The sequence below is a fragment of the Streptomyces sp. NPDC050418 genome (assembly GCF_044458745.1).
Lineage (GTDB): Bacteria > Actinomycetota > Actinomycetes > Streptomycetales > Streptomycetaceae > Streptomyces.
On sequence record NZ_JBITIG010000019.1, the window covers coordinates 1 to 86,951 of the forward strand.

Annotated in this window: 60 protein-coding genes; 22 read left to right on the forward strand and 38 right to left on the reverse strand. The window is 71.6% G+C overall.

All coding sequences use genetic code 11. The features are described from left to right. Positions 1-102: 102 nt before the first annotated feature. From ACIBI4_RS34205 to ACIBI4_RS34230, 6 genes are all read right to left on the reverse strand, one after another. A complete protein-coding gene (locus ACIBI4_RS34205; protein ID WP_399208136.1) occupies positions 103-909 on the reverse strand; it encodes an alpha/beta hydrolase in 807 nt (268 codons plus the stop codon). A 173-nt stretch (positions 910-1,082) separates the two neighbouring features. Next, positions 1,083-2,090, reverse strand: a complete 1,008-nt coding sequence (locus ACIBI4_RS34210; protein ID WP_399208137.1) for an ABC transporter ATP-binding protein — start codon at positions 2,088-2,090, stop codon at positions 1,083-1,085. Next, the gene (locus ACIBI4_RS34215) at positions 2,087-4,798 is read right to left on the reverse strand and encodes an FtsX-like permease family protein (protein WP_399208138.1); all 2,712 of its coding nucleotides are present in this window, start codon (positions 4,796-4,798) and stop codon (positions 2,087-2,089) included. The genes ACIBI4_RS34210 and ACIBI4_RS34215 overlap by 4 nt, the downstream gene beginning before the upstream one ends. 30 nt (positions 4,799-4,828) lie before the next feature. Then, positions 4,829-7,549 carry an FtsX-like permease family protein gene (locus ACIBI4_RS34220; RefSeq protein ID WP_399208139.1) on the reverse strand — a complete coding sequence of 907 codons (2,721 nt, stop codon included), beginning with the start codon at positions 7,547-7,549 and terminating at the stop codon, positions 4,829-4,831. A gap of 1 nt (position 7,550) precedes the next feature. Then, positions 7,551-10,793, reverse strand: a complete 3,243-nt coding sequence (locus tag ACIBI4_RS34225; RefSeq protein WP_399208140.1) for an FtsX-like permease family protein — start codon at positions 10,791-10,793, stop codon at positions 7,551-7,553. 171 nt (positions 10,794-10,964) lie between these two features. Next, a complete protein-coding gene (locus tag ACIBI4_RS34230; RefSeq protein WP_399208141.1) occupies positions 10,965-11,369 on the reverse strand; it encodes a globin in 405 nt (134 codons plus the stop codon). 103 nt (positions 11,370-11,472) lie between these two features. Here ACIBI4_RS34230 and ACIBI4_RS34235 point away from each other — a divergent pair, with 103 nt between their 5' ends. Beyond that, on the forward strand, positions 11,473-12,486 hold the full coding sequence (locus tag ACIBI4_RS34235) for a methyltransferase domain-containing protein (RefSeq protein ID WP_399208142.1): 1,014 nt from the start codon (positions 11,473-11,475) through the stop codon (positions 12,484-12,486). A gap of 115 nt (positions 12,487-12,601) precedes the next feature. Here the strand turns inward: ACIBI4_RS34235 and ACIBI4_RS34240 are convergent, their stop codons facing one another. The 7 genes from ACIBI4_RS34240 to ACIBI4_RS34270 form a co-directional block, all read right to left on the reverse strand. Beyond that, complete coding sequence (locus tag ACIBI4_RS34240) at positions 12,602-13,804, reverse strand: FHA domain-containing protein (protein WP_399208143.1); 1,203 nt, start codon at positions 13,802-13,804, stop codon at positions 12,602-12,604. A 175-nt stretch (positions 13,805-13,979) separates the two neighbouring features. After that, positions 13,980-15,317: a VWA domain-containing protein gene (locus tag ACIBI4_RS34245; RefSeq protein ID WP_399208144.1), complete on the reverse strand. Its 1,338-nt coding sequence runs from the start codon at positions 15,315-15,317 to the stop codon at positions 13,980-13,982. Positions 15,318-15,440: 123 nt separating this feature from the next. Then, positions 15,441-16,844: a PP2C family serine/threonine-protein phosphatase gene (locus ACIBI4_RS34250; protein WP_399208194.1), complete on the reverse strand. Its 1,404-nt coding sequence runs from the start codon at positions 16,842-16,844 to the stop codon at positions 15,441-15,443. A 13-nt stretch (positions 16,845-16,857) separates the two neighbouring features. Next, the gene (locus ACIBI4_RS34255) at positions 16,858-19,437 is read right to left on the reverse strand and encodes a tetratricopeptide repeat protein (protein ID WP_399208195.1); all 2,580 of its coding nucleotides are present in this window, start codon (positions 19,435-19,437) and stop codon (positions 16,858-16,860) included. A 56-nt stretch (positions 19,438-19,493) separates the two neighbouring features. Continuing rightward, positions 19,494-20,813, reverse strand: a complete 1,320-nt coding sequence (locus ACIBI4_RS34260) for a hypothetical protein (protein WP_399208145.1) — start codon at positions 20,811-20,813, stop codon at positions 19,494-19,496. 94 nt (positions 20,814-20,907) lie between these two features. Next, positions 20,908-21,867 (reverse strand): glutamate ABC transporter substrate-binding protein, encoded by a 960-nt coding sequence (locus tag ACIBI4_RS34265; RefSeq protein ID WP_399208196.1) that lies wholly within the window; start codon positions 21,865-21,867, stop codon positions 20,908-20,910. 68 nt (positions 21,868-21,935) lie between these two features. Continuing rightward, positions 21,936-23,471 carry a hypothetical protein gene (locus tag ACIBI4_RS34270; protein ID WP_399208146.1) on the reverse strand — a complete coding sequence of 512 codons (1,536 nt, stop codon included), beginning with the start codon at positions 23,469-23,471 and terminating at the stop codon, positions 21,936-21,938. Between the two features lie 307 nt (positions 23,472-23,778). Here ACIBI4_RS34270 and ACIBI4_RS34275 point away from each other — a divergent pair, with 307 nt between their 5' ends. After that, complete coding sequence (locus ACIBI4_RS34275; protein WP_399208147.1) at positions 23,779-27,525, forward strand: S8 family peptidase; 3,747 nt, start codon at positions 23,779-23,781, stop codon at positions 27,523-27,525. 69 nt (positions 27,526-27,594) lie between these two features. Here ACIBI4_RS34275 and ACIBI4_RS34280 read toward each other — a convergent pair whose 3' ends face one another. The 7 genes from ACIBI4_RS34280 to ACIBI4_RS34310 all read right to left on the reverse strand — a co-directional run bounded on the left by ACIBI4_RS34280 (position 27,595) and on the right by ACIBI4_RS34310 (position 35,610). Next, positions 27,595-28,590, reverse strand: a complete 996-nt coding sequence (locus tag ACIBI4_RS34280) for an N-acetylglucosamine kinase (RefSeq protein ID WP_399208148.1) — start codon at positions 28,588-28,590, stop codon at positions 27,595-27,597. Beyond that, positions 28,581-29,846 (reverse strand): 6-phospho-beta-glucosidase, encoded by a 1,266-nt coding sequence (locus tag ACIBI4_RS34285; RefSeq protein ID WP_399208149.1) that lies wholly within the window; start codon positions 29,844-29,846, stop codon positions 28,581-28,583. Before ACIBI4_RS34285 ends, ACIBI4_RS34280 begins: the two co-directional genes overlap by 10 nt. 5 nt (positions 29,847-29,851) lie before the next feature. Beyond that, positions 29,852-30,706 (reverse strand): carbohydrate ABC transporter permease, encoded by an 855-nt coding sequence (locus tag ACIBI4_RS34290; RefSeq protein ID WP_399208150.1) that lies wholly within the window; start codon positions 30,704-30,706, stop codon positions 29,852-29,854. Next, positions 30,706-31,653: a carbohydrate ABC transporter permease gene (locus ACIBI4_RS34295; protein ID WP_399208151.1), complete on the reverse strand. Its 948-nt coding sequence runs from the start codon at positions 31,651-31,653 to the stop codon at positions 30,706-30,708. The genes ACIBI4_RS34290 and ACIBI4_RS34295 overlap by 1 nt, the downstream gene beginning before the upstream one ends. 5 nt (positions 31,654-31,658) lie before the next feature. Then, positions 31,659-32,990 carry an ABC transporter substrate-binding protein gene (locus ACIBI4_RS34300; protein ID WP_399208153.1) on the reverse strand — a complete coding sequence of 444 codons (1,332 nt, stop codon included), beginning with the start codon at positions 32,988-32,990 and terminating at the stop codon, positions 31,659-31,661. 110 nt (positions 32,991-33,100) lie between these two features. Next, positions 33,101-34,324, reverse strand: coding sequence for an ROK family transcriptional regulator (locus tag ACIBI4_RS34305; RefSeq protein ID WP_399208154.1), 1,224 nt, complete (start codon positions 34,322-34,324; stop codon positions 33,101-33,103). A gap of 227 nt (positions 34,325-34,551) precedes the next feature. Then, positions 34,552-35,610: a mechanosensitive ion channel family protein gene (locus tag ACIBI4_RS34310; protein WP_399208155.1), complete on the reverse strand. Its 1,059-nt coding sequence runs from the start codon at positions 35,608-35,610 to the stop codon at positions 34,552-34,554. 271 nt (positions 35,611-35,881) lie between these two features. Between ACIBI4_RS34310 and ACIBI4_RS34315 the strand changes: the two genes are divergently transcribed. Then, positions 35,882-36,418: an HNH endonuclease gene (locus tag ACIBI4_RS34315; protein WP_399208156.1), complete on the forward strand. Its 537-nt coding sequence runs from the start codon at positions 35,882-35,884 to the stop codon at positions 36,416-36,418. Between the two features lie 69 nt (positions 36,419-36,487). On the opposite strand, the gene ACIBI4_RS34320 is transcribed toward ACIBI4_RS34315, so the two are convergent. The 4 genes from ACIBI4_RS34320 to ACIBI4_RS34335 all read right to left on the reverse strand — a co-directional run bounded on the left by ACIBI4_RS34320 (position 36,488) and on the right by ACIBI4_RS34335 (position 42,263). Beyond that, on the reverse strand, positions 36,488-37,891 hold the full coding sequence (locus ACIBI4_RS34320; protein WP_399208157.1) for an ABC transporter permease: 1,404 nt from the start codon (positions 37,889-37,891) through the stop codon (positions 36,488-36,490). After that, positions 37,891-38,604: an ABC transporter ATP-binding protein gene (locus tag ACIBI4_RS34325; RefSeq protein WP_399208158.1), complete on the reverse strand. Its 714-nt coding sequence runs from the start codon at positions 38,602-38,604 to the stop codon at positions 37,891-37,893. The genes ACIBI4_RS34320 and ACIBI4_RS34325 overlap by 1 nt, the downstream gene beginning before the upstream one ends. Further along, positions 38,601-39,149, reverse strand: coding sequence for a PadR family transcriptional regulator (locus ACIBI4_RS34330; RefSeq protein ID WP_399208159.1), 549 nt, complete (start codon positions 39,147-39,149; stop codon positions 38,601-38,603). The genes ACIBI4_RS34325 and ACIBI4_RS34330 overlap by 4 nt, the downstream gene beginning before the upstream one ends. A 111-nt stretch (positions 39,150-39,260) precedes the next feature. Continuing rightward, the gene (locus ACIBI4_RS34335) at positions 39,261-42,263 is read right to left on the reverse strand and encodes a beta-N-acetylglucosaminidase domain-containing protein (RefSeq protein WP_399208160.1); all 3,003 of its coding nucleotides are present in this window, start codon (positions 42,261-42,263) and stop codon (positions 39,261-39,263) included. 317 nt (positions 42,264-42,580) lie between these two features. On the opposite strand from ACIBI4_RS34335, the gene ACIBI4_RS34340 reads away from it, so the two are divergent. The 5 genes from ACIBI4_RS34340 to ACIBI4_RS34360 all read left to right on the forward strand — a co-directional run bounded on the left by ACIBI4_RS34340 (position 42,581) and on the right by ACIBI4_RS34360 (position 47,343). Next, positions 42,581-42,823 carry a hypothetical protein gene (locus ACIBI4_RS34340; protein WP_399208161.1) on the forward strand — a complete coding sequence of 81 codons (243 nt, stop codon included), beginning with the start codon at positions 42,581-42,583 and terminating at the stop codon, positions 42,821-42,823. A gap of 84 nt (positions 42,824-42,907) precedes the next feature. Continuing rightward, entirely contained in the window at positions 42,908-44,992 is a 2,085-nt protein-coding gene (gene malQ, locus ACIBI4_RS34345; RefSeq protein ID WP_399208162.1) for a 4-alpha-glucanotransferase, read from the forward strand. Positions 44,993-45,001: 9 nt separating this feature from the next. After that, positions 45,002-45,232, forward strand: coding sequence for a hypothetical protein (locus ACIBI4_RS34350; RefSeq protein ID WP_399208164.1), 231 nt, complete (start codon positions 45,002-45,004; stop codon positions 45,230-45,232). A gap of 207 nt (positions 45,233-45,439) precedes the next feature. Beyond that, on the forward strand, positions 45,440-46,399 hold the full coding sequence (locus ACIBI4_RS34355; RefSeq protein WP_399208165.1) for a DMT family transporter: 960 nt from the start codon (positions 45,440-45,442) through the stop codon (positions 46,397-46,399). A 41-nt stretch (positions 46,400-46,440) separates the two neighbouring features. Then, positions 46,441-47,343, forward strand: coding sequence for a LysR substrate-binding domain-containing protein (locus ACIBI4_RS34360; RefSeq protein WP_399208166.1), 903 nt, complete (start codon positions 46,441-46,443; stop codon positions 47,341-47,343). 63 nt (positions 47,344-47,406) lie between these two features. On the opposite strand, the gene pepN (ACIBI4_RS34365) is transcribed toward ACIBI4_RS34360, so the two are convergent. The 3 genes from pepN (ACIBI4_RS34365) to ACIBI4_RS34375 form a co-directional block, all read right to left on the reverse strand. Then, positions 47,407-49,980, reverse strand: coding sequence for an aminopeptidase N (gene pepN / locus ACIBI4_RS34365; RefSeq protein WP_399208167.1), 2,574 nt, complete (start codon positions 49,978-49,980; stop codon positions 47,407-47,409). A 127-nt stretch (positions 49,981-50,107) separates the two neighbouring features. Further along, positions 50,108-51,127 carry an aspartate-semialdehyde dehydrogenase gene (locus tag ACIBI4_RS34370; RefSeq protein ID WP_399208168.1) on the reverse strand — a complete coding sequence of 340 codons (1,020 nt, stop codon included), beginning with the start codon at positions 51,125-51,127 and terminating at the stop codon, positions 50,108-50,110. Between the two features lie 161 nt (positions 51,128-51,288). Further along, entirely contained in the window at positions 51,289-53,415 is a 2,127-nt protein-coding gene (locus ACIBI4_RS34375) for a TerD family protein (RefSeq protein ID WP_399208169.1), read from the reverse strand. Positions 53,416-53,628: 213 nt separating this feature from the next. On the opposite strand from ACIBI4_RS34375, the gene ACIBI4_RS34380 reads away from it, so the two are divergent. Together ACIBI4_RS34380 and ACIBI4_RS34385 are read left to right on the forward strand one after the other, a co-directional pair. Then, entirely contained in the window at positions 53,629-54,165 is a 537-nt protein-coding gene (locus tag ACIBI4_RS34380) for an RNA polymerase sigma factor (protein ID WP_399208197.1), read from the forward strand. Between the two features lies 1 nt (position 54,166). Beyond that, complete coding sequence (locus ACIBI4_RS34385) at positions 54,167-55,012, forward strand: hypothetical protein (RefSeq protein ID WP_399208170.1); 846 nt, start codon at positions 54,167-54,169, stop codon at positions 55,010-55,012. A 72-nt stretch (positions 55,013-55,084) separates the two neighbouring features. On the opposite strand, the gene ACIBI4_RS34390 is transcribed toward ACIBI4_RS34385, so the two are convergent. Beyond that, on the reverse strand, positions 55,085-58,396 hold the full coding sequence (locus tag ACIBI4_RS34390; protein WP_399208171.1) for a S8 family serine peptidase: 3,312 nt from the start codon (positions 58,394-58,396) through the stop codon (positions 55,085-55,087). Positions 58,397-58,665: 269 nt separating this feature from the next. Beyond that, positions 58,666-59,121, reverse strand: coding sequence for an NUDIX hydrolase (locus tag ACIBI4_RS34395; protein WP_399208172.1), 456 nt, complete (start codon positions 59,119-59,121; stop codon positions 58,666-58,668). Positions 59,122-59,467: 346 nt separating this feature from the next. Here ACIBI4_RS34395 and ACIBI4_RS34400 point away from each other — a divergent pair, with 346 nt between their 5' ends. Continuing rightward, the gene (locus tag ACIBI4_RS34400; RefSeq protein ID WP_399208173.1) at positions 59,468-61,243 is read left to right on the forward strand and encodes a TIGR03767 family metallophosphoesterase; all 1,776 of its coding nucleotides are present in this window, start codon (positions 59,468-59,470) and stop codon (positions 61,241-61,243) included. A 140-nt stretch (positions 61,244-61,383) separates the two neighbouring features. Beyond that, on the forward strand, positions 61,384-62,562 hold the full coding sequence (locus ACIBI4_RS34405; protein WP_399208174.1) for a serine hydrolase domain-containing protein: 1,179 nt from the start codon (positions 61,384-61,386) through the stop codon (positions 62,560-62,562). 21 nt (positions 62,563-62,583) lie between these two features. Here the strand turns inward: ACIBI4_RS34405 and ACIBI4_RS34410 are convergent, their stop codons facing one another. Further along, positions 62,584-63,822, reverse strand: coding sequence for a hypothetical protein (locus tag ACIBI4_RS34410; RefSeq protein ID WP_399208175.1), 1,239 nt, complete (start codon positions 63,820-63,822; stop codon positions 62,584-62,586). A 215-nt stretch (positions 63,823-64,037) separates the two neighbouring features. Between ACIBI4_RS34410 and ACIBI4_RS34415 the strand changes: the two genes are divergently transcribed. Beyond that, positions 64,038-65,903, forward strand: a complete 1,866-nt coding sequence (locus ACIBI4_RS34415; RefSeq protein ID WP_399208176.1) for a hypothetical protein — start codon at positions 64,038-64,040, stop codon at positions 65,901-65,903. Positions 65,904-65,973: 70 nt separating this feature from the next. Here ACIBI4_RS34415 and pepN (ACIBI4_RS34420) read toward each other — a convergent pair whose 3' ends face one another. Beyond that, complete coding sequence (pepN, locus tag ACIBI4_RS34420) at positions 65,974-68,553, reverse strand: aminopeptidase N (protein ID WP_399208177.1); 2,580 nt, start codon at positions 68,551-68,553, stop codon at positions 65,974-65,976. 202 nt (positions 68,554-68,755) lie between these two features. Here pepN (ACIBI4_RS34420) and ACIBI4_RS34425 point away from each other — a divergent pair, with 202 nt between their 5' ends. After that, positions 68,756-69,415, forward strand: coding sequence for a disulfide bond formation protein DsbA (locus ACIBI4_RS34425; protein WP_399208178.1), 660 nt, complete (start codon positions 68,756-68,758; stop codon positions 69,413-69,415). Positions 69,416-69,485: 70 nt separating this feature from the next. Continuing rightward, positions 69,486-70,097, forward strand: a complete 612-nt coding sequence (locus ACIBI4_RS34430; protein WP_399208179.1) for a hypothetical protein — start codon at positions 69,486-69,488, stop codon at positions 70,095-70,097. Between the two features lie 10 nt (positions 70,098-70,107). Here the strand turns inward: ACIBI4_RS34430 and ACIBI4_RS34435 are convergent, their stop codons facing one another. Further along, positions 70,108-70,656, reverse strand: a complete 549-nt coding sequence (locus ACIBI4_RS34435) for a PadR family transcriptional regulator (RefSeq protein WP_399208180.1) — start codon at positions 70,654-70,656, stop codon at positions 70,108-70,110. Between the two features lie 110 nt (positions 70,657-70,766). On the opposite strand from ACIBI4_RS34435, the gene ACIBI4_RS34440 reads away from it, so the two are divergent. Next, positions 70,767-71,537 carry an alpha/beta fold hydrolase gene (locus ACIBI4_RS34440; RefSeq protein ID WP_399208181.1) on the forward strand — a complete coding sequence of 257 codons (771 nt, stop codon included), beginning with the start codon at positions 70,767-70,769 and terminating at the stop codon, positions 71,535-71,537. 109 nt (positions 71,538-71,646) lie between these two features. Here the strand turns inward: ACIBI4_RS34440 and ACIBI4_RS34445 are convergent, their stop codons facing one another. The 3 genes from ACIBI4_RS34445 to ACIBI4_RS34455 form a co-directional block, all read right to left on the reverse strand. Continuing rightward, positions 71,647-72,288 carry a superoxide dismutase gene (locus tag ACIBI4_RS34445; RefSeq protein ID WP_399208182.1) on the reverse strand — a complete coding sequence of 214 codons (642 nt, stop codon included), beginning with the start codon at positions 72,286-72,288 and terminating at the stop codon, positions 71,647-71,649. Between the two features lie 153 nt (positions 72,289-72,441). Next, on the reverse strand, positions 72,442-73,935 hold the full coding sequence (locus ACIBI4_RS34450; protein WP_399208183.1) for an amino acid permease: 1,494 nt from the start codon (positions 73,933-73,935) through the stop codon (positions 72,442-72,444). A gap of 157 nt (positions 73,936-74,092) precedes the next feature. Continuing rightward, a complete protein-coding gene (locus ACIBI4_RS34455; protein WP_399208184.1) occupies positions 74,093-75,466 on the reverse strand; it encodes an amino acid permease in 1,374 nt (457 codons plus the stop codon). 271 nt (positions 75,467-75,737) lie between these two features. Between ACIBI4_RS34455 and ACIBI4_RS34460 the strand changes: the two genes are divergently transcribed. Further along, positions 75,738-76,322, forward strand: coding sequence for a biotin transporter BioY (locus ACIBI4_RS34460; protein ID WP_399208185.1), 585 nt, complete (start codon positions 75,738-75,740; stop codon positions 76,320-76,322). 93 nt (positions 76,323-76,415) lie between these two features. On the opposite strand, the gene ACIBI4_RS34465 is transcribed toward ACIBI4_RS34460, so the two are convergent. Then, a complete protein-coding gene (locus ACIBI4_RS34465) occupies positions 76,416-77,870 on the reverse strand; it encodes an amino acid permease (protein ID WP_399208186.1) in 1,455 nt (484 codons plus the stop codon). Between the two features lie 164 nt (positions 77,871-78,034). On the opposite strand from ACIBI4_RS34465, the gene ACIBI4_RS34470 reads away from it, so the two are divergent. Both ACIBI4_RS34470 and ACIBI4_RS34475 read left to right on the forward strand, forming a co-directional pair. After that, positions 78,035-78,520, forward strand: a complete 486-nt coding sequence (locus tag ACIBI4_RS34470; RefSeq protein ID WP_399208187.1) for a ribose-5-phosphate isomerase — start codon at positions 78,035-78,037, stop codon at positions 78,518-78,520. Positions 78,521-78,589: 69 nt separating this feature from the next. After that, the gene (locus ACIBI4_RS34475) at positions 78,590-79,399 is read left to right on the forward strand and encodes an Fpg/Nei family DNA glycosylase (protein WP_399208188.1); all 810 of its coding nucleotides are present in this window, start codon (positions 78,590-78,592) and stop codon (positions 79,397-79,399) included. 13 nt (positions 79,400-79,412) lie between these two features. On the opposite strand, the gene ACIBI4_RS34480 is transcribed toward ACIBI4_RS34475, so the two are convergent. Further along, positions 79,413-80,642: a GNAT family N-acetyltransferase gene (locus ACIBI4_RS34480; protein ID WP_399208189.1), complete on the reverse strand. Its 1,230-nt coding sequence runs from the start codon at positions 80,640-80,642 to the stop codon at positions 79,413-79,415. 237 nt (positions 80,643-80,879) lie between these two features. Between ACIBI4_RS34480 and ACIBI4_RS34485 the strand changes: the two genes are divergently transcribed. After that, complete coding sequence (locus ACIBI4_RS34485; RefSeq protein WP_399208190.1) at positions 80,880-82,046, forward strand: PP2C family protein-serine/threonine phosphatase; 1,167 nt, start codon at positions 80,880-80,882, stop codon at positions 82,044-82,046. On the opposite strand, the gene ACIBI4_RS34490 is transcribed toward ACIBI4_RS34485, so the two are convergent. Further along, positions 82,003-83,229 (reverse strand): cation:proton antiporter, encoded by a 1,227-nt coding sequence (locus ACIBI4_RS34490; RefSeq protein ID WP_399208191.1) that lies wholly within the window; start codon positions 83,227-83,229, stop codon positions 82,003-82,005. The two genes, ACIBI4_RS34485 and ACIBI4_RS34490, sit on opposite strands and share 44 nt — an antisense overlap. Positions 83,230-83,545: 316 nt before the next feature. Between ACIBI4_RS34490 and ACIBI4_RS34495 the strand changes: the two genes are divergently transcribed. After that, positions 83,546-84,298: an ATP-binding cassette domain-containing protein gene (locus ACIBI4_RS34495; protein WP_399208192.1), complete on the forward strand. Its 753-nt coding sequence runs from the start codon at positions 83,546-83,548 to the stop codon at positions 84,296-84,298. After that, complete coding sequence (locus ACIBI4_RS34500; protein ID WP_399208193.1) at positions 84,298-86,736, forward strand: ABC transporter permease; 2,439 nt, start codon at positions 84,298-84,300, stop codon at positions 86,734-86,736. Before ACIBI4_RS34495 ends, ACIBI4_RS34500 begins: the two co-directional genes overlap by 1 nt. Positions 86,737-86,951: the final 215 nt, after the last annotated feature.

Consider the following 86,951-nt stretch of genomic DNA (forward strand, 5'->3'; position numbering starts at 1 on the left):
CCCCCCCCCCCCCCCCCCCCCCCCCCCCCCCCCCCCCCCCCCCCCCCCCCCCCCCCCCCCCCCCCCCCCCCCCCCCCCCCCCCCCCCCCCCCCCCTCCCATCTCACCTCAGGTGCCGGGCGAAGAACCCGTCCGCGGACTCACCCGCGTGCTCCGGTACCCCCGTGTGCCCGCCCATGTTGGCGTTCAGGCCCTTCTCCGCGGAGCCGAAGGCGTCGAAGAGTTCCAGGGCCGCCTGCCGGTCGTTGCCCTCGTCGTCCCACTGCAGCAGGACGTGCAGCGGCAGGGTGACCTTGCGGGCCTCCTCGACGATGCTGCGCGGGATGTAGCTGCCCGCGAACAGGGTGGCGGCCGCGATACGGGGCTCCGTCGCCGCGAGCCGCACGCCGAGGGAGATCACCCCGCCCGCGTAGCCGACGGGGCCGTCGAGTTCGGGGAGCGCGAGCAGGGCGTCGAGGGCGGCGCGCGTTTCCCCGGCGGCCTGGTCGACCAGCGGAAGGATCAGGGCGTCGATGATCTCGTCCGTGACCGGGGCGCCCGCCGCCAGCGCCTGGCGCAGGTCGGCCCGTGCCTGGTCCATGACGGGGATCCGGGGCCGCTCCCCGCTCCCGGGGAGCTCGATGGTGGCCGCCGCGTACCCCTGCGCCGCACAGGCGCGGGCCCGTGCCACGAGCCGCGGGTACATCCTGTCCAGGCCCAGCGGCGGGTGGCCGAGGAGGACCGGACGGGCCGGGGCGGAGGCGGTGGCGGATTCCGGCGTCCAGAGGATGCCGGGGATCCCGTCGAGGGAATCGCCGGGGGTGCCGCCGAGGGTGAAGGTGCGCTCGACGAGACCGTCGTCCAGGCGCCGGGCGGGAGCGAACTGCAGGCCGGGGGTGGTGTGATGCACACCGGAAGTGCTGTGCTGCATGGTCGTGCCTTTCGGGAGTCCGAGAAATACGGCGCTCCCGGGCGACGACCTATCGCCCGACCGTGACCTCTGAGGAGAGCACCCACGTGAATTGGTTCACGGGTACCACCTCCTCGTTCTCTCGCACGGCCGCCAGAACGGTAACAGCGGCCGCCCGCCCCCTCCAAACGTTTTTACTCGCCCTCGGTCCGCGAATCGTCCGGCCACACCCCGATGTGGTCCGTCTCCAGCTCCAGCGCCACCCGGTCCCGCATCTCCAGCGTCTGCGTGTAGTCCGCGGGGAGCTGCAGCCGGCCGGCCCGGTCGAGCATCGCGTACTCGCGGGCCACCATGTGCTCCTCGCCGGTCGCCGCGTCGATCCGCGTGTGCCGCAGGACCTCCGTGGAGGTGCGGCCGTCGCGGATGGCGACCGTGCGGCGGACCTCCGTGGCCACCGTCTGGTCGTGCGTGACGATCACGATCGTCGTGCCGAGCTCCTCGTTGGCCGCGCGGAACGCCTCGAAGATCTGCCGCCCGGTGGCCGAGTCCAGCTCACCGGTCGGTTCGTCGGCGAGCAGGACCTCCGGGTCGTTGGCGAGCGCCACCGCGATGGCGACGCGCTGCTGCTGGCCGCCGGACAGCTGCGCGGGACGCCGGTCGCGCAGCTCGCCCACGCCGAGCAGTTCGAGGAGTTCCTCGGCGCGTGCCGTCTTCTTCGCCCGGCCCCGTACGCCCCGCAGCTGCATGGGCAGTGCCACGTTCTGCGCCGCGGTCAGATACGGCAGCAGGTTGCGTGCCGTCTGCTGCCATACGAAGCCGACGATCTCGCGCCGGTAGCGCAGCCGGTCCTTGGAGCCCATCGCGAGCAGATCGCAGCCCGCGACCTTGGCCTGCCCGGCCGTCGGCTCGTCGAGGCCCGCGAGGATGTTCATCAGGGTCGACTTGCCGCTGCCGGACGCGCCGACGAGCGCCATCAACTCGCCCTTGGTGACCAGGAGATCGAGCCCTTGGAGCGCCTGCACCTCCACCCCGTCGGCCGTGAAGATACGCACCAGACGGTCGCAGGTGATCAGCGCGTCGTGCCCGAACTCCGGGCGGTCGCGCCGGGACGCGGCCCGCTGCTCCAGCTCGGCGAGGGTGACACCGCCGCCGGACGGGCCCGTCACGGTCGAGGTCGTCGTGGTCGTCGAAGGTTCGGTCATCGCCCGTCTCCAGCCCTGAGTTCGGTAAGGGAGGTCTGCCGTGCCGTCCACCATGCCTGGACGAGCGCGACCCCGGTGGCAAGCAGCACCACGAGGGCCGCGGGCACCAGCAACGACCAGGAATCCATACGGAGTTGTACGTCGCCGAAGGCATTGGCCTGGGTGGCGAGTGCGATCTGTCCGAGGTCGAGCCCCGGTGCGATCAGTTCCATCGCGGCGAGCGCCACCAGGACGCCGCCGACCGCGGCGAGCAGCGCCTGCGGCAGCGCTTCGAGGACGAGCAGCTTGCGTGCCTGCCCCCGGCCGAGCCCCATGGTGCGCAACCGCGCCACGAGGGCCGTGCGCTCCGGGGCGGTCTGCAGCAAGGAGAGCAGTACGGCGAGGACGGCGTAACCGGCACCGGCCGCGACCGCGAAGCCGTAGACGGTCTCGGCGCCCTTCTGGAGCGGGCCGTCGGACATGGCGGCACGGTCCTCGGCCCGCAGCTCGTAGGTGATGTCCGGACTGTTCGTGCCGACGGCCTTGCGGACCTCGGACCGCGTGAAGCCGCTGCCCGTCGCGTACAGCGCGCTGTCCGAGCGGTTCGTGAGCCGGCTCGCGTCGATCAGCATGAACTCGGCGCCGAAGCTGGCCGGGGTCCGCTCCTGCACCTTGCTCACGCGGGCCGTGAAGTCACCGGCCGGGGTGCGCAGCCGGTGCTCGCCCCTGCCGAGGCGCTCGGCGGCGGCCGATGACACGAAGGCGGGCGTGGGCTCCGATGCGGGTGCCTTCAGATCACCGGGCGACAGGACGCCGATGTTCACGCGCTTGGTCAGCCGCGCGTACGACTCCGGGTCCACGGCGATCAGGGAGATCTCCTTGCCGCCGTCCGGCATGCGCATGTTGCTGTCCACGTAGACCCGGCTGACCTCGCTGACCCCGTCCAGCGCGGCGATCTTGTCCGCGAGTCCGTCGGGCAGGTCCTGGTTCGGCCGGGCGTTGATCCGCAGATCGGCGCCCACGGACTGCAGTGCCACCGTGTCCCGCGCGTCGGCGATTCCGGCGAGCACGCTCCCGCCGAACGCGGCGGTCGTCAGCGCCACGAGCAGCGCGAGCAGCGGCAGCGCCTGCGCCGACGAGGTGCGTCCGGCGCGCGCCAGCGACAGGAAGCCGATCGCGCCGCGCCGGCGCAGCAAGGGCCGCCCCACGACCCGTATCGGCAGTGGGTAGAGCCGGATGAGCAGCAGCGCGGCGATCAGCGCCACCATCACGGGGGCCGCGCTGACCAGTCCGTCCGCACCGCCGCTGCCCTGGCGCCGCAGCGCCACCACGGCACCGGCCGCCAGGACGAGCGCGGTCAGTTCGGCGACCGTGCGACGGCGCGACGGCTTGGCGTCCACGAGGTCGTCGCGCCCGCCGTGGGCGCGCAGCCGGACATGGCCGAGGATCGCGCGGACCGGGAAGGCGACGCAGGTGATCAGCGCCACCAGGGCCGCCCCGGCGATCGACGGGCCGATGCGGCCGTCGGGCCGTACCAGCGCGGCGAGGAACCCGCCGAGCGCGGCGGCCGGCAGCGCGAGCACCGCCGTCTCGGCGCAGATCCTGCCGGTGATCCCGCGCACCGAGCCGCCGCGTGCGCGCAGCAGTGCGACCTCGCGTGAGCGGCGGGCCGAGGACAGCGCGCCGGTCATCAGGAGCACGACCAGGGCCACGGCACCGATGCCGTACACGGCGATGAAGACGACCGGCGACATCGCCTCACGAGCCGCCCGGAAGTCGCCCGTGATCCGCTCGAGATCGGTGTCCGCGTCGATGGCGTCACCCGCGTTGCCGCGCAGCTCCGACAGAGCGGGACCGTTCTCGATCGCGGCGACGCGCTCTTCGAGCGCGGGCAGTTCGGCGACCTGGATGTCCTCGATCACCGGCGGAACCCGCCAGTACACGTTGGGATTGGGGTCGAGCCGGATCAGCATCGCCGAGGCTTCCGGGGCGAGCAGCAGACCGCCGTGCCAGTACTTCTGGGGCACCGCCTTCGGGGTGAGCAGCAGGGCGGGCTTGCGCAGGGTCGCGTCGAAGGACCAGTAACTGCCCTGCGGATCACGGGGCTTCACGATTCCGGTGATCTTCAGGCCGACGGTGGCCATGCCGTCGTCCGCGGCGAAGTGGATGACGGAACCCACCTTGATGCCGAGGATCCTGGCGGTGTCCACGCTCACGGCCGCCTCGGCCTGCTTGCTGCGGATCGTGACCTCGTCGCCCCGCGGGAGCCTGCCCTCGACGACCCGCCCGTGCCGGCCGACATCGGCCTGGGCGGCCACCGTGAAGTGGGCGAAGATCTCCTCGGGCCGCGGCAGCCAGTGGTCGCGCGCCATCACCGGCCGCGACGTCTGGGCGCCGTACGCCATCTGCGACTTGTCGGGGGTCAGCGGGGAGTCCATGGCGTCCAGGACATACGGGACGCCGTCCCGTATGAGGTCCGGTGCCACATCCGCGCTCGACGCGGGCTCGTAGTAGCCGCCCGTCGGCATGGACACCTGGAAACCGGTGCGGTCAGGGCCCGCCTCGGTCAGCGACGTCCGCAGGCCCTCCGTCTCGTACGTGTCCACGGCGCGCGGGAACACCGCCGCGAGGAACGACGTCACCAGGACGAGCAGCGTCAGTGCCAGCGCCGGCAGCGGGGCCGCCTTCAGATGGGTGCGCACCCAGGGCGCAACTGCTGTGGTTCGCATGTCAGTCACCCCCGGTGTTCAGGTCCCGTGTCATTGCGTGCCTCCTGCGCTGAGTTCCGTGATCGAGGTGCGGCGTGCGGTCCACCACGCCTGGGCGGCGGCGACGCCGGTCGCGAGGAGCAGCACGGCGAGCGCGGGCAGCAGCAACGACCAGGGCTCCATGCGGAGATGAGCGCCGCCGAAGCCCGCGGCCCGCGCTGCCAGCGCCAGTCCTCCGAGGTCGAGCCCCGGTGCGAGCAGGTCCATGGCGACCACCGCGACGAGGACGCCGCCGAGGGTCGCGAGCAGCGCCTGCGGCAGTGCTTCGAGTACGAGAAGTCGCCGCGCCTGTCCCTTGCGCAGGCCCATGGTCCGCAACCGGGCGATCAGCACGGTGCGTTCGGGAGCGGCCTGCAGCAGGGACAGGAGGACGGCGAGCGCGGCATACCCCGCACCGGCGGCCACGGCGAACCGGTAGACGGTCTCGGCGCCGGTCTGGAGCGGGGAGTCGGTGAGGGCCGCCCGTTCGTCGGAGCGCAGCAGCAGCTCGACGCCCGCGCCCGGGGCGACGACGTCCCGCAGGGCGCGCTTGTCGTAGCCGCTGCCGACCGCGAGGAGCAGGGAGTGGGCGGGCTTGAGCAGCCGGCTCGCGTCGATGAGGACGAAGTCCATGCTGCGCAGCGCCGGTGTCGTGTCGAGCACCCCGGTCACCTGCATCGTGAATTCGCCCGCGGGCACCCGGAAGGTGCGCTCGGCGCTGCCCAGGCGCTGCGCCACGGACGGCGACACCAGCGCGGGCTGCGGGCCCGAGCCGGGCGCCGACAGATCCTCCGCCGAGAACGTGCCGAGCCCGGTGGCCGCGGCGATCCGCGCGTAGGCCCGCGGCTCCACGGCGATCAGCGCCACCGGTTTGCCGCTTGGCATCGCGAGTTCGTACTCGACATACGCCGACGCCACCGCGTCGATCCCGTCGACCGCGTCCACCTGCGCGTCGAGCGCGTCGGGCAGCGGCGCCTTCGGCTTGTTGGGGACCTCCGCCACGGCGCTGACCCGGACGTCGGCGCCCACGATCTCCAGCGCCGCCCGGTCCCGCGCCTCTTCGACCCCGGCCGGCACGGAACCGCCGAGGGCCGCTGTCGTCAGCGCGATCAGGAGCACGAGCAGCGGCAGGGCCTGAGTGGAGGACGTACGCCCGGCGCGGGCCAGGGACAGGAAGCCGACCGCGCCCCGGCCGCGCCCGAGCGGGCGGACCAGCATCCGCAGCGGCAGCGGATACAGCCGGACGAGCAGCAGCGCGGCGACCAGGGAGAGCAGGACCGGAGCGGCACTCACCAGTGTGTCCGCACCGCCGCCGGTTCCTCGCCGGCGCAGGGCGAGTACCGCGCCCACGGCGAGCACCACCAGCGTCAGCTCCGCGACCGTACGCCGCCGTGAGGGCCGGGCGGCGACGAGGTCCCCGCGGCCCGAGTGGCTCCGGGTCCGCCGGTGCCGGGCGGCGCCGAGCAAGGGCAGGGCGAGACTGGCGAGTACGGCCACGGCGGCCGAGGCGAGCAGCGACGGCCCGAGCGGACCCCCCGGAAGTACGGCGACCGCGAGCAGCCAGCCGAGCGCGGCCGCCGGCACCGCCACCACCGCGGTCTCCGCGCACAGCCGGCCGGCGATCTGGCGCAGCGAACCGCCGCGCGAGCGCAGAAGCGTGAGTTCGGCGGCGCGCCGGGCCGCCGACAGGGCACCGCTCATCACAACGGTGACCAGGGCGATCACCCCGATGCCGTAGACGGCGATCAGCATGATGGGGGTGACGGCCGTGCGCAGCGCGCGGAAGTCGGCGACGATCTCGTCGAGTCCGGTGGCGACCGAGACCTGGGGGCCGAGGCGGCCGACCAGCCGGGCGTTGAGCGGGCCGCTGTTGAGGGAGGCCAGCTGGCGGTCGAGCGCCGGCAGATCGCCCGCGTCCAGGGAGGCGACCTCGGGCTCGACTCGCGCGTAGAGGTTTACCGTCCAGTCGCCCGCGAGCAGGAACGGTGCGGCCTCGGGCGCGAGCAGCAGCCCGCCGTGCCAGTACGTGTTGTTCGTCGTATCCGTGTATTCGGTGTACGTGATCTGCGGCGTCCGCAGAACCGCCTCGCGCGACCAGTAACTTCCCTGCGGATCACGGGGTTTGACGATGCCCGTGACCCGCACCTCCAGGCGCTTTCCGCCCGGCGCCTTGAAGTCGATCACCGAACCGACCTTGATCTTCATGATCCGGGCGGTGTCCTCGGCGACCGCCGCCTCGGTCGCGGTGCTCTGCGCGGTGACGCCCTTGCCCCGGGGAAGCCGGCCCTCGACGATCCGGGAATGGCTCCCCATACCGGCCTGCGCCGCGAGGGTGAAGCGCGGTTCGTTGCCGCCGTACCGGCGGGGGATCCACGGGTCGTAGGGCGCCTTCCAGGCGCGCACCGACTCGGCGCCGCGCGCGGCTTGCGTCATGTCCGGGACGAGGGGGTCCGCGAGCACATCGAGAGCGGCGGACTGCAGGTAGGCAGGCCGGCGCGGGTTGGCGAGGCGCGACTCGACACTGTCGAGCACCGATATCTCGATGCCGCGCTGCTCGGGCCGTGCAGCGCTCACCGCGTCCCTGAGCCCGTCTGCCTCGTAGGAGTACACCGCACGCGGGAACGCGGCCGCGAGGAACGACGTGGCACAGACGAGCAGCCCGACAGCCGCCGCCGCGAGCGGGGCAGCCCGCAGCCGCGTGCGCACCCAGGGTGCGACGGGCCTGGCTGCCATGTCAGTTGTTCCCGTCGTGACGGAGCGACACCACCGGCTCGACCCGTCGCAGGGCGATGGCCGCGACCACGAGCAGCGGGACCAGCGCGACCATCCCGAGGAGCAGCGCCACCCGGCCGGCCGGCAGCTCCACGAGCACCGACGGCACGGGCTTTCCCGCGTCCCCGGTGAGCACGATCAACGGCACCACCGCTCGGGTCAGTACGGCGCCCAGCGCCACGCCGACCACCAGCGCGAGCCCGATGAGTACGCCCTGTTCGGCCGCGATCAGCCGCGCGAGCTGCCGTTGCGGTGTGCCGAGGGCCCGCAGCACCGAGAACTCGGCGGCCCGCTCCCGCAGCGATCCGGCCGCGCTGACCGCGAAGCCGACGGCCGCGAGCGCGGCGGCGACCACGGCGACCGCGAGCAGCGCCGACTGCGGACCCGCGCCCAGCGGATCGTCCCGCAGCTCCTCGGCGATCTCCGCGCGCACGAGCACCTGCTCGGGGTCGACGTCGGGGCGCGCCCGCAGTTCGCGGGCGACCTGTTCGGCCTTGCCCGCCTCGGGCGTCAGCCACCATTCACCAGGCGTCAGCTCGGGGTCGAAGCTCTGCGCGTTCACCTCGTTGACGACGCGCAGATCGACCAGCACCGCACCGCCGTTCGCGGTGGACGTGGGCAGCTCGGGCACCACCTTCGCGATCCGCACCTGGACGGGCTCGGAGGCCAGCGGCAGATCGACCGTGTCGCCCACCTTCGCCCCGCTCGCGGTCAGGAACCGCTCGGTGACCACCGCGGACGGGTCGGCGGCCCGGGGGCGCTTGGCGGTGATCCGTACCTGAGTCGTCATGTCCCCGGTGGGGCTCGTCCACGCGGGAGTGGTGTGGAACCGCGTACTGAGCAGAGTGCCCCCGGCCGGGGGCCCGACCTTCAGCTGGTTCGGCGCCACGGGAATGTCGGACACCGCGGTGGGCGACACATCCTGCGCCCAGCCCTGCCACTCCTGGCCGTCGGGCGCGGCCAGAGCCTTGCCGTCGGCCTGTGCGGAGAGCACCGAGAAGGTGTGCTTCTCGGACTCCTTCGGGGATCCCGGGGTGTCCACCTGGAACCCGGTCAGCTGGTACGGGCCCGTGGACCCGAGCTCCGTACGGAAGCTGCGGGCGCGGCCGTCGGCGGGCAGTTCGCCCAGCCGGGCCGGGTGCGTGGCGCCGAAGCGGTCCCGCAGCATGGCGCTGACCGACGCGGAGTCGGTCTTGCTCGGCTCCTGCGACGTCATCTTCATCTCGACGGTCAACTCGGCTGCCTTGTCCGGCAGTTCGACGCCGTACGTGGCGATGTCGCGGACTCCGAGCGCGTCCTGCAGGGACCCCGGGCTGCCCAGGTCCTCGCGGAGCAGCATGCCGTCCGCGGCGTTGCGGGTGTCGAGGGCAATGATGTCCGCGGAGCGCTCGCCCGACATCTCCATCGTGCGGCGTACCGCGGGAGCCGCCGCACGCACGCCGTCCAGGGACGTGTACACCTCGCCCTGGTCCGCCGCGGCGATCCGGCCGCCCTGCACCCGCACCTGCGTGCCCGACCGGAAGTCCGCCTGGTCCTCCTGCGAGCAGTCCCACGACGCGCCGTGCCCGATCGCGAGCATCCCCATCGCGACCGCGAGCACGAGCAGCAGGACGGGACCGGCGCCGCGCAGCGGGCGGCGGCTGAGCTGCCAGCCCGCGAGGGCGCCGGGCAGGCCGCGGCCCTTCGCGGCGCGGCGCTCGCCGAGGCGCGCGGCGGGCGGCAGCAGCCGCAGGGTCAGGACGGTGCCGGCCAGCAGCGCGAGCGCCGGGGCGCCGACGAGCAGCGGGTCGATGCCGAGCCGCCCCTCGGCGTCGCCGCTGAGCGCGCCGCCGCCCGAGGTCTGCTGGTCCAGCTGCCAGTAGGCGACGGCCGCGATCACCAGGAGGCCGACGTCGGCGCCCGCGCGCACCGGCGCGGGCAGCGACTTCATCCGCACCGAGCGGCGCATGCCCGTCACGGACAGGGCCGGTGCCACCACGGCGAGGGCGCAGCCGAGCGCGACCACGAGGGCCACCAGCCACACCGAGAACGTCGGATCCGTCTCCAGTTCGAGGCCGATCCGGGCCAGCGCGCCCTGCCCGGCGAGAAGTTTCGTCAGCGGACCGGCGAGCAGCGGCGCGAGCACCGCCGCGGGCACCGCGAGCAGCAGCGACTCGGCGGCCGCGAACCAGGCGATCCGGCCGCGCGAACCACCGCGCGCCATCAGCAGATCCGTCTCGCCCGCGCGCTCCGACGACAGCAGCCGTGCCACGAGCAGCAATGCGTACGCGGCGAGCATCAGCAGCTGGATCGCCACGATCACGAGCGTGGAGCGGGCCACGAGCAGCGAACGCTCGGCCCGGTCGAGCAGCGTCGGCAGCTCGGTGTGCGCGGCCACCCCGGTGCCGAGCCCGGAGACCTTCCCGAACTGGCTGTTGCCGCGCTCGGCGGCCTCCTTCAGGGCGGCGATCCGGTCGGCCCCGAGGTTGCGGAAGTCGGCGGTGGCCAGCCACGACACCTCACCGGCCGGCACGCGTCCGCTGCTGAAGGTCGCGGGATCGGTGAGCAGCGGTCCGTACGTGGTGAAGTCCAGCTTGCGGACGCCGCGCCCGTCCATCTCGTCGACCTGCCAGTACGGCTCGGCGGCGTCGACCGGCGTGTACGTGCCGGAGACGCGCACCTGCACGGACGGGCCGTCGAGTCGGTCGGTGAGCTTGAAGGCCGGGCCGCCCGGCTTCAAGTTCAGCTCCTTCGCGGCCACTTCGGGCAGCGCCACCTCGACGGCGCCCTTGCCGCCGGCCTCCGGGGCCTTCGGCCAGGCGCCGTCGACCAGCCGGAGCCGGGAGCGGTCGAGCACGGCGAGATGGGTGAGGTCCGGGTCGCCCGCGCGTCTTTCGGGCGCCTGCAGCGAGCGCGGCAGCGCGTACGCCTCGGACTTCTCGGCCGCGCGCAGCGAGACCGGCAGACCGTCGTAGACCTTCCGGGCGCCCGCCTCGACCTTGCGGTCGGCCTCGGCCCGCTGGCCCGGCTCCACGTCGTACTGCACGAGGAGGGAGGCCGGCGAGGCCGAGCGCGTGGTGAGCGCGTGCCGCAGCGCGGCGTCACCGATCGCCCCCGAGAAGCCGGTGAGGGTCGCGAGGACCGACGTCGTCAGCAGCACCGCGAGGAGCGCCGCGAGCAGCAGCAGGCGATGCGCGCGTACCCGCAGAAAGATGAACCCCGTCACCCGATCACCGGTCCCCGTCCCGTACTCGGGCCCCCGCCCTCGTACCCCTGAACGGCGACTCTTTCAGGTGGTCAGGAAGAGGGAAACCGCTCTCTGGCCGAAATTGACCAGATCGTGACCGCATTACGGGGAATGAGGGTCGGATTCCGGAACGAAGGGTGAATCAGGCGGTCAGCCTTCGGTGTTGACCATCGAGGCGGCCGCGTACGTCAGGTAGTTCCACAACGTGCGGTCGTGCTCCTCGGAGAGCCCCAGTTCGTCGACCGCCGCGCGCATGTGCAGCAGCCACGCGTCGTGCGCCGCCCGGTCCACCTTGAACGGGGCGTGCCGCATCCGCAGCCGGGGGTGGCCGCGGTCATCGCTGTACGTGCGGGGCCCGCCCCAGTACTGCATCAGGAAGAGCGCGAGCCGCTCCTCGGCCGGACCGAGGTCGTCCTCCGGGTACATGGGCTTCAGCAGCGGGTCCTCGGCGACGCCTTGGTAGAAGTGGTGCACCAGACGCCGGAAGGTCTCCTCGCCGCCGACCTGCTCGTAGAAGGTCTGCTCCTGAAGCGTGCCGCGCGGGATCTCTGTCACCCCTCCATCGTCGCAGACCCCCCGACGGAGGACTGGAGGACTAGGTCTCCGCTCCCCGGTGCGGGGCCTCGCGTCCAGGGGCAAACCGCAGCACAGTGGGTATATGGGTGCAGCCTCCGATCCCGTGGACGACCCCTCCGGTCCTTCCGGCCCCTCCGGGCCCGCCGATCCAGCGGCCGTGGCGCGGGCGGCTCTGGTGCGGGAGATCGAGGAGAGCGGCGCGTTCGACGCCGATCCGCGCTGGCGCGAGGCGTTCGCCGCCGTGCCGCGGCATCTGTTCGTGCCCTACTACTACGCGAACGCCACGGGCGGCTACGAGCGGCTGTGGGGCGAGGACGAGAGCGAGGCGCGGCGGGCGCGCTGGCTCCAGGGGGTCTACAGCGACGCCCCGCTGGCCACGCGGGTACGGGACGGGGACCTGGTGTCCTCGTCGAGCCAGCCGTCCCTGATGGCGAAGATGCTGGCCGAACTCGACGTCCGCGACGGCCAGAGCGTCCTGGAGATCGGGGCGGGCACGGGCTACAACGCGGCCCTGCTCGCGTACGTGCTCGGGGACGCGGCGGTCACCACCGTCGACCTCGAACCGGAGATCACCGAGGCGGCCCGCCGCCATCTCGAACGCGCGGGCTTCGCGCCCGCCGTCGTCACCGGCGACGGGGCACGGGGATGCCCCGCGCACGCCCCGTACGACAGGATCATCGCGACCTGCACCCTCGCGACGATCCCGCGGGCCTGGCTGGAGCAGTGCAGGGCCGGGGCGCGGATCCTGGCGCCGCTGTCCACCGGCCTGATCGCCCTGACGGTGCGGGACACCGGGTACGCGGAGGGGCGCTTCCTGCACACGCCCGCGTACTTCGTGCCGCTGCGCGGCGGCGGGCGGGAGCCCTCCGGGCGGCCCCGGTACGCGTCCTCGCTGCCGCGCCGCATCACCCAGAACGAGCTCTTCCGCTTCCTGCTCGAACTCACGGCGGGCTCACTCGACCCCGAGGAGGCCTTCGCCCTGTGGCGCCGCGAAGGGCGCCCGGAGCGGGAGCGGTTCGGAGTGACGGTGGCGGGTGACGCGGTGTGGGCCTGGCTCGACGACCCGGAGGGGCCGTACGTGTGGGGGCTCGGCTGAGGGCTCGGATGTGGGCTCGGCCGTGGGCTCGGTCGGGGGTGGAACGCCGGCGCGGGCGGGAACGACGACGCCCGGCCTCCCCGAGGGGAAGCCGGGCGTCATACGGGCCGAGGCGTCAGCCGCGGCGCAGCGTGATCGTCGTCCACGCGCCGACGTGGACCCGGTCGCCGTCCTGCAGCGGGACGGGGACGAAGGGCTGGATGGGCTCCTCGCCGTTGTTGACCGTCGTGCCGTTGGTCGAGTTCTGGTCGACCACCGCCCAGCCGCCGTCCGGCTGCTGGACCAGGACCGCGTGCTGGTGCGAGACACCCGGGTCCTCCGGCGGGACCGAGAGGTCGATGTCCGGCGTCTCGCCCGTGGAGTGGCGGCGACGGCCGATCGTGATCTGGTTCCCGGTGAGTCTGCGCTCCTGCTCCGGCGAGTACGCGGGCAGGTTGAGGCTCGACGCCTCGGGACCGCTGCGGTGCATCATCGCCATGAAGTAGTCACGGTCCGGACCGATCACCGCGGTCCAGCCGACCGGACCCTGCGGCTGCGGCGCCGGGTAGCCGCCGCCGGCCAGCGGGTGCTGGACCGGGGGAGCGGACTGCGCGGACGGCGGCTGCAGCATCCAGTCGTCGTCGCCCTGCGTGCCCTGCGGCGGAGCCGGCGGGCCGGGCTGCTGCTGGTAGCCCTGCGCGGGCGGCGGGGGCGGGGGGCCGCCCATGGGGCCGGGAGGACCGGGAGGACCACCGGGGCCGCCCATCGGACCGGGGCCGGGAGGGCCAGGAGGGCCGCCCATCGGGCCGTTGGGGCCGGGAGGTCCGCCCATCGGGCCGTTCGGGAAGGGCCCGCCCGCACCGTTCGGACCCGGACCGCCCATCGGACCCGGACCGCCCATCGGACCGGACGGGTCCGGCTGCAGCGGCTCGGCGGGACGGTTCATCTGCGAGGGCCGCGAGCTCGTGTACTCGCCGGGCGGCTGCTGCGCCTGGAACCCCGGCGGCAGGTTCACACCGGGGACGGGCTGGCGCGGAGCGGCGGGCGTGTACGACGTCGCCGTGTTGGTGATGAAGTTCCAGCGGCACTCCTCGCAGAAAGGCTCGTTCGCCTCACGCGGGGTCTGGCACTGGGGGCACAGCTGCGGGGGACCGGCCGGCTGCTGCGGATAGCCGTAACCCCCCTGCTGGCCCTGCTGCGGGTAGCCGTAACCGGCGCCCGGGGGCGGCGGGGGCGGAGGGACGGCGCCGGAGGGCGCGCTCGCACCGGTCATGCGGTGGCCGCAGACCTCGCACCAGTCGTCGGAACCCGACTGGTGTCCGTTCGGGCAGGTCGGCATGTCGGCGCTTCCCCCTCTCCTTCTACGACCGCTGCGGGCCGCTGTGTCAGTGTCCGGCCGCACCTCCCGGGTGCGGACGCGGACGCTCGGTACGTGTCACGTCACGCCCGGCATGCCCGACGACGCGGCCAAGGGCCTTGTCGTCACGGCCGGTTGCCGGGCCGTCGCGCTGTGTTCACTTCTTGACGCGAACCGTCTTGGTGGACCGGGTCTCGAGAGTCATCTCGTCGGCGTCCTCGACCTTCGCCTTCAATCGCACAGTACCTGTCGCGGCATCCTCGACGTCGACCACCTTCGCAAGCAGTTTCGCGGTGTCCTCGTTGCCGGAGGCCGCCGCGAGCTGAACGGCCCGTCCCAGCTTGGCCGTTGCCCCGTCCATGTCGCCCGCCTTGCGCGCGTCAAGACCCTGCTGGATGACCTGCGCCAGCTCCGCCTGGCCCGTGTAGTGCGCCACCTGCGGATTGATCGACGTGGACGCCGCCATGTCATCCGTCCACACGGCGCGTACGAGACCCTGCGAGAGCGTCTCGACGGTGCCGTCGCTCTGCGGCACCACCAGGGAGACCCGGGCCGCCAGCATCTCCTGCCCGAGATCGGCGTTCGGCACCTGAACGCAGACGTGGTAATCCCGGGACTCGTCCCCCCACGAACCCGTCGGATAGTCACCGGCCCGCGGGCCCGCCTCGGTGCGCCGGCCGGTCAACTCCTCGACGGTGGGCGCCACTTGCTTCACGAACTTGATCTCCGAGCCCATCGGGGTCCACAGGCGCAGCGCCACGTCCGCGACCTCCTTGCCCATCGCCGTCTCCATCATCTGCGTGAAGTCGGCGGCGAGCCCGGACGGGTCCGCGACGATGTCGGCGGAGCCCAGGAGCGCCGAGGCGATCCCGGTGACCTCCTTGACCTCCCAGTCCGTGCCCACACCGCGGGCATCGCAGGTGAAGCGGCCCGCGCACGCGTCGAGCGCGGCCTGCAGGTCCTCGGGCGACTCGTGCTCGTTGCGTCCGTCGGTGAGCAGGATCCCGTGGCGGATCGATACATCGGAGGAGGCGAGCAGCCGGTCGGCGAGCTTGAGCCAGGTGCCGATCGCGGTGCCGCCGCCCGCGCTGAGCCGGCGCAGCGCCTGCTTGGCCTCCTCGCGGGTGCCGGCGTCGGCGACCGCGAGCCGCCCGCCGCCCGGGTAGACCTCCTTGGCCACGTGCGTGCCGCCGATGATCGCGAAGTGCACGCCGTCGCGGAGCGTGTCGACCGCCGCGGCCGTGGCGTCGCGGGCGTTGCGCATCTTGGTCGGCGGGTAGTCCATCGAGCCCGAGCAGTCGACCATGATCGCCACCGCCGCGTCCGGTGTGCTGCCCGTCGAGTACGAGCGCACGGCCGTCCCCCCGACGGTGCCGCCGCCGGTCGAGGTCACGGTGACGATCGCGTTGACCTCACGGCCGCCCTCGGGCAGGAACTCGTTCTGGTAGACGTCGACCGAGAACTGCGGAACGTTCGACTTCGAGAAATTCGCCATGCTGTGCTTCCCCCCTCAGCCGTACCGCCGCCCGGGCCCCGGTTGCGGGCAGGCCCGGACGGCGCTTTGTGCTGACGTAAACCGAGTTGTCTGGATTCCGCACCCGTGGGCGCGGCCCCCGTCTCAGGCCGATCCTGCCCCTTGGGGCGCGACGGAGAACGGCAGTACCGCCACTGTTACGTTGTCGTGGCCCCCGCCGTCCAGTGCGTGACCGACCAGGACCTGTGCGCAGTGCAGCGGACGCTCGGACGCGTCGGCGGGGACGACGGCGGCCATTTCGGCCGCGCCCTCCGCGTAGTTCCACAGTCCGTCCGTGCACACCACCACTACACCCGCACGGTCCGGCTTGAAGGAAGCGGTGTGCGGCTCCAGTTCGTAGGCGTCGGCGCCGAGCCAGCCGGTGATGGCGTGGGCGCGCTCGTCCGCGTACGCCTCCGCTTCGTTCATCAGACCCGCCGCCACCATCTGCGCGGCCCACGAGTCGTCCTCGGTGAGCCGGGCCGGGGCGGAAGTGCGGTCCTCGGGCACCCAGTAGACGCGCGAGTCACCGACCCAGCCGACGACCAGGAGACCGCCGGCGATCACCGAGCCGACGATCGTGCACGCCGGGGCGTTCTGGTGGCGGTGCGGATCGTGCTCGCGGGCGTGCGCGGGGTCCTGCGCCAGGGCGTTGACCGCGTCGAACGCCGAGATGATCGCGTCGTGCATCGCCTGCTGCGGGTGCGTGCCGCGCGGCAGCGAGCCGAGCAGCGACTCGTTCGCGGCCTGCGAGGCGGCCGCCGAGGCCTCGTCGGGGCGGGTCGCCGAGGACACGCCGTCGCAGACGATCGCGACGACCGCGGGCGAGCCGTCGGGCAGCGCGGTCGAGGAGACGGCGAACGCGTCCTCGTTGCGGTGGTGGCGAAGCCCGCGGTCGGAGACCGCCGCGACCGCGTCCAGCTCCCGCTCCATGTGGTCCCGTTCGCGCGGCTGGGCGTGCCCGCAGTGCTCGCAGTAGCCGTCGTGGTCGACCGTGCCGGTGCGGCAGGCGACGCACAGCTTCGTGCCGGCCGGGGGAGTGGCCGTCGCGGCGGGCGGTGCGGTGCGCGGGTCGGGTGCCTGGAGCGCGTACCCGTCCGCCTCGGCGGACTCCTCGGTCCGCGCCGAGTGGTCGAAACGCACCACGCCGCCGCTCAGCTCGGCACCGGAGGAGTCCGTACCGCGCAGCTCACCCGGGTGATGGGTGTCGGTGCTGTCGGTGTCGGGCGCCTGCGGCCACTGGACGCCGGGGGAGCCGGGGGCCGGGGGCGTGCCCGGGAGGGGCGGCGGGGGTGCGGCGGGGGCCGGAGGGGCCGCCGGGGCCTCGGCGGGACTCCCCGGCGGCTGCGATCCGTTGATCGCGATCGTCGGGTGGTCGTCCGCGGCGACCGGCTCGGGCGTGACCGACAGGTCGTACCCGCACGCGCCGCAGAAGAGGTCGCCGCTCTCCAGCGGCTCCTCGCAGCTCGGGCACGACGACATCTCTGCCCCCTCGGTCAGCTGGCGCATCTGCGACATCACTTCACACCCACGTCCGGGGGCGGAAACGGTTGGCCCGCTCCACCAGTTCGATCCTCTCGTCACCGCGCTGCGCGAGCCGGGCCAGCATCCGGTACGAACGCTCGAGGCCGAATCTCAGGCCCCGCTCGTCCAAGGGGCTGCCCAGGAGCAGGGATCCCGGCGAGGACGAGGACCCCTGCGGTGGTGCGGCACCGCGGCTACCGGAGAGTACCCAGTCCAGGGCCGTGCCCAGGACCTCGGCCGACAGCTGCTCGCGGCGTACCGCGTCGAGCCCGAACTGCTGCAGCGCCTCGACCTGTCCCGCGGCCGCGGTCAGATCGTCGAGCAGCGGCTCGTGCACCGCCTGGTCCCGCAGCCGCGCCCGTACGGCCGCGACCCGCGCCGCCGTGTAGTGAATGGATGCCTCCGGTACGGACTCCAGGGTACGCACCGCGCTGCGCCGGTCGCCCGCCGCCAGCTGCACCCGCGCGAGCCCGAAGGCCGCGCTCACATAGCTCGGATCCGTCGTCCACACGAGGCGGTAGTACTCCGCCGCGTTGTCCAACTGCCCCAGGACCTCGGCACATACGCCGAGCGCGAGCTTCGGGGCGGGTTCGCCGGGGAACGCGTCGTAGATCGCGTCGAAGGCCAGCGCGGCGCTTTCGAAGTCGCCCGTCGTGAGCGATCCCACACCGCGGTACCAGACGACACGCCAGTCGTCGGGGTGCGCGAGCTCCAGATTCTCCAACAGCTGGGTGGCGGGCGCCTGTTCGTTCATCTCGAGGAGCGCCCGCAGCTCACGCAGCCGCAGCTCGATCGAGGTCGTCGGGGCCGCGTGCAGGGCCGTGATCAGCTCGGCCGGCGCGGCGGCCATCAGACCCGCGAGGAAACCCGCGTTGGGGTCACCGGGCGAGACCCGCGGCACCGGCAGCGCCAGCGCCGTCGCCCCGTGCTCAAGGGCCCGCACCGGCGAACCGCCGGAGGCGGGCGCGGGCAGCGTGGACGGCGGCGGGGAGCCGGGGGCCGGGGGCATCGCGGGCAGCGCGCCCTGCGGGCCGCCCGCGGGCAGCTGCCCGGGCTGCGCCGGGATCGTCGGTACGGCGCCGGGGTTCAGCGCGGCCGGAGCCGCACCGCCCCGTCGCGCCTTGCGGCCGACGGGCGCGGCCCGCACACCGAGCCGGGACACCTCGCCCTCCTGCTCGCGGAACAACTCCGTGTCCGTGACGCGCACTTCGGAGCCGAACAGCGTCGACAGCGCGGGCCGCGGACGGCTCGTCTGCAGCGCCACGACCTCGCGCAGCACACCCGTCAGCTGCTCCGCCATCTCCTGCGCGGAGGAGAACCGGCGCGCCGGGTCCGGGTCGGTGGCCCGGACGAGCAGCCGGTAGAAGGACTCGTACGTGCGGAAGACCTCGATGTTGTCCGGGTTCGGCAGGGAGTCCACGAAGACGTTCGTATAGCCCTGGAAGTCGAAGGTCAGGACCGCGAGGGTGCGCGCCACCGTGTACAGGTCGGAGGCGACGGACGGGCCGACCTCGGCGACTTCGGGGGCCTGGTAGCCCACCGTGCCGTAGATCGCGGACTCGTCGTCGTCCATGCGGCGCACCGCGCCCATGTCGATGACCTTGAGCTGGTCCTCGGTCTGGATCGCGTTGTCGACCTTGAAGTCGCAGTACAGGAGATTGCGGCTGTGCAGATGCCCGAGTGCCTCGAGCGCCTCGATGCCGAACGCGCAGGCCTGCTCGACCGGCAGCGGATCGCGCTTGCCCTCCGGCGTGCGCCGCCCGTTGGCGATCTCCTTGAGCGACTTGCCGCCCACGTACTCCATGACGATGTAGCCGTCGAGCGAGCCCGTGCGCTGGTCGAGGTGCTCCACGAAGTTGTAGATACGGACGATGTTGGAGTGCTCGATCTCGGCGAGGAAGCGCCGCTCGGAGATCGCCGCCTCCATCGCGTCCTGGTCACCGGTGTCGAGCAGGCCCTTGAGAACCACCCAGCGGTCGGAGACCGCGCGGTCCACCGCGAGATAGACCCAGCCGAGCCCGCCGTGCGCGAGACAGCCGACGACCTCGTACTGCCCGTGCACGATGTCGCCGCCGCTCAGCTTCGGCACGAACGAGTACGGGTGGCCGCACTTCGTGCAGAAGCCCTCGGTGCGCCCCGGCCGCTCCCCGCGCGCCCGGCCCACCGGCGCACCGCAGTCGGAGCGCGAGCAGAATCGCTTCCTCTCCGGAACCTCGGGGTTGTCCTGGACCATCGAGCGCGGGTCGGGCCGCGGCACCTGCGGCACGGTGACCAGACCGACGCCGAGCTTGCCGCGCCCCGAGGACGCCCCCGTCGTCCCCGTGGAGCGCACGGAGACACTGCGCGACGACGTACTGCTGCCGGACAGACTCCGCGAGAGCCGCCCCGAGACCGAGCGCCGCGAGGACGAGGAACGCGACGAGGCCCGCGAGGAGCGGGACGAACGCGACGAACTCGACGACGAACTGCTGCCCTTGCCGCCCCCGGTGATCCCGGTCGGCGGCGAGGACACCATCCCGTTGGGGGAGACGACGGGCGCGAGCCCGCACGTGTCGCAGTACAGCTCGCCGCCGCCCATGTCCTCATAGGTGCCGGTGCAGTTCGGCCGCTGGCACTTGGTCTCGGTGCTCACTCTCAGTCCCCCCTACGGTCCGACGGCTGTCCCTGATGCGGTACGCGGGGTGCGAGCACCTCGGCCGCCGCGTGCTGGTAGCGCAGCACCGCCTGCTCGGCCACCCGCAGATCGCAGGGCGCGCTCCACAGCATCCGGCGCGCCGCGTCATAGCGCTCGATGAGCAGCGGATCCTCGGCCGCGCCGTGCCGGGCCACCTTCGCGCGGTACGCGTCGAGACGGCCGCGCAGCTCCGCGCGGACCGCGAGCGGCTGCGTCACCTTCTCCAACGACTCGCGGGCGCGCAGCAGTTCGGTCTCGGCCTTCTGCTCCAGGGATTCGAGCAGTGGCGACAGACGGTGCCACTGGGCGCTTCTGCGGTACTCGGCGGCGGTCGCCAGCTGCTCCTGCAGCACGGTCGGCGGACCGCTCACCGCCGGCACCTCCGACGCGGCGATCTTCGCGAGCACCTCGCCGCGCGCCGCCCGCGCCTCCGCGAGCGTACGGTCCGCGCGCGAGAGCAGATCCCGCAGCTTGCCGAGCCTCAGCTCGGCGTCCTGGCGCACTCCGAGCACCGCGTCGATCTCGCGGCGCACCTCCTCCAGGGCGCGCGCCTGGCCGTCGTAGCGCTCGGTGTCGGGACGGCCGCCGCCGGGCGCCGAGGAGCCCGGCGTGGGCCGCCAGAACGCCAGCGGGTCCGAGATCACCTGCGCCCGCAAGGTGGTCAACTCCTGGGTGATGTGCTCCAGATCGTCCCCCGCCGGATGCTCGCCGGGCCGTACGCCCACCGACTGGGCGAGCTGACGGGTGCGGGCCAGCTCCGCGGAGAGCAGGTCGATCCGGGCGGGCAGCGCCGACCACACCGCGTCCGCCGCCACGACCATGTCGAGCGACGACGCGTACAGCCCGTTCATCCGTTCCACGAGCGCGCCGATCGTGAACCGCTCCGACAGCTTCATGGGCCCGGTCAGCGAAGCGGGCGCCCCGGTGGCCGGAGCGCCCCCTGCGATGGTGACGCTGTCGCCGCGCAGCAGCTCCGTGAGCTCCACCAGCTCCTCACGGCTCGGCCAGCGGCGGCGGGCCCGCAGCTCGCGGGCCGTGGTGAGGGCATCCGTATAGGCGTCGAAGTACGCCCACAGGCGGGTGATCTCCTGCTCGGCCGCGGACCAGCGGTCCTTCGTGGTGCCCGTCAGCTCGGCACCCTCCAGGAGTCTGCGACCCGCGTGGTCCTGCAGCGCGAGCAGCGAGGTCTCGATGGCCTCGTGCTCGGCGCCGAGGCGTGCGAGCGCACGGTCCACCTCGTCCCGGTCCATGACGGGACCGGCGGCTCCCGTGGCGCCCATGCGTGTCGTTCCTCTCTGCCGTGCCCGAGCCCTGCTGTGCCGGTGGGGCCGGCGCCCTTGATTCTGTTCGGCCTGTGCCCCGCCAAGTGGGCGGTCAGTCCTTGTACTTGGCAGCGGGCGGTCCTGCCTCTCCGAGACCTGCGGCCAGCCACTTGTCGTACGACTGCTGCCAGCCGTCCTCGCGATAGTCCTCGAGCACCTTGTTGACCCGGCGCACGAGGTCCTCCGAGCCCTTCTTCATGGCCACGCCGTAGTACTCGGGGTCGAGCGTGTCGGGCAGGACCTTCACCGTCGGGTCCTGCGCGGCCTGGCCCGCGGCGAGAGCTCCGTCCGTCACCACTGCCTCGGCCTCGTCGAGCTGCAGCCGTACGAGGCAGTCGAGCTGGTTGGCCACTGTGACTGTGTCATCGGCACTGTGGCGCTGGGCCTTGAGGGCCTCGAAGGCCGTGGAGCCCGAGGCGACGCACACCTTGTGGCCCTTGAGCGAGTCGAAGCCCTTGATCTTCGAACCCTCGGGGACCAGGATCTGCTGACTCGTCTTGAAGTAGGCCGAGGAGAAGTCCACTTCCTTGGCCCGGTCGCAGGTGATGGTCATGGTGCGCACCACCATGTCCACCTGGTTGTCGTTGATGGCGTTGATGCGCTCCTGGGTGGGGACGGCGCGGAAGACCACCTTGGACGTGTCCGGGTCGTCGAGGATCTCGGCGGCGATCCGCTTGGCCAGATCGATGTCGAAGCCTTCGAGATCACCGGTGTTGGGGTTGCGGTACCCCCAGCGGTAGCTGTTCTGGTCGATGCCGACGACAAGCTTCTTCTTCGCCTTGATGGCCGCGATGGTGGGCTCCGCCCCGCCGCCCCCGGGCCGCAGGCTCACCTCGTCGGGATTGCAGTCGGCGGCACGCGCGGGTGACGCGTGCGCCACCCCCTGGCCGCCCAGGTCCGGCTTGTCGCTCGCATGACGGAGGGGCAGCAGGGTGAACACGGCGGTGCACACGCACGCGAGCGCCATGGCGCCCACGCCGCCCCACCCCCGCAGCCGGCTCGCCTTGGCCATGGTCCGGATCCGGGCCGCGAACGGCACCGGCTCGCCCTCGTTCCTCGTCTGCCTCATGGCGCCCCCTCTCACCGGTACTCCGACAGCCTGCGCCCGATGCCGAGCACCGCGCCCGTGGCGGCGAGCACCGCGAGGACCGCGGCGCCGACGGGCAGCCCGGTCATGGCTCCACGGCCGTCCTTGGCGGCGCTGCGGAGGTCCTGCTCCTCGTGGTCGATGGCCTTGGCGAGCGCGGCATCGGCCACATCGAAGCATTCACCGGTGGGCTTCTGCTTCAGTTCGCCCACGACCCTGGACAGCGCCTGGTCGTAGTTGCCGCCGTCGTCGGCCTTGCGGGCCTCCGCGTGGCGGACGTCCCACTCCTTGACCGCGTCCATCGACTCCCGCACCGGCGCCTTGCCCGCGTCGTCCTCGGCGAGGTCGAGAGCGGCCTGCAAGGTGCCCCCGCGCTTGTCCTTGCCGCCGTCGAGCGCGTCCATCTGGCCCTTGAACGCGACCTCGTAGACATCCTTGCCCTCGTTGGGCTGCCCCTTCGGCACGGTCTCGGCGCCGCGCGCGACCAGCGTCAGGTTCTCGCCGCCGCGGGCCTGCAGGATGCCGATCCGCGCCTCGTTGAGGGTGTTGAGCGAGCGCACGCCCTCGTCGTACGAGCCGGACAGGCCGCTGAACGCGACGGTGTGCCCGACCACGAGCCACAGCAGCACGACGGTGCTCGCGGCCGTCGCGGCGACGAGGCCGTGGTTGAACACACGGTTCGTCCTGCGGTAGTTGCGGACCTGGGCGCGCGCCAGCCCGCCGAGCGCCACGACGCCGAGCGCGATGGCCGCCCACGGGTAGGCCTTGGCGTCCGCATAGTCCGCGTCGAGCTGCTTCTTCTCCGCCTCGTAGAGCTCCTCGGCGGCGGGCAGCATCTTCTTCTGCATCAGATCGTTGGCGTTGCGCAGATACGCGCCGCCGAGCGGCAGGCCCTGGCGGTTGTACGTACGCGCCGTCTCGATGCGCTCGGCGTACTCGGGGAGCAGCCGGTTCAGGCGTGAGATGGTCTCGGCCGACTTGCCGGTGCCGCGGCTGCTGGCCGCGGCCGTGGTGAGTTTCTCGGCGGCGGTGTCGAGGTCCTTCTGGAAGCGGGCGTTGGCCTCACGCTGGTACTTCGCGTTCAGCTCCTTCTGGTCCGCCTCCCGGTCCTTCTGCACCTCGGGGTCGTCGGACTTCTCCGGCTGCCGGCCGGCCGCCAGGAAACCGCTCGCGGCGGCCGTGTTGGCGTCGGCGAGCGAGCCGTAGATCGCCGCCGCGTCCGCGCTCAGCGGCTGGCTCCGGTGCAGCACATCATCCGCCGCGGCCGACCGATCGGCCATCTGCCATGCGGTGATGGCCCCGAAGACGATGACGAGCACCGCGATCACCGCACCGATGATCCGCAGCCGCCCGGGCTCCGTGGTCGAAGCGGCCCGCAGGCGGTCGGTCAGTTCTGCGCGGGCGCTGCGGCGTTCGGGCAGGGCGGTGGGCTCGGGTGGTGGCGGTGCCGCGCCCTGTGGTGGCACAGCGGGCAGTGTCGGCGCGGCCGGAACCGGCGGTGCCGCGCCGCCATTGGGCGGGTATGTCACGCTTGACCTCCCCCTTGGTCATCCGTCGAACGCGTCCCCGGCGGCAAGTATGGCCGCCAGGACGGACATCCGCGCCATCGTTCACTCGATCTTGTTCGGATCGTGCTCCGGGGCCCCCGCCATTAATACGTCATCGGCATCCGTTCGGTTCCCGATCCCCCGTCCGATCGCTGAAACCCCGACGGCCCCGTCCGGCACAAATGTGCCATGGCAGGTAGTCGCCACTCCTGACTCTGGTGCAACTCCCCTTCGCGGCGCGCCAATAGACGGCGGCAACACGCGAGATCACAACGCGTAAGGGGTCAGCATGGCAAGACGTACCAGAACCGGGCGTACCAGATACGGGCGTACCGGATATGCGGGGATCGTGGCGGCCACCGCCGTCGCGCTCCTCGCCACAGGGATACCGCAGGCGCCGGCGGCGCAGGGCGGGGAACCGGGCGGGGGAGCCGCGGCCGATCCGCGCACCTTCCGTACGCCCGCCACCAAGACGGTGACCCTCGTGAGCGGCGACCGGGTCTCCCTCACGGGCAGCGCCGACGGCCTGCAGGTGACATCCGTGCAGCCGGGCGAGGGGCGCGAGAACATCGCGTTCTCGCGGGCGCGGGTCGAGGGCCGTGAGTACGTCATCCCGGTCGACGCCACCGAAGCGCTCGCCCAAGGGCGCCTGGACCGCGCCCTGTTCGACGTCAGCACGCTCGCCGCGGAGGGCTACGACGACGCCTCGCGCAAGACGATCCCGCTGATCGCCACCGAGCAGACCGAGCTGGACGGCGCGGCCCGCAAGGCCGAGTACGACGGGCTCGGACTGACCGCCCGTACGGTCAAGAAGTCCGAAGCGGCGGAAATCTGGGCGGACTTCATCAAGGCGGCGAACGGGAAGAGCCGGGCCGCGCAGGCCACCAGGCTGTGGCTGGACGGCAAGGTCGAGGCGAGCCTCGACAAGTCCGTGCCGATGACCGGGGCGCCCGAGGCCTGGAAGAAGGGCCTGGACGGCAAGGGCGTGAAGGTCGCGGTGCTCGACACCGGCGCCGACGCCACGCACCCCGACCTCGCCGGCAAGGTGGCCGCCGCGAAGGACTTCACCTGGGACGAGTCCCCCGAGGACTTCAACGGGCACGGCACCCATGTCTCGTCCACCATCGCGGGCGGCGGCCAGGCCTCCGGCGGCCGCTACAAGGGCGTCGCGCCCGGCGCCGAGCTGATCAACGGCAAGGTGCTCGACGGCGGCGGCAGCGGCTACATCAGCTGGATCCTCGACGGCATGGAGTGGGCCGCCGCGCAGGACGCCGACATCGTGTCCATGTCCCTGGGCGGTGCGGCCTCGACCGGTGACGACCCGCTGACCCAGGCCGTCGAGCGGCTGACCGCCGACGGCGGCCCGCTGTTCGTGATCGCCGCGGGCAACGAGGGCAAGCCCGGCACCGTGGGCTCCCCGGGCGTCGCGCCCAGCGCCCTGACGGTCGGCTCGATCACCAAGCAGGGCGGGATGTCCGCGTTCTCCTCGCAGGGCCCGGCGCTCACGGAGGCCGCGGTCAAGCCCGAGGTCACCGCGCCCGGCAGCGCGATCATGGCGGCCCGCGCCAAGGGCACCTCCGAGGACGCGAGCGGCAACGAGCACTACGTGACGATGAGCGGTACGTCGATGGCGACCCCGCACGTCGCGGGCGCCGCGGCCATCCTCAAGCAGAAGCACCCCGATTGGGACGCGCAGCAGCTCAAGGCGGCGCTCGTGGGCAGCGCGCACGCGGTGCGCGACGCCGGGGTGTACGAGCAGGGCGCGGGCAGCATCGACATCCCCGACGCGCTCGGCGCACAGGTGCAGGCCTCCCCGGCGGCCGTCTCCGCGAAGTTCCAGGGCGCGGGTGCCGAGGACGTCACGCGGGAGGTGACGTACCGCAACTCCGGTACGCAGGACGTCCGTCTGCGTCTCGACGTGGACGGTTCCGAGGCCGTGAGCCTCGCCGACGAGCGCGTGACCGTGCCCGCGGGCGGCAGCGCGAAGGCCACCGTCAGGATCGACGCCTCGCGTGCCGCGGTCGGCACGCACAGCGCGTGGATCGAGGCGCGCGGGACGGACGGCAGCCGCGTGCGCACCCCCGTCGGCGTCGAGACGACCGCCGACAGCGCGCGGCTGACACTGAAGCCCGGCGCGCTGCGGGACGGCGTGAGCCGCGCGTACACGCATGTCGTGTGGCAGAACGTGAAGACGGGCGCCTCCGACATCGTCGGCTTCACCACCGACACCGAGGAACTCACGCTCCCCAAGGGCGAGTACCGCCTCCTCGCGGACGTCTGGGAGTACCGCAACGCGGGCAACGGCGTCACCACCGCCATGTCCACCGTCTCCCTCGCCGAGCGCGTGCGGCTGGACGGCGACAAGGCCGTGACGATCGACGTCTCGGACGCCAAGCCGGTCACGATCGGCGTCGACGACCCCGCGATGCGCCAGGAGCCGGGCTCCGCGCAGGGCATCGTCTCCGACCCGGGGACGGGTCCCACGGGGATCCTCACCCCTGTGTTCACCGGCAACTTCACCCCGTACACCGTGAAGAGCGAGCCCATGGAGGGCGTCACCTACTTCGCGGCCGGGACCTTCGCCGAGCCCTTGATGCGGGCGAGCACGGTCGGCGGGAAGCGGCTCGACGTCGACGTCCGGCCCGTCTACTTCGCGCGGATCGACTGGGACATCGAGGGCGAACTCGCCGACGCGGGCACGGGCGCCGACCTCACCGGGCTCGAACTCGCCGGCAAAATCGTGCTGTTCACGCCCGAGTCCGGTGCGAACGGGGCCGAGCGGACCCGCCGCTACCAGGCGATCATGGAGCAGAAGCCCGCCGCGGTGATGTTCGCCGGGTCGTGGCTCGACTCCGAGCCGGACGACAACATCGTCCTGACCCAGGAGCCCGCACCGACCCTGCTGCGCGAGCGCCTGGCCGCTTCGGACGGTCCGGTGAAGCTGGAGATCGTCGGCAAGCGCAACACCGGTGACAAGTACTTCACTTTCCACACCTCGAAGGACGGGGTGCCGGGCGGTGCGCGCTGGACCGACCGGCGCAATGACCTCGCCGCGGTCGACCACAGCCTGCGCACCACGGGGTACCCCAACGACCCCAAGGCGCTGTACGGATGGGTGACGTACGAGGGTGCGGTGCTGGTGCAGCAGCAGGTGATCGTGCGGGCGCCGCACCGGTTCACCGCGTACTACACGCCGGGGGTGCCGTGGACGACGGCGACCTTCGAGTACGCCACCGAAGTGGCGCTCGGCGCGCAGTACACCGAGCCGACGGTATACCGGGCCGGGCGGGCGCCGCGCCAGGACAACTGGCTCACCGGGCCGTTCGGGCCCGCGCTCGGGCAGAGCACGCTGTACGGGAACACGCCCGTCGCGCGGGACGGGGACCGGCTCGAACTCGACGTGCCGATGTTCTCCGACGCGGGCGGTCACCGCAGCGAGCGGGTCGCCTCGATCGAGAGCGGTTCGACGGAACTCCGCACCTCAGGTGGTGAGTTGATCGGGCGGAACGGGTTCGGTGGGCGCGGGGCCTTCGATCTGCCCGCGCGGCCCGGGTGGTACACGCTGAGTGCGTCCGCCACCCGTGAGGACTCGTCCTGGTACATGGGGCACTCCGTCCGTGACACCTGGAAGTTCCGGTCCGGGCGTACGGCGTCCTCGCGGGCGGTCGCGCTGCTGGACGTGCGGTACGACATGGCCGGGCTCGACGGGGACAACTCCGTCGCCCCCGGGCGGCCGTTCACCTTCGGGGTGTCCTTCCCGTACCAGGAGGGGTCCTCCGGGGCTCCTGTCGGGAAGGTCGCGGTGGAGTACTCCACGGATGACGGCGGTACGTGGGCGTCGGCCCCGGTGTCCCGTGCACGGGGCTCCTGGTCGGTGACCCTGCCGGGTCTCGACCAGTCGCGGGTGTCCCTGCGGGTGACGGGTACGGCGGCGGACGGTACGTCGGTGACCGAGACGGTCACGCGGGCGCTGAAGGTGGGGTGCCCGGAGGACTGGTGCGCCTACGCGCCGTCGTGGCCGAGCTGGAACGACTAGGGGTCGAGTGAGGGCGGGGTGGGGCGGGGGCGGGTTCGAGTCCGCCGCCCCACCCCGCCCCGTACCTGCTCAGCCCATCCGGCAGGGCACCTCCGCCCCTTCGTACGCCCTCCGGACCCGAGCCACCACATCCTCCTCGGCCCCCAGCTCATCCAGCCCCAGCAACGCAGCCCCCAGCACGGGAGGCGCTGTCACGACATGGGCCGTGGCCAAGGGGGCCACGGAGGCGAGGCGGGTGCTGATGCCCGTGGTGAGCCGGGGATGGCGGGCCGCCAGGACGCTGCCGCCCAGGATCACCGGGACCGGGGCGGACAGGAGGCCGAGGCGGTCGAGGGCGACACGTGTCATGGCGACCACCTCCTCCGCGAGCCGGTCCACGATCGACCCCGCGATCGGGTCGCCCTCCGCGGCCGTCGCGAACAGGACGGGCGCCAGCTCGTGCCGCCGCAGCAGCGAGATCCGCTCCAGGTGCAGCGCCTCGATGAGCGCATACATCGAGGGCAGCCCGAAGTGCCCGGGCAGCGTGCGCGCGAGCTCCGTGGGCGCGCCCCGCCCGTCCTCCGCGCGCGCCGCGAACCACAGCGCCTCCTCGGCGATGCCCCAGCCGCCGCCCCAGTCGCCGGAGATCCGGCCGATCGCGGGGAAGCGGGCGGTGCGCCCGTCGGGCGTCATGCCCACGCAGTTCATGCCCGCGCCGCACACCACGGCCACCCCGAGCGGTGTGTCCACGCCGGCCCGCAGGATCGCGAAGGTGTCATTGCGGACCAGTGTCGCCGCACCCCAGCCGCGCGCGGCGACCGCGGCGGTCAACTCCTCCTCCTCGACGGGCAGGTCGGCGTTGGCGAGACACGCCGACACCTGCCGCACCGACCGCACCCCGGCCGCCTCGAAGGCCTCCGCGACCGTCACCGCCAGGGCGTCCACCGCCGTCTCGACGCCCACGCGCGGCGGCTGGAAACCGCCGCCCCGCGCGGTCGCGAGGATCGTGCCGTCGACGCCGACCACCGCGACGTCGGTCTTGCTGTTGCCCGCGTCGATGGCGAGCACACTTGCCGTCAGGCCCACGCGAGATGCTCCCGGTTGTGTGCGATCAGCCGGTCCGTGAGGCCTTCGGCCGCGTCGTACTGGCCGATGAGGGGATGGGCGAGCAGTGCCTTGAACACGCGGTCGCGGCCGCCGCGCAGAGCCGCCTCAAGGGCGAGGTCCTCGTACGCGGTGACATGGGAGATCAGCCCGGAGTACAGCGGATCGAGGGCCGGGACCGCGAGCGGGCTCGCGCCCTCGCGGCCGACCGCGGCCTGTACCTCGATCACTGCGTCGTCCGGCAGGAACGGCAGCGTCCCGTTGTTGTACGTGTTCACCACCTGGTACGGCGAACCTCCCCCGCCGAGCAGCGACGCCGCGAGGTCCACGGCCGCCTCCGAGTAGAAGGCGCCGCCGCGCTTGGCGAGCAGCTCCGGCTTCTCGTCGAGCGCCGGGTCGCCGTACATCTCCAGCAACTGCTTTTCCATCTCGGCGACTTCGGCCGCGCGCGACGGCTTGGTGCCCAGCTCCCGTACGACCTCGTCGTGCGCGTAGTAGTAGCGCAGGTAGTAGGAGGGGACGACGCCGAGGCGGTCGAGGACCGAGCGCGGGATGCGGAGCATCGAGGCGAGCTCATCGCCGCCCTCGGCCAGGATCTTCGGCAGGACGTTCTCGCCGTCGGGCCCCCCGATCCGTACACCGAACTCCCAGGTCAGGTGGTTCAACCCCACGTGGTCCAGATGGACTTGGGAAGGGGCGACGCCGAGCGCCGAGGCCCAGCGGCGCTGGAAACCGATCGCCACATTGCACAGCCCGACGGCCTTGTGGCCGGCCTGCAGCAGCGCGCGGGTCACGATGCCCACCGGGTTGGTGAAGTCGATGATCCACGCGTCCGGGTTGGTGCGCCGGACGCGCTCCGCGATGTCCAGGACCACCGGGACGGTCCGCAGCGCCTTGGCGAGACCGCCCGCGCCCGTCGTCTCCTGGCCGACGCAGCCGCATTCGAGCGGCCAGGTCTCGTCCTGGTTGCGCGCCGCCTGCCCGCCGACCCGCAGCTGCAGCAGGACGGCGTCCGCGCCCTCCACGCCCGCGTCCAGATCGGAGGTGGTGACGATACGGCCCGGGTGACCGAGCTTCGCGAAGATCCGGCGGGCCAGACCGCCGACCAGCTCCAGGCGCTCGGCCGCGGGATCGACGAGCACCAGCTCCTCGATCGGCAGGACCTCGCGCAACCGGGCGAATCCATCGATGAGTTCGGGGGTGTACGTGGAGCCGCCCCCCACTACTGCGAGCTTCACGACGCTCAGCCTTTCACTCCGGTCAGGGTGACGCCTTCGACGAATGCCTTCTGGGCGAAGAAGAAGACGGCGATTACAGGGGCCATGACGAGAACGGTCGCCGCCATGGTCAGGTTCCAGTCGGTCTGGTGGGCGCCCTTGAAGGACTCCAGGCCGTAACTCAGCGTCCACGCGGCCGGGTTCTCGGACGCGTAGATCTGCGGGCCGAAATAGTCGTTCCAGCAGTAGAAGAAGTGGAACAGGGCGGACGCGGCGATGGCCGGCCGGCACATCGGCACGACCACCCGGATCAGGGTGCGGAACTCCCCGCAGCCGTCGATCTTCGCGGCCTCCGTGTACTCCTTCGGGATCGTCAGGAGGAACTGCCGCAGCAGGAAGATCGTGAACGCGTTGCCGAAGGCGAACGGGATGATCAGCGGCCACAGGGTGCCCGCCAGGTCCAGCTGCTTGGACCAGAACAGGTACATGGGCACGATCACGACCTGCGGCGGGAGCATCATCGCCGCGATCACGGCCATCATCATCACGGCGCGGCCCCGGAACCGGAACTTCGCGAGGGCGTACGCGACGGGCAGGCTGGAGCCGACCGCGAGGACGGTGCCGAGGCCCGCGTACAGGAGGGTGTTCTTCCACCAGGTCAGGAAGCCCGGGGTGTTCCAGACCGTGGCGAAGTTGCCCCACTCCCAGCTCTCGGGCCACAGATCGCGGGTCAGCGTCTGGTCGCCGCTCATCACCGCGGTGAGGAAGACGAACAGGAACGGCAGCACGAAGAAGAGGGCGGCGGCGAGCGCCAGCGAGTGGATCGCGACCCACTCCAGGGCCGCCTTGCGCCGCGCCCGGGTCGAAGCAGTCCGGTTCATCAGTCCTCCGCCGACAGGAAGCCGCTGCGGCGGCGCATCAGGAATGCCGTGAACACCATCGCCAGCGCGAACAGAACGAGGGCGACCACGCTCGCGGCGCCGGTGTCGAAGCGCTGGAAGCCGAGGTTGTAGACCACCTGCGGCACGGTGAGCGTCGACTTGTCGGGGTAGCCGGGCTCGAACTGCTGGCCCGAGCCGCCGATCACGCCACTCGCCACCTTCGCGGCCACGAGCGGCTCGGTGTAGTACTGCATCGTCGCGATCACGCCGGTGACCACGGCGAACAGGATGATCGGCGAGATGTTGGGGAGCGTCACGAAGCGGAAGCGGTGCCAGGCGTTGGCGCCGTCCAGCTGGGCGGCCTCGTACTGCTCCTTCGGTACGTCGAGCAGCGCGGCCATGAAGATGACCATGAGGTCGCCGATGCACCACAGCGCGAGGATCGTCAGCGACGGCTTGGACCAGCTCGCGTCGTTGAACCACTGAGGCCCGTCGATCCCGAGCTTGCCGAGGAGTGTGTTCACCGGTCCGGTGCCCGGGTTGAGCAGGAACACGAACGACACGGTGGCCGCGACCGGCGGCGCGAGGTACGGCAGGTAGAAGAGGGTGCGGAAGACGCCCGCGCCCGTCTTGATCTTCGTGATCAGCAGTCCGATGCCGAGCCCGAAGACCACCCGCAGCGTCACCATCACCAGGACCAGCCACAGGGTGTTGGAGAGCGCCGGCCAGAAGGTGGGGCTGTCGCGGAACACGTACAGCCAGTTCTTCAGGCCGACGTACGTGGGGGCTGTGAAGCCGTCGTACTTCATGAAGGAGAAGTAGACGGTGGAGATCAGCGGGTAGAGGAAGAAGACGGACAGGCCGATCAGCCAGGGGGACAGGAAGCCGAGGGTGCGCAGGGCAGCGCGTCTGCGCTTCGCCCTCAGCCCGTGCGGGACGGTGCTCATCCGTCTCAGCCGGCCTGCTCGTTGTCCTTGTCGACCTGCTCGTCATTGCGCTTCAGCAGGGCGTCGAGGTCGGTCTCCGTCCCCTTCTCGTATTTCTGCGCGTTGTCCTGCAGCGTCAGCAGGAACGCGCCGCCGTTGACGGACGAGGGGGCGTGCGAGGACTTGGGGTGCTGGGCGATGTCGACGAACGTGCGGTAGACCGGGTCGTCGTTGAGCTTCGGCGACTTCAGGGCCTCCACGGTGGAGGGCACGTTGTGGATCGCGTTGGCGAAGTCGACCACGGCGTCCGTGTCCGTGGACAGGTACTTCACCAGCTCCCAGGCGGCGTTCTTCTTGGGGGAGTTGTTGGCGATGCCCAGGATCGTGCCGGAGAGGTAGCCCTTGCCGTAGTCGGCGGCCTGGTCGTCGGGGACGGGCAGCGGGGCCGCGCCGATCTCGAAGCCGAGCTTCGAGTCTCCCGCCATCTTGCCGCGCCACTCGCCGTCCAGCTGCATGGCCACCTGGCCGGTGTGGAACGGGTGCTTGGCGCCCCACTCGTCACCCAGCGACGTACGGAACTTGTTGAGCTTCTCGAAGCCGCCCAGGTCGTCGACAAGGTTCTTCTGCCACTTCAGCATGTTCTTGACCGCCGGGTCCTCGGCGGTGTTCGACTTGCCGTTCTCGTCCAGGTACTGGACGCCGAACGCGTTCCCGTAGTGCTCGACCGTCGTCTCGTAACCCAGGTAGGCGGGCATGAAGCCGAGCTGCTCGTACGAGTCGCCCTTGGTCTTCGTGAGCTTCTTGACGGCCTTGTCGAACTCGGAGAACGTCTTCGGCGGGGCCTTGATGCCCGCCTCCTTGAAGGCGTCCTTGTTGTAGTAGAGGCCGTACGCGTCCCCGAGCAGCGGCACCGTGCAGCGCTTGCCCTCGTGCTCGGTGTACTTGGCCATCGACGGGACGAAGGTCGTCGCCGGGTCGATCTTCGCCTTCTCCAGGAAGGGCTTGAGGTCCGCCAGCGCGTTCGAGGTGCAGAACCGGCCGACGTTGTCCGTGGTGAACGAGGACACCACGTCCGGACCCTTCGAACCGCCGCCCCGCAGCGACTGGTTGATCTTGTCGTCCGTCACCCCCTTGACGATCTTCACGTCGATGTTGGGGTGCGCCTTCTCGAAGGACGCGATGTTCGCCTCGATCGCCTTGACCTCGCTGGGCGCGGACCAGCCGTGCCAGAACGTCAGCGTGGTCTTCGCGTCAGGGTCGTCGTTGGCGCCGTTCTCGGTGGAGCCGACGCAGGACGTGGCGAGCAGGGCTATGGAGGCGGCCGCTACGGCAGCGCTCAGCACACGGTTTCTGGGCATGACGGGGTCTCCCTGGGCAGGGCTGGGGTGGGTCGGGACGGTCGGTGCGTGATGGTCGTGGCTCGTGGGGGCGGGGGAGCGGGTGGGGGTACGGCGGGGTGCGGGTCGGGTCAGCGTGAGGTGTCGAAGACCTCGTCCCGGGTGTCGGCGAGCGCGCTCTCCAACGCCCCGCGCAGGACGGGCCGGTGCTGCACCTCGCCGAGCGCGAGCCGCGGCCGTGATGCGGCCAGCTCGGCGAGTTCGGTCTGGATCAGCGCGCGCAGCGCCTCACCGCCGGCGGTCATCACACCGCCGGACAGGACGATGAGTTCGGGGTCGAGCACCGCGACCACCGAGGACAGGCCGGTGGCGATGCGGTGGGCGGTCTGATGGAGCAGCTCGGCATGGAGGCTCTCCGTGGGATCGGCGGCCGCCTGCCGCAGCAGCGTGGCGGCGTGCTCCGCGTACGGCTGCCGGTCGGGTACCCCCGGCATGCCGAGGGACCGGGCGATACGGGGGATGGCCTGCGCGCCCGCCAGCTCCTGGTAGCCGCCGCTGCCGGTACGGACGACCTGGCGGACCAGCGGTGTGCCGGGCACGGGCAGAAAGCCCAGCTCGCCCGCGCCGCCGGTCCAGCCGCGGTGCAGCCGGCCGTTGATGACGAGGGCGGCGCCGATGCCCTCCTCGTTCCACAGGAGCACGAAGTCGTCGTGCTCCTGCGCCGCCCCGAGCCGCTGCTCGGCGACGGCCGCGAGGTTGACGTCGTTCTCGTACTCGACGGGCATCGGCAGCGCGGCCGCCAGCGCGTCGAGCAGGTCGGGGGAGTGCCAGCCCGGCAGATGGCTGGCGTAGCGCAGGCGTCCGGTGCCCGGGTCGAAGGCGCCCGGGGTGCCGATGACCACGCGGTGCAGGGCGGAGCGGGCGAGCCCGGCGGCCTTCACGGCACCGTCCAGCGCGTCGAGGACCTGCCGTACGGCCCCGTCGCCGGAGCGCCCCGGCGTCGCCAGCTCGTACTGGCCGACGGTCCGGCCGCTGATGTCGGCGACGGCGGCGAGGATCCGGCCCGGTGTCACATCGAGCCCGCCGACGTACGCGGCCTGCGCGTTGATCGCGTACAGCTGGGCGCTGGGACCCGGGCGCCCCTCGGTGGTCCCGGTCTCGACGACGAGACCGGCGGCTTCGAGGCGGGCGAGCAGCTGGGAGGCGGTCGGCTTGGAGAGCCCGGTGAGCTTTCCGATCCGGGTCCGCGACAGGGGGCCGTGCGCAAGGAGCAGATCGAGCGCGGCGCGGTCGTTCATGGCCCGCAGCACCTTGGGAGTGCCGGGTGTCCCCGGCGTACTGCCTGCTGCGGCCATGCTGTCCCCCTCGAACACCCTCATCTGCGACCGCCCGAGGCTATCGCCTGCACGCTGTCTGTTAGGAAGGTTTCCTATCGCTTGCGGGGAAGTTAGCAGCGGTGGTCCGGGGGGCGTCAAGAGTCGGCGGCGGCCGAAACGAAAAAACTCCCCCTGCCGAGGCAGGGGGAGCCGTGGTGATCCGGTGTTCTCCGGTGTCTTCCGGTGTCTTCCGGTGTTCGCCGGCGCTACTTCGACATGCTCGGCGGCGGTATCGGGGCGGTCGCCACGGACTGCGGGGACGTCGGGGACGCGTACGCCGAGGGCGCCGCGACGCCGGCGGCCGGATCCGGACCCGCGTCCTCCTCGGCGACCGGCCCGGCGCCGCCGACGATCCGGATGCCCGCCGCGTCGAAGGCCCGCTTGATCCGCCAGCGCAGCTCGCGCTCGACGCCGAGGCCCTTGCCGGGCATGGTCTTCGCGGAGATCCGTACGACCATCGAGTCCAGGTAGACGGCGTCGAGGCCGAGCACCTCGACCGGGCCCCACAGGCGCTCGTTCCACGGCTCGTCCTTGGCCATCTGCTCGCCGACCTCGACCAGCGTCGCCTTCACCTTGTCCAGGTCCTCGTCCGGCCGCACCGTCACGTCGACGAGCGCCGTGGCCCAGCCCTGCGACAGGTTGCCGATGCGCTTGACCTCGCCGTTGCGCACGTACCAGATCTCGCCGTTGTCGCCGCGCAGCTTGGTGACCCGCAGTCCGACCTCGATGACCTCGCCGGACGCGACGCCCGCGTCGATCGAGTCACCGACCCCGTACTGGTCCTCGATGATCATGAAGACACCGGAGAGGAAGTCCGTCACAAGGTTGCGCGCACCGAAACCGAGCGCGACGCCCGCCACACCCGCGGACGCGAGAAGTGGCGCGAGATCGATCTCGAACGCGCCGAGGATCATCAGCGCCGCCGTGCCGAGGATCACGAACGAGGCGACCGACCTGAGCACCGAACCGATCGCCTCGGAGCGCTGACGGCGCCGCTCGGCGTTGACGAGCAGACCGCCGAGCGCGGTGCCGTCCACCGCCTGGACGGTGCGGTTCATCCGTTCTATGAGCTTGGTGATCGCCTTGCGCACCAGATGCCGCAGCACCGTCGCGATCACCAGGATCAGCAGGACGCGCAGTCCGATGGCGAGCCAGGTCGACCAGTTCTCCTCGACCCAGCCGGCGGCGTTCTCCGCCTTCTCCTGGGCGTCCTGGATCGACGGCGGCGCACTGGGACCGGCGGCGGCGAGAACGGACAAGAACACGGCAGGGACCTCCAGGGTGTAGCGGTCTGCCCGCCGGACGGCGTCGGCGATGGGTGCGCGGGCAGACCAACCACACTAACGGGGCATCGCACCCGGATCGTTGCCGTACGGAGGAGAGAGACGCCCCTCACCTGGGGATGAACAGAGTGTGGTCGAAAACACTCCCAGCCCGTTACCGGGACATGGTGGCGCTTCGACCAGCCCTGAGGGGAGACTGGCAACAGATCGTCCCGGCGCGAGCCACGCGCCGCCGGCGTATTAGGAGGCATCGGTGCCGCATGTCCTGGTCCTCAACGCGTCGTACGAGCCCCTCGGCGTCGTACCGCTCCGCCGCGCGCTCGTCCTCGTCCTCGAGAACAAGGCCATGTGTCTTGAGGAATCCGGCGCGTTCCTGCACAGCGCGACCCGCACCATCCCAGCCCCCAGTGTCGTCCGGCTGAGGCGTTTCGTCCGGGTCCCCTATCGGGGGCCCGTTCCGCTCACCAGGCGCGCTCTGTTCGCCCGCGACGGCGGACGCTGTGTCTACTGCGGTGGCGTCGCAACCAGCGTCGACCACGTGATCCCCAAGAGCCGGGGCGGCCTGCACAAGTGGGAGAACGTGGTGGCGTCCTGCCGCCGCTGCAACCACGTCAAGGCGGACCGGCACCTCGTCGAGATCGGCTGGCGCCTGCGCCACAAACCGGCACCACCCACCGGTCTCGCCTGGCGCATCATCGGCACCGGGCATAGGGATCCGCGCTGGCTGCCGTACTTGCAGCCGTACGGCGCGGAGGATGCGATGGCCCGGATCGACGGCATCTCTGCCTGACCGATCCGGGCTTTTGTGTGCCCTGATCCAGGGGCGCGGGCCTTCCTCCCGTACGCCGCCCGGGGAGCGTCACTCGTATCGCAGCTCCCCGGGCTGCACGCTCCGCCGCAGCAGCGGCAGGGTCGCCGCGACCGCGAGCAGACACGCGGCGTACACGACGAACGGCACGAGCAGGGGCAGGACGACCGGCATGGTCGCGGTCTTGCTGTCCTCCAGAAGCCGGAAGTACGAGGCGTAGATCACGAAGCCGCCGATGCCGGACAGCGCCACGGCCGGTGCGAGGGGCAGGGCGGTCTCCAGGAGGACCGAGCGGGCCAGGACCTTGTACGGCACCCCGGCCGCGGCCTGCGCGGCGAGCGAGCGGCGGCGGGTCACCAGGGACTCGGCGGTACCGATCGCGAGGGCGAAGAGGCTGAAGCCGAGGGCGATCAGGAAGGCGACGCCGAAGAGCGCGAAGCCGTTGTCGTAGTAGTCCTCGTTGCCGGGCTCGTAGAACTGCTGCGTCATCACCGCTTCGCGCACGATGAACCAGATCCCTACGAAGGCGACCCCGACCACTCCGGTCGCAAGCACCGAGGCGTGCGTACGGGCCGCCGACCACGGGTCCTGCGCGAGCCGGTTCGCGGCGATCAGGACCGCAGGGCGCTCGGACGAGGCGAGCCGCCGGCCGGCCAGCTTGGCGCAGGCGCCCGAGACCAGGACCGCCGCCGCGCCCACGAGCAGCACCACGGCGAAGGCGCCGAGCGGCAGCAGGACGGTGCCCGGGTTGAGGCCCGCGCCGACGACCGCGATCGCCGAACCGAGGAGCAGGACCGCGCCCGCCGCGATCAGCAGCCGGGTGCCCCAGTCCCGTTCGGGCCGCACACGGCGCAGCGTCCCGAGCGGCGAGGTCACCACGCGGCGCAGCGCGAACACCCCGGCCAGGGCGGTCAGTGCGGGCACGGCGACGGGCACGAGGACCGCCGCGGCCAGCGCCGCGGGCTCGGGCAGATAGCCGCGGCCCAGCAGCACCGCGACGTACAGGACGAGCGTGATGAGCGAGCCGAGCAGCGCGGCAAGACCTGTTTCGAGCGCCATGATGCGCCGCACCTGGCGTGGAGTCGCCCCGGTCAGCCGCAGAACGGCGAGGCGCCGGTCGCGGTGCACGGCACCGATCCGCGAGGACTGGCCGAGCAGTGCGATGACGGGGACGAGCAGGCCGAGCAGGGTCATCGCGACGCCGCGGCGCATGCTCTGGTCCGTGAGCAGGCCGTTCATGGAGCCGTAGCCGTCCTGCGCATGGGCGAGGAGCGTCACCGCCGAGAGCGCAAGACCCGTGGCCACCCCCGCGCACAGCACCGTCAGCCCGAGCCGCCACAGCTCACGCCGGTTCGAACCGGTCTGGAGCAGCCAGGCGAGCCGCAGGTCGGAGCGCCAGGTGAGCCGCGCGGCCGCGGGTGCGGCGGTCGCCGCGGAGGTCGTGGTCGTCGTCATCACGCACGCTCCTGCGCGGGCAGCGCGCCGAGGCCCGCCTCGACGGCCTTGCCGTCCTTGAGCTGCACCTCGCGGTCCGCGTACGCGGCGACCTGGGCGTCATGCGTGACAAGGACGACCGCGGTGCCCGACTCGCGGACCGCGTGGACCAGTGCCGTCATCGTCTGCTCGGCGGCGAGCGAGTCCAGCGCACCGGTCGGCTCGTCCGCGAAGACGATCCGCGCACCCGTCGCCAAGGAGCGTGCCAGCGCGGCCCGTTGAGCCTGCCCGCCGCTCAACTGGCCCGGGCGCGCGAGCGCCTGGCCGAGCGCACCGAACCGTTCGAGCCACTCGGAGGCCGTCGCCCGCGCGCTCTCGCGGTCCGTGCCCGCGAGCAGCAGCGGCAGCGAGACGTTGTCGAGGACGGTCAGCTCCGGGATCAGCTGCGCGAACTGGAACACCACACCGAACTCGGTGCGCCGCAGCTCGCTGCGCTGGTCCTCGGTCATCCGGTCCACGCGCCGCCGGTCGTACACCACAGCGCCGTCGTCGGGCTGCACGATGCCCGCGAGGCAGTGCAGAAGCGTCGACTTGCCGCTGCCGCTCGCGCCGGTCAGGGCGAGGATCTCGCCCTCGCCGAGCTCGACCGACGCGCCGCGCAGCGCCTCGTTCCTGCCATAGGACTTGTACAGGTCGCGCGCGGCGAGCAGCGGCGTTCCCCCCTGGGTGCTCATGCGGTCGTGATCTCCTTCGTGAGGGCCGTGAGCCGGGCCGCGGTGGTGTTCATCCAGCGCAGGTCGGCATCGAGGTGGCTGAGGGCGTAGTCGGCGGACAGGACGGTCGCGAGATCGGAGCCGGGCGCGGTCTTCAGCGCGGTCAGCTCGCGCATCCGCGCCATGTGGGCGGTGCGCTGCTCTCGCAGGTACGCGGCGGGGTCGGCGTCGTCGCCGGCGGCGGCCACCAGGGTGGCGACCACGACCTTCGCGAAGATCTCGTTGGTGACGAACGGGGCGGGGGCGTTGATCTCGCCCAGCCATCCGGCGAGTTCGGCCGCCCCCTTCTCCGTGGCGCGGTAGTGCGTGCGCTCGGGACCGCCGTCCGCGTCCGTGCCGTCGACCTCCGCGAGCCCGTCCCGTACGAGGCGCTGCAGCGTCGTGTAGACCTGCCCGTACGCCAGCGGACGGGCCTGCGGGAAGCGCTCGTCGTGGCGCCGCTTGAGGTCGTAGCCATGGCTGGGTCCCGCGGCGAGCAGGCCGAGCAGGATGTGACGGGTGCTCATGGGCTCCACTATGCACCGAGGATATGTACTCAGTGAATAGCTGGCCGGAAACTGACGCGGAAGTGGGAGATCCTCTTCCGTTTCAGTGGGGCCGTACGAAGGGGGGTGTCGCTAGTCCGCGACGGCGTACACCTCGGCCGACCACAGCGAGATCCCGTACTCCGTGGCCCGTTTGTCGCCCTGCACCCGGACGAAGCGCGTGTCCCGCGCGTCGAGGCCGACCGTTTCGCGTCCGCCCCGCCCGTCCCGTACGGTCGCGGCCGTCCGCCACACCTTGCCGTCCGCGGAGACCTGCACGCGGTAGCGCGAGGGATACGCGTCCTGCCAGGTGAGGACCACCCGGCCGGCCCGGACCGGCTCCGGCAGCTCGGCCTGCCACCACTGGCCGTCCTCGGCGGGCGAGGACCAGCGGGTCGCCGGGTCGCCGTCGTGGGCGGCCGCCGCGGGGAAGCCCTCGGTCTCGTCGCCCGAGGAGGAGGACTTCGCCCCGCGGGCCAGATCCTCGCCCGCGACCCGCGGATTCGCCCGTACGGTCAGCGTCCTGGTCTCCGAGCCGAAACGGACCGGGACCTCGTACGTGCCCGAAGGGGTGTCCGCCGGGACGGTCACCTCGACCGGGACGTTCACCTCCGTGCCGCGCCGCAGCGTCGACGAGTCCGGCGTGCGCACCTTGATGCCCTCGGGCGCGCGGGCCGTGACCCGGCCCCGTACGTCCTGCGGCTGCTGCGCGGTGAGACGCGCGGCGATCCGCCGGGGCGCGCCGCCGATCTCCACGTCGAGCTCCGAGCGGGACAGCTTCAACGTGGCGGCCGGGTCGTCCGCGTACCAGGGAACGATGTGCTCGATCCGGCCGGCCTCGCCCCGCCACAGCACCCGCAGCGCGTCCACCCGCTCGCCCGCGGGCACCCGCGCCTCGGTCCAGCCGCTGTCGGAGACCTCGCCCAGCGCGCGCCAGCCCTTGCCGGGGACGTGCGCCTGGAGGGTGCCGCGCGTGCCCGGGACGGTCATCACCGAGACCTTGTCGAGGGAACGGGCGCGGGGCAGCTCCAGGGTGTCCTCGCCCGAGCGCTCCACGGGCGCGCGGTCCGCGTCCTTGCGCGCGGGCGCGCGGTTCGCGCCGGTCCACGCCGACGCCTCCTCGCGCACCCGGTCGAGGAACGCGTCGAGGACGCCCTCGCCGACCGTCGCCCGCGCCGACTTCAGCGCCTCGCGCTGTGTCTCCAGACGCCGCGCGGCCTGCCAGGCCCGCTCGCCGTCGCCGTGTGCCTGCGCGAGCAGCAGCTCCACTGCCTGCTCGCCCGCCGCGCCATACCGTCCCAACTGCTCGGTCCACGGCCGCACTTCACGTCCGAGATCGGTGTCCGCGAGCCGGGCGGGCGTCTCGCGCATCAGCGTGAAAGCCGCCTTGAGCCGGTCGGCGGCGGTGGCCAGACGCTTCGCATCCGTCGTCGCCCGCGCCGCGAAGAACTCGTCGATCAGCGGCCGCAGATACGCCGACTCCTCGGCGCCCAGCACCGACGAGGCGTCATGCCCCGCGAGTGCGGCCACCGCCTCGCGCTCTTTCGGGTCGCTGCCCGCAAGGTCGGCGATGGCCGCCCGCCAGGACAGGTCAGGGCGGTACCCCTTCGGGTTCCACGCGTAGTCGGCCGCCGTGAACAGCGGGATGCGCGAGGCCGTCGGCTGCTGCATCGCGTTGGCGAGCAGCGCCGCCGAACCGGTCGCCACGGCCGGCTCGCGGCCCGTGTACGGACCGAGGAAGATCCGGTCCTCCGCGTAGTCGTTGACCGGGTAGTTGTCCATCGTCACCACGTCATGACCGGTGAACGCCCGCCGCGCGCCGGCCAGTTCACGCCCCGTGATCTTCTCGGGGACGACGCCGACACCGGTCCACGCGACGTCCACCGCGTCGTCCAGCTCCTTCGCGAGCCGCCCGCGGTAGTCCGTGCGGCCCTTCTGGTAGTACTCGGTCGGCATCACCGTCAGCGGCGCCGCGTCCGGGTGCCGTGCGCCCAGATGCTGCGCGACCGCGTTCGCCACGCGGGCCTGCGCCTTCGCGGCCGCCTCGGGCCCCGATCCGAAGGCGTCGGCGTCCTCGTCGCAGTGCCATTCGCTGTACGAGACGTCCTGGAAGTGCAGTTGGAAGGCGCGGGCGCCCAGCGCCCACATCGCGTCGATCTTCTTGGTGAGCGCCTTGATGTCGTCGTCCGATGACAGGCACATCGCCTGTCCGGGCGCGACGGCCCAGCCGAGCGTCACATGATTGGCGCGCGCCCGCTCGGCCAGCTTGCGGAAGTCCGCGCGCTGGTCGGCGGGGTAGGGCTCGCGCCACTTCGCCTGGCGGTACGGGTCGTCGCCGGGCGCGTACACATAGCGGTTCTGCTTGGTGCGGCCCAGGAAGTCGAGCTGTTCCAGGCGCTCTTCGGTGGTCCACGGGGTGCCGTAGAAGCCCTCGGTGGTGCCGCGCACGGTGGCGGCCGGCCAGTCCCGCACCCGGGCGCCCGCGATCTTTCCGGACCCGGTGAGCTGGCGCAGTGTCTGCACCGCGTGGAACAGGCCGTCGTCGCCGACGCCCGCGAGCGCCACGGTGTCCCGGCCGGCGAGGCGGCCGGACCCGATCCGGTAGCCGCCGGACGGCAGATCGCCGCGCTCGGCCACCCGCAGCGCGCGCAGCGCCGCGTCCGCCCCGGAGCGCGCAGCCCCGCGCGCGGGGTGTGCGGTGTGTGCCGGGTGCGGTGTCGCCGGGCCGGTGCGGCCCTGGTCGTGACCGGCGCGCACGAGGAGGCCCGGGCCCGGCAGCCGGTCCGCGTCCGTCACCTCGGTGATCTGCCGCGCGCCCGCCGCCCGCAGCAGGGTGCGCAGCGCCTGGACCGCATACGGGTCCGTGTCCTGGTCGGTGAGCAGGAACACCTGCTCGCTCACGGTCACGGGGGCGCCCGCGGGCTGCAGGGACTGCGGACGGGGCCAGACGGGCGGAAGCGGTGACTCGGTCTCTTCGTCGGGCGCGGACAGGCCGGGCCCGGGCGGGGCGGCGAGCGCTCCGGGCGCACCGCCGAGCAGACCGCCGATGACCGCGGCAGCGAGCGCCACCGCACGCTTCGATCGCCGGACCAGCACGGCTTCTCCCGCCCTTCTCCTCAGCCCCTGCACACTCTCACGAGCCGCTCTCCGCAGGTTCAGAGCGCAGGGTTCCGGATGGTGTCGAGCCCACCACCGCAGTGGTGACAGTGTCAATGCGCGTGGCCGTTGTGCCGGTTTTGCCCCACCGGGAAATCCCGGTGTGTCGCAGCCTGCTCCGGGCGTCTGGCCAACTGGCCCGAGGCGCACACAATGTGAGCATCGACACGTTCCGCGCATGGGCCCCGTGGCGGTGGGTAGGGCTGACCGTCTGCCGATCACATCGACTGGGACCCGTACCCACGAGGAGGCCCTGGGTGAGCGCTCAGCTGCTGTTCGACGCCCTGTCCAAACGCACGGAGCTCGCGGAGCTGCCCGATCTGTCGAGGGTGTCCGACCCCGACTCCGTATGGCACGGCTCGTTCTCCGTGGAGGCGCCGCTCACGAGCGAGCCGCCCCTGGCCGACGAGGCGCCGCTGACCAGCGAGCCCCCGCTCGCCGACGAGGCGCACCTGACCAGCGAACCCACCGCGTTCGGCACGGCGTCCCCGCTGGGCTGAGCGAGGCTCCGTCCCGCAGCAACGCTGATGCCACCGAAGTCCCGTACGTCCGCGGTCCCGTAAGGCCGACTGGAAGGGGCGCCGATGTCCCTGGCCCGGCTCGCCGTGCTGCACGGCATCGACTCGTCCTACGAACCCTCGCCCGACACCCCGCAGAAGGTGTCACCGGCGGCGGTGCGCGCGGTGCTCGCCGCGTTCGGCGTCGACACCTCGACCGCCGAGGCGATCGACGACGCGGTGCGCGCGCTGGAGGAGAAGCGGCGGGCGCGCGCCCTGCCCGAGACGGTCGTCGCCGGCGCGCGGGCCTTCGCCGCGCTGCCCACGGGCACCCGCATGGTGGTCGCCCCCGAGGGCGGCGGCGCGAACGTCGAGTGGACGTGGTCCGGAGAGCTGCCCCAACTCCCGTACGGCGTACACCAGTTGTATGCCGAGACGTCCGACGGGCGGCGCGCCTCCACCAGTCACCTGATCGTCGCCCCGGACCGCGCCCCCGCGCCGCCCGCCCGCTGCCACGGCCTTCTCGTCCAGCTCTACTCGCTGCTCTCGCGCCGCTCCTGGGGCATGGGCGACCTCGGCGATCTCACGGAGCTCGCCGCCTGGTCGGGGCGCTCGCTGGGCGTGGACTTCCTCCAGGTCAACCCCCTGCACGCGGGCGTCCCGCCGGACCCGGACGTGCCCACCGACCCCTCCCCGTACCGGCCTTCGTCCCGGCGCTTCCCCGACCCCGTACATCTGCGGATCGAGGCCATCGAGGAGTACGCGTACCTCGCACCGGGGGACCGTGACCGCGCCGCGGACCTCGCCGGGCAGGCCGCGCGGCTGCGGGAGGCGGTCCTGGAGAAGGGCGCGCTGATCGACCGGGACGCGGTGTGGGCGCTCAAGGCGCAGGCCCTGGAGCTGATCGCGGCCGTACCGCTCGGACCCGGGCGCCGCGCCGCGTACTGCGACTTCCTCGCCGAGGGCGGCGCCGACCTCGAACGGCACGCCACCCACCGCGCCCTCGCCGAGCGCCACGGACCCGACTGGCGGACCTGGCCAGAGGAGCTGCGCGACCCCGCGTCGGCGGCGACCGCGCGCGCCGCGGCCGCGCTGCGGGACCGCGTCGACGTCCACTGCCGCCTCATCTGGCTCGCGGACCTGCAGCTCGCCGAAGCCCAGTCCGCCGCACGCGAGGCGGGCATGTCCCTCGGCCTCATCCACGACCTCGCCGTCGGCGTCCATCCCGGCGGCGCGGACACCTGGGCGCACGGCGGTCTGTACGCGGCCGGCACCTCCGTCGGCGCGCCACCGGACGCCTTCAACGCGCAGGGCCAGGACTGGGGCCTGCCGCCGTGGCGGCCCGACCGGCTCGCGGAGTGCGGCTACGCGCCGTTCCGCGCGATCCTGCGCGGACTGTTCGCGCATGCGGGCGCCGTACGGATCGACCACATCATGGGCCTGTTCCGGCTGTGGTGGATCCCCGAGGGCCACCCGCCCACGGACGGCGCGTACGTGCGCTACGACGCCGAGGCGCTGCTCGCGCTCCTCGTCCTCGAAGCGCACCGCGCGGGTGCCGTGGTCATCGGCGAGGATCTGGGCACCGTCGAACGCGGCGTGCGCGAGGCGCTCGCCGCCCGCGGCATCCTCGGCACCTCCGTCCTCTGGTTCGAGCGCGACTGGGCGCACGACGGCCGCCCGCTGCCGCCCGAGCGGTGGCGCGCGGACTGCCTGGCGACCGTGACCACCCACGACCTGCCGTCCACGGCGGCCAAGCTCACCGGCGCGCACGCACGGCTGCGGCACGAGCTCGGCCTCCTGAGCGGCACGCTGGAGGCGGAGGAGGCCGTCGAAGGGGCGGAGGTGCGCGAGTGGCTGGCGCTGCTCGACGCGCTTGGGCTGCCCGGCGCGGGTTCGGAGGAGCAGGAGATCCAGGCGTTCTACGGCTTCCTGCGCCGCACCCCGGCCCGCCTCGTCGGCATCTGGCTCCCGGACGCGGCGGGCGACCGCCGCCCGCAGAACGTGCCCGGCACCTGGGACGAGTACCCGAACTGGCGGCTGCCGGTCGCGGACGGTGAGGGCCGCCCGCTCTCCCTCGAAGCACTCGCGGCGTCACCGCGGCTGCACGCCTTCATGGCCCGAGTGGCCCCCGACCGGCACCCCGGGCGCGCGCCCCGCGGACCGGTTCGCTAGGTTGGCACCGTGGACAAGAAGAACGCCCTGCGCGCCGGCGCCGTAGCAGCCGGTACGACGCTGATGATGCTGCTGATGTCGTCCCCCGCGCTCGCGCTGACCCGCGACGACGGTGACGACCCGGGTACCGGACTCTCCGTGGTGGAGACGCTCGGCCTCTACGTCGTGGCCCCGATCGCGCTGTTCCTGGTGATCGCCGGTCTGGTCATCGTCGGGGACAAGTCCCGCAAGCAGGGCTGACCCGAACTTTCCGAAGCGCCCACGGGCTCCGCGTGACAGCGGGGCCGGTGGGCGCTTTCGTATGCCCCGAGCCTTCTCGATCATTCGGTTTTGCTAAAGAGATACATCGATTCTTTTCGATGGACCTACGTGTACGACCCCTGCCAGTCTTGATCCGCAAGCACACGACGAACGCCCCGCCGGGGGCAGTTGGGCATGGGATACGAGATGGCAGTCCTCGACCGCGTACGCACCTCACTGGCGACCGCGACGCCGACGCAACCGAAGGGGCGAGCGGGTCGTACCGCGAGCCTCGGGCTGCTGCTCGCGCTCGTCGCGACGGTCGTCTGGTCGGGCAGCTTCATCGGCGCCCGTGCCCTGGCCGACACGGTCCCACCCGTCCAGCACGCGTACTGGCGCTGGATCATCGCCCTGACCGCCGCCGCGCCCTTCGCGGCCCGGCACGCGTGGCGCGAGCGGCATGTCATCCTGCGCCACTGGCGCTTCGTGCTCCTGGCCTCGCTGCTCGGGATCGCCGTCTACAACACCCTCGTCTACCAGGCCGGGATCTCCACCTCGGCGGGCAACATGGGCATGATCATGGCCGCGTCGCCGGTCGTCATGACGGTCTACGAGAAGCTCGGCGGCGCCCGGCTCGGGGCGCGCCGTGTCGCGGGCATGCTGATCGCATGCGTCGGCGTGCTGCTGCTCGTCAGCAAGGGACGGCTCGCCCTCGACTTCGCGGCCGGTGACCTGTGGATGCTGGGCGCGGCCTTCAGCTTCGCCTCGTACAGCGCGCTGCTGCGCCGCCGGCCCTCCGAACTGGGCGCCCTGGCCTTCCTGTTCACCAGCTTCCTCATCGGAGCCGTCGTGCTGACCCCGGTGTACCTGACGAGCCTCGTGACACAGGGCGGCTTCACCCCGACCCTCGGCACGGTGTCCCCGCTGCTCTACGCGGGCGTGCTGTCCTCCGCCGTCGCCTTCTTCACCTGGAACAAGGCGATCTCGCTGATCGGGGCGGGCCGCGCCGGGCTCGTCTACTACCTGCAGCCCGTCTTCGTCGCCCTGCTGTCCTACCTGATCCTCGACGAGCCCACCGGGGCGATGCAGGTGGTGTGCATGGTGCTGATCCTGGGCGGGGTGGTCCTCGGGTCGGTGAGCAAGGGGGCACTGTCCGGGCGGGCATGAGCCGCGAGGTGCCCGGGGGCGGGGGAGATAGCGTGCTCACCATGACCGAGTGGGACATCCGGAAGCTGCAGATCCTGCGGACCCTCAGCGAGCGGGGGACCGTCACCGCCACCGCCGAGGCCCTGCTCATGACTCCCTCGGCCGTCTCGCAGCAGCTCACCAATCTGGCCAAGCAGGTGGGCGTCCCCCTCCTGGAGGCCCAGGGGCGCCGCGTCCGGCTCACGGACGCGGCGCATCTCGTCCTGCGGCACGCCGACGCCGTCTTCGCCCAACTGGAGCGCGCGGACGCCGAGTTGGCCGCGTATGCGCGGGGCGAGGCGGGGGAGGTGCGGATCGGGGCGTTCTCCACCGCCGTGCCCGCGCTCGTCGTCCCGGCCGTACGGCGGCTGCGGGACGAGGCACCCGGCATCGGCGTACGGGTGCGGGAGGCCGAGGCCGCCGAGGCGTACGGGCTGCTCGCCGCCGGTGACGTGGACCTCGCCCTGTCGCTCGCGGCCCACGCGCCCACCGCCCGCGACCCCAAGTACACCCGGATCCCGCTGCTCGCCGACCCCCTCGACCTCGCCCTGCCCGTGGATCACCGGTTCGCGGGACGCAAGCAGGTACGGCTGGCCGAACTGTCCGGCGAGGCCTGGATCTTCGGCGGCAGCGGGCCCTGGTCGGAGATCACCACGGCGGCCTGCGAAGCGGCCGGATTCGTGCCCGAACAGGCGCACAGCGCCGCCGGCTGGACCGCGATCCTCGCGATGGTCTCGGCCGGGATGGGCGTCGCGCTCGTGCCGCGGATGGCGGCCTCGACGGCGGACGGAGTGGTGCGCGTCAGCATCGGCGGGGACCAGCCCCGCCGTCATGTGATCGCGGCCGTGCGCAAGGGCGCCGAAGCCGGGCCCGCGCTGGCCCGGGTGCTCGACGCGCTCAAGGACGCCGCGGACCACGGGAAGTGACCACGGGATGTGACGACGGGGGTGCCGGCCGGGAAACGGCCGACACCCCCGTACGGGCAAGAACTACGCCGAAGCCGCGTCCGCCGCCTGCGCCTTCAGCGCACGCTCCACGCCCGAGCGCGACTCCGAGACGAGCCGCCCGAGCGCCGCGTTCGGCTGCGCCGACTTCACCCACGCGTCCGTGGCGTCCAGCGTGGCCTGCTCGACCTGGACCGACGGGTACAGACCGATCGCGATCTGCTGCGCCATCTCGTGCGAGCGCGCGTCCCACACGTCCTTGACCACCGCGAAGAAGCGCTCCGTGTACGGCGCGAGCAGCTCGCGCTGGTCCGTCTGCACGAAGCCCGCGATCACCGCCTCCTGCACGGCGTTCGGCAGCTTGTCGGAGTCGATGACCGAGGCCCAGGCCGCGGCCTTCGCCTCCGCCGTCGGACGCGAGGCGCGCGCGGTCGCCGCGTGCCGCTCGCCGGCCGCCGTACGGTCCCGCTCGTACTCGGCGTCGATCTCCGCGTCCGCGTACCGCCCGGTCGCCACGAGCCGCTGCACGAACGCCCAGCGCAGCTCGGTGTCGACGGCGAGCCCGTCGATCGACTCCGTGCCTTCGAGCAGGCCCTTCAGAAGGTCCAGCTGGTCCTCCGTACGGGCCGTCGCCGCGAACGCCCGCGCCCACGCCAGCTGGTGGTCCGAGCCCGGCTCGGCCGAGCGCAGGTGCTCAAGGGACGCCTCGGTCCAGCGCGCCAGACCCGTCGCGCGGTACTCCGGCGCCGCGTACAGGTCGAGTGCCAGCTTCACCTGCCGGTGCAGCGACTGCACCACACCGATGTCCGACTCCTTGCCGATGCCGGAGAGCACCAGCGACAGGTAGTCGCGCGTGGGCAGTTCGCCGTCGCGCGTCATGTCCCAGGCCGAGGCCCAGCACAGCGCGCGCGGCAACGAGGCCTCGAAGTCGCCCAGGTGCTGGGTGACATGGCGCAGCGACTCGGCGTCGAGCCGGACCTTCGCGTACGACAGGTCGTCGTCGTTGAGCAGGATCACGGCCGGCCGGTGGCGGCCGACGAGCTCGGGCACCTCGGTGACCTCGCCGTCCACGTCCAGCTCGATGCGGTCCGAGCGCAGCAGCTTGCCGCTCGCGTCGTCGAGGTCGTACAGGCCGATCGCGATGCGGTGCGGACGCAACGTCGGCTCGCCCTTGGCGCCCTCGGGCAGCGCGGGCGCCTCCTGCCGTACGGCGAAGGCGGTGATGGTGCCGTTGGCGTCCGTCTCGATGTGCGGGCGCAGGACGTTGATGCCCGCGGTCTCCAGCCACGCCTTCGACCAGGCCTTCAGATCACGGCCGCTGGTCACCTCCAGGGCGCCCAGCAGGTCGGAGAGCCGGGTGTTGCCGTACGCGTGCGCCTTGAAGTAGGACTGCACGCCGCTGAAGAACGCGTCCATGCCCACGTACGCCACCAGCTGCTTGAGGACGCTGGCGCCCTTGGCGTAGGTGATGCCGTCGAAGTTGACGAGGACGTCGTCCAGGTCGCGGATGTCCGCCATGATCGGGTGCGTGGACGGCAGCTGGTCCTGCCGGTACGCCCAGGTCTTCATCTGGTTGGCGAACGTGGTGAAGGAGTGCGGCCACTTCGAGTCCGGCGCGTACGCCTGGCAGGCCACCTCGGCGAACGTCGCGAACGACTCGTTCAGCCACAGGTCGTTCCACCACTCCATGGTCACGAGGTTGCCGAACCACATGTGGGCCAGCTCGTGCAGGATCGTGGCGGCACGCGCCTCGTAGGCGGCGTCCGTGACCTTCGAGCGGAAGACGTACTGGTCGCGGAAGGTCACAGCGCCCGCGTTCTCCATCGCGCCCGCGTTGAACTCCGGCACGAAGAGCTGGTCGTACTTCTCGAAGGGGTACGCGTAGTCGAACTTCTCCTGGAACCAGTCGAAGCCCTGCCGCGTGACCTCGAAGATCGCGTCGGCGTCGAGGAACTCGGCGAGCGAGGGCCGGCAGTAGATGCCCAGCGGGACCTTCTGGTCGCCCTTCTCGTACGTGGAGTGCACCGCGTGGTACGGGCCGACGATCAGGGCCGTGATGTACGTGGAGATCCGCGGCGTGGGCGCGAACGTCCAGATGTCGTCCTTCGGCTCGGGCGTCGGCGAGTTGGAGATCACGGTCCAGCCGCTCGGCGCCTTCACCGTGAACTGGAAGGTGGCCTTGAGGTCCGGCTGCTCGAAGGAGGCGAAGACGCGGCGTGCGTCCGGCACCTCGAACTGCGTGTACAGATACGCCTGTCCGTCCACCGGGTCGACGAAGCGGTGCAGACCCTCGCCGGAGTTGGTGTACGCGCAGTCGGCGACGACCTTCAGGACGTTCTCGCCCTGCTGCAGATGGCGCAGCGCGATCCGGGCGTCACGGAAGACGGCGGCGACGTCCAGGGACTTGCCGTTCAGGACCACCTCGTGGACGGCGTCGGCGACCAGGTCGATGAACGACTCGGCGTTCGCCTCGGCGGACGAGAACCGCACGGTGGTGACGGAGGGGAAGGTGCCGCCGTCCTGCGCGCCGGTGAGGTCGAGATCGATCTCGTACGAGTCGACGGTGAGCAGGCGCGCACGCTCCTGCGCCTCTTCGCGGGTGAGATTGGTGCCGGGCACGCGGTCATCTCCTCGGTTCAGGACGTTTCTGGCCATCCTTCCATGGGGACGCGGCGACCGGCATCGCGATATCCGGGCACGTGAGAGGGCGGTCACCACGTGTGGTGACCGCCCTCTCCCGTACGGCCTACTTGCTCTTCAGCTCCTCGGCCACGAGCTCCGCGATCTGCACCGCGTTGAGCGCCGCGCCCTTGCGGAGGTTGTCGCCCGACAGGAACAGCGAGAGGCCGTTCTCGGCGGTCTCGTCGCTGCGGATCCGGCCCACGTACGAGACGTCCTGGCCCGCGGCCTGCAGCGGCGTGGGGATCTCCGAGAGCTCGACGCCCGGGGCCGTCGCGAGCAGCTCGGCGGCGCGCTCGGGGGACAGCGGACGCGCGAAGCGCAGGTTGACCTGGAGCGAGTGGCCGGAGAAGACCGGGACGCGGACGCAGGTGCCCGAGACCTTGAGCTCCGGGATCTCGAGGATCTTGCGGGACTCGTTGCGGAGCTTCTGCTCCTCGTCCGTCTCGTTGAGGCCGTCCTCGACGATGGCGCCGGCCAGCGGCAGCACGTTGAAGGCGATGGGGCGCTTGTAGACCTGCGGCTCGGGGAAGTCCACGGCGGCGCCGTCGTGCGTGAGCCTGTCGGCGTCGGCGACGACCTTCTGCACCTGGTCGTGCAGCTCGGCCACGCCCGCGAGACCCGAGCCCGAGACGGCCTGGTAGGTGGTCGCGATCATCGCGACCAGGCCCGCCTCCTCGTGCAGCGGCTTCAGGACCGGCATCGCGGCCATCGTCGTGCAGTTCGGGTTGGCGATGATCCCCTTGGGGCGGTCCGCGATCGCGTGCGGGTTGACCTCGGAGACGACGAGGGGGACCTCGGGGTCCTTGCGCCAGGCGGAGGAGTTGTCGATCACGACGGCGCCCTGCGAGGCGACCTTCTCGGCGAGGGCCTTGGAGGTGGCGCCGCCCGCGGAGAACAGCACGATGTCCAGGCCGGAGTAGTCGGCCGTGGCGGCGTCCTCGATCGTGATGCCGTCGAGGGTCTTGCCGGCGCTGCGGGCGGAGGCGAACAGACGCAGCTCGTCGACCGGGAACTTACGCTCGGCGAGGATGCCGCGCATGACTGTGCCGACCTGACCGGTGGCTCCGACGATTCCGACCCTCACGGTGACTCCTTCTCGCTGTGGCGCTTCTGGCTCGATGCGCCTGCCCGGGGATGCCCCCATCATGCGGTGACGTGGGGCACCCCTGTCCAATCCATTGCCCGGGGGCTGAGACGGGATTCCGCTGGATGGGGCGGGTGCGGGCACGTTCCGGCCCGGCCGGCTCAGGCGCCGGCGACGGCGAGCTCCCACTTGCCGACCATCCGCACCTGGAGGAATCCCGGGGCCGCACGGAACATCCCGGTCCGCAGTTGGAGGCGCTGCACCGGCTCGAACGCCGCGTCCAGGGCCCACACCGCTCCCATGACCTCGTCGTCCCCGCGGAACATCAGGTCGGCCTCCGGGCCCGTGTAGCGCACGAGGGTGTAGCCCGTGCCCTTGATCCTGCGGTCGAAGACCTCGGCGGTCTGCGCGTCGGCCGGGGTCAGCCGCCAGGTCGTCTCACCCGGTGTGCGCACGCTCACATAACACTCGCCCGACTGCACCCACACCGGTCCGGTCGCGGGCCGCCGTCCGTTGCCGGAGCGCACGGCCAGGGCGTCCCGCCCGCCGAGCTGCACGGCATGGACCTGCAGCTTGAGGTCGTCTCCCGACAGCCGCTCCAATTGGAGCATCACCGGCGGGCCGACGTGCCGGAAGACCGCACGTCCCGCGCCTTCGACGGGCCCCTGCAGAGGCGGCGCCTGGTCCAGCGGGATCAGGCGCAGACTCCAGGCGCCCGCGCTCCTGATCCGTACCCGGTGCTGTGCCTCCCCGTCGCGGAAAACGATCACCCGCCCCGTCTGCCCGTCCACATTGCCCTGCAGGAACTGTGTGGACTCGTCGTACTCGTCGAGCAGCTCCGTCCTGTAGCCCCAGCGGCCCTCCGAGACGATGGTGTAGTCGAGCAGGCACGGGCGTCCCGGGTGCGGATTGACCAGCGTCACCGTCTGCTCGCCGCCGCCCTCGTACACCCCGTCCTTCGCCGCCACGACGGGATCGGGCACGGGGACCGGGCGGGTGCGCATCGTCCAGCCGCCGTCCGCCTCGATCAGCAGGACGAGCGGGCCGTCGGCGAGCGGGAAGGTCTGGTCGAGGCGGCCGTTCTCGATCATCAGCAGGTCACGCTTGTCGTCGTGCACGGTGCCGGCCGGCACCGTGTAGATCGAGATGGTGCCGCGATCGTCCTCGTCCTCGTCACCGGTGAAGTGCACGTCGAGGTCCGCGAGCCGGCCGCGGTACGTGATGACCTCGGGCCCTCGGCCGTGCAGGCCCTCGCCGAGGTCGCGGGCCGCCGACAGCGGGCGGATCTGCACGGTCCACTCGTTGTCCGCGTCGATCCGCAGCCGCAGCGGGCGGTCGCCCTTGTGCTGGACGGCCGCGCTGCCGCGCAGATCCTGGAGCGAGGAGTTGAACAGCAGATCGTCGTCCTTGTTGCGGCGGTTGAGCGTGTAGACGCAGGTGTAGCCCTCGCCCTGGTGCCACAGCTCGACGAGCACCGGCCCGGCGGGCAGCCCGTCCACGGAGACGACACCCTGCCCGCGCCCGCGCTGGACCTGGACGGGGAACTCGGGGCCGAAGGAGACCGGGCGGGCGTCCTGCGGGGTGGTGGGGTGCGGGGCTTGGGCGGCGGGGCGGGCGTCCTGCGGGGTGTGGGCCGGTTGGGCGTCCTGGGGGGTGTACGCGGGTTGGGCGCTGTAGGCGGGCTGGGTGCCGTAGGCCGGTGCGGGCTGGGCCGCCGGTATGTGGGCCGGTACGGGAGCCGGGGCCTGTACCGGGGCCGCCCCCTCGACCACGATGCCGAAGTCCGTGGCCAGGCCCGCGAGGCCCGTGGCCCACCCCTGGCCGACCGCGCGGAACTTCCACACACCGTCCCTGCGGTAGAACTCCCCGAGCACGAACGCCGTCTCGGCGGCCGCGTCCACCACGGAGTAGTGCGCGACCGGCGCCCCGGACGCGGCGCTCACCGCCTGTACGTACAGACCGGGCACCGCGCCGATCGCGCCGCCGTCGGTCGAGGCCGCGATGGCCACGCGCTGCACGGCGGGCTCGATCCGCGCGAGGTCCAGCTCCAGCCACTGGGCGAGCTGGCCGCCGCCCTCGGTCGCCCCCAGATGACGCACCGCTCCGGACGGGTGCTGCGGGTGGTTGTAGAAGACGAGGTCCGTGTCGCCCCGCACCCGGCCCGTCGCGTCGAGCAGCAGCGCGGAGGCGTCGACGGCGGGGGAGCCGGGCTGCGCGAGCCGGCTCACGGCCACGCGCAGCACCTCGGTGGGCACCGGCACGTTGGCGCCCTTGATCATGTGCGTCATGCGCACATAGTCGCAGTTCAACTCCCGAGCGTCGACGAGTAGTTGGATATTTGCGTTCGTGAGGACATGGGTGGACTGCAACGGAGATGTCCGACTGCAGGAGGCCGTGCGAGCGGACGTCGGTAGCGCCCGGAGGAAACTTCCGGCCGGGGCCGAACGTTTTCCGCCGCCCGTGCGTCGTAGGGACGGAACGGGGTGAGGGAGGGGTGCGTGTTGCTGCGCAGAGGGACGCTTCGGCGCGGTAGGGCAAGTCAGGCGGGGGATCCGCGGGACCCCCTGGCCCCGGAGCAGGTGAGCCGGGTCAGGGCGGTCCTCGCGCTCGGCGGCGTGCCCGCGTCCGAGCTCCAGGACGGCGTCCAGCAGGTCCGTCTCAAGCTGCTCGAACGCGCCGCCGACGGCCGTGAGGCCCCACGCGACGTGTCCGCGTGGGCGGCCGTCGTCGCCTCCAACTGGGCGATGGACTACCACCGCGCGCGCCGCCGCCAGGACCGCCTCGGCGAACGCCTCGCCTCACTGCGTACGGAAAGCCATGCGGTGGAGGAGTCCAAGGTGCTCTCGCTCGCCGTCGCGAAAGGACTCGACGAACTGACCGACACCCAGCGCCAGGTGGTCGTCCTGCGTTTCTACGCGGACCTGTCCGTCCGCGGCATCGCGGAGCGCCTCGGCGTCCCCGAGGGCACGGTCAAGAGCAGGCTGCACGGGGCGGTGCGCGCGTTGCGCGCGCGGCTGCACGAGGACGAGGTGGTGTGACGTGGCCGGCGAGAGGGTCCCCGGGACCGAGGCGTACGACGGCGACGACCTGTTGATGGCGGCGATCACCGGGGCGGACGTGTCCGAGGAGGACAGCCGCTCGGCGGAGTACCACGCGGCGGTCGCCGACCTCGGCCAACTACGGCTCGTTCTGCGCGACTTGGGGGAGGAGCTGGCGGACGGACCCGCCGCGGAGCCGGAGCCCGTGGCGCGTCCCGTGCCGGCCGATCCCGAACGGGTGCGGGTGCGGCGCCGGCGGATGTTCGCCGTGGCGGTACGGGCGGTCGCGGCCGCGGGGGCGGTCGGGCTGTTCGGCGGGCTGCTGTGGATGGGGGCGCAGAACGGGCTCGGCGGCGACGCCGGTGACGCCAAGAGCCGTGGCGATGCGGCCAAGGCGCCCGGCTTCCAGGAGAGCGAGAGCGGCGCCGCGGACCAGGACGCGGGCGGCTCCTCCGACGAAGGGGCCGCGCAGGACCGCGGCGCCACCACCCGCGCCCAGCAGATCGCCTGCTCCCGCATCCTCGTCGAGGGCAGGGCGACCGAGCTGACCCCACGGCCGGGCGGCAAGGTCGACGTCACGCTCGCCGTCGACCGCTGGTACCGGCCGGAGCAGTCCGCGAAGACCCACCCGACGACCACCGTCACGCTCCCGGCCCTGACGGCCTCGGGCATCGAACGCGGCGAACTCGTCCTCATCACGGTCTACCGCCACGCGTCCGACGGCTACGGTGCGGAACAGGGCTGGGGCGTGGGGGACGTTCGCCCTGAACTCCTCGCGGCCCTGGAGGAGTCACGGGGCCTGGACTGCCCGACTCCTTGGCGGGAACGGCCCCGCCAGAAGGACTGACCCGCACACGAAAGGGCGGGCGCCCGGAACCCGGACGCCCGCCCCACCACGTACTGCCGAGAAGCCGCTTCCTTACGGAATGACCTTCTCGATCCGCACACTGCCCGAACCCGCCGTCGTCCCCTTGGCGTTCAGGACGCGGACCTCACCGAAGAACTGGCGTCCCTCGGGCGCGGCACCGGCGACGACGACCTCCGCGGAGACCTTCGCCGACGCGCCCTGCGCCAGGTCGACAGGCTTCGACGCGTCGACCTTCACCTCGCCCAGCGAGGGCGCGAAGTAGAGGTCGAGGTAGTCGAACTCGGTGCTGCCGGCCGGGACGTCATAGCCCTGGACCAGAGCGATGTACGTACCCGCCGCGGGCTTCGCCAGCGAGACGGCCTCTTCCGAGTCGCCGTCCGCGGACTGACCCACCAGCTGCGCCGAGCCGTTGACGATGCGGTAGAGGGCCAGGTCCAGGTCGGCGCCCTTGTCGGAGGTGTTGCCGATCGAGACGTCGAACCGCTCGGAACCGGCCGGAACCTCGACCCGGTACTGCTGCTGCGCCTGGTGCGCGATCGTCGGGCGCGCCTCCTTCGAGGAGCCCAGCGCACCGCCCGCGAGCTTGCCGCCGGTGATCGGCGCGAACTCGTTGGAGACGGTCCAGTCCACGGCCGCCGGCGTACCGATCTTCGCCTCGGCGATGGTCTGCACCGCCGGGTCGAAGGACACACCGAGCGCACTCGCGCTCAGCTGGTACGGGTTGTCGAGCAGCGGCGACGTACGACGGGACTCGACCTCGATCTCCCAGACGCCCGGCTGCGGGTTCGCGTACGAACGCAGGTCGGGGCGGCAGGTGTTGGCCGGGTTCTCGTAGTTCGGGTAGCAGTTCGGCGTCGAGGTCGGGTCGACCGGGACACCGTACGGGTGGATCGAGATGAAGCGGGTCTGGCTGCCCGCCTTCAGACCGCCGAGCGCGACCTCGAAGGTCTTGGCGCCCTTCGGGACCGTCACGAAGTACGACTTCGAGCTGTTGCGCTGCACCGAGCCCGAGGCCTTGAAGCCGAACGAAGGCTTCGCGAGCTCGGCGGAGGCGACCACCGTCGTCATGATCTGACGGTCGACGCCCTCGGTGCGCTCGTCGTCGAGCTCCAGGATCGCGCTGTGGATCCCGGCGGAGCCCGCCTTCGCCTGGACCTTCACGGTCACCGGCTTGTTGAGCGGCAGCCTGACCTCGTCGTCGCCGACGATACGGAACGTGCCGTCGTTGTTCTCGAAGTCCAGCTCGTGCTCGATCGCACGCGAAGAGCCCGAGGTACGGGTGATCTTGACGTCGTACGTCTTGCGCTCGCCGACCTTCAGGCCGCCCTCACGGTCGTAGAGACCGGTGCCGGAGCCGGGCGTCTTCAGGAACTCGTCGATCGCCGTGTCCACCGGCGCCGCGACGTCGTAGGCGTGCGCCGTGGCGCCCTTCTTGATCGCCTTCCACGCGCCCTCGATGTCGATCAGACCCGCGCCTTCCTCGTGCGCCTTGACGCCCGAGATGTGGTCGGCGGTCGAGGTGAGCGCGGTGCGCAGCGTGAGCGGCGAGAGCTCGATCTTCTTCTGCTTCGCGGCCGAGATCAGCAGCGCCGAGGCGCCCGCGGCCTGCGGGGAGGCCATCGAGGTGCCCTGCAGCATCGAGTAGCCGGCCGGCAGGGCGTAGCCCGCCTCCGGGACCGGGCCGCCGGGGATCCAGGTCTGCGTCGTGTTGATCGACGCACCCGGGGCCGACAGCGTCGGCGTGAAGCCGCCGTCCTCACGCGGACCGCGCGAGGAGAACGGCATCATGGCGTACTTCTTCTCCACGCCCGAGCCGTAGTTGGACGCCCAGGTCTCCTTGGAGATGGTCGCGCCGACCGAGATCACCTTGTCGGCGAGCGAGGGGTCACCGATGGTGTTGGTGCCCGGGCCGCTGTTACCGGCGGAGATGACCAGCTGGACGCCGAACTCGTCGATGAGACGGGTGTAGAGCGTGGCGCGCGCGTTGTTGCCGTCGTTCAGCGGCGGCAGACCGCCGATCGACATGTTGACGATGTCCACGCCGCGCTTGGTGACGAGGTCGATCATGCCCTCGGTGAGCGCGACGTTGGTGCAGCCGCCGCTCCAGGTGCAGGCACGCGAGGAGACCAGCTGGGCGCCGGGCGCCGCACCGTTCATCCGGCCGCCGAACAGCGAGTTGGCGGCGGTGATGCCGGCGACGTGCGTGCCGTGCTCGGACTCGATGATGCCGATGTTGACGTAGTCGGACTTGTCGCCGGCGTCGTTGTACACGACGTCCTTGCGGATCTCCGCCACGAACGGGACGCGCTCGACGACATCGGTCGCCGGGTCGTCCTTGCCGAAGTAGCCGACCTGGTGGCCGTCCTTGTACGGCTTCATGGCCTCGTCGTTGGTGAAGTCGCTGTCACCATTGAGGTCCACGCGTACCGTGCCCGCGGCCGCGTCGTACAGGACGCCCCACTTGTCGGTGGTGTCGCCGTCGCGGTTGAGGTCGCCGTTGGCGTCACCGCCGGTCGAGGCGGCCTCCTCGAACCACTCGACGGAGTACGAGCCCGCGGGCGCCGTCCAGGTCTTCCCGCCGAAGGTGAATGTCGGCCCGGAGACCGCGTTGCTCATCTGCCGCCAGGTCTCGTCGCCGTCGATGACCGGGTCGGTCGCCGTGACCCAGTCGACGATCTTGCGCTCGCCGGTGGTGGTCTTCTGCAGCGCCGGGTGGCCGAGGTCGACACCCGAGTCGAGGATGCCGATGGTGACACCGCGGCCGTCGGCCTTCGGGTTGTCCTCGACGAACTCCACCGCGCCCGTCTCGAAGGACGGGTTGTACGGGTTCTTCGCGGGGGTCTTCTTGCCGGGCGCCGGGTACGAGCCCGGAGCCGTACCGCCGTGGTTCTTCGCGCCCTTGGCACGGTCGCCGGCCGGCGTCGGGTCGTCGAGCTCGATCTCCTGGAGGAGGTCGATGCCCTTGACCGAGGAGAGCGCCGAGGCCTCCTTGATCGCGGCCTTCGCCTGCTTGGTGGGCACGGTCGCACGGACGTATCCGAGCTTGTCGTTCGTCTTGCCGACCATGCCGCCCTTGACCCCGTCGAAGGTCTTCGCGGCCTGCTCGGTCGCCCCTTCGGTGGTGGCCACCATGACGGTGACGGTCTTCTCGCCCTCGGCCTCGGCCTGGGCGAGAAGCTTGGCGTCGTCGGAGCCGAGCTTCTCGGCCGCGGCCTTCGCGGGAGCGGGCTCACCACCGGGGTCGGCGGCGAAGGAGGGCACGGGCCCTGCGGCGCCGAGCGCCGCAACAAGGCCTGCCGCCACGGCTATTCGGGCCGCGCGTCTGGCACCCGTTCGGGGTGCGCGCGGGGATTCGAGGGTCATCTGCGTCCCTGTGTGAAAGACGGGCAGGAAGGTGACAGTCCGGTCCAGCACGAGTGGGTCCGTAATCCGGTACCGGATGACCGCTCAGCATTACGTATGGGATGGGTGTTTGAGGAGGGCGCTTCCGTGGCGGGAAGAGACCATGGCGGACTTCCGCCATACGTCACCGGGAGCGTAAGGCTGCAATGTCGGGCAAAACCGAACGGGCGTGTGACCAGGTGTGGTTGAGGCGCTTCACGCGGTACGTGTGGGGTGCCCCGTCGGCACTCCTACCGGCCGGTGTCCACCCGCCCCACCGCCGGCCGCTCCCGCCACAGCCCGATCCCCACGTCCACCAGCCCCACCCGCGGCAGCCTCGGGACCGCGTCCAGCGGGTGCCAGGACGCCATGTCCGTGGAGCCGTCCGTCTCGTTGCGCAGCGTGCCGCCCGTGATCTCGCCCTCGTACACAAGGCGCAGCCCGTGGAAGTCCGCGAACGTGCCGAGCTTGCGCGGATAGCGGCGGCGGATCGAGTCGACACCGAGCAGCGTGACGGGCCGCACCGTGTACCCCGTCTCCTCCTCCGCCTCGCGGATCACCGTGTCGTACGGATCCTCGCCGTGCTCCATGCCGCCGCCGGGCAGCGTCCACCGTTTGCTGCCGTCCCCGGCGACCCAGCGGGCGAGCAGTAGCTGTCCGTCACGGACGCAGACGGCGTAGGCCGCCACCCTCAGCTCTTTGTGCACCCTGCACACGTTAAGGGCAGGACACCTGTACGCAGCCCTCCGTTCGCCAAACGACCGTCAGGTGACGGCCCGTTGCGGTACGTGCGGAACCCACGTGCCTACCCCGTGAGATGAACGCAGCGTGACCGGATCCGGTCGGTCCGACGAGCCGCTCATGAGCCCCGTATGACGGCCGCCACCTGGTGTGATCCACGTACGTGATCGGCCCGCGACGTTGCGGCCTCGTTTACGCGCAGGTCATTCCCGCTGCCAACGATCCAGTACGAGCGGGGAGTCCGGCCGGCACACCGAGCCTCGGGCCCCCGCGCACCACTGCCGACGCGTTCGCACCCGGGGAGGGCGCGCCATGCCGCGCACACGCTCTGTCGTCACCGCACTCGACCGCCGTCCCGCACCCGGGCGGCGCCACGCGCTCGACCGCCGCTCCTTCCTCGCCGCGGCGGGCGCCGTCTCCGCCTCGACCGGCGTCGGCCTCGCGGTCGGTCTCGGCGGCGGCGGGCCGCAGGCGCAGGCCGCCCGGCCCGCGGCACAGGCCGTCCGGCTCAACAACCGCCCCGCACCCGCCCCTCCGCTCGCCCCGTACAAGCGCGGCACCACGCTCGCCACGGTCGCGGCGCCCGGTTCAGGGCAGGGCTACCGCAGGCTGGGCAGCGGGCCCGCGTGGCCGCGGGTCGTGCGCGGCGAGATGGCGCGGGTGCAGCAGGGCAGGGACGGGCGGCGGCGGGCGCTTGCCGCGTTCGTGCAGTTCACCGATCTGCACATCGTGGACGCCCAGCACCCCAACCGCTACGAGTTCCTGCGCGCCGAGACCGCCAGTGCCTGGCGTCCGCAGGAGGCCCTCTCCGTGCAGGGCGCGGTGGCGCTGGTGGAGCGCGTCAACGCGCTCAGGGGCGCGCCCGCCACCGGCGCGCCCCTGAGTTTCGTGATGACGACCGGCGACAACACGGACAACAACTCCACCGCCGAACTCGACTGGTTCCTGCGGGCGCTGAGCGGCGGCACGATCGTCCCCAACACCGGCGACCCCCGCCGCTACGAGGGCGTCCAGGACAGCGGCCTTCCCCTCTACTGGCACCCGGACGGCGAGCTGCGCGACGCCGACAAGAAGGCGGGCTTCCCCCGGATCGGCGGCTTCCTCGACGCGGCGATCGGCGCCGTCCGCAGCCCCGGCCTGAACGTCCCCTGGTACTCCACGGTCGGCAACCACGACTCCCTTCCCGGCGGCTGCTTCGCGGGCGACAGCTGGTTCCACGACTTCTCCGTCGGCGACCGCAAACTCATGGAGCTCGACCCGTCCGAGGCCGCCCGTTTCTGGAAGGCGGTACGGGCCGGGGACGACCCGAAGGGCACGTACTTCAAGGAGCTCATCCGCACGCACCGCCGCGACCTGCGCCCCGTCACCCCGGACGCCGCCCGCGCCCCCTTCACGCGGGCCGCCTACCTGAAGGCGCACCTGGACCCCGTGCACACGGGCCCGGGACCGGTCGGCCACGGCTATACGGAGGCGAACCTCGCGGCCGGGACGCAGTACTACACCTTCGCCATCGCCGATGACGTCATCGGCGTCAGCCTCGACACCACCAACTCCGGCGGCCACTACGAGGGTTCGCTGGGCACCGAGCAGTGGAAGTGGCTGGAGCGCACGCTGGAGAAGGCGGCGAAGGACGGCCGGTACGCGATCGTTTTCAGCCATCACACCAGCACGACCATGCGCAACACCCGCCCCGACCCGGCCCGCCCGCGCGAGGCACGGCACGGCGGTCAGGAACTGGTCGGGCTCCTCAAGCGCCACCCGCGCGTCCTGGCCTGGGTGAACGGGCACAGCCACAAGAACAGGATCCGCCCGCGCGGCACGTTCTGGGAGATCACCACGGCCTCCCACATCGACTTCCCGCAACTGGCCCGGGTGATCGAGATCGCCGACAACAAGGACGGCACGCTCTCGCTCTTCACGACCCTCGTCGAGTCCTCGGCCCCGCACCGTACGTCCTTCGAGGACCTCACCCAGACGGGCCTCGCCTCGCTCTACCGCGAACTGTCCTTCAACTCGCCCGGCCGCAACGCGGAGCTGCTCGGAGAGCCGTACGACCGCAACACGGAACTGCTGCTGCGCAAGCGCTGACCGGGCACTTCGTCCCCCTGGCCCGAACGGCCGATTCGCACTCAACCCCGTCACCCTGCTCAACCACCCCCGACGGTGTACGGTCCTGCCTCCCGACAGCGCACGAGACACGGTTCGGGGAACGGAAGAGGCGGGGACGGATGACGGTACGAGTGGTGCGGCCACTGCGCACGGGCGCGATCGGTGTCGTGGTGGCGGGCGCGGTGGCCGCGACGCTGCTTGCGGGGCCGGCGGAGGCGTCGGGGAGCGGGGCGGCCGGGGCGTCGGGGAGCGGCAAGGGGCGAGGCCATGCCGCCACCCAGTCCGCGCTCGACGCCGTCGTGGCAGCGGGGGTCCCGGGCGTGACGGCCCGCGTGACGGACCGCCACGGGACCTGGAAGGGCACCTCGGGCGTCGGCGACCTGTCCGACGGCACCCCGCGCGGCGCCCGCGACCGGTACCGCGTCGGCTCGGTCACCAAGACCTTCGTCGCCACGGTCCTGCTCCAACTGCAGGGCGAAGGACGGGTGGACCTGGACGACCCGGTGGAGAAGTGGCTGCCCGGCCTCGTACGCGGCGAGGGCTACGACGCCGAACGGATCACCCTGCGGCATCTGCTCAACCACACCAGCGGGATCTACGACTTCCTGGACGACGAGGAGTTCGCGGGCAGATTCTTCACCGAGGAATTCTTCGACCACCGCTACGACACCTTCACCCCGCAGGAACTGGTCGCCACGGGCGTACGCAACAAGGCCCGCTTCGAGCCCGGCGAGGAGTGGGACTACTCCAACACCAACTACGTCCTCGCCGCCCTCGTCATCGAGAAGGCCACCGGCGAGGCGTACGGCGACGAGATCGAGCGCCGCATCATCAAGCCGCTCGGCCTGCGCGGCACGTCGGTCCCGGGCACCGACTCCCGCGTACCGAAGCCGAGTTCGCGCGCGTACCACTCGTTCACCGGACCCGGCGGAAAGCTCCGGGACGTCACGGAACTCAACCCGAGCGCCGCGTTCGGCTCCGGCGAGATGATCTCCGACTCCCGCGACCTGACCCGCTTCTACTCCGCGCTCCTGCGCGGCCGCCTGCTGCCGCGCGAGCAGCTCGCCGAAATGAAGGACACGGTCGAAGTGGCCCCGGGCACCGACTACGGGCTCGGCCTGCAGCGCTGGCGTACATCCTGCGGCGTGCTGGTCTGGGGCCACGGCGGGGACATCCACGGCTCGTCGACCACCGCGGTGACCACCTCCGACGGCCGGCACACGATCGCCTTCAACTACAACGCGATCAGGACGGCCCAGTGGAAGCCGGTGGTGGAGGCCGAGTTCTGCGGCGACTGAGGACCCTGCCCTCGGAGGCCCTCAGCGCGGCAGCACGACCACATACGCGGCCGGCTCCCGGTCTGTCGATGCCATCAACGCGGTCCGTACGACAGCGGCCTGCTGCTCGACGCTGTCCCTCAGCTTGCGCGGCGTGACGTGCACGACGGTGATCCCGAGCCGCTCCAAGTGCTCCCGCTTACGGGCGTATTCGGACCACAGCGCGTCGTCATCCTGCCGCGGAGCCCGCGTATCCAACTCGACCGCCACGGCCTGATCGGGCCAGTACGCATCCACACCGCCGAGCGACGGGCCGCCGGGCAGCCGCAGATCCACGTTCCACAGCGGATCCGGCAGCCCGTGCTCGGCGACCATCCGGTACAGCCGGTCCTCGGCGATCGCCCGCCCCTCGGCGAGCAGCGAGTCGACGGCATCGACGACATGCGGCCGACTGAGCAGCCGCGCGAGGTTCAACTCCCGTACGACGGCCGCCGGTTCGCAGTGCCCGCCCCGTACGGCCTCCGTCAGGAGCCGCCGTACGACCCCCGCATCGTCCAGCTCGGCCACGGCATCCGCGAGGGCCCGCGGCACGGGTGCGACGGGCAGCCCGGTGACGGACTGCGGCCGCGGCATCGCGGACGTCCGCACGATCCGCGCGAAATGCACGGACCGCAGCCGCCGCGTACGGGGCACGAGCACGTCGATCCGGTCGAGCGAGGGGAGCGGGGGCGCGGCGGAGAACCCGTGCAGGGTGAGCGCGGCGAGCCCCGTCACCATCACGTCCTCGTACCCGAACACCTCCGCGCTCTCCTTCTCTCTCCTGTACGAGGAGGGGTGACGGGCCATCGCCCCGCGCTCCTCGGCGGACCGCTCGACGGGCGTGCGCTCCGTCCGCCGACGCTCCTCGGGCGGAAGCGAGGCGGCCGCGGCCGAGGCAGCGGACTGACGCGGCATCGACAGCGTCCCCGTCTGCCGCGGCACGGTACTGAGCCCGGGCGCGGTCCCGGTCCCCCCGGCGGTGACCCCGGGCACGGGCCCACCGGGCGCCCGCCCCGCGTACAGGAGCACGGCGTGCAGCCGTTCCTCACTGGTCGGCGGCCCGGGATGCAACAGATACACACCGGGCAACAACTGCTGCCACGGTCCACCGGGCCGGCACTGCGCATTGACCTCGGCCGCACTCACCCCGTGCCCACGAAGCTGGGCCGAGCTGAGCACACGCCGGGAGACGTCGGAGAGGTGATGCAGGGGGCGGGGGGAGAGCGGGGTGTTGTGGTTCATGGCCATGGATTTCCCGCTGGGTGACCACCCTCTAACCGCTGTTACGGCCCTGTCGCATAAACCGGACAATCCTGCACTAAAGGACGGACGTTCGAGAGCCGAGAAGGGCTGGTCCGGATGGGGGTTACGGGGTGGGGTGGAGATGGTGTGTCACGGGTGTGTTGCGGAGCCCGCGGGATTCGAGCCTCCGCAGTCTTCACTGCGGAGACCGGGCCGTGCAGGATCGTCCTGCGTTCCCGGTGCTCGGGTGCACCGGTGAGGCGCAAGGGGCGGGGGGCGGGCGCGGGATGGGCGCGGGGCATGGGCAGACGGTGGCAGTCGCGGGCACGGTCGCGGCGACGGCGGACTTCATGGCACGGCAGCGGACCCTTGCCCGGCGGATGGCGCTGTCCGCGGCTGTACTGCTTGCCGTCGGGGTGACGGCGGGGCTCGTCGGAGGCGAGGACGACGAGGGTCCGCTGGTCGTGGTGACGGTCGTGTGCCTGGTCTTCTCGGCGGGCGTGGCCCTCACCTGGTGCGCCTATGCCGTGCACCGGCGGCGGACGCGGCGCGCGTTGAACGCCCGGCCTTGGGAGGCTTGCACCGCCGTCCTCTTCGCCGCGGGCACGTTCGCTGCCACTTGTGCCGTACGTGACCCGTCCACCGGCGAACCGGTGGCTCTGCGCGTGGTCTCGGGACCGTTCGGCCGGCCACTGCCGCTGCCGCCCGGCATGCCGGGGTTCCTGTGGTGGTGCAGGGAGGCGGGCGGCCGGGGTGCAGTCGCGTGCGCCGGTGGTGCGTATCCGTACCGAGTGCGGCCTGTGCGCGGCGCGATGATGCGGCGGCGCATACACCGCAAGGCCGTGGAGCATGGGCTCCTGGACCACCCGATGCCACAACCGCTCACGCGGCACGTCGCACCCGCGCTTCCTGAACGTGCGGCGCTTCCTGAACGTGCGCACCGTCCCCAGCCCCGCCGCAGGCCGGTGTTCCGCTGGATCGCACTGCTCGGCCTGGTGGTTGCGGGTCTCGGTCTGGCCGGATACCTCGCCTCGGAGAGCGACCCCATGGTGGAGCTGACGGTCCTTGAGCACCACAAGGGCGGCGGGTGCACCGTCAGTTGGACCGATCCGAGGGACGGCACGGAACGCCGCGGCCCCTTCGCCTGCGACCCCGCCTTCGATTGGGACCTCGGCTGGATCGTCTCGTACGGCCCCTGGGAGGGCGAGCTCTACAACAGCGCGCATGAAGGAGCACCTGCCAACCAGGTCAATGACGGCCTCGGCATCGCCGGCTTCTCGATCGCCGGTGTGGCCCTGGTGTCCGGGGGACTGCGCACGCTCGTACGCATCCGGAGACAGCGCCTCGCAGAGGAGCCGGAGCACCGGACACCGGAGCAACCACTGACCGGACCCGCTGCCGACTTCCTGGACCCGCCTTCCCCGCCGGACCTCTCCTACGCCGCCCTGTCCGCCCTCGCCCGCAGCCAGATGCTGCTCCCGCCGAAGGAAATGCCGGTCGGAACGCCGCGTCTCCAGGAGCTGCGCGACCGTCCGTGGTGGCGTATCGGCGTGCTGCTCAAACTGTCCTCGGTCCGGGACATGGTGGCCGCCTTCTCGGCTGCCGCGGTCCTCTTCGGGCTCTGGTGGTGGTCGGATGGCCCCAGCTTGCTGGGGCTGTGCATCCTGAACGCGGCCATCGCCCTATGGCGTGCCTTCCGCGCGATCCGCGGCGTGCCGCTCGCCCGCGCACTGGCACACGCCGCGGCGTCATCGCACACCCTCACCCGACGCTACGTACTGCTCCACGTCGGTCAGTACGAAGCCGTGTTCCTCGTGCTCTTCGCTGCAGACGGCAACGAGGAGAGCCTCCCCGAGGCCACCCTGAGACTCCACCTCCCGGGCACCCCCGACCACCCCCATCGCGGCCTGCCCGCCCCGGTGGGCTTGACCCGCCTGCACTACGTCCCCACCGACGCGGCCCCACGCATATACGTGCCATGGGTCTCCGGCCGCCCTCTGTGGCCGACGGAACGCTTGGACCTGGACGCACCGATTCACCCGGATTACCTCCGGGCGCTGGTGGCGATCGGTCCGCTGTGAGATCGGGGACCGGGGAAAGAGGAAGGCGGGGCAGGGCTCCAGTGGCCCCGCCCCGCCTCACCCCACAAGATCAGCTCGCCGAAGCCCCCGCATCACAAACCTGCCCCCGCAAAACCCGAGCCAGATCATCCCAAGCCTCAAGCACAAGCCGCCGCAGCGCCGGCGCCGCCGACTCGTGCGCACTCAGCCAGGAGTCCGTGGCCGCCAGCGTCTCAGGGGAGTCCTGGAGTGAGGGGAACAGGCCCCGGACCACGTCCATGCCGATCTGGATGGAGCGGTCGGACCAGATCTTCTCGATGACCTCGAAGTACTTCGGGGCGTACGGGGCGATCAGGTCGCGCTGGGACGGCTGGGTGAAGCCGGAGATCGTGGCCTCCACCAGCGCGTTGGACAGCGCGTCCGACTCGATGACCTCCGCCCAGGCCTGGGCCTTGACCGCCGCCGAGGGGCGGGCGGCCAGGCAGCGGACGTGGTGGCGCTTGCCCGAGGCCGTGTCGTCGCGGGACAGTTCGGCGTCCAGGAGGGCGACGGAGGCGTGGCCCGAGGAAGCGAGTGGTTCGAGGAAGGCCCAGCGCAGTTCCTGGTCGACGTCCAGGCCGTCGATGGACGCGGTTCCGTCGAGGAGGCCGGAGAGCAGCTGGTGGTCGGCTTCGGTGGAGGCGACCGAGGCGAAGAAGCGGGACCAGGTCAGCTGGTGCTGGCTGCCCGGTTCGGCCAGGCGGAGTTCCTTCAGGGCGCCGGCGGAGAGCAGTTGCTCGCCTTCCGGACGCCAGGCAGGCGCCGCGTAGTGGACGAGGGCCGAGCGCGCCCACGTGTGCAGCATCTGGAGCACGCCGATGTCGGACTCGCGGCCCGCGAACGCCAGGACGAGGGAGATGAAGTCCCGGGCCGGCATGAGCGCGTCGCGGGTCAGGTTCCACAGCGCCGACCAGCACAGGGCGCGCGCCAGCGGGTCGGTGATCTCGCCCAGGTGGGAACGGAGCGTCTCCAGGGAGCCCTCGTCGAAGCGGATCTTGCAGTACGTGAGGTCGTCGTCGTTGACCAGGATCAGGTCGGGCTTCTCCGCACCCGCGAGCTCGGTGATGACCGTGCGCGGCCCGTCGACATCCGCCTCGGCGCGTGCGTAGCGCGTCAGTTCACCGGACGGCGTACGGCGGTAGAGGCCGATCGCCACGCGGTGCGGGCGGAGGGTGGGGTGCGACTCGGCCGCCTCCTGGAGGACGGCGAGTTCGACGATACGGCCCGCCGCGTCGTAAGTGGCGGCGGGGGTGAGGGAGTTGACGCCCGCCGTCTGGAGCCATGAGCGCGACCACGCCGCCATGTCGCGGCCCGAGGTCTCTTCGAGGACGGAGAGGAGATCGCCGAGCTGCGTGTTCCCGTACGCGTGCCGCTTGAAGTAGCGCCGCGCGCCTTCGAGGAACGCGTCCTGGCCCGCGTACGCCACCAGCTGCTTCAACACGGAAGCACCCTTCGCGTACGTGATCCCGTCGAAGTTGAGCTTCGCGTCCTCCAGGTCACGGATGTCGGCCGTGATCGGGTGCGTGGACGGCAGCTGGTCGGCGCGGTACGCCCAGGACTTGCGGTTGTTGGCGAAAGTGATCCAGCCGTTGGTGAAGCGCGTGCAGCCCACCATCGAGAACGAGCCCATGAAGTCCGCGAAGGACTCCTTCAGCCACAGGTCGTCCCACCACTCCATGGTCACGAGGTCGCCGAACCACATGTGCGCCATCTCGTGCAGGATGACGTTCGCACGTCGCTCGTACGAGGCCTGCGTGACCTTGCCGCGGAAGATGAACTCCTCGCGGAAGGTGACGAGGCCCGGGTTCTCCATCGCGCCCAGGTTGTACTCGGGCACGAAGGCCTGGTCGTACTTCCCGAAGGGGTACGGGTAGTCGAAGTGGTCGTGGAAGAAGTCCAGGCCCTGCTTCGTGATGAGGAAGACGTCGTCCGCGTCGAAGTGCTTGGCGAGGCCCTTGCGGCACATCGCGCCGAGCGGGATGTCGAGGGTCGTGCCGTCCGCGAACTTGCGCGTGTACGAGTCCGTCACATAGTGGTACGGGCCCGCCACGAAGGCCGTGATGTACGAGGAGATCGGCTTGGTCTCCGCGAACCGCCACACACCGTCGGTCAGTTCGCCGACGCCGTTCGACCAGGCCGTCCAGCCCTCGGGCGCGCGCACCTCCATACGGAAGGGCGCCTTGAGGTCGGGCTGCTCGAAGCAGGTCATGACGCGGCGCGAGTCGGCCGGCTCGTACTGCGTGTAGAGGTAGACCTCGCCGTCCTCGGGGTCGACGAAGCGGTGCATGCCCTCGCCGGTCCGGCTGTAGGCGCACTGCGCGTCCACGACCAGCTCGTTCTCGGCCCGCAGGTCCTCCAGGGTCACGCGCGAGCCGTCGAAGACCTCCGACGGGTCGAGGTCGACGCCGTTCAGGGACACGGCCGTGACGCTCGGCGCGATCAGGTCCGCGAAGGAGGCCGCGCCCGGCTCGGAGCAGCGGAAGCGGATGGTCGTCACTGAACGGAACGTACGCGGCTCGTCCGCCGTGTCACCGACCGCGGACCTGAGGTCGAGCGAGACCTCGTAGCCGTCGACGGACAGCAGCGCGGCCCGCTCCCGGGCCTCGTCGCGGGACAGGTTCTCTCCGGGCACGGGTACTCCCTCGTATCGCGCATCGCATGCTCGTATCGCGCATCGCTTGGTGATCGGACCTCTTGTGGTGTCGCAATCCATAGGATCCTCCCATGTCGGCCACGGGCCGGACATCCGGGGAACGGCCCCGGGAATGAGCCCGTGCGCTGCGGTGTTCGTCCGGCAGACGAGTCGAGGCAAGTCGATGGAGGATGGAACCGCCATGAGCGAGCAGGCTGCGCAGAACGCGGGAGAAACGGTCACCGCGGACTTCTGGTTCGACCCCCTGTGCCCCTGGGCCTGGATGACCTCGCGCTGGATGCTGGAGGTCGAGAAGGTGCGGCCCATCAAGGTGCGCTGGCACGTGATGAGCCTGTCCGTGCTCAACGAGGGCCGGGACGACCTGCCCGAGGTGTACAAGGAGCTCCTGGAGAAGGGCTGGGGTCCGGTGCGTGTGGTCACTGCGGCGCAGCAGCTGCACGGCGACGACGTGGTCGGTCCGCTGTACACCGCGATCGGCACCCGCTTCCACAACCGCGGCGAGGGCGCGACGCTGGAGTCGGTCTCCGCCGCGCTCGAAGAGGTCGGGCTGCCCGCCGACCTGATCGACTACGCGGACAAGGACACGTACGACACCGAGCTGCGCGCCTCCCACAAGGAGGGCATCGACAAGGTCGGCCAGGACGTCGGCACCCCGGTCATCGCGGTGCCCGGCGCGGACGGCGAGCAGATCGCGTTCTTCGGCCCGGTCGTCACCCCGGCCCCGCAGGGCGAGGCCGCGGCCCGCCTGTGGGACGGCACGCTCCTGGTCGCCTCGACCCCCGGCTTCTACGAGATCAAGCGCACGCGTACGGCGGAGCCGGACTTCTCGAACCTGGCCTGAGGCCCCGGTGCCGCCGCCTTCCGGACGCCTCCGGGAGGCGGCGGCCCACGCGCTCGCTTAGCGTCCCCTCATGGGGACGACCACGTTGATCGGCGCCGAGGGCGGGCGCGAGGACCCGTACCTGCCCAATGGCAACGCCCCGTACGCCACCCTCACTCCGCGCCTCACCGACCACGTCGTGCAGGTGGCCACCCGTGCCCTGCCCCCACTGTGGTCCCTGCTCGGCCTGCGCACCGCGGCCGGCGCCCTGCGCCACTACCTGCGCGGCACGGGCCGCCCGTACCGCCTCGACGCCCGCGCCCTGCTCGCCCTGCCCGTCGTCCGCACGGCGGTCGACACCCAGCTGGCCCGCTGGCGCGCGGAGGCCGCGAGCCTCGGCCCCGGCTCGTACGCGGCGGACAGCGGCTGGCGCGGAGTCACCATCACGCGCAGCGGATCCGCCGATCTCTGGCTCGCGCTGCGCGGCGTCCAGTACCGCCTGACCGGCACCGTCGACGTACCCGAGCACGCGGGACCCGCCACGATCACGTACCGCTTCCACGTCCACAAGACCTGGAACTTCGACCGCGGCGAGACCGAGTACGGCATTCCCTTCACCCCCTTCGCCCGGCTCCATGAGACCGGTCTGGCCAGGGAGTTCGAGGCGGTGGGGGAGCTGGACGGGCTGGTGGACGCGGGCTGAGCGGCGACCGTTACAGCTCGTCGCCCGCCCGGCCGTCCGTCCGCAGTTCGCTCAGCGTGGCCCGCAGCCAGGCCAGCTCGGCCTTCGTCGTCGCCCGGGCCACCGTCAGGACGCCGCGTCGGAACGGGTCGTCCAACTCCTCGGCACGCACGGGCCGTTCGCCGTCGTAGAAGAAGCTGGCCGGCTCCTCCAGGAAGGTGAGCCTGCGGCGCAGCACCGTCGCCTGGGCGTCCGGGTCGTCGAGGTGGCGCAGGAACGTGAGCAGGGTGAACCAGCGGTTCTCGTCCGTCACCTCCGGGCCGTCGGCCTCGGCGAGGCGGCGCAGGAGCTCCGCCCGTCCGGCGGCGGTGAGGCTGAGGGTGTGCCGTGGTGCCGCGGCCGGTCCCTGCTCCGTGGTGCGTTCGAGCAGTCCGGCCTTCTCCAGGCGCTTGATCGCCGGGTAGAGCGTGGACTCGCCGACCGGGCGGACGTGCCCGGTGAGGGCGGTGATGCGCTTGCGGAGCACGTAGCCGTGCAGCGGGGCCTCGTAGAGGAAGCCGAGGATCGACAGTTCCAGCATGGGCGCATTCTCCCTCACTCACGGTGTACCTCGTTGACGTAGTACTACGTCATCGTAGTATCGTCGCGTCCCGCAGGGGCAGAGCAAGGGACGATCCGGAGGTTCGCGAGATGCATCAGGCACAGTTCGACCGGCGCGGCAGCATGATCCGTTGGACCGAGGCGCCCGGCGTGGGACCGGCGACCGTGTTCGTGCACGGCCTCGGCGCCGCCTCGACCGTCTACCACGCGCACATCGCGGCCCGGCCCGAACTGGCGGGCCGCAGAGTCCTCTTCGTCGACCTGCCGGGACACGGCATCAGTGACAGGCCCGAGGACTTCGCCTACACGCTGGAGGACCACGCGGACGCGCTCGCCGCCGCGCTCGACGCGGCGGGTGTACGCGGCGGAGTGATCGCCGGACACAGCATGGGCGGCTCCGTCGCGATCGTGCTGGCGCACCGCAGGCCCGACCTGGTGGCGCGGCTGGTCATCACCGAGGGGAACCTCGACCCCTTCCCGGTCCCCAAGGCGGGCAGCAGCGGCATCGCCTCGCACACCGAGGAGGAGTTCGTGCGGGGCGGCGGCTTTGCGCGTGTTCTGGAGCGTGTCGGCCCCACCTGGGCGGCCACGATGCGCCTGACGGACCCCCTCGCCCTGTACCGCACGTCCGCCGCCCTGGTGCGCGGCACCGAACCGGTGATGCGCGAGATGTTCGAACGCGCCCCGATGGAGCGCCTCTACCTGCAAGGTGAGCGCACCGGCGAACTATCCGGCCGCGAGGGCCTGGAGGCGTCGGGGGTGGAGGTCAGGATGGTCGCCGAGGCGGGCCACAACATCATGTTCGACAACCCGGACGCGTTCGCGGCGGCGGTGGCGGGAAGCGGTGTACCGGTCGGGTGACAGCGCGAAGAACCCCCGCGAGTCACGTCCTCGCGGGGGTTCCTCTTTCTCCGCCTGCCCGGTGAGCGGTGAGAAGACGATCACGAGGGCAGGTGCTGCGGGGGCTCGCTCAGGGTGCGAGCAGCAGGTTGTACGAGCGCTCCTTGGCGGCCGTGTAACGCTTCGCCACGTCCTGCCAGTTGACGACCGCCCACATCGCGTCGATGAAGTCGACCTTCTGGTTCTTGTACTGGAGGTAGAACGCGTGCTCCCAGGCGTCGAAGACCAGGATCGGGGTCGAGCCCTGGCCGACATTGCCCTGGTGGTCGTAGATCTGCTCGACGATCAGCCGGCCGCTCACCGGCTCGTACGCGAGGACACCCCAGCCCGAACCCTGGGTGGTCGCCGCGGCCTTGGTGAGCTGGGCCTTGAACCCGGCGAAGGAGCCGAAGGACTCGGTGATGGCGTCCGCGAGATCGCCCACGCCATCGGCCGCGAGGGGCTCGCCGCCGCCGTCACCCGTCATGTTCTGCCAGTAGATCGAGTGCAGGATGTGGCCGGAGAGGTGGAACGCCAGGTTCTTCTCCAGGCCGTTGATCGCCCCGAACGACTCCTTGTCGCGCGCCTCGGCGAGCTGCTCCAGGGTGTCGTTCGCTCCCTTCACGTACGCCGCGTGGTGCTTGTCGTGGTGCAGCTCGATGATCTCGGGGCTGATCACGGGCGCGAGGGCGGCGTAGTCGTAAGGGAGTTCCGGGAGTGTGTAGACGGCCATGACGATCGATCCCCTCCTGCTTGGTGCCCTGCTTATTGCAACTGACTTGCAAGTGCAGGCTAGCACCAATAGGAGCGAAGATCATTGCGGGTACGCGAAAGCCCCGCTCGGTACACACCGGGCGGGGCTTTCGAAAGGGAAGGCGTACGGACGTCAGGCGTCGAGCCGCGCCGCCAGCTTCTCGACCTTCGCCTGCAGGTCCTTGAGCTTGTTGGACTGCTGCAGCGCATAGCCGACCACGGCCAGGAACACCGTCAGACCACCCGTGTAGTACAGCTGGATCCGGGTGCCCTCCTCACGGGCCATCAGGACGAAGATCACGGCCATGCCGGCCAGGGCCACCCAGGTGAGCCACGGGAACAGCCACATCTTCACGACCAGCTTCTCCGGCGCCTCGCGCTGCAGCTTGCGGCGCATCCGCAGCTGCGCGGCGGCGATGAAGAACCACACGACGAGGATGATCGCGCCGATCATGTTGAGCAGCCAGGCGAAGATCGTCTCCGGGTACCAGTAGCTGAGCAGCACGGAGAAGAAGCCGAACAGCGAGGACGCGATGACGGCGATCCGCGGCACACCGCCCGAGATCCGGCCGAGCGCCGGCGGGCCGAGCCGGCGCGAGACCAGCGAACCGGCCATACGGGAGGCGCCGTAGATGTTCGCGTTCATCGCGGACAGGAGCGCGATCAGGACGACCACGTTCATGATCTGCCCGGCGGCGGGCAGGCCGAGGAACTCAAGGGTCACGACGTACGAGCCCTTGCCGGAGGCGAGCGCCGGGTCGTTCCACGGGATCAGCGTGACGATGACGGCCATCGAGCCCACGTAGAAGAGGGCGATCCGCCACATCGCGGTGCGCACCGCCTTCGCGACGCCCTTGACCGGGTGCTCCGACTCGGCCGCGGCGATCGTGACGGTCTCCAGACCGCCGTACGCGAAGACGGAGGCGAGCAGACCGACGATCAGGCCCTCGGTGCCGGTCGGGAAGAAGCCGCCGTCGCCGGTGAGATGGCTCAGGCCGGGCGCCTTGACGTCGGAGCCGGGCAGCACACCCAGGATCGCGAGGACACCGATGACGAGGAACGCGACGATCGCGAGGACCTTGAGCGTGGCGAACCAGAACTCGAACTCACCGAAGTTCCGCACCGAGATGAGGTTCGTGACGCAGAAGAGCAGCATGAACAGCGCGACGAAGGCCCACTCGGGGACACCCGGTATCCAGCCGTGGACGATCTGCGCGGCACCGATGCCCTCCAGGCCCACGGCCACACAGAGCAGGAACCAGAACGACCAGCCGGCCGTGAAGCCCGCCCACGGTCCGATGGCCTTCTCGGCGTGCACGGAGAAGGAGCCGGAGGCCGGGTTGGCGGCGGCCATCTCGCCGAGCATGCGCATCACGAGCATCACGAGGGCGCCGGAGATCGCATACGCGACGATGATCGACGGGCCCGCGGCGGCGATCGCCGAGGCCGAGCCGACGAACAGGCCGGCGCCGATCACGCCGCCGAGCGCGATCATCGACAAGTGGCGCTGCTTCAGGCCTTTGTGGAGCGCGGCGGCGTCGGAGCCGGCGGCTGCGGGCGCATCGGTGTCTGCTGCACCGGTCGCCGGGGCGTCCTCGACGGACGCGGGTGCGGAGGGCGGAGTCATCGCAGGGGGATCCGTTACGTGCGGGGCTGTTGTCAGGTATGCGTAAGCAAGGGCTCAGTGTGGGTGCTGAGTCCGCTCAGGCGTGGGAGCCGACCGGAATCCGGACGCCTTGATCACGCGCAGTACCGGAACGGCTACCGCTACTTCGCTGGAGCGATTACTTCCGCTTCGCTTCCCGTACGAGCGACACCGCGATGACCGCCAGCGTCGCGCCGCCCGACCACAGCAACTGCGGGCGGGCCGTGTCGTCGGTGAGCATCAGGCCCACGACCGCCGCCATCCCCGCGAGCGCGACCCACGTCAGATAGGGGAACGCCCACATCCGCAGCACCAGCTTCTCGGGCGCCTCGCGCTCGATCCGGCGGCGCAGCCGCAGCTGGGCGACCGCGATCAGCGCCCAGACGAAGATCAGCACCGAGCCGACCGCGTTGAGCATGTAGTGGAAGACCGAGTCGGGCCACTTCAGATTGAGGAGGACGGAGACGAACCCGAAGGCGACGGAGGCGAGCACCGCGGGCCGTGGCACTCCGCTCGCGCCGACCTTGAGCAACGCGCGCGGTGCGTCGCCGCGTTCGGCGAGCGAGAAGAGCATGCGCGAGGAGCCGTACGCGTTGGCGTTGAGCGCGGAGAGCAGGGCCACGAAGACCACGATGTTCATGATCGTGCCGGCCGAGGGGATCCCGATCGCGTCGAGCACGGTGACGTACGGACTGGCGTTGCCGCTCTGCGCGGTCCACGGCAGGACCGTCACGATGACCAGCATCGAGCCCACGTAGAAGAAGAGGATCCGCCACACCGCGCTGCGCACCGCGCGCGCCACCGAGCGGGCCGGGTCGTCCGACTCGGCGGCCGCGATGGTGACGACCTCCAGACCGCCGAACGCGAAGATCACCGCGAGCACCCCGGAGATCACGCCCTCCCAGCCGTTGGGCAGAAAGCCGCCCTGGCCGGTGAGGTTGGTGAGGCCGACCGGGTCCGTGTCCGGCAGGATCCCGAAGATCGCGAGAGTGCCGAGGACGAGGAACGCGACGATCGCGAAGACCTTGAGCGCGGCGAACCAGAACTCGAACTCGCCGAAGTTCCGCACCGCGACGAGGTTCGCCACGGTGAACACGGACATGAAGACGAGCACCCAGGTCCACTGCGGCACGGCGGGCGCCCAGCCGTGCGCGATCTGCGCGGCGGCGGTCGCCTCGACGGCGAGCACGATGACGAGCAGGAACCAGTAGAGCCAGCCGGCGCTGAACCCGGCCCACCGCCCGATCGCCTTCTCGGCGTGCACGGAGAACGAGCCCGAGGCCGGGACCGCCGCCGACATCTCGCCGAGCATCCGCATCACCAGCATCGCGAGCACACCCGCGATCAGATACGAGACGACGATGCCGGGACCCGCGACGGCGATACCCGCGCCCGAGCCGACGAAGAGCCCGGCGCCGATGACCCCGCCGAGGCCGAGCATCGTGAGGTGGCGCTGCTTCAGACCGTGGCCGAGGGGTTCGGGGGCATCGGTCAGCGAAGTCGGTTCGTGCATGGTCGGCTCTCGGAGGGTGATTGGTGGGACCCCACAGTCTCACTTGCGGGCCGCGATCCGCGCAAAGCGCGCATCCCGGAGCGTATGGCCTAGTGATGGAGGTCACGCGTCAGGTTTCGTGCGCCCCGGCTTTGTACGGACCGTACGAACCGTGGAACCGCCGCTTTGTCGATGACTGACGGTGAACGCTCGTTGACCCCTGGGATAGCGTCACGGTGTCCCGAACCCCTGTCCGTACGGGGTCCTCGCGCTCATCCCCTCTGGAGTCCGTATGAGCACCGCAGCTGTCGCGACCCGCCCCGGTGAGGTCCTCGCCGACCTCCTGCCCGCCTCGCGTGTGCGCGACATCGCGCTGGTCGTCGGCGGCGCCGCGCTCACCGCGATCTCCGCCCAGCTGTCCGTGCCGGTCCCCGGCTCGCCCGTCCCGGTCACCGGCCAGACCTTCGCCGCGCTGCTCGTCGGCACCGCGCTCGGCGCCCGCCGCGGTCTGCTCTCGCTCGCGCTGTACGCGGTCGTCGGCAGCCTCGGCGCCCCGGTGTTCCAGGGCGGCACCTCCGGCTGGGGCGGCGCCTCCTTCGGTTACGTGGTCGGCATGCTGCTGGCCGCCGGCATGGTCGGCGCGCTGGCCCGCCGCGGCGGCGACCGTTCGGTGCTGCGCACGGCCGGGACGATGGTGCTCGGCTCCGCCGTCATCTACTCCGTGGGCGTGCCGTGGCTGATGGCCTCGACCGGGATGTCCTTCTCGGCCGCGCTCTCCGCGGGTCTCGTGCCGTTCCTGATAGGCGACGCCCTCAAGGCCGCCCTCGCGATGGGTGCGCTGCCCACCGCCTGGAAGCTGGTCGGCCGCAAGGGCTGACCCCCTGGATGACCGACGCGAACGGCCGGGCTGCAGTGGCAGCCCGGCCGTCGACGTATCCGGACGGATCCGCGGGGCGTCGGCCCCGGGACGTCAGCGCCTGGCGCGCAGCCGGTCGCGGACCACCGCGACCACCAGGACCAGCAGTGCGACACCGAGCGACGGCAGCATCTGCTCACGGCCCGCGTCGTCCACGACCATGTAGCCGCAGATGAAGACGATCATGCCGATGGTCAGCCACGTCAGGAACGGGAAGAGCCACATCTTCACGACGAGCTTCTCCGGCGCCTCGCGCAGGATGATGCCGCGCATCTTCAGCTGCGTGATGGCGATGGCCAGCCACACGAAGAGGGCGACCGCACCCGAGGAGTTCAACAGGAACTGGAAGACGGTCTCCGGCCACCAGTAGTTGAACGCCACCGCGGCGAAGCCGAAGACGACCGAGCCGAGGATCGCGGTCTGCGGCACGCCGTTGCCCCGTGTCTTAGCGAAGGCTCGCGGGGCGTCGCCGCGCTCACCGAGCGAGAAGGCCATACGGGACGCGGTGTACAGGCCCGAGTTCAGGCAGGAGAGCACCGCGGTCAGGACGATCACGTTCATGATCTGGCCGGCGTGCGGGATGCCGATCGAGTCAAGGGCGGCGACGTACGAGCCCTTCTCGACGATCGACTCGTCGTCCCAGGGCAGCAGCGTCAGGACCACGAAGATCGAGCCCAGGTAGAAGACGGCGATACGCCAGATCACGCTGTTGGTGGCCTTGGTGACCGCGCGCTGCGGGTCCTCGGACTCACCGGCGGCGAGCGTGACGATCTCGCTGCCCATGAAGGAGAAGACCACCATCAGGACACCGGTGAGGATCGCGCCGGCGCCGTGCGGGAAGAAGCCGCCGGAGTCGGTGAGGTGCGCGAAGCCCGCGCCGGGGTTGTCCGAGCCGGGCAGGAAGCCGAACACGGCGAGGAAACCGATCACGACGAACGCGGCGATCGCCACGACCTTGATCCCGGCGAACCAGAACTCGAACTCGCCGTAGGAACCGACCGAGACGAGGTTCGTGGCGGTCAGCACGACCATCACGATCAGCGCCCAGCCCCACTGCGGGACGGCCGGTATCCAGCCTTCGAGGATGACCGCACCGGCGGTGGCCTCGACGGCGAGGACGACGACCCAGAAGAACCAGTACAGCCAGCCGATGGTGAACCCGGCCCAGCGGCCGAGCGCCCGGTCGGCGTACTCGGAGAAGGAACCCGAGGACGGGTTCGCGGCGGCCATCTCGCCGAGCATGCGCATCACGAAGACGACGAGGACGCCGACGAGCGCGTACGAGATGAGGATGGCGGGGCCGGCCGCGGCGATGCCGGAGCCGGAGCCGACGAAGAGACCGGCACCGATGACACCGCCGATCGCGATCATCGACAGATGGCGGTTCTTGAGGCCGGCCTTGAGGCCGTCGGAGCCGTCAGGGCCTCCGGAGCCGTCGGCGAGGGGAGCGTCGTGGTCCTTGTGGGACTCTGTGACGCCTTCCTTCGCAAGGGACGGTTGCGAGGTCATGCGTGATTCCTTAGGTTCTCGGGTGGCGAGCCCTCGCATTTAAACGGTCGAACGACAGAGGCGGAAGTCCCGATTCCGGATCGTTGTACAAGGACCCTGCAAAAAGACCCGGTGCCGCGACCCGGGCGCGACTCCCCGTCCGGGGACATGCCACACTCGGACCCATGCGCGTGTACCTCGGCTCCGACCATGCCGGCTTCGAACTCAAGAACCACCTCGTCGAGTGGCTCACGGCCCACGGCCACGAGCCCGTGGACTGCGGTCCGCACATCTATGACGCCCAGGACGACTACCCGCCGTTCTGTCTGCGCGCCGCCGAGAAGACGGCCGCGGACCCGGACGCGCTGGGCATCGTGATCGGCGGCTCCGGCAACGGCGAGCAGATCGCCGCGAACAAGGTCCAGGGCGTACGGTGCGCGCTGGCCTGGAGCGAGCAGACCGCCGCGCTCGGCCGCGAGCACAACAACGCGAACGTCGTCTCCATCGGCGGCCGGATGCACACCCAGGACGAGGCCACGAAGTTCGTCGAGGTCTTCCTGACCACGCCGTACTCGGACGAGCCGCGCCACACCCGCCGCATCGAGATGCTCTCGGACTACGAGCGCACCCGCGAACTCCCGCCGATCCCGGCACACCACCCGCAGGGCTGAGCCTCCGCCGTACCCGTGGGCCGGCTCCGGCCGGCCCACTCGCATGTCCGCGCGCACTAGGAGAACGCCGTGCCTGAGGGCCATACGATCCACCGCCTGGCCCAGGACCACAGGGACCGCTTCCTGCGGAGGACCCTTAAAGTCACCAGCCCCCAGGGCAAGTTCGCCCGGAGCGCGACCCTGCTCGACGGCAGAAGGCTGACCGAAGCCGAGGCACACGGCAAACACCTGTTCCTCGGCTTCGGCAAGCTGGGCTGGATCCACATCCACCTCGGCCTCTTCGGCAAGCTGGACTTCGGCGGCCCCGCCGCGCCCCCGCCCACCGACACCGTCCGCCTGCGCCTCACGCACCCGAAGGCGTACGCGGACCTGCGCGGCCCGACGACCTGCGCCCTGATCACGGACGGCGAGAAGCAGGCGATACACGACCGCCTCGGCCCCGACCCGCTGCGCGCCGACGACGACCCCGGCAAGGCGTGGGCCAGGATCAGCCGCTCCCGTACGACCGTCGCCGCCCTGCTCATGGACCAGAAGGTGATCGCGGGCGTCGGCAACGTCTACCGCGCCGAGGTCCTCTTCCGGCACGGCATCGACCCGTACCGCGCGGGCAAGGACCTCACGCGTCGCGAATGGGACGTGATCTGGGCGGATCTGGTGGACCTGATGCGCGAGGGCGTGCGCAACAACCGCATCGACACCGTGCGCCCCGAGCACACCCCGGAGGCGATGGGCCGCCCGCCGCGCGTGGACGACCACGGCGGCGAGGTCTACGTCTACCGCAGGGCGAACCTGCCCTGTCATATCTGTGGCGGCGAGATCCGCACCGCCGATCTCGCCGCCCGCAATTTGTTCTGGTGCCCGGGGTGCCAGTCCCGCTAGGGCCGGCGTATCGCTAGAACCCGTGCGGCAGCCAAGGCGCCACGTCGGACCCGAACGCGAGCGACGCCGCCGCGAGTGTCCCGGGCCGGAGCTCGGTCACCCGCCCCGCCGCCGCCAGCGACGTGAGGCTGACCCCGCCCAGATAGGCCGCGCCCAACTCCCGTACGGACAACGCCAGATCGGCCGCGTCGTCCGTCCGCTTGCACGCGGCGCCCACACTGTCGCCGGTGAGCCGCCAACGCCCCTCGTTCCAGGGGCAGAAGGGGTCGGTCACCTCGAACACCACGTCGACGGGCGTACGGTACGTGCGCGCTTCGAGGGCCGCGCCGACCTCCACCGGACGCAGATGCAGCGAGTCGCGCAGCCGGACGTTGCAGCGCCGGATGTCGGAGACGAGGTACTGCCAGGGGTCGTCGAGCGGACGGGCCTTCAGCTCGACCGTCGTCATCAGGTCCATCGACAGGAAGTGCCGCAGGAGCGCCGCGTGCGCGGCGCCGTCCACGGCCTCCAGCTCGTCCACCTTCACGGTGCCCCTCGGCCCCGCGGCGTCCCAGTCCGGCTTCGTACGGAACCGTGCGTATCCCACAAGATCACCGTCCCGCTCGGCCACCAGGCACTGCAGCGGTGAGGCGCCGTCGCGGCTCTCGGGCGGGTCGATGAGCATGCCCTCGCGCCACGCGTCCAGGCGCGCGAGCATCCCGGGACGCAGCGGGACGAGCCGCGCGTACAGCTCCTCGCAGCGCTCGTGCGACGCCTTCGGATCGGCGAGCCGCAGCGTGATGCCGTCGGCGCCCGGCGGCACCGCAAGGCGCACCCGCTCGCTGTCGATCGCGGCGGTGAGCTGCTGGGTCGCCACGCCGTACCCGAAGCGCCCGTAGATCGCGGGCTCGGACGCGGTGAGCACCGCGAGCGGTTCACCCAGCGCCCGTACGTCGTCGAGCTGGCGCCGCATCATCGACGTGAGGATGCCGCGGCGGCGGTGCGTGGGCGAGACCCCCACCATCGTGACGCCGGCCGCCGGCACCGAGGCGCCGCCGGGCACGGTCAGCCGGAACGAGAAGGCCCCCGCGCAGCCGACCGGCTCGTCGCCGTCCCACACCCCGATGGACCGCTCGGTCTCGGTGACCGCCCGGTCGAACTCCCGCTCCGGCGCCGGTTGCTGCACACCGCCGAACGTCAACTCCAGGACGGAGAACCAGCGTTCCCAGTCATCCGACTTCAGCGTGCGGATCTCAAGTGTCATATGCCCTGCCTACCAGGCGGCCGGGACGACGGGCGAGGGATTTTTCCCGCGCGGAGGCATGCTTCCCCTTTACCTGCCGCATTCCCGGACGGACCGGGCGCGCGGGAGCCGTGGTGCGGATGTGGCCACCTGGCGTGTTCCTGGCGTCACACCTGGTGTGACCGGCCCCGCTCGTGCGGGGGAGAAGGCAGACCTCCCGTGCACGGGGCGGCTCCGGGTGGATAGGGTCCTCGCACGATGGCCGGTGCACAGCGCGCCCGCGCGGAACGCGCGGAGGCGGAGACGTTCCCGGCCCGGATGCGCAAACGCTGGCACCGGGCCCGAGTCGGGCTGCGCAAATCGGGCGTCGACTACTTCCGCGGGGACGGCTCGGACTGGGTCGCCCTGGCCGGACTTCTCGTGATGGTCCCGGCGATCATGACGGGCACGCTCGCGATACCCGTGTGGTTCTCCCCGGCCCTGCTCTGTCTGCCGATCGTCGCGGGCGGACTGCTGCTGCGGCCCGCGAGCCTGCTCGGTCTGTACGCGGCGGCCGCGGCCGCGCTGATCGTCGAGTCGGTCGTGCTCGGCCCCTACCAGGACGGTCCGGCGACCGTCACACCCGGCGTCGTCCTGGTGGTCGCGGCCTGCGGCTTCTTCGGACTCCTCATCGCCCAGTTCCGCAGCCGCGTCGGTGTGCCCTGGCGGCGCGGCGGCACCATGCTCTTCGACCTGCGCGAACGTATCCGGGTCCAGAGCAAGCTGCCCACGCTGCCGGCCGGCTGGCACCGCGAGATGGCGCTGCGGCCCGCCGGCGGCCAGTCCTTCTCCGGCGACTTCGTCTGCGCGGCCCGTACGAACGGCGGCCGCACCCTGGAGGTCGTCCTCACGGACGTCTCCGGCAAAGGCATGGGCGCGGCCTCCCGCGCGCTGCTCCTGTCCGGTGCCTTCGGCGGCCTGCTCGGCTCGCTGCCGCCGCACGAGTTCCTGCCCGCGGCCAACGGCTATCTGCTCCGCCAGGACTGGGACGAGGGCTTCGCGACCTCGATCCACCTCGCCCTCGACCTCGAATCGGGCGACTACGAACTGCTCTCCGCGGGCCATCCGCCGGCCGTGCAGCTGCACGCGGGCACGGGCCGCTGGGAGGAGAAGAGCGCCGAGGGCCCGCTGCTCGGGGTGTACGACGGGGCGCAGTTCGACCCGGTGAAGGGATCGCTGCAGCCGGGGGACGTCCTGATGCTGTTCACGGACGGCCTGGTGGAGACCTCCGACCGCGACATCGCCGAGGGCATCGACCGCCTCACCGGGGAAGCCGACCGCTATGTCGCGGGCGGCTTCCACGGCGCTGCCTGGCATCTCATCGAGGCCGTCGCCAAGGACGTCAACGACGATCGAGCACTGCTTCTTCTCTGCCGGGAGGCGTGAGTCGTTCGCTGCCGGGAGCCGCGAGCGCCGGCTCGGCGACGACCGCTTTCCCCTTCGGCAGGATCCGCGCCAGCCAGTGCGACTGACCGGCGGCCAGCGGCCCGAGGACGGCCAGCAGCAGCACGTATCCCGCAATGAACGGCGAGAGCCGGTCGTCGAGTCCCGCGCCGGCCGCCATCGTGGCGAGGATCAGCGCGAACTCGCCGCGGGCGAGCAGGGTGGTGGAGATGTTCGCCGCGGGCCCGGCTCCGAAGCGGTAGACGCGGGCCGCGGCGAGACCGGCGACCACGTTCATCACCAGCGTCACGGCGACGGCGGCGAGCACCGGCCACAGGACGACCGGCAGGTCGCCCGGGTCGATGGAGAGCCCGAACGCGAAGAAGAAGATCGCGCCGAACGCGTCCCGCAGCGGATGGACGAGCTTGCGGATCCGCTCGCCCGACGTCGTACTGCCGAGCATCAGACCGACCATGAACGCGCCGATCGCGTCCGCGACCCCGAACCACTCGGAGACCCCGGCCATGAACACGGCCGCGCCCAGGAACGAGATGACGAGCAGTTCGTCGTCGCGGGTGGCGAAGAGCTTGCCGACGATGCGGGTGCCGAAGCGGGCGGCGAGCGCCAGCAGGATCAGGAAGCCGAAGGCCTTGCCGCCGTCCATGACGGCCGCGGCGAGCGAGTCCGCGCCGGACAGGATGGGCTGCAGGGCGGCCAGGTAGAGGGCGAGGAAGATGTCCTCGACCACGATGATCCCGAGGATCGGCTTGGTCTCGGGGTTGCCGAGCCGGCCGGTGTCCACCAGGACTTTGGTGACGATCGCGGACGACGAGATGCCGAGCACCCCGGCGAGGACCAGAGCTTCGGAGGTGCCCCAGCCGAGGGCGAATCCGAAACCGAGGCCGGCGCCGACGTTCAGCGCGAGGTAACTCCCCCCGGCGACGGCCATCTTGCGGCCGCCCGCTTTGAGGTCGTCCATATGGAACTCGAGCCCGAGATAGAAGAGCAGCAGGACGAGTCCGAGCGCGGAGAGCATCTCCAGGTCGTGCGGATCGGCGACGAGCACGATCCCGGGCGTGTGGGGGCCGAGAAGGATCCCGGCCAGGATGAACAGCGGAATGGTGGGCAGTCCGATCCGGCCGCCGAGCCGGGCGAGGACCGCGGCGGCGAGGAAGGCGCCGCCCATGGCTATCAAGGTGTCTGCGTGTCCGATGGGCTTCTCTCCTGTCGTGAAGCGGGGGTGCGGCAGGTGGAGGCGGGTGCGGCAGGTAAAGCAAACGTCAAGAACGCGTCAATAGTTAGCTTACCAAAGTGTTTACGTAGCAACTATCCGTGCCGACCCTCACATGGGGACCGGTCTCGTGGGCCGCCGTGGCAGGGGGGTGGGGTAAACCCCCATGAAAACGTGGAGGCGTACCTCATGGTCCCGGGGCGTGCCCGATTCGTACCGTCGTAAGCGATCGAAGAACGACGCGGCGGGGACGACGGAGGAGAACCGGATCATGGATGACCACGCGGTCGAACTGCGCGGTGTGACCCGCACCTACGGGCGCGGGCGCGGCACCGTGCACGCGTTGCGGGGGATCGATCTCGCCCTGGAGCGCGGCAGCTTCACCGCCGTCATGGGGCCCTCCGGCTCCGGCAAATCCACGTTCCTGCAGTGCGCCGCCGGGCTCGACCGCCCGAGCGCGGGATCGGTCCGCCTCGGCGGTACGGAGATCACGGGCATGGGGGAGAACAAGCTGACGGAACTGCGCCGCACCCGGCTCGGCTTCGTCTTCCAGGCGTTCAACCTGCTGCCGTCCCTCACCGTCGAACAGAACGTCCTGCTGCCGATGCGTCTGGCCGGCCGGCGGCCCGACCGTCGCCAGGCCGCCGAAGTCCTCGCGCAAGTCGGTCTCGGCGACAAGGCGAGGCGCCGGCCGGGTGAGCTGTCCGGCGGTCAGCAGCAGCGTGTGGCAATCGCGCGTGCCCTCGTCACCAGCCCCGATGTCGTCTTCGCCGACGAGCCGACCGGCGCACTCGACACCACGACGGCCGCCGAGGTCCTGGGACTTCTGCGCACGGCCGTCGACCGGCTCACGGCCACCGTCGTCATGGTCACGCACGATCCGGCCGCCGCCGCGTATGCCGACCGGGTCCTCTTCCTCGCGGACGGCCGCCTCGTCGACCGGCTCGACGGCGCGGACGCACCGCGGATCGCCGCCCGCATGGCCACCCTCACCACCCCTGCGTACGAGGGGGCGGCCGCCTGATGTTCCGGCCCAACGGCCTCGCGCGGGCCGCCGTCCGCTTCAAACCGGCCTCGTTCGCGGGCACGTTCCTGGCGCTCGCGATGGCCGCGCTGATCGTCTCGGCCTGCGGCATCCTCCTGGAGACGGGAGTACGGGCCTCCGTGCCGCCCGAGCGCTATGCGGGCGCGCCTGTGGTCGCCGCCGCGGACCAGCAGGCCCACTTCGTCACCGGCGGCGGCGACAGCCGCACCGACTCGCCGCACCCCGTGCCCGACCGGGCGCGCCTCGACAACTCCTTGGTGGCGAAGGCCGGTTCGGTGCCCGGCGCGCGGACGGCCGTCGCCGACCTCACCTTTCCCCTGCAAGGAGAGAAGGGGGCGGTGACCGCGCACAACTGGGGTTCGACCGCGTTCACCGGCGAGCGTCTGAGCAGTGGTGCGGCGCCCCGGACCGGCGAGGTCGTGGTGACCGAGGGTGCGGCTCGCGTGGGTGCGCGCATCAGCCTCACGACACCGGACGGCCCGCGCCTCTTCACCGTCTCCGGGCTGGTCCGCGCCTCGGGCCCGACCGCGTGGCTCGCCGACGCCGAGGCGCCGCGGCTCTCCGGTCACCCCGGAAGGATCGACGCCATCGCCGTCCTACCCGAAAAGGGCACCACCGCAGGCGAGTTGAAGGAGCAGGTCGCCCACGCGCTCGGCGGCAAGGCGAAGGTGTACGCGGGGGAGGCGCGCGGAAATGCCGAGGGCGGGGCGCTCGCCTCCGCCCAGGAGATGCTCACCGGAATCGGCGGCTCCTTCGGCGGAGTCGCCACGATGGTCGCCGTGTTCACGGCCGCGGGCACCGTCGCGCTCTGCGTCGGGCAGCGCGCCCGCGAGTTCGCGCTGCTGCGGGCCGTCGGGGCGACCCCCCGGCAGATCCGGCGCACCATCGCCACCGAGGCCCTGATGCTCGCACCGGTCGCCGGAGCCGCCGGCTGTCTGCCCGGGATCGCGCTCGCCACCTGGTGGTTCGGGCAGCTCAAGGAGAAGGGAGCCGTCCCGGAAGCGGTTCAGCTCTCCGTCTCCTGGATCCCGCTGGTGAGCGCCATCGGCGCCGTCCTGCTCACTGCGCTCCTCGCCGGATACGCCGCCGCCCGCCGCGCCTCGCGCATCAAGCCCGGCCAGGCGCTGGGCGAGGCGAGCGTGGAGCGGCTGCGGCCCGGCTGGATCCGTACACCGCTCGGCGTCGGCGCGCTCGTCGGCGGCTTCTTCTTCGCCCGGCTTGCCGCGAGCGAGACCGGCGAGGACGCGGCCAACGCGGCACTCGGCGTCGTGATGCTGTTCATGCTGGCCGTAGCGCTGCTCGGCCCGTTCGTGGCCCGCGGCTGCGCGGCGCTCTTCGGTCTTTTCCTGCGCGGCGCGGGCGCACCTGGCTCCCTCGCCGCCGCCAACTCCCGTACGAACGCACGCCGGATGGCCTCCGCCATCACCCCCATCGTGCTCGCGATGGCCTTCGCCTCGACCCTCGTCTTCATGCACACCAGCGAGGACCGTGCGGCGGCCCGTCAGCAGGCGGCCGGCATCACCGCCGACCACATCGTGCGCGCGGAGCACGGACTGCGCGCCGATGCCCTCGACCGCACCCACGGCGCCACCGCGGCCGTCTCGCTCCTCAAGACCTCGGTCCTCGTCGAGGCGGGCTCCGGCGGCGACCGCCGGCTCCAGTCCGCCTCCGCCCAAGGCGTCTCCGGTACGGCGAAGGCGCTCGCCCAGGTCCAGGACCTCGACGTCCGCGCGGGCACCCTCCGCCTCGGCGCCGACGAGGTCGCCGTCGACGCGAGCCTCGCGCAGAGCGCCAGGGTCGGCGTCGGCGACCGGATCGAACTGCGGCTGCCCGACGGCACCAGGGCCGAGCCGACCGTCGTCGCCACGTACGGACGCGGCCTGGGCCTCTCCCAAGTCACCCTCGCCCAGGACGTCTTGAAGCCCCATGTCACCTCCGCCTTCGCCTCCGAGCTGTGGACGAAGGGTTCCACCGCCGCCGCGCTCGCCCCGCTCGGCCAGGTCCTGGACCGCGGCGGCTACACGGGCACCGCATCCCTGGACCGCGAGCTCAATGCCTGGGCGAACACCACCATGGCCGCGGTCCTCGGCGGCTTCGCCGCCCTCGCCGCCGGCAACACCCTGGTGATGACAGTCCTCGACCGCCGCCGCGAGCTCGGCATGCTCCGCCTCATCGGCTCCACCCGCCGCCAGGTGCTGCACATGGTCGGCTGGGAGGCGCTCCTCGTCGCGTGCGCGGGCATCGCCCTCGGCTCCGCCATCGCGCTCGCCACCCTCGTCCCGATGATGAACGGCCTCACGGGCGAGAGCCCCTACATACCCCCGCTCGTCTACGGCTCCTTCGCGGCCTCCGCCCTCGCGCTCGGCCTCCTCGCCACGCACCTTCCGGCCCGGGCGGCGCTGCGTACGCACAGGTGAACCGCGAACGCGGGTGACCGCCGATTGCATGCCTCGGCCAACAATTGATAGAGATGGCTCCGTATGCATTCCGGCCATCGGACCGTCATGCATCCAGCCATGCAGTCCATCCTGACCAGGCCGGGGGAGGCCCGATGAAGTTCGATATGGGTGCGTCCGTGTTGTCGAGTCTGCGGTCGCAGTCGCAGACGTCGAGTGATGATCTGGGGTCGTTG

Excerpts from the sequence above, each read along its gene's own strand:
- ACIBI4_RS34205 (WP_399208136.1), bottom strand. The coding sequence starts at position 909 with ATGCAGCACAGCACTTCCGGTGTGCATCACACCACCCCCGGCCTGCAG.
- ACIBI4_RS34210 (WP_399208137.1), bottom strand. The coding sequence starts at position 2,090 with ATGACCGAACCTTCGACGACCACGACGACCTCGACCGTGACGGGCCCG.
- ACIBI4_RS34215 (WP_399208138.1), bottom strand. The coding sequence starts at position 4,798 with ATGCGAACCACAGCAGTTGCGCCCTGGGTGCGCACCCATCTGAAGGCG.
- ACIBI4_RS34220 (WP_399208139.1), bottom strand. The coding sequence starts at position 7,549 with ATGGCAGCCAGGCCCGTCGCACCCTGGGTGCGCACGCGGCTGCGGGCT.
- ACIBI4_RS34235 (WP_399208142.1), top strand. The coding sequence starts at position 11,473 with ATGGGTGCAGCCTCCGATCCCGTGGACGACCCCTCCGGTCCTTCCGGC.
- ACIBI4_RS34240 (WP_399208143.1), bottom strand. The coding sequence starts at position 13,804 with ATGCCGACCTGCCCGAACGGACACCAGTCGGGTTCCGACGACTGGTGC.
- ACIBI4_RS34245 (WP_399208144.1), bottom strand. The coding sequence starts at position 15,317 with ATGGCGAATTTCTCGAAGTCGAACGTTCCGCAGTTCTCGGTCGACGTC.
- ACIBI4_RS34250 (WP_399208194.1), bottom strand. The coding sequence starts at position 16,844 with ATGCGCCAGCTGACCGAGGGGGCAGAGATGTCGTCGTGCCCGAGCTGC.
- ACIBI4_RS34255 (WP_399208195.1), bottom strand. The coding sequence starts at position 19,437 with ATGGGCGGCGGCGAGCTGTACTGCGACACGTGCGGGCTCGCGCCCGTC.
- ACIBI4_RS34260 (WP_399208145.1), bottom strand. The coding sequence starts at position 20,813 with ATGGGCGCCACGGGAGCCGCCGGTCCCGTCATGGACCGGGACGAGGTG.
- ACIBI4_RS34265 (WP_399208196.1), bottom strand. The coding sequence starts at position 21,867 with ATGGCCAAGGCGAGCCGGCTGCGGGGGTGGGGCGGCGTGGGCGCCATG.
- ACIBI4_RS34275 (WP_399208147.1), top strand. The coding sequence starts at position 23,779 with ATGGCAAGACGTACCAGAACCGGGCGTACCAGATACGGGCGTACCGGA.
- ACIBI4_RS34290 (WP_399208150.1), bottom strand. The coding sequence starts at position 30,706 with ATGAACCGGACTGCTTCGACCCGGGCGCGGCGCAAGGCGGCCCTGGAG.
- ACIBI4_RS34295 (WP_399208151.1), bottom strand. The coding sequence starts at position 31,653 with ATGAGCACCGTCCCGCACGGGCTGAGGGCGAAGCGCAGACGCGCTGCC.
- ACIBI4_RS34300 (WP_399208153.1), bottom strand. The coding sequence starts at position 32,990 with ATGCCCAGAAACCGTGTGCTGAGCGCTGCCGTAGCGGCCGCCTCCATA.
- ACIBI4_RS34305 (WP_399208154.1), bottom strand. The coding sequence starts at position 34,324 with ATGGCCGCAGCAGGCAGTACGCCGGGGACACCCGGCACTCCCAAGGTG.
- ACIBI4_RS34320 (WP_399208157.1), bottom strand. The coding sequence starts at position 37,891 with ATGACGACGACCACGACCTCCGCGGCGACCGCCGCACCCGCGGCCGCG.
- ACIBI4_RS34325 (WP_399208158.1), bottom strand. The coding sequence starts at position 38,604 with ATGAGCACCCAGGGGGGAACGCCGCTGCTCGCCGCGCGCGACCTGTAC.
- ACIBI4_RS34330 (WP_399208159.1), bottom strand. The coding sequence starts at position 39,149 with ATGAGCACCCGTCACATCCTGCTCGGCCTGCTCGCCGCGGGACCCAGC.
- malQ (WP_399208162.1), top strand. The coding sequence starts at position 42,908 with ATGTCCCTGGCCCGGCTCGCCGTGCTGCACGGCATCGACTCGTCCTAC.
- ACIBI4_RS34355 (WP_399208165.1), top strand. The coding sequence starts at position 45,440 with ATGGCAGTCCTCGACCGCGTACGCACCTCACTGGCGACCGCGACGCCG.
- ACIBI4_RS34360 (WP_399208166.1), top strand. The coding sequence starts at position 46,441 with ATGACCGAGTGGGACATCCGGAAGCTGCAGATCCTGCGGACCCTCAGC.
- ACIBI4_RS34375 (WP_399208169.1), bottom strand. The coding sequence starts at position 53,415 with ATGACGCACATGATCAAGGGCGCCAACGTGCCGGTGCCCACCGAGGTG.
- ACIBI4_RS34390 (WP_399208171.1), bottom strand. The coding sequence starts at position 58,396 with ATGACCCTCGAATCCCCGCGCGCACCCCGAACGGGTGCCAGACGCGCG.
- ACIBI4_RS34400 (WP_399208173.1), top strand. The coding sequence starts at position 59,468 with ATGCCGCGCACACGCTCTGTCGTCACCGCACTCGACCGCCGTCCCGCA.
- ACIBI4_RS34405 (WP_399208174.1), top strand. The coding sequence starts at position 61,384 with ATGACGGTACGAGTGGTGCGGCCACTGCGCACGGGCGCGATCGGTGTC.
- ACIBI4_RS34410 (WP_399208175.1), bottom strand. The coding sequence starts at position 63,822 with ATGAACCACAACACCCCGCTCTCCCCCCGCCCCCTGCATCACCTCTCC.
- ACIBI4_RS34425 (WP_399208178.1), top strand. The coding sequence starts at position 68,756 with ATGAGCGAGCAGGCTGCGCAGAACGCGGGAGAAACGGTCACCGCGGAC.
- ACIBI4_RS34430 (WP_399208179.1), top strand. The coding sequence starts at position 69,486 with ATGGGGACGACCACGTTGATCGGCGCCGAGGGCGGGCGCGAGGACCCG.
- ACIBI4_RS34435 (WP_399208180.1), bottom strand. The coding sequence starts at position 70,656 with ATGCTGGAACTGTCGATCCTCGGCTTCCTCTACGAGGCCCCGCTGCAC.
- ACIBI4_RS34440 (WP_399208181.1), top strand. The coding sequence starts at position 70,767 with ATGCATCAGGCACAGTTCGACCGGCGCGGCAGCATGATCCGTTGGACC.
- ACIBI4_RS34445 (WP_399208182.1), bottom strand. The coding sequence starts at position 72,288 with ATGGCCGTCTACACACTCCCGGAACTCCCTTACGACTACGCCGCCCTC.
- ACIBI4_RS34450 (WP_399208183.1), bottom strand. The coding sequence starts at position 73,935 with ATGACTCCGCCCTCCGCACCCGCGTCCGTCGAGGACGCCCCGGCGACC.
- ACIBI4_RS34455 (WP_399208184.1), bottom strand. The coding sequence starts at position 75,466 with ATGCACGAACCGACTTCGCTGACCGATGCCCCCGAACCCCTCGGCCAC.
- ACIBI4_RS34460 (WP_399208185.1), top strand. The coding sequence starts at position 75,738 with ATGAGCACCGCAGCTGTCGCGACCCGCCCCGGTGAGGTCCTCGCCGAC.
- ACIBI4_RS34465 (WP_399208186.1), bottom strand. The coding sequence starts at position 77,870 with ATGACCTCGCAACCGTCCCTTGCGAAGGAAGGCGTCACAGAGTCCCAC.
- ACIBI4_RS34470 (WP_399208187.1), top strand. The coding sequence starts at position 78,035 with ATGCGCGTGTACCTCGGCTCCGACCATGCCGGCTTCGAACTCAAGAAC.
- ACIBI4_RS34480 (WP_399208189.1), bottom strand. The coding sequence starts at position 80,642 with ATGACACTTGAGATCCGCACGCTGAAGTCGGATGACTGGGAACGCTGG.
- ACIBI4_RS34485 (WP_399208190.1), top strand. The coding sequence starts at position 80,880 with ATGGCCGGTGCACAGCGCGCCCGCGCGGAACGCGCGGAGGCGGAGACG.
- ACIBI4_RS34490 (WP_399208191.1), bottom strand. The coding sequence starts at position 83,229 with ATGGGCGGCGCCTTCCTCGCCGCCGCGGTCCTCGCCCGGCTCGGCGGC.
- ACIBI4_RS34495 (WP_399208192.1), top strand. The coding sequence starts at position 83,546 with ATGGATGACCACGCGGTCGAACTGCGCGGTGTGACCCGCACCTACGGG.
- ACIBI4_RS34500 (WP_399208193.1), top strand. The coding sequence starts at position 84,298 with ATGTTCCGGCCCAACGGCCTCGCGCGGGCCGCCGTCCGCTTCAAACCG.